This is a genomic window from Lentzea sp. HUAS12 (assembly GCF_024125735.1).
GTDB lineage: Bacteria > Actinomycetota > Actinomycetes > Mycobacteriales > Pseudonocardiaceae > Lentzea > Lentzea albida.
In genome coordinates this window covers 6249779-6361664 of sequence record NZ_CP099738.1, presented here as the reverse complement: position 1 = coordinate 6361664, position 111886 = coordinate 6249779, and the positions used below count along the sequence as shown (strand labels likewise).

The 111886-nt window shown below is 68.9% G+C and carries 115 protein-coding genes, 3 tRNA genes, 1 pseudogene and 1 riboswitch (2 of these 120 cut by a window edge); of the genes and pseudogenes, 70 read left to right on the top strand and 49 right to left on the bottom strand.

The window, feature by feature from the left end; all coding sequences use genetic code 11:
• A protein-coding gene (locus tag ND450_RS29095) for an NUDIX domain-containing protein (protein ID WP_253321706.1) crosses the window boundary here: on the top strand, positions 1 to 190 show its 3' portion. The gene continues 386 nt to the left of window position 1, outside the view; 190 of the gene's 576 nt are visible here — the last part of the coding sequence; its start codon lies off the left edge, out of view; the stop codon is at positions 188 to 190.
• Here ND450_RS29095 and ND450_RS29090 read toward each other — a convergent pair.
• Complete coding sequence (locus ND450_RS29090) at positions 155 to 1330, bottom strand: tetratricopeptide repeat protein (RefSeq protein WP_253321705.1); 1176 nt, start codon at positions 1328 to 1330, stop codon at positions 155 to 157. The two genes, ND450_RS29095 and ND450_RS29090, sit on opposite strands and share 36 nt — an antisense overlap.
• A 146-nt stretch (positions 1331 to 1476) precedes the next feature.
• Positions 1477 to 1851 carry a helix-turn-helix transcriptional regulator gene (locus tag ND450_RS29085; RefSeq protein WP_253321704.1) on the bottom strand — a complete coding sequence of 125 codons (375 nt, stop codon included), beginning with the start codon at positions 1849 to 1851 and terminating at the stop codon, positions 1477 to 1479.
• Positions 1852 to 2020: 169 nt separating this feature from the next.
• On the opposite strand from ND450_RS29085, the gene ND450_RS29080 reads away from it, so the two are divergent.
• The 5 genes from ND450_RS29080 to ND450_RS29060 are packed head-to-tail and all read left to right on the top strand — an operon-like array spanning position 2021 to position 5936.
• A complete protein-coding gene (locus ND450_RS29080) occupies positions 2021 to 2287 on the top strand; it encodes a helix-turn-helix domain-containing protein (RefSeq protein WP_156213081.1) in 267 nt (88 codons plus the stop codon).
• Entirely contained in the window at positions 2284 to 2622 is a 339-nt protein-coding gene (locus ND450_RS29075) for a WhiB family transcriptional regulator (RefSeq protein WP_371927431.1), read from the top strand. The genes ND450_RS29080 and ND450_RS29075 overlap by 4 nt, the downstream gene beginning before the upstream one ends.
• Entirely contained in the window at positions 2619 to 2948 is a 330-nt protein-coding gene (locus ND450_RS29070) for a hypothetical protein (RefSeq protein WP_253321702.1), read from the top strand. Before ND450_RS29075 ends, ND450_RS29070 begins: the two co-directional genes overlap by 4 nt.
• Positions 2945 to 3784: a hypothetical protein gene (locus tag ND450_RS29065; protein ID WP_253321701.1), complete on the top strand. Its 840-nt coding sequence runs from the start codon at positions 2945 to 2947 to the stop codon at positions 3782 to 3784. The genes ND450_RS29070 and ND450_RS29065 overlap by 4 nt, the downstream gene beginning before the upstream one ends.
• Entirely contained in the window at positions 3777 to 5936 is a 2160-nt protein-coding gene (locus ND450_RS29060; protein WP_253321700.1) for an FtsK/SpoIIIE domain-containing protein, read from the top strand. Before ND450_RS29065 ends, ND450_RS29060 begins: the two co-directional genes overlap by 8 nt.
• 241 nt (positions 5937 to 6177) lie before the next feature.
• Here ND450_RS29060 and ND450_RS29055 read toward each other — a convergent pair whose 3' ends face one another.
• Genes ND450_RS29055 through ND450_RS29045 form a run of 3 tightly spaced genes read right to left on the bottom strand, consistent with a single transcriptional unit; the run spans position 6178 to position 8343 of the window.
• A complete protein-coding gene (locus tag ND450_RS29055) occupies positions 6178 to 7083 on the bottom strand; it encodes a helix-turn-helix transcriptional regulator (protein WP_253321699.1) in 906 nt (301 codons plus the stop codon).
• 2 nt (positions 7084 to 7085) lie between these two features.
• Positions 7086 to 8036, bottom strand: coding sequence for a Scr1 family TA system antitoxin-like transcriptional regulator (locus tag ND450_RS29050; RefSeq protein WP_253321698.1), 951 nt, complete (start codon positions 8034 to 8036; stop codon positions 7086 to 7088).
• Between the two features lie 4 nt (positions 8037 to 8040).
• Entirely contained in the window at positions 8041 to 8343 is a 303-nt protein-coding gene (locus ND450_RS29045; protein ID WP_253321697.1) for an AMED_5909 family protein, read from the bottom strand.
• A 133-nt stretch (positions 8344 to 8476) separates the two neighbouring features.
• Here ND450_RS29045 and ND450_RS29040 point away from each other — a divergent pair, with 133 nt between their 5' ends.
• Complete coding sequence (locus ND450_RS29040; protein ID WP_253321696.1) at positions 8477 to 9646, top strand: hypothetical protein; 1170 nt, start codon at positions 8477 to 8479, stop codon at positions 9644 to 9646.
• Positions 9647 to 9793: 147 nt separating this feature from the next.
• A complete protein-coding gene (locus ND450_RS29035) occupies positions 9794 to 11401 on the top strand; it encodes a hypothetical protein (protein WP_253321695.1) in 1608 nt (535 codons plus the stop codon).
• Positions 11402 to 11445: 44 nt separating this feature from the next.
• Here the strand turns inward: ND450_RS29035 and ND450_RS29030 are convergent, their stop codons facing one another.
• Positions 11446 to 13020, bottom strand: coding sequence for a tyrosine-type recombinase/integrase (locus tag ND450_RS29030; protein ID WP_253321694.1), 1575 nt, complete (start codon positions 13018 to 13020; stop codon positions 11446 to 11448).
• A 136-nt stretch (positions 13021 to 13156) separates the two neighbouring features.
• Positions 13157 to 13232 (bottom strand) — tRNA-Arg (locus tag ND450_RS29025).
• Positions 13233 to 13428: 196 nt separating this feature from the next.
• Between ND450_RS29025 and ND450_RS29020 the strand changes: the two genes are divergently transcribed.
• Together ND450_RS29020 and ND450_RS29015 are read left to right on the top strand one after the other, a co-directional pair.
• Entirely contained in the window at positions 13429 to 14265 is an 837-nt protein-coding gene (locus ND450_RS29020; RefSeq protein WP_253321693.1) for a hypothetical protein, read from the top strand.
• Between the two features lie 10 nt (positions 14266 to 14275).
• Positions 14276 to 15013 carry an FkbM family methyltransferase gene (locus ND450_RS29015; protein WP_253321692.1) on the top strand — a complete coding sequence of 246 codons (738 nt, stop codon included), beginning with the start codon at positions 14276 to 14278 and terminating at the stop codon, positions 15011 to 15013.
• Between the two features lie 54 nt (positions 15014 to 15067).
• Here ND450_RS29015 and ND450_RS29010 read toward each other — a convergent pair whose 3' ends face one another.
• Positions 15068 to 18265, bottom strand: a complete 3198-nt coding sequence (locus tag ND450_RS29010; protein WP_253321691.1) for a penicillin acylase family protein — start codon at positions 18263 to 18265, stop codon at positions 15068 to 15070.
• Positions 18266 to 18716: 451 nt separating this feature from the next.
• Here ND450_RS29010 and ND450_RS29005 point away from each other — a divergent pair, with 451 nt between their 5' ends.
• Positions 18717 to 19364, top strand: coding sequence for a response regulator transcription factor (locus ND450_RS29005; protein WP_030481367.1), 648 nt, complete (start codon positions 18717 to 18719; stop codon positions 19362 to 19364).
• A 45-nt stretch (positions 19365 to 19409) separates the two neighbouring features.
• Here the strand turns inward: ND450_RS29005 and ND450_RS29000 are convergent, their stop codons facing one another.
• Positions 19410 to 20846 (bottom strand): diguanylate cyclase, encoded by a 1437-nt coding sequence (locus ND450_RS29000; RefSeq protein ID WP_371927430.1) that lies wholly within the window; start codon positions 20844 to 20846, stop codon positions 19410 to 19412.
• 107 nt (positions 20847 to 20953) lie between these two features.
• Positions 20954 to 21586, bottom strand: a complete 633-nt coding sequence (gene bluB / locus ND450_RS28995) for a 5,6-dimethylbenzimidazole synthase (protein WP_253321689.1) — start codon at positions 21584 to 21586, stop codon at positions 20954 to 20956.
• A 141-nt stretch (positions 21587 to 21727) separates the two neighbouring features.
• On the opposite strand from bluB, the gene ND450_RS28990 reads away from it, so the two are divergent.
• Positions 21728 to 22027, top strand: a complete 300-nt coding sequence (locus ND450_RS28990; RefSeq protein WP_253321688.1) for a hypothetical protein — start codon at positions 21728 to 21730, stop codon at positions 22025 to 22027.
• Here ND450_RS28990 and rpsR read toward each other — a convergent pair.
• Genes rpsR through rpmB form a run of 4 tightly spaced genes read right to left on the bottom strand, consistent with a single transcriptional unit; the run spans position 21975 to position 22895 of the window.
• Positions 21975 to 22205, bottom strand: coding sequence for a 30S ribosomal protein S18 (gene rpsR, locus ND450_RS28985; protein WP_089910403.1), 231 nt, complete (start codon positions 22203 to 22205; stop codon positions 21975 to 21977). The two genes, ND450_RS28990 and rpsR, sit on opposite strands and share 53 nt — an antisense overlap.
• Complete coding sequence (gene rpsN, locus ND450_RS28980; RefSeq protein WP_253321687.1) at positions 22205 to 22498, bottom strand: 30S ribosomal protein S14; 294 nt, start codon at positions 22496 to 22498, stop codon at positions 22205 to 22207. Before rpsN ends, rpsR begins: the two co-directional genes overlap by 1 nt.
• Entirely contained in the window at positions 22498 to 22665 is a 168-nt protein-coding gene (gene rpmG, locus ND450_RS28975) for a 50S ribosomal protein L33 (RefSeq protein WP_089909100.1), read from the bottom strand. The genes rpsN and rpmG overlap by 1 nt, the downstream gene beginning before the upstream one ends.
• The gene (gene rpmB, locus ND450_RS28970) at positions 22665 to 22895 is read right to left on the bottom strand and encodes a 50S ribosomal protein L28 (protein ID WP_089909103.1); all 231 of its coding nucleotides are present in this window, start codon (positions 22893 to 22895) and stop codon (positions 22665 to 22667) included. The genes rpmG and rpmB overlap by 1 nt, the downstream gene beginning before the upstream one ends.
• Positions 22896 to 22946: 51 nt before the next feature.
• Between rpmB and ND450_RS28965 the strand changes: the two genes are divergently transcribed.
• Genes ND450_RS28965 through rpmF form a run of 3 tightly spaced genes read left to right on the top strand, consistent with a single transcriptional unit; the run spans position 22947 to position 24240 of the window.
• Positions 22947 to 23831 (top strand): GTP-binding protein, encoded by an 885-nt coding sequence (locus tag ND450_RS28965; RefSeq protein ID WP_253321686.1) that lies wholly within the window; start codon positions 22947 to 22949, stop codon positions 23829 to 23831.
• The gene (locus tag ND450_RS28960) at positions 23828 to 24079 is read left to right on the top strand and encodes a type B 50S ribosomal protein L31 (RefSeq protein ID WP_089909110.1); all 252 of its coding nucleotides are present in this window, start codon (positions 23828 to 23830) and stop codon (positions 24077 to 24079) included. Before ND450_RS28965 ends, ND450_RS28960 begins: the two co-directional genes overlap by 4 nt.
• The gene (gene rpmF, locus ND450_RS28955) at positions 24079 to 24240 is read left to right on the top strand and encodes a 50S ribosomal protein L32 (RefSeq protein WP_253321685.1); all 162 of its coding nucleotides are present in this window, start codon (positions 24079 to 24081) and stop codon (positions 24238 to 24240) included. The genes ND450_RS28960 and rpmF overlap by 1 nt, the downstream gene beginning before the upstream one ends.
• Here the strand turns inward: rpmF and ND450_RS28950 are convergent.
• Positions 24237 to 24884 carry a histidine phosphatase family protein gene (locus tag ND450_RS28950; protein WP_253321684.1) on the bottom strand — a complete coding sequence of 216 codons (648 nt, stop codon included), beginning with the start codon at positions 24882 to 24884 and terminating at the stop codon, positions 24237 to 24239. The genes rpmF and ND450_RS28950 overlap by 4 nt on opposite strands.
• Before the next feature lie 74 nt (positions 24885 to 24958).
• Here ND450_RS28950 and ND450_RS28945 point away from each other — a divergent pair, with 74 nt between their 5' ends.
• The 8 genes from ND450_RS28945 (at position 24959) to lepB (ending at position 31934) form a co-directional block, all read left to right on the top strand.
• Positions 24959 to 25279 carry an EthD family reductase gene (locus ND450_RS28945; RefSeq protein ID WP_253321683.1) on the top strand — a complete coding sequence of 107 codons (321 nt, stop codon included), beginning with the start codon at positions 24959 to 24961 and terminating at the stop codon, positions 25277 to 25279.
• Positions 25276 to 26091 carry a 3-hydroxyacyl-CoA dehydrogenase family protein gene (locus ND450_RS28940; protein WP_253321682.1) on the top strand — a complete coding sequence of 272 codons (816 nt, stop codon included), beginning with the start codon at positions 25276 to 25278 and terminating at the stop codon, positions 26089 to 26091. Before ND450_RS28945 ends, ND450_RS28940 begins: the two co-directional genes overlap by 4 nt.
• A gap of 10 nt (positions 26092 to 26101) precedes the next feature.
• Positions 26102 to 27259, top strand: a complete 1158-nt coding sequence (gene eis / locus ND450_RS28935) for an enhanced intracellular survival protein Eis (RefSeq protein WP_253321681.1) — start codon at positions 26102 to 26104, stop codon at positions 27257 to 27259.
• Between the two features lie 54 nt (positions 27260 to 27313).
• On the top strand, positions 27314 to 28297 hold the full coding sequence (locus tag ND450_RS28930; RefSeq protein WP_245785861.1) for a nucleotidyltransferase domain-containing protein: 984 nt from the start codon (positions 27314 to 27316) through the stop codon (positions 28295 to 28297).
• Positions 28298 to 28316: 19 nt separating this feature from the next.
• Positions 28317 to 28928, top strand: coding sequence for a trimeric intracellular cation channel family protein (locus tag ND450_RS28925; RefSeq protein WP_089909129.1), 612 nt, complete (start codon positions 28317 to 28319; stop codon positions 28926 to 28928).
• Between the two features lie 69 nt (positions 28929 to 28997).
• Positions 28998 to 29693, top strand: coding sequence for a response regulator transcription factor (locus tag ND450_RS28920; RefSeq protein ID WP_089909132.1), 696 nt, complete (start codon positions 28998 to 29000; stop codon positions 29691 to 29693).
• Entirely contained in the window at positions 29693 to 31078 is a 1386-nt protein-coding gene (locus ND450_RS28915; protein WP_089910409.1) for a cell wall metabolism sensor histidine kinase WalK, read from the top strand. The genes ND450_RS28920 and ND450_RS28915 overlap by 1 nt, the downstream gene beginning before the upstream one ends.
• A gap of 10 nt (positions 31079 to 31088) precedes the next feature.
• Complete coding sequence (gene lepB, locus ND450_RS28910) at positions 31089 to 31934, top strand: signal peptidase I (protein ID WP_253321680.1); 846 nt, start codon at positions 31089 to 31091, stop codon at positions 31932 to 31934.
• Between the two features lie 63 nt (positions 31935 to 31997).
• Here lepB and ND450_RS28905 read toward each other — a convergent pair whose 3' ends face one another.
• From ND450_RS28905 to ND450_RS28895, 3 genes are read right to left on the bottom strand one after another with little or no spacing between them, the layout of a single operon-like run.
• Positions 31998 to 32894 carry a carbohydrate ABC transporter permease gene (locus ND450_RS28905; protein ID WP_253321679.1) on the bottom strand — a complete coding sequence of 299 codons (897 nt, stop codon included), beginning with the start codon at positions 32892 to 32894 and terminating at the stop codon, positions 31998 to 32000.
• Complete coding sequence (locus ND450_RS28900; protein WP_245785863.1) at positions 32891 to 33847, bottom strand: carbohydrate ABC transporter permease; 957 nt, start codon at positions 33845 to 33847, stop codon at positions 32891 to 32893. Before ND450_RS28900 ends, ND450_RS28905 begins: the two co-directional genes overlap by 4 nt.
• Positions 33844 to 35088 carry an ABC transporter substrate-binding protein gene (locus ND450_RS28895; protein ID WP_245785864.1) on the bottom strand — a complete coding sequence of 415 codons (1245 nt, stop codon included), beginning with the start codon at positions 35086 to 35088 and terminating at the stop codon, positions 33844 to 33846. The genes ND450_RS28900 and ND450_RS28895 overlap by 4 nt, the downstream gene beginning before the upstream one ends.
• 306 nt (positions 35089 to 35394) lie before the next feature.
• Between ND450_RS28895 and ND450_RS28890 the strand changes: the two genes are divergently transcribed.
• From ND450_RS28890 to ND450_RS28855, 8 genes are all read left to right on the top strand, one after another.
• The gene (locus tag ND450_RS28890) at positions 35395 to 37377 is read left to right on the top strand and encodes a beta-galactosidase (RefSeq protein ID WP_253321678.1); all 1983 of its coding nucleotides are present in this window, start codon (positions 35395 to 35397) and stop codon (positions 37375 to 37377) included.
• 1 nt (position 37378) lies between these two features.
• On the top strand, positions 37379 to 38176 hold the full coding sequence (locus tag ND450_RS28885; protein WP_065914902.1) for a DeoR/GlpR family DNA-binding transcription regulator: 798 nt from the start codon (positions 37379 to 37381) through the stop codon (positions 38174 to 38176).
• Positions 38173 to 39261, top strand: a complete 1089-nt coding sequence (gene galT, locus ND450_RS28880) for a galactose-1-phosphate uridylyltransferase (RefSeq protein ID WP_253321677.1) — start codon at positions 38173 to 38175, stop codon at positions 39259 to 39261. Before ND450_RS28885 ends, galT begins: the two co-directional genes overlap by 4 nt.
• 51 nt (positions 39262 to 39312) lie before the next feature.
• Positions 39313 to 40923 carry a trypsin-like peptidase domain-containing protein gene (locus tag ND450_RS28875; protein WP_253321676.1) on the top strand — a complete coding sequence of 537 codons (1611 nt, stop codon included), beginning with the start codon at positions 39313 to 39315 and terminating at the stop codon, positions 40921 to 40923.
• Positions 40924 to 41074: 151 nt separating this feature from the next.
• Positions 41075 to 41779 (top strand): response regulator transcription factor, encoded by a 705-nt coding sequence (locus ND450_RS28870; RefSeq protein WP_218159501.1) that lies wholly within the window; start codon positions 41075 to 41077, stop codon positions 41777 to 41779.
• A gap of 23 nt (positions 41780 to 41802) precedes the next feature.
• Entirely contained in the window at positions 41803 to 42663 is an 861-nt protein-coding gene (locus ND450_RS28865) for a sensor histidine kinase KdpD (RefSeq protein WP_089910425.1), read from the top strand.
• A gap of 5 nt (positions 42664 to 42668) precedes the next feature.
• Positions 42669 to 43169, top strand: coding sequence for a molybdenum cofactor biosynthesis protein B (locus ND450_RS28860; RefSeq protein ID WP_253321675.1), 501 nt, complete (start codon positions 42669 to 42671; stop codon positions 43167 to 43169).
• Positions 43156 to 43344: a hypothetical protein gene (locus tag ND450_RS28855; protein ID WP_253321674.1), complete on the top strand. Its 189-nt coding sequence runs from the start codon at positions 43156 to 43158 to the stop codon at positions 43342 to 43344. Before ND450_RS28860 ends, ND450_RS28855 begins: the two co-directional genes overlap by 14 nt.
• Positions 43345 to 43614: 270 nt before the next feature.
• On the opposite strand, the gene mscL is transcribed toward ND450_RS28855, so the two are convergent.
• The 4 genes from mscL to ND450_RS28835 form a co-directional block, all read right to left on the bottom strand.
• Positions 43615 to 44058, bottom strand: a complete 444-nt coding sequence (gene mscL, locus ND450_RS28850) for a large-conductance mechanosensitive channel protein MscL (protein WP_253321673.1) — start codon at positions 44056 to 44058, stop codon at positions 43615 to 43617.
• Positions 44058 to 44612 (bottom strand): SAF domain-containing protein, encoded by a 555-nt coding sequence (locus ND450_RS28845; protein ID WP_253321672.1) that lies wholly within the window; start codon positions 44610 to 44612, stop codon positions 44058 to 44060. The genes mscL and ND450_RS28845 overlap by 1 nt, the downstream gene beginning before the upstream one ends.
• Positions 44613 to 44684: 72 nt before the next feature.
• Entirely contained in the window at positions 44685 to 44993 is a 309-nt protein-coding gene (locus tag ND450_RS28840; protein WP_253321671.1) for an FmdB family zinc ribbon protein, read from the bottom strand.
• Between the two features lie 94 nt (positions 44994 to 45087).
• Positions 45088 to 45648 carry a 5-formyltetrahydrofolate cyclo-ligase gene (locus ND450_RS28835; RefSeq protein ID WP_253321670.1) on the bottom strand — a complete coding sequence of 187 codons (561 nt, stop codon included), beginning with the start codon at positions 45646 to 45648 and terminating at the stop codon, positions 45088 to 45090.
• A 38-nt stretch (positions 45649 to 45686) separates the two neighbouring features.
• Here ND450_RS28835 and ND450_RS28830 point away from each other — a divergent pair, with 38 nt between their 5' ends.
• The 5 genes from ND450_RS28830 to ND450_RS28810 all read left to right on the top strand — a co-directional run bounded on the left by ND450_RS28830 (position 45687) and on the right by ND450_RS28810 (position 49463).
• A complete protein-coding gene (locus tag ND450_RS28830; RefSeq protein ID WP_089909167.1) occupies positions 45687 to 46571 on the top strand; it encodes a UTP--glucose-1-phosphate uridylyltransferase in 885 nt (294 codons plus the stop codon).
• 17 nt (positions 46572 to 46588) lie between these two features.
• Positions 46589 to 47812 (top strand): gephyrin-like molybdotransferase Glp, encoded by a 1224-nt coding sequence (gene glp / locus ND450_RS28825; protein ID WP_089909169.1) that lies wholly within the window; start codon positions 46589 to 46591, stop codon positions 47810 to 47812.
• Entirely contained in the window at positions 47809 to 48462 is a 654-nt protein-coding gene (locus ND450_RS28820) for a GNAT family N-acetyltransferase (protein ID WP_089909172.1), read from the top strand. The genes glp and ND450_RS28820 overlap by 4 nt, the downstream gene beginning before the upstream one ends.
• Before the next feature lie 155 nt (positions 48463 to 48617).
• The gene (glpR, locus tag ND450_RS28815; protein WP_253321669.1) at positions 48618 to 49331 is read left to right on the top strand and encodes a gephyrin-like molybdotransferase receptor GlpR; all 714 of its coding nucleotides are present in this window, start codon (positions 48618 to 48620) and stop codon (positions 49329 to 49331) included.
• Between the two features lie 59 nt (positions 49332 to 49390).
• Positions 49391 to 49463, top strand: a tRNA-Ala gene (locus tag ND450_RS28810).
• Positions 49464 to 49766: 303 nt separating this feature from the next.
• Here the strand turns inward: ND450_RS28810 and ND450_RS28805 are convergent.
• A complete protein-coding gene (locus ND450_RS28805; protein ID WP_253321668.1) occupies positions 49767 to 50393 on the bottom strand; it encodes a TetR/AcrR family transcriptional regulator in 627 nt (208 codons plus the stop codon).
• Positions 50394 to 50536: 143 nt separating this feature from the next.
• Here ND450_RS28805 and ND450_RS28800 point away from each other — a divergent pair, with 143 nt between their 5' ends.
• Positions 50537 to 51358, top strand: coding sequence for a class II aldolase/adducin family protein (locus tag ND450_RS28800; protein ID WP_253321667.1), 822 nt, complete (start codon positions 50537 to 50539; stop codon positions 51356 to 51358).
• A 72-nt stretch (positions 51359 to 51430) separates the two neighbouring features.
• On the opposite strand, the gene ND450_RS28795 is transcribed toward ND450_RS28800, so the two are convergent.
• Positions 51431 to 52192, bottom strand: a complete 762-nt coding sequence (locus ND450_RS28795) for an SDR family oxidoreductase (RefSeq protein ID WP_253321666.1) — start codon at positions 52190 to 52192, stop codon at positions 51431 to 51433.
• 95 nt (positions 52193 to 52287) lie between these two features.
• Here ND450_RS28795 and ND450_RS28790 point away from each other — a divergent pair, with 95 nt between their 5' ends.
• The 4 genes from ND450_RS28790 to ND450_RS28775 all read left to right on the top strand — a co-directional run bounded on the left by ND450_RS28790 (position 52288) and on the right by ND450_RS28775 (position 54738).
• A complete protein-coding gene (locus tag ND450_RS28790) occupies positions 52288 to 52869 on the top strand; it encodes a TetR/AcrR family transcriptional regulator (protein ID WP_253321665.1) in 582 nt (193 codons plus the stop codon).
• Between the two features lie 64 nt (positions 52870 to 52933).
• The gene (locus ND450_RS28785) at positions 52934 to 53656 is read left to right on the top strand and encodes a hypothetical protein (protein WP_253321664.1); all 723 of its coding nucleotides are present in this window, start codon (positions 52934 to 52936) and stop codon (positions 53654 to 53656) included.
• A 93-nt stretch (positions 53657 to 53749) separates the two neighbouring features.
• Positions 53750 to 54124, top strand: a complete 375-nt coding sequence (locus tag ND450_RS28780; RefSeq protein WP_253321663.1) for a cupin domain-containing protein — start codon at positions 53750 to 53752, stop codon at positions 54122 to 54124.
• Between the two features lie 68 nt (positions 54125 to 54192).
• Entirely contained in the window at positions 54193 to 54738 is a 546-nt protein-coding gene (locus ND450_RS28775) for a hypothetical protein (RefSeq protein WP_253321662.1), read from the top strand.
• Here ND450_RS28775 and ND450_RS28770 read toward each other — a convergent pair.
• The 3 genes from ND450_RS28770 to ND450_RS28760 all read right to left on the bottom strand — a co-directional run bounded on the left by ND450_RS28770 (position 54726) and on the right by ND450_RS28760 (position 58175).
• Positions 54726 to 56750: a hypothetical protein gene (locus tag ND450_RS28770; protein ID WP_253321661.1), complete on the bottom strand. Its 2025-nt coding sequence runs from the start codon at positions 56748 to 56750 to the stop codon at positions 54726 to 54728. The genes ND450_RS28775 and ND450_RS28770 overlap by 13 nt on opposite strands.
• Positions 56747 to 57472, bottom strand: a complete 726-nt coding sequence (locus ND450_RS28765) for a hypothetical protein (protein ID WP_253321660.1) — start codon at positions 57470 to 57472, stop codon at positions 56747 to 56749. The genes ND450_RS28770 and ND450_RS28765 overlap by 4 nt, the downstream gene beginning before the upstream one ends.
• Positions 57473 to 57554: 82 nt before the next feature.
• On the bottom strand, positions 57555 to 58175 hold the full coding sequence (locus ND450_RS28760) for a Crp/Fnr family transcriptional regulator (RefSeq protein WP_253321659.1): 621 nt from the start codon (positions 58173 to 58175) through the stop codon (positions 57555 to 57557).
• Positions 58176 to 58481: 306 nt separating this feature from the next.
• Here ND450_RS28760 and ND450_RS28755 point away from each other — a divergent pair, with 306 nt between their 5' ends.
• The 3 genes from ND450_RS28755 to ND450_RS28745 all read left to right on the top strand — a co-directional run bounded on the left by ND450_RS28755 (position 58482) and on the right by ND450_RS28745 (position 61240).
• Complete coding sequence (locus ND450_RS28755; protein WP_253321658.1) at positions 58482 to 60476, top strand: serine/threonine-protein kinase; 1995 nt, start codon at positions 58482 to 58484, stop codon at positions 60474 to 60476.
• A gap of 263 nt (positions 60477 to 60739) precedes the next feature.
• Entirely contained in the window at positions 60740 to 60934 is a 195-nt protein-coding gene (locus ND450_RS28750; RefSeq protein WP_253321657.1) for a hypothetical protein, read from the top strand.
• Between the two features lie 39 nt (positions 60935 to 60973).
• Positions 60974 to 61240, top strand: coding sequence for a hypothetical protein (locus ND450_RS28745; protein WP_253321656.1), 267 nt, complete (start codon positions 60974 to 60976; stop codon positions 61238 to 61240).
• A gap of 142 nt (positions 61241 to 61382) precedes the next feature.
• Here ND450_RS28745 and ND450_RS28740 read toward each other — a convergent pair whose 3' ends face one another.
• Positions 61383 to 61958: a hypothetical protein gene (locus ND450_RS28740; RefSeq protein ID WP_253321655.1), complete on the bottom strand. Its 576-nt coding sequence runs from the start codon at positions 61956 to 61958 to the stop codon at positions 61383 to 61385.
• Between the two features lie 16 nt (positions 61959 to 61974).
• On the opposite strand from ND450_RS28740, the gene ND450_RS28735 reads away from it, so the two are divergent.
• Positions 61975 to 62562 carry an RNA polymerase sigma factor gene (locus ND450_RS28735; protein WP_253321654.1) on the top strand — a complete coding sequence of 196 codons (588 nt, stop codon included), beginning with the start codon at positions 61975 to 61977 and terminating at the stop codon, positions 62560 to 62562.
• Positions 62552 to 63211, top strand: coding sequence for a hypothetical protein (locus ND450_RS28730; RefSeq protein WP_253321653.1), 660 nt, complete (start codon positions 62552 to 62554; stop codon positions 63209 to 63211). Before ND450_RS28735 ends, ND450_RS28730 begins: the two co-directional genes overlap by 11 nt.
• On the opposite strand, the gene ND450_RS28725 is transcribed toward ND450_RS28730, so the two are convergent.
• A complete protein-coding gene (locus ND450_RS28725) occupies positions 63198 to 64736 on the bottom strand; it encodes a dolichyl-phosphate-mannose--protein mannosyltransferase (protein WP_253321652.1) in 1539 nt (512 codons plus the stop codon). The two genes, ND450_RS28730 and ND450_RS28725, sit on opposite strands and share 14 nt — an antisense overlap.
• Before the next feature lie 24 nt (positions 64737 to 64760).
• Between ND450_RS28725 and rsmI the strand changes: the two genes are divergently transcribed.
• Positions 64761 to 65606 (top strand): 16S rRNA (cytidine(1402)-2'-O)-methyltransferase, encoded by an 846-nt coding sequence (rsmI, locus tag ND450_RS28720; RefSeq protein ID WP_253321651.1) that lies wholly within the window; start codon positions 64761 to 64763, stop codon positions 65604 to 65606.
• Here rsmI and ND450_RS28715 read toward each other — a convergent pair.
• Genes ND450_RS28715 through ND450_RS28705 form a run of 3 tightly spaced genes read right to left on the bottom strand, consistent with a single transcriptional unit; the run spans position 65598 to position 67843 of the window.
• Positions 65598 to 66311: an ABC transporter permease gene (locus ND450_RS28715; protein WP_253321650.1), complete on the bottom strand. Its 714-nt coding sequence runs from the start codon at positions 66309 to 66311 to the stop codon at positions 65598 to 65600. The two genes, rsmI and ND450_RS28715, sit on opposite strands and share 9 nt — an antisense overlap.
• The gene (locus tag ND450_RS28710; RefSeq protein ID WP_253321649.1) at positions 66301 to 67233 is read right to left on the bottom strand and encodes an ATP-binding cassette domain-containing protein; all 933 of its coding nucleotides are present in this window, start codon (positions 67231 to 67233) and stop codon (positions 66301 to 66303) included. Before ND450_RS28710 ends, ND450_RS28715 begins: the two co-directional genes overlap by 11 nt.
• Positions 67234 to 67291: 58 nt before the next feature.
• A complete protein-coding gene (locus tag ND450_RS28705; RefSeq protein ID WP_253321648.1) occupies positions 67292 to 67843 on the bottom strand; it encodes a PadR family transcriptional regulator in 552 nt (183 codons plus the stop codon).
• A gap of 54 nt (positions 67844 to 67897) precedes the next feature.
• On the opposite strand from ND450_RS28705, the gene metG reads away from it, so the two are divergent.
• The 9 genes from metG (at position 67898) to ND450_RS28655 (ending at position 79432) form a co-directional block, all read left to right on the top strand.
• The gene (gene metG / locus ND450_RS28700; protein ID WP_253321647.1) at positions 67898 to 69691 is read left to right on the top strand and encodes a methionine--tRNA ligase; all 1794 of its coding nucleotides are present in this window, start codon (positions 67898 to 67900) and stop codon (positions 69689 to 69691) included.
• A gap of 26 nt (positions 69692 to 69717) precedes the next feature.
• Entirely contained in the window at positions 69718 to 70512 is a 795-nt protein-coding gene (locus tag ND450_RS28695) for a TatD family hydrolase (RefSeq protein WP_253321646.1), read from the top strand.
• Positions 70513 to 70816: 304 nt separating this feature from the next.
• Positions 70817 to 72229: a resuscitation-promoting factor gene (locus tag ND450_RS45885; RefSeq protein ID WP_305885181.1), complete on the top strand. Its 1413-nt coding sequence runs from the start codon at positions 70817 to 70819 to the stop codon at positions 72227 to 72229.
• 610 nt (positions 72230 to 72839) lie between these two features.
• Complete coding sequence (gene rsmA, locus ND450_RS28680; RefSeq protein WP_253328019.1) at positions 72840 to 73661, top strand: 16S rRNA (adenine(1518)-N(6)/adenine(1519)-N(6))-dimethyltransferase RsmA; 822 nt, start codon at positions 72840 to 72842, stop codon at positions 73659 to 73661.
• 88 nt (positions 73662 to 73749) lie between these two features.
• Positions 73750 to 73843, top strand: a riboswitch (SAM riboswitch).
• Positions 73844 to 74065: 222 nt separating this feature from the next.
• On the top strand, positions 74066 to 75064 hold the full coding sequence (locus ND450_RS28675; RefSeq protein WP_089909222.1) for a methionine ABC transporter ATP-binding protein: 999 nt from the start codon (positions 74066 to 74068) through the stop codon (positions 75062 to 75064).
• Positions 75061 to 75744, top strand: coding sequence for a methionine ABC transporter permease (locus tag ND450_RS28670; protein WP_089909224.1), 684 nt, complete (start codon positions 75061 to 75063; stop codon positions 75742 to 75744). Before ND450_RS28675 ends, ND450_RS28670 begins: the two co-directional genes overlap by 4 nt.
• A gap of 27 nt (positions 75745 to 75771) precedes the next feature.
• Positions 75772 to 76575, top strand: coding sequence for a MetQ/NlpA family ABC transporter substrate-binding protein (locus ND450_RS28665; protein WP_253321645.1), 804 nt, complete (start codon positions 75772 to 75774; stop codon positions 76573 to 76575).
• A 57-nt stretch (positions 76576 to 76632) separates the two neighbouring features.
• Positions 76633 to 77595, top strand: coding sequence for a 4-(cytidine 5'-diphospho)-2-C-methyl-D-erythritol kinase (locus ND450_RS28660; protein ID WP_253321644.1), 963 nt, complete (start codon positions 76633 to 76635; stop codon positions 77593 to 77595).
• 67 nt (positions 77596 to 77662) lie between these two features.
• Entirely contained in the window at positions 77663 to 79432 is a 1770-nt protein-coding gene (locus ND450_RS28655; protein ID WP_089909230.1) for an ABC-F family ATP-binding cassette domain-containing protein, read from the top strand.
• Between the two features lie 43 nt (positions 79433 to 79475).
• Here the strand turns inward: ND450_RS28655 and ND450_RS45880 are convergent, their stop codons facing one another.
• On the bottom strand, positions 79476 to 80816 hold the full coding sequence (locus ND450_RS45880) for a DivIVA domain-containing protein (protein WP_305885180.1): 1341 nt from the start codon (positions 80814 to 80816) through the stop codon (positions 79476 to 79478).
• Between the two features lie 100 nt (positions 80817 to 80916).
• On the opposite strand from ND450_RS45880, the gene ND450_RS28630 reads away from it, so the two are divergent.
• Positions 80917 to 82530 (top strand): fatty acyl-AMP ligase, encoded by a 1614-nt coding sequence (locus ND450_RS28630; protein ID WP_253321643.1) that lies wholly within the window; start codon positions 80917 to 80919, stop codon positions 82528 to 82530.
• Here the strand turns inward: ND450_RS28630 and ND450_RS28625 are convergent.
• From ND450_RS28625 to ND450_RS28580, 10 genes and pseudogenes are all read right to left on the bottom strand, one after another.
• Positions 82527 to 82835 carry a hypothetical protein gene (locus tag ND450_RS28625; protein WP_253321642.1) on the bottom strand — a complete coding sequence of 103 codons (309 nt, stop codon included), beginning with the start codon at positions 82833 to 82835 and terminating at the stop codon, positions 82527 to 82529. The genes ND450_RS28630 and ND450_RS28625 overlap by 4 nt on opposite strands.
• Positions 82836 to 82870: 35 nt before the next feature.
• The gene (gene pth / locus ND450_RS28620; protein ID WP_089909240.1) at positions 82871 to 83434 is read right to left on the bottom strand and encodes an aminoacyl-tRNA hydrolase; all 564 of its coding nucleotides are present in this window, start codon (positions 83432 to 83434) and stop codon (positions 82871 to 82873) included.
• Positions 83424 to 83690 carry a DivIVA domain-containing protein gene (locus ND450_RS28615; protein ID WP_253321641.1) on the bottom strand — a complete coding sequence of 89 codons (267 nt, stop codon included), beginning with the start codon at positions 83688 to 83690 and terminating at the stop codon, positions 83424 to 83426. The genes pth and ND450_RS28615 overlap by 11 nt, the downstream gene beginning before the upstream one ends.
• A 138-nt stretch (positions 83691 to 83828) precedes the next feature.
• A pseudogene (locus ND450_RS45770) lies at positions 83829 to 83921 on the bottom strand (DivIVA domain-containing protein); the annotation flags it as partial.
• A 71-nt stretch (positions 83922 to 83992) separates the two neighbouring features.
• Positions 83993 to 84595, bottom strand: a complete 603-nt coding sequence (locus ND450_RS28605) for a 50S ribosomal protein L25/general stress protein Ctc (protein WP_253321640.1) — start codon at positions 84593 to 84595, stop codon at positions 83993 to 83995.
• 562 nt (positions 84596 to 85157) lie between these two features.
• Positions 85158 to 86129, bottom strand: a complete 972-nt coding sequence (locus tag ND450_RS28600; RefSeq protein WP_253328018.1) for a ribose-phosphate diphosphokinase — start codon at positions 86127 to 86129, stop codon at positions 85158 to 85160.
• Positions 86130 to 86143: 14 nt separating this feature from the next.
• Complete coding sequence (glmU, locus tag ND450_RS28595; RefSeq protein WP_253321639.1) at positions 86144 to 87616, bottom strand: bifunctional UDP-N-acetylglucosamine diphosphorylase/glucosamine-1-phosphate N-acetyltransferase GlmU; 1473 nt, start codon at positions 87614 to 87616, stop codon at positions 86144 to 86146.
• Between the two features lie 47 nt (positions 87617 to 87663).
• Positions 87664 to 89412 (bottom strand): GGDEF domain-containing protein, encoded by a 1749-nt coding sequence (locus ND450_RS28590; RefSeq protein ID WP_253321638.1) that lies wholly within the window; start codon positions 89410 to 89412, stop codon positions 87664 to 87666.
• Positions 89383 to 89453 (bottom strand) — tRNA-Gln (locus tag ND450_RS28585). The genes ND450_RS28590 and ND450_RS28585 overlap by 30 nt, the downstream gene beginning before the upstream one ends.
• Positions 89454 to 89542: 89 nt before the next feature.
• Entirely contained in the window at positions 89543 to 90685 is a 1143-nt protein-coding gene (locus ND450_RS28580) for a S9 family peptidase (protein WP_253321637.1), read from the bottom strand.
• A gap of 127 nt (positions 90686 to 90812) precedes the next feature.
• On the opposite strand from ND450_RS28580, the gene ND450_RS28575 reads away from it, so the two are divergent.
• On the top strand, positions 90813 to 91412 hold the full coding sequence (locus ND450_RS28575; RefSeq protein ID WP_253328017.1) for a TetR/AcrR family transcriptional regulator: 600 nt from the start codon (positions 90813 to 90815) through the stop codon (positions 91410 to 91412).
• Positions 91413 to 91573: 161 nt separating this feature from the next.
• Here ND450_RS28575 and ND450_RS28570 read toward each other — a convergent pair whose 3' ends face one another.
• Together ND450_RS28570 and ND450_RS28565 are read right to left on the bottom strand one after the other, a co-directional pair.
• Entirely contained in the window at positions 91574 to 92683 is a 1110-nt protein-coding gene (locus tag ND450_RS28570; RefSeq protein WP_253321636.1) for a sorbosone dehydrogenase family protein, read from the bottom strand.
• Between the two features lie 7 nt (positions 92684 to 92690).
• Complete coding sequence (locus tag ND450_RS28565; protein ID WP_253321635.1) at positions 92691 to 93224, bottom strand: DUF4291 domain-containing protein; 534 nt, start codon at positions 93222 to 93224, stop codon at positions 92691 to 92693.
• Between the two features lie 25 nt (positions 93225 to 93249).
• Here ND450_RS28565 and ND450_RS28560 point away from each other — a divergent pair, with 25 nt between their 5' ends.
• The 6 genes from ND450_RS28560 (at position 93250) to ND450_RS28535 (ending at position 103522) form a co-directional block, all read left to right on the top strand.
• Positions 93250 to 93990 (top strand): maleylpyruvate isomerase family mycothiol-dependent enzyme, encoded by a 741-nt coding sequence (locus tag ND450_RS28560; RefSeq protein ID WP_253321634.1) that lies wholly within the window; start codon positions 93250 to 93252, stop codon positions 93988 to 93990.
• A gap of 132 nt (positions 93991 to 94122) precedes the next feature.
• A complete protein-coding gene (mfd, locus tag ND450_RS28555; protein WP_253321633.1) occupies positions 94123 to 97677 on the top strand; it encodes a transcription-repair coupling factor in 3555 nt (1184 codons plus the stop codon).
• 14 nt (positions 97678 to 97691) lie between these two features.
• Positions 97692 to 98633 carry a hypothetical protein gene (locus ND450_RS28550; RefSeq protein WP_089909267.1) on the top strand — a complete coding sequence of 314 codons (942 nt, stop codon included), beginning with the start codon at positions 97692 to 97694 and terminating at the stop codon, positions 98631 to 98633.
• Complete coding sequence (locus tag ND450_RS28545) at positions 98630 to 99550, top strand: MazG family protein (protein ID WP_089909272.1); 921 nt, start codon at positions 98630 to 98632, stop codon at positions 99548 to 99550. Before ND450_RS28550 ends, ND450_RS28545 begins: the two co-directional genes overlap by 4 nt.
• Positions 99551 to 99579: 29 nt before the next feature.
• On the top strand, positions 99580 to 102750 hold the full coding sequence (locus ND450_RS28540) for a S41 family peptidase (protein ID WP_253321632.1): 3171 nt from the start codon (positions 99580 to 99582) through the stop codon (positions 102748 to 102750).
• Positions 102751 to 102856: 106 nt separating this feature from the next.
• Positions 102857 to 103522: a hypothetical protein gene (locus ND450_RS28535; protein WP_253321631.1), complete on the top strand. Its 666-nt coding sequence runs from the start codon at positions 102857 to 102859 to the stop codon at positions 103520 to 103522.
• Between the two features lie 51 nt (positions 103523 to 103573).
• Here ND450_RS28535 and ND450_RS28530 read toward each other — a convergent pair whose 3' ends face one another.
• On the bottom strand, positions 103574 to 104392 hold the full coding sequence (locus ND450_RS28530) for a lytic murein transglycosylase (RefSeq protein ID WP_253321630.1): 819 nt from the start codon (positions 104390 to 104392) through the stop codon (positions 103574 to 103576).
• A gap of 129 nt (positions 104393 to 104521) precedes the next feature.
• On the opposite strand from ND450_RS28530, the gene efeU reads away from it, so the two are divergent.
• From efeU to efeB, 3 genes are read left to right on the top strand one after another with little or no spacing between them, the layout of a single operon-like run.
• Complete coding sequence (gene efeU, locus ND450_RS28525) at positions 104522 to 105346, top strand: iron uptake transporter permease EfeU (protein ID WP_253321629.1); 825 nt, start codon at positions 104522 to 104524, stop codon at positions 105344 to 105346.
• A gap of 14 nt (positions 105347 to 105360) precedes the next feature.
• Positions 105361 to 106479: an iron uptake system protein EfeO gene (efeO, locus tag ND450_RS28520; protein WP_253321628.1), complete on the top strand. Its 1119-nt coding sequence runs from the start codon at positions 105361 to 105363 to the stop codon at positions 106477 to 106479.
• On the top strand, positions 106476 to 107720 hold the full coding sequence (gene efeB / locus ND450_RS28515) for an iron uptake transporter deferrochelatase/peroxidase subunit (protein WP_253321627.1): 1245 nt from the start codon (positions 106476 to 106478) through the stop codon (positions 107718 to 107720). The genes efeO and efeB overlap by 4 nt, the downstream gene beginning before the upstream one ends.
• On the opposite strand, the gene ND450_RS28510 is transcribed toward efeB, so the two are convergent.
• Positions 107717 to 108088, bottom strand: coding sequence for a tetratricopeptide repeat protein (locus ND450_RS28510; RefSeq protein WP_089909290.1), 372 nt, complete (start codon positions 108086 to 108088; stop codon positions 107717 to 107719). The genes efeB and ND450_RS28510 overlap by 4 nt on opposite strands.
• 65 nt (positions 108089 to 108153) lie before the next feature.
• Between ND450_RS28510 and ND450_RS28505 the strand changes: the two genes are divergently transcribed.
• On the top strand, positions 108154 to 108315 hold the full coding sequence (locus ND450_RS28505; RefSeq protein ID WP_253321626.1) for a hypothetical protein: 162 nt from the start codon (positions 108154 to 108156) through the stop codon (positions 108313 to 108315).
• Here ND450_RS28505 and ND450_RS28500 read toward each other — a convergent pair.
• Together ND450_RS28500 and ND450_RS28495 are read right to left on the bottom strand one after the other, a co-directional pair.
• A complete protein-coding gene (locus tag ND450_RS28500; RefSeq protein WP_253321625.1) occupies positions 108291 to 109052 on the bottom strand; it encodes a nucleotidyl transferase AbiEii/AbiGii toxin family protein in 762 nt (253 codons plus the stop codon). The two genes, ND450_RS28505 and ND450_RS28500, sit on opposite strands and share 25 nt — an antisense overlap.
• The gene (locus tag ND450_RS28495; protein ID WP_253321624.1) at positions 109045 to 109680 is read right to left on the bottom strand and encodes a type IV toxin-antitoxin system AbiEi family antitoxin; all 636 of its coding nucleotides are present in this window, start codon (positions 109678 to 109680) and stop codon (positions 109045 to 109047) included. Before ND450_RS28495 ends, ND450_RS28500 begins: the two co-directional genes overlap by 8 nt.
• Positions 109681 to 109787: 107 nt before the next feature.
• On the opposite strand from ND450_RS28495, the gene ND450_RS28490 reads away from it, so the two are divergent.
• Together ND450_RS28490 and ND450_RS28485 are read left to right on the top strand one after the other, a co-directional pair.
• A complete protein-coding gene (locus ND450_RS28490) occupies positions 109788 to 111305 on the top strand; it encodes an AfsR/SARP family transcriptional regulator (protein WP_253321623.1) in 1518 nt (505 codons plus the stop codon).
• A 50-nt stretch (positions 111306 to 111355) separates the two neighbouring features.
• Positions 111356 to 111886, top strand: the 5' portion of a protein-coding gene (locus ND450_RS28485; RefSeq protein WP_253321622.1) for an SDR family NAD(P)-dependent oxidoreductase. It continues 210 nt past the right edge of the window; only the first 531 of its 741 coding nucleotides appear in the window; its start codon is at positions 111356 to 111358; the stop codon falls past the right edge of the window.

The window sequence follows — 111886 nt, the reverse complement described above, 5'->3', positions numbered from 1 at the left end:
CCTTTGGCGTGCTGCGGAGAAGGTTGGCGAGCCAACAGATGGTGAGGAGGCTGCGCGTATCGAGTGGATTCATGTCGACAGGATCTTGGATCTGGTCCGGCGTGGTGAAGTGCTCGGCTCTGGCGCGATCGTTCCCCTTCTGTACTACCTCGCGTCACGCAATGCTGGAGCCTCCTCTCGGGACAGGTAGCTCAAGGGCCGCAAGGCGTCGTTGCTGACGATCGGACTTGATGCGGGATGCAAGCTGTCGTGCTGTGCGCGCGTACTCAAGTGCACCCCGACTATCGCCAGCAGCGGCGTACGCGAAGGCGAGATCGACGTACAGGTTGGTTTGGCCTCGTACGGCGTTGAGCCCAGGCGTGGCGAGACCTCGAACTGCGGCTTCAAGTTGGTTGATCGCGTCCTGGTCTCCCAGCCGCAGAAGCGAACTGCCGCGCCAACGTACGAGTTGCCCGTCGTTGAGAAGCAGGAAGGGCATCTCTGGATCGACAGGATTTGCTGGCAGCAAAGAGCTTGCGTCATCGAACGCGCGTAGCGCCGCATCCCGTTGGCCATCGGCGGCGAGACCTTCGCCGTGTGCTGCGGCGAGCCACGATTGCAGCAGCGACGGCGCGCGGTTCTCCGCGACGTACCGCGCGTACTCCAGCAGCTCGACAGCTTCGGCCGGCTGCCCGATGTCGAGCAGAATCACTGCCTGCTGCGCGGCCGCGTGCGCCAGGAGGTGCGGCGAATCGGCTTCACGCGCAGAGACTTTCGCGTCCTCGTGGTACTGCCACGCCTGAAGCTGTGAGCCCCTGTCGAGGGCTGTCCAACCGGCGAGTGTTCGCGCGTCCGTGAGGATCGCGGCAAGGCGTTCGCGGTGACGAGAACTCACGCTGAACGTGCGGTAGTCCTCGATCTGCCGGACGAGGCTGTTCAGCTGGTCCAGGACCACGACGGCGCCGAACTTGTGGTCTGAGCTTCGTAGGTCGTTGACCTGTCGTTGGAACATGTCGAGGGTGGCGGGATCGATGCTGCGCGCGATGATCAGCCGCTCGCGCAGCTCTTCCGCGCTCTGGTTCTCGACCTCGGACGGGAATCCAAGCTCTTCGTTGGTGCGCCCGTAGAACTCACGGAAGAGCCGTTGGTAGGCGGGATCGGTCACCTCTACGTGGCTGTTCTCCCAGCGCGACATCATGATGAGCATTGATTGCTCTGTCGCCTGAGCCCCGCCGATCTGTTGCCTACGCGCCAGGAAGAACCTGACCACCTGCGCCTGCGTATACCCCAGCTCGTCGCGGACTGTTCGCAGCCTCGATCGAGGCTGCTCACCGCGCTTCTTTGCTGCCACGTCCCCCCGTTCCCCAACGGTCGTGACCTGCGGACCTAACTCCTCCTAACAAGCGGCGTGATAGCCGCTGGCAATTATTTCGACCCCCTCTCCGGCTGTCTTCTGTTCACATGACAGCGACACCGAAACAAATCAGCGAAGGCGACCTAGTCCTTTCGTCGACCTCCGTCATCGAGACGATTTGTGAGCGCTCCGACCTGGGCTCGAAGGCCGCGGAGTTCTCGAATAATCGTGTTGAGCAGCGGGACGAGCGGGTCGTCTCCAGTCGTGGCCGGCGAGTCGACCTCCGGCGGCGTTTTCCCTTGCAGCACCGCTCCCAGGTGCTGTGGGTGCCAGTCGAGGGCGATCGACAGAGCTTCGAGCGTTCGCGGGTTTCGGCGCCGCTTGATTCGTCCCTGTTGCATCTCGCGAACGATCGCGAGGGAAACCCCGGACCTCTCCGCGAGTTCCTTCTGCTTCAAAGCCAGCTCTGCCGCGCGGGCGTTCATTGCCTCCGCGACTGCCGACCAATCCTCTGTCACGTACGCCTCCGGGCTCCGCCTTCAGCGCCGACGTTAGCGCGCGTTCTTGCTCTGAAACGGGCTTAGCGCTGACATCGGCGGCAGATCGCTACTAATCAACGCCAACGTCAGCGCTTTCGGAGAAGAAGTCAGTCTTTCGAAAGGGCTACATCTGATGAGTACTTCAGGCATGGCGGGGAGTAACCCGCCGATCTTCTACACGGTCGCGGAAGCTGCACGCATCCTGCGCGTGGACGTCGCGACCATCTACAGGGCCATCCGAGAGGACGCGTTTCCGGCGGTGCGCCTGCGCACTCGCTACGTGATCCCTGCACGTGCCGTTGAGGAGATCGTTCGGCAGGCGTCGGAGTCCGGCAGCGTCGTCGACGTCGCCCGGATGACGGCCGAGCGCCGGTCTGCTCGCGAATTCGAGGCCAAGACCGGGGGTGCGTGGTGAACCCGGAGAACTACTACGAGGTGATCGCGGCCGAGCTTGACCGCTACGCGAAGGTCCCGGATGACGTACTGCTGGAGATCGTGACGCGTGACGGCGCCTGCATGTGGTTGTGGGCGAGCGAGGAAGAGCCGGAGTGGCAGAACGAGAACCTGACCGATCGGGAGTTGGCCGCGCGGTTGTGCGCGGGCTGCCCCATCCGCAACGTGTGCTTGGAGCTGGAGTTGCGCACGGCCGGTGCGGAGACGATCGGTGTGTGGGGTGGGCTGTCGCAGGACGATCGACGCGCGCTCTACCGCGTGTGGCGGGCTCGCCGTGAAGGCGGTGAGCCGTCATGACGATCAACCTGACTCCCACGCAGATTCTCGCGGTGCTGGGTGCGGTTGTTGTGGTGCTGTGGATCTGGCGAGCGAGCGCCCGTAGGGCGAAGGCTGCGGCGAGCGCAGCACGGACGGGTGCTCGGTTGCTCTCGCTCACCGGGCGGGTGCTCGTGATGGCCGGCGTCATCGTCGGGGTTCAGTGGGTGGTGATCACGCACCGGGGCGACACCGTGTTGTTGCTCGTGGTGCTGGGCCTCCCCGCGCTGTTCGCCGCGTACACGTTGACCCGTGCCCTCACGATCACGTCCTACGACAGTCAGCACGGCAAGGGTGATCGGCGATGAACGCGGTCACTCGGGTTCGGGAAGGGGTAGCCGCCTTCGGGCGGCTGCCCGCCGCCCCGGCAGCGCAGCAGCTCGCCGCCGATGCGGCGGAGGCTGCCGAGTTGCGGGCCTACGCGACGCATCCGGACGTGGTGGCGCTTCGCGTCGAACGGGTCCGGGCGGAGGTCGACCGGCTGTGCTGGGCGGGGATCGTGCTTGGTCTCGGCTTCACGATGACCAACGTGCAGAGCTTCGCGGCAGCGGGCACGCCGGCCTGGTCGTTGCCGTGGCTCGCTGCGTGGTTGCTCGATCCCACGGTGTCGCTGGTGCTGCTGGCGATCCTTCGAGCGGAGCAGGTGACCGCGCGATACCGGGTGCGTACGGGCTCGTGGACGCGTCGTGCGAAGTGGTTCACGCTCGCCGCTACGTACGTCATGAACACGTGGCATTCATGGGCTGCCGGGTCTGTGTCCGGTGTGGTCCTGCACTCGGTTCCGCCGCTCGTGGTGTTCGTCGCGGCGGAGGCTGTCACAGACCTGCGGGACAAGCTCACGGAGGCCGTGACCGCTGCGTTCACAGAGGCGGAACAGCTGACAGCGCCGGTCACCGCGGCGAAGCCTCCTGCGCTCGCTGCGACAGAGCCCAAGCCCTCAAAGGTGAAGCGGTCCAACAGAAGCACGGCGGGACGTGTGTCCTCTGCGGAGTATCTAGCCAAGGCTCGCGAAATGTGGACGTCTGAAGTCGTGGTGAGTCCCGCGTGGGTTCGCGAGGTCACGGGGTGCTCGCGCGGGCTCTCGTCGCGGCTGGCTTCGGTGCTCGCGGCAGAGATCGCTGAAGGTGGTGACGGCCATGAGTGAGGACGATCGGGAGTTGGCTGTCACGTGCCCGCGTCTGCCGGTGCGTGCGGCGCTCGAAGGCGAGTTCGTGAACGACGCTCCGCAGGCTCCGCGCGTCACACCGGTGCGTCGGTTCATGAACTGGTGGAAGCGTTCACCGCGCGTACCGCTTTGGGCGAAGGATCGCGTTCACGCGGTGCAGGCCGCGAAGGATCTCGTCGTGGCTCTGCTGCGTTCACCGTTCCGGTTCCTCGGGGCCGTGGTGCGCGGCTTGGTGGTCGCCGTCCGATGGTGGCGGTCATGGGTCACCGTGCGGGACTACCGGGAGGCTGCCGAGCAGTCGGAGAAGCTCGCGGACAAGTTCGGCGACATCCGTGAACTGACGCTCTTCCGGTGGAAGGTCACCGGGGCAATGGTCGCAGGAGTAGCGATCGTCGGCGCCGTCGCCGATCTCGTGTACGGGCACCGGGCGTTGTGGATCGGTGGCGGTGTCGTCGCCGTAGCGCTCGCTGTCCTCGGTAGGCGGAAGGACGGCAGTCCGGGACGTAAGGCGGTGCTCGCCGGTCCGCGCACGTTGACGTGGACGATGGACCCTCAGGTGCTCGTGGACGCGTTCCGGGACGCGAAGCTGATCGGGAAGGACGAGACGCTGCGCCTGGTCGAGCGGGCTACCAGGCAGGGTGACGGGTGGACCATCACCGTGGATCTCCCGGCAACCCGCAAGGCTGCTGACGTCGTGAAGAACCGGGACGCTCTGGCCTCCGCTCTTGCGGTCGATGAGGTGCAGCTCATTGTGGAGCGAGTCCGGGGGAACGGCGGCCACGCCGGCCGAGTGGCGATGTGGGTTGCTGATGAGGACCCGTACGCCGCGCCTCCGTTGCGGACGCCGCTGCTTGCGGTGCAGAGGTGGGACGCGTGGCGGCCGTTGCCGTTCGGGCGGGACGCTCGTGATCGGCGGATCGATCTTCCGTTGGTGTGGACGTCGTTGCTCATCGGCGCGATCCCCAGGCAGGGTAAGACGATGGCTGCTCGACTGGTCGCCGCGGCCTTGATCTTGGATCCGCATGTTCGGTTGTACGTCGCTGACTTCAAGGCGGGGAAGGACTGGATTTCAGCGGCGCAGGTGGCGCACCGGTTCATGTCCGGAGACGACACCGAACACGTGCTGGCGCTCATTGACTGGCTCGTGGAACTCGTGGGTGAGGTCCAGGGGCGCTACCGGCGGATGCAGGAGTTGGACGACCTCACGTGTCCGGAGTCGAAGGTCACGCCGGACATGTCGCGTGATCGAGCCCTCGACATGCCGATCACGGCCGTGTTCATCGATGAGGTTCAGCTACCGCTCGAAGACCGCACACCTGTTGAGGTGCAGGGGAAGAAGCTCACTGCGGGGGAGTACATCGGCGAGTTGCTGACGTGGCTCGCCAAGAAGGCGCCGGCTGCTGGGCTGGTCCTGGTGCTCGCGACGCAGCGTCCGGACAGCAAGACCATCCCGTCCAAGCTGCGCGCGGTGCTCGGCTCGCGGTTCGCATTGCGGGTGATCGACTGGCGAGACAGCAACATCGTCTTGGGCGAGCAGATGAACACGCGTGGCTATGACAGCAGTCGCCTGCTGCCGTCACATAAGGGCGTGGGCATCCTGCGGCCGGACGGTGAGACGGAGGCTGGCGCAGACGTGCTGGCGCTGACCGTACGCACGTTCTACATGCCAAACGAGGACTGGAGGGAGTTGTGCGAGCGCGGGCGTGGCCTGCGTGAAGCGGAGGGGACGTTGACCGGACATGCGGCAGGGCAAGAGGCACAGCCGATGCTCGATCACGCGGCCGTCGCGAAGGCGATCGGGAGCAGTGCTCCGGTGGCAGCGGAGGCCGTGCGCGCGGCGGACGTCGAACTGCCTGAGCCACTGGCGTCCGTCGTGGACTACCTCAGGGAAGGAGATGATGGCCGCGACTTCGTTCCCACGTCTGAGCTTGTAGAGGCGTTGGGACTGGAGATGACGACGTTCGGACGCGACATGGTGGAGTTGGGTTGCCGGTCGACTCGGGACCGGGTGGCGACGGCTGACGGCGTGAAGCAAATACGCGGCTACGCCGTCGCGGATCTGCTCGGCGCTGCCGAGCGTCTGCGGGATGCTGCTGTCCTAGAGGGCGAGGTGATCGACGGTGAGCGCTGACCCGTCACACCCCGTCCCACGGACCCGTCACGCCGTCACAAGCCCTGTGACGGGTCCAGAACGGTGCTTCACCTGCACAAACGGTCCGCCGTGACGGGTGTGACGTGTGACGGGTCCACCCGTCACATGCGGCCGTCGCGGTACCCGATGACGTGAAATCGGGTACCGCGACGGCTTGGATGCCAGCCTTGGCGGGGGCATGTGACGGAGGCGCCAAGGCTGGCGGCTTGAGGGCGTGCCGCTACGGCACGGTTAGGGCTTGTCCTGGCGGTGGTTCCTGCAACCCTGCGCTTTCGTCCGCGCGGGCCCATGCCATCTCGGACAACTCGGCGATCAGTGCCTTGGAGTCGCCCTCACTCAGGCTCGTGTCCGTGAGCGCCTCAACGACTCTGTTGTAGCCCTTGACCGCATCTGTCGTTTCGGCGAACAGACTGGAGTTCTCCGTGTCCACCCACACGAGCGGTTCGTACTTCTCGAAGGTCAACAGCGTGAACGGCCCAGCCATGCCAGCGTGGGCGCCGCGTGCTGCCGGGACGATCCTGATCGTGGTGTTCGACTGGTTCGCGGTGACGGCGAGGTGCTGCGTCTGCCACGCGTGCACCTCGGGCCCACCGACTTGCAGACGTAGCGCCGACTCATGGACGAAGAACAGGCGTTTCGCCTTGCGTGGCAGGGCTTGTTGCATCACGAGGTGCGCCTTCGCGCGCTCTTCGAGTTCTTCGGCGGGAGTCGAGGCGGAGGCTCGGAGTATCTCGCGGATGTAGTCAGCCGTCTGAAGGAAGAACGGCACCATGTTCCCGTGCCAGCTGACGAGCGTCTTGGCGGCCTTCAGGTTCTCCAAGGCCGTATGCAGCACGATAGGCGGGCAGGCGCCGTGTCTCTGCCACCAGCCCCCGACGTGGTGCCGCATGGGGAACAAGTCCATCAAGTGCGCCACTTCTGGCGCCTTGGTCCGGCAGATGCCCAGCAGCAGAGCGACCTCGATCTGAGTGACGCCACCCTTGCCGGTCAGGACATCTGAGACCTTGGCTTCATGACAGCCCATGACTTCAGCGACCTCGCGGGAGGTGAGTTCGCTGCGTTCGATCGCTGCCCGCACTCCTGCACCGAACTCGCGACCTCGGACGGTCGAGATTCTCTTCGGCATCTCTAGGTTCCCGCCTGGACAGTGGTCATGGGTGGGTGGCAGTCGGAGTTGTTGTCAGGCAACGGTTCGTGCAGAGCGAGCGATGCCTGACTTAGCCAACGCGTCGACTCTTCTGGCGTCCTGACGACGTCGTTGAGGACGAGTAGAGCGCGTTCGTAGGGTGCGCATTCAGCAGCAGACTCAAGCCAAGTGTCACCGCCGTGCAGGGTGCGCGTGAGAACGACGTCCTCGAAACGAGGGGCGCGGAAGCGCATGACGGTGAACGACTGGTGATGACCGAAAAACGGTCCTGCGTCGCTGTTCACGACGGCAAGGTCGAACCCTGTCTGTACTGCCAGGTCTTCCAGGCGTCCCAACTGCTCGATCATGGTCCGCGCTCCGCCAACGCTGCTCGTGAGAACGGCCTCCGTCACCAGAAGCCGAACGCGCAGGGGCCCGTGGCTGCCTGGTCGTGCTGCTTCCTTCGCGTCCATGCCCAGGCGGGTTAGAACGGACTGCTGTACGTCGAGATCAAGGCCGTTGGTCGCTGCACCGAACCTGCACAGCGCCTCGTGGTAGGCGCTGGTGCGGAGCAGTTCGGGCAGTACCTCGGTTGCCACGATCAGGAGTTCGTTGGCCTCTGCCATGACGTCCCAGGGTGTCCAGGCCAGACGAGCCCACGCGTCACCGTTGATTCGGTCCCACATCTGAGGATCGTTCGCCCGTTGTGCCACACGAACGCAAAGTTCGATCTCGTCGTCGGGTGCGCGGCAGGCGGCGCCGATCTTCAGAACATCGCTGGGAGACGGACGTACCACGGCCCTGGTGATCTGGGAGAGTGTCGCCGCTGAGAAGCCGACCAGTTCGCCCAACTCCGCGAGGGACCAGCCTCGGATGCGACGCCATCCCAGCACGGTCCTGCTCAACGCCCGTACTTCGAGGCTTGCCCTGCCTCCGGTGAGTTTTTGCGCCATGTCGTCAGCTCGCCTTGTCCACTGAGGATGCAGCGGCTGCGTTGTCCGCCTTCTTGGACTTGATCTGCCGGTCGAACTCTTCACCGCGTTGGCGCTCGCAAGTGGCCCACGCCGTCGCCTCGTGGAAGTGCCCCCGGTCGATCTGGGCGACTTCGGTGTAGATGGCCGCGCTGCGTAGGTGGTAGTCGCGCCACGCGCGCGGGTTGTCCGTGCCTGGCCGTGGACGTGCGCGGCTCAGCGCCTCGTGAGCCTGCATCAGCGTTTCTGCCCTGGCGGCTTTGGCCCACCAGTCTTCGCTCGACTTCACTGTTCATCACCTCAGATCATCATCTCAGAACCGCAGACATCAGCTTTCGCTCGGGCGCGCGAGGTGTAAATGACCTGGTATTGACCTGAGATGCCATGATTGGACCTGGACTAAGCAACGCTGACATTGGCGCATGAGAGGTCAACCGATGGGCTCGGCAGGCGGACAGGAACGGGCGCACACGCTGTTCGGCAAGCTGCTGCGGCAGCGCAGGCAGACCGCGGAAGAGTTCAGCGAAGCTGCTGAGGTGTTCGCACGCGACCACGGTCTGAAAGGCACGATCAGTCCTCGGCACGTGCGCCGCCTGGCATCTGGCAAACGGGATGACGGCCGCGACCTGGGGCCCGTCACGGCAGCGACCGGGCGCCTTCTCGAAGAGATGTTGGGTGTGCCGATCGAACGTCTGCTGGAGTCAGTTGGACAGGTCGCTCACACTGCCACGGAAGATGAACTCGCCTTGCGCGCGAGGTTCGCGGCCGGTCGCGCACTCGATATGGACACCGTCGGGTTGATGCGGCAGAAGCTCGACATCACTCGGGTCATAGACCGGAAGCTAGGTGCGTCCGCCTTGCGCGGCGAGTTGTGCGCTCAGATCGACCAGATGGAACGTGTGCTTCGGGACGTTCTCGATCAATCGATTAGGGCAGCGTTAGCCGAACTCTTGGTGGATGCGGCCGCGCTTGCCGGGTGGCAGTCGCTTGACCAGGGACTGGTCAACGATTCTTGGAACCACTACGACACCGCCAAGGCTGCCGCACGGGAAGCTAGGTCGGTCGAGCTTGAGGCGTACGCGTGTGCCGGGCAGGCCGTGGTTCTGCTCGACATCGGTGAAGCGGATGCCGCCGTGGAGTTGACGCGGCACGCGCTCGAACTTGCTCGTGGTCGAGTGCCGCGTCTGCTCTATTCGTGGCTGTCTGCGGGCTACGGCGAAGCGTGCGCCGCGAGCGGCGATCGTGCGCATTGCTTGATCGCCTTCGATGACGCGTTGCGGGCGATGCCGGCGCAGGTCGATGGATCTGAGACGCCCTACCTAGTGTTCGATTCAACACACCTTGCCCGGTGGCGGGGCAACGCCCTTGCTCGGCTCGGTGACCAAGAGGCGATCGAGGTGCTCTCGGAGGTCCTGCGGCGCCTTGACCCGACCTTCTCACGCGCAGAGACGACGCTTCGAGTGGATCTCGCTCAGGTGCTCATAGCCAACGGTGACAAGGATGAAGCAGCCGTGCACGTCGAACGTGCGCGGCTGCTCGCGGCCCAGGTTGGCTCACATCGGCAGCAGAAGCGGCTTACCGCGCTCGCTTAGGGCGCAAGATTCAAGGTTCTCAGAGACGAGCGTCTGGGTGCACAAAAATCGTTTTAGTACAACTAGGATGTGGCGGATCGCTAGTCTGTGAACAGTCCTGCCGTGGTGTCTGAGTTGTGGAAGCCGTTTCGGAAGGTTGAGCCGCCGATGGTCGAGGAAGATCTGCGAGAGCGCTTGGCGCGACTCATCGTTGACGCGCTTGAAGTGGGCAACGGAAAGATGGAGCAGGACACGATCAACGCGTTGTTCCGGGCGTTCGGCGTCGATTTTGCGAGCCTAGCGGACCCACGCGGCCCCAGCCGGAAGTTCAACAAGAGGGGTGCTGCCGCCAAGCGGTTGGCCTCGGCGGCCCCGAGTGCGGAAGCGCTGATCAGCAAATTGATTCAGTGCGGCGGGTGGATCGTGGATATGGTCGAGGAGGTATATCGCCGCCTTGCTAGCCACGCCGCCACGACGACCGGGACCTCGGAGGCCATTCGGCTGGAAAGCTCCGAAGTGAATACTGGTCATCTGACCATCAGTCCGGCGTTCATTGAGCAGCTGCGCCACCTAGAAAGGGTGCTGCGCTCGGTGGACATAATTAATGTGGACACGGAAGCCATCAAGGAATTCCTTGGGTGGGACAATTGGGAATTCTATGGTCATTTCCCCCTCGATTCCAGGGAATCCTTAAGATTGGCTGATAGTATCCTTCGCTTGAGCTCGATGGCGCCCGATGTTTCCGCAAGAGCGGCCTCGGATCCAGCCTGGTGCTCCGTTGATGACGCCATGCAGAGAGCGAAGGAAGCCGCCGATGAACTTATCGATCACGCCGAGCGCGCTCTCCGTGGACAGATGGCTGTGAAAGATCTTGAAGTAGTAAACGTGGACTTGACTGACGTTCCCAGGTCCATTGTTCTTCCTCGCAACTGGCCCGCCGGTTCGGCGATGAATTCGCTTGCTGGATTCGTTTTGATGTATCGCCTTGACTTATATGAATTGGATGTAGTTCGCAGGCGTGAGAGTCTGTCTTGCGACGCCTTGGCCCTTGCGCAATGGTTGGAATCGGTGGCTGAGTCTTGTAGACGAGCATCGATATGGCTGAATGATGAAGTATTTCGGAGAGAAGACTCCATTGACGTGTGGCAGTGGGTCGATGCTATCCGCGAGTTTCTGAATCTGCCGCTCTGGGGCCAACGGGACCTTCTGTATGAGATCTGGGTCCTCTGTGAGACGTTGGGTGCATGTGAACAGGCGGGGTGGGAGGTGGAGTTAACCGGATTGCATGACGGAAATGTGTGGGTGCTTCCGAGGAACAGAGGCGATGCGCCGGTCGCCAAGCTTCGATACGGCGCAGATCCGACAATCGTCCTGGACGTGTGGCGAGAACGGCATCGCAAAGTCGAGTCGCGTGAATTCAGTCCTGACGTCACCGTGTCCACCCCGGAGCCCAACTCCCGAGAGCTGCTCGTGGTCGAGGCGAAAGACCGGTACGGCATGGCTCTGGGGCGTCCTTCCCTTGACGGGCAGGCTCACCCGCCTAGGAGAAACGAGAAAGCCGCGCTTTCGGTGGCCGAGAAGTATGCTGCCGGTCTACGTCCGGTGGTTACCTGGGTTTGCAACCACTGCGAGATCGTGCCGAAGGTTGACCCGAAAAAGAACTACGGGGACGCCTGGAACCTAATTCACCTCGCCGCAAATTTCCGTCCCAGCCATGTGCCGGCAGTGTTTGCCAAAACTGTTGCATATGCGCTTCGGCCGTACCATGTGCCGTAGTCAGTAGTAGCCCAGTATTCGGCCCGCATCGGCGGCCTACTAGGTCACTCAGCCTTTCGCTTGTGCTTGATGCTCACGACGTCCGCCGCGTCGGGTTCCTCTCCCCGCTCGAGCACTACGGCACGCTTTCCACGGCTGGCGTTCACGAGTCCATTAGCTTTCAGTTCTGCGATGGCTCGGTTTGCGGTGCCTGCGGACACGCCGTAGCGCGTTTTCAGTTCTATGACGGTAGGGACGAGATCACCGGGCTTGAGAGCACCGCAGGTGATGGCTCCCCGTAGGTCAGCAGCGATCTTCTGATATGGGTTGTCTGCTGCCGGTTCGAGAGTGGAGACCGGAGCGCCTGACAGGTCAATTTTGATCGGCGGAGTTGGCATCCGTCCGGCGATGGTTCCTGCCGCGCGCTGGTCTGCCTCCGAGACCCACGCTGAATAGACGCGCAAGGTGGTTGCGCCTCCACCGCCGTGGCCGAGTCGTCCCGCGACCGTGCGCACGTCCACACCGGACGCGATCAGTTCCGTTGCGGAGTAGTGGCGGAGCGAGTGAATGTGCATGTCCCAGCCGAGCCTTGCGCACATCCGGCGGTATCGCTGCGTCACGGTGTCCGGCTTGATCCAGTCCGCGTGGTCGAACCTGGGGGAGAAGAGACGGCCGTCCTTTGCGACCTTCACGCCCAACTCGTCTGCCTTCGTTCCTCGGTACTGGAGGTACGCGCGGAGAAGCCCCACAGTTTCCGGGTCCAGCGCGATTCGGCGTTGCTGGTGGGTCTTGGTGTCCTTCTCCCACGTCTCTGCGCCGTCCTGGCTGATGCTCGTCTTGACCGGCAGGACCGCGTTCTCCAGGTCGAGCAGATCGAGGCGCAATGCGCACACCTCGCCACGTCGGGCACCTGTGGTCATCGCCAACCACACGAACATTCCCCAGGAGAGGTCTTTGAAGGCTTCGTTGACGATGGCGGCTGCTTGCTCCGGCGTGGGTGGGTGAGGGTCCGCTGCTACGGACCTGGGCGTCTCTGCCTGTGCGAGCGGATTCGTGCCGGTCCAGCGCCATTTGACGGCCCGCTTCAGTGCACCGCTCAGGCACCAGTGCACCTGTCGAATGGACGACTTCGCGAGTGGGCGGCACACGTGCGGAGTGCACTGCTGCTCCGCGCAATCGTGGGCGTCGGTGGTCTTGTGCTTCTCGATGAACGGCCTGCCGTCGCAGTGAGCGCGGCAGCGGCGGAGCACGCTGTAGAACGAGTCCAGTGTTTCGCCGTTGAGCCTGCCTACCTGAAGCTTCCCGAGGATCGGCCGGATGTGATTGCGGATGTAGCCCTCGTAGCTCTTGCGCGTCTTCTTGTCGACGTCCAGCAGTTCGAGGTAGCGGTCCATCAGCCGGTTGACCGTGGCGTTGGTGGTGGAGTTCCGCTGCTCGTCGATTTCGTTGATGATCCGCGTGCGAGCCTTCTCGGCTTTCTTCGCGGCGTCCGGACCGGCCGGGATGGTCTCGTAGATGTAGTGCCGACGACCGCTGATCGGGTCGATGCCGGCGTAGACCTTGACGCGCAGCGAACCGCTCGGGAGGGGCTCGATCTCCCCTCGCTGGCGGCCCTTGGTGGGGCGCTTCGGGGTGCTCATGGTGCGACCGTACGCCGGACTCGCACCACGTCTAGCCCCACGAACGGGCGATGAGATCGACTTCAGTCCCGACTAAAGACCAAGGGCTCCGACCTGTTTGCACTGGTCAGAGCCCTTAGTTTCACCCGGCGAAAGGTGGTGCCCCAGGCAGGATTCGAACCTGCGACACACGGTTTAGGAAACCGATGCTCTATCCCCTGAGCTACTAGGGCTGGCGACAGCAGTCTAGCGGGGTGCCGCCACCGAGTTGACCAGCGCCCCCGTCTAGCGCCGGCCTAGGCTGCGCCGGCGCTCGGACCTGGGTCCCGCTCACGCTCGGTGAAGACCCGACGAGCAGGCCTGCGGCCGTTGGAGGGAAGTGAGACAGGCCACCTTCTATCGGGCACAAACGTCAGGTAGGGAGGGCTTGTGAGCAGACCTTGGCCCGACTTCCGTCCTGGCCCTCTCGGTTCCCTCAAGGCCTGGTGGCGCCGGCTGGTGCCCACGCGGGCCGACGACATCACCTTCGTGCCGCCCGTCAGCAGTCATCAGCAGGAGTTCGCCACGCCGCTCGCCAGCGCGGTGTACGGGCTGGACTTCCAGCTGAGGCTGACTGTGGTGTGGCGCCTTGATCTGGCGACCGGGCTCCGGCACAACTCGCCCCGCAACGCTGCCATCCACCACGTTCTGCAGCGGGCGAAGGAGATCAGCTGCAAGGCGATGTTGGTGCACCACGCCGCCCTGCAGGTGCAGTTGGGGGATGAGCTCGCCGTGGAACGGCAGGTGCCCGGCACGCACGTGTGGGCTCGGGCCGAGCAGGTCAAGGTCGAGGTCGACGGGGACGACCTCGAGATGGCCAAGAAGCACGTCGAGCTGTTGAGGAACTCCACGTTCAAGTTGGCTGAGCGGGACGTCGAACGGGCTGAGATCCGGTACCTGCGCGACGAGGTGCTGACGGACGTCGGGACCGCGACGATCTGGTGGTTGCAGCGCAACGGGTACCAGGTCGAGGAGGCGGTCAAGCTGGCCGACCACCTCGCCGAGCTCGTGAAGATCGCGCAGCGGGAGCCTGCCGGGCATTGGGCCGAGTCGTTGGTGAGCAGTGTTGAACGCGCCATGCCTGAGCTGGGGGACGCTCATCGGAAGGACCTGCGGTTGCACCTGGTGAAAGCGCTCAGCGTTTACGGTGGTGAGCGGGTGGCTGCCGAGTTCGCGGACCAGATCGGGTTGCCTGCGGGCGAACGGCACAACAACGGGCACGTCTAGGCTCAGCGGGGTGTTGACCCAACTTCGCAGTGCCGCGGTTGTCGCCGGGTTGCAGGCGCTCGCCCGGCTCACGCCCTATGCCGAGGCGGAGCTCATCGGGCTCCGGAAGGTCGTCAGGCCCGGAGACGTCTGCATTGACGTCGGGGCCGCGTTGGGGCTGTACACGGTGACCTTGGCGAGACTGGTCGGTCCACATGGGACTGTGCACAGCATCGAGCCTCTCGTGTTCGCGCATCCTGCCCTTTCGTACGTGTTGCGGCCTCGGGAAGGCGCGAACATCAAGCGGCATTCGGTGGCGCTTGGTGCTGAGGAGCAGGGGCGCGAGGTCATGAGCGTTCCTGTGCGGCACGGGAGTCCGATCACTGGACGGTCGTTCCTCACGGCGGGGGCGAACGGGCTGGGGTCCAACGAGGAGTTCGAGCAGCACCTCGACGTGCTCGTGAAGACGGACACGCTCGACCACTTCGTCGAGGAGCAGGGGATCGGGCGGCTCGACTTCGTCAAGGCCGACGTCGAGGGAGCCGAGCTCAAGGTTCTCGAGGGGGCCAAGGGGACGATCGAACGGCTCAAGCCCGCATTCCTGCTGGAGATCGAGGAACGGCACGTCGAACGGTTCGGGTACCAGGCGAAGGACGTCGCGGACTTCCTGACCGAGCGCGGGTACCGGATGACCACGTGGCGCGGTGGTGCTTGGGTGCCGACGAACGTCATCGGGGACGAGGTCAGGAACTACCTGTTCAGGGCCTGAAAAAGTAGAGGACGCCGACCCCTGGGGGTGGATCGGCGTCCTCATCTCGAAGGCCTACGAGCTGTAGACCTCAAGTTCGTACAGGGAGTACCCGTACTGGCCTGACCGTTGTGTGCCGGTCAACCGCAGGTATCTCGCGTCCTGTGGTGAGAACGCTACGACATCATCGCCGCCATCGCCAGCACTTGTGGAGAAAACGTTGCGCCAGCTCGTGCCGTCATTGGAAATCTCGATGCGGTAGCCCTTGCCGAAGGCCGACTCCCAGCGCAACACCGTGCGACCGATCCGTTGCACAGAGCCAAGGTCTACTTGTATCCATTGGTTGTCGTTCCAGTCGCTGGCCCAGCGCGTGGCCGGGTTTCCGTCGACCACGTGCGACGGCGGGAGGGTGTTCCAGCCCGTCTCGTGTGACGACGCGGTGGCGGTGCGGCCGGCCGCCAGGTTGGTGATGTTCTGGCCCCTGCGGGACGGGAACTGCACGACCTGCTGGTAGGTCGGGCGGTTCTGCCAGTGGATCTTGTCGTGGGTGATGCCGCCCATGGCTCGGTGGATGATCGTGTCGGCGCACCACTGGTCGCCTGCGGCGCAGTCGGCGTCGCCGGGGTAGACGGCGTTCGCCGGCTTGGCCACGGCGGCCTGCAGCGAGGTCACCAGAGCGGATCGGCAACCGGACAAAGTGCCGCCACCGCAGTAGGTCTGCGGGAAGGCTCCCTGGACCGGGTCGCCCAGGACCTTGCGCAGGTCCTTGTCGACGTAGCCCCACCAGCCGTACTGGAACGAGGAACCCTTGTGCGGCGCCGCGCCGTGCGTGTCGGACGGGGCCTCGTCCACCTGCTGGGCGCTCACCAGTGCCCCGAAGAGCCCGTCGCCCAGTGACGGCTTGAACTGCGCCTCGACCAGGAGCGGCCACCAGGCATCGAGAATCCGGATGGCTTCGGCGTGGCCGTAGGCCTTGCTGCCCTTGGCGGTCTCCTTGCGCAACGAGCCGGAGCGCTGCCAGTCCTTCAGCTTCTGCACGGCCGGGGCCAGCGCCGCGTCGACGGGTGCCGACTCGACCACCCTCAGCAACTCCGGCAGCACCTGCTCGGCGCGCAGGTCGGCGACGGCCGCCTCGGCCATGGCGCGGGTCAGGGACGCACGGGTGACCTTGGTGCCGGACGCGATCAGCGCGCGCACCCTGCGGTCGAGCAGGTCGCCGCGATGCACGGAGCTGTGGCCAAAGCCGCCGAACGTGAAGTCCTTGGCCTGCTTGTTGTTCCAGGAGATGTAGAAGTCCTGGTTGATCGAGTTCGGGTGCCCGGCGAACGGCAGGACGTCGGACGTGTTCTCGTCGCCGTTCCAGTTCACCCACTCGTACTCGGCACGGGCCCAGGTCGGCAGGTTCGGATCCACTGTGGACCGGCGGACCGGGTTCAGGCCCGAGTTGAAGTACGCCGTGTCACGCGAGTCCACGTAGAACCAGTTGAACGCGTACCCGATCTTCGAGGCCGCCCGCTGGAAATCACTCGCCGAACGGATCGCGGTCGGGTCGTTGAGCTCCTGGAACCCGATGATCGAGTCGACCTCGTGCATGTACGTCGAACGCAACGTCGTGTACGCCACGACCTTGCCACCGACCGTCGCACGGCTCGTCACCAGCCCGTACTTGGTCCGGAACATCACCAGCGTGTAGGAACCCGCCGGCGTGCCGTCCGCGACCGTCGGCTTCCAGGCGTTCTTGCGCTCCAGGCGTTCCATCGGCAGGCAGGCGCCGTGGTACAGGTACGAGGACGACGCCTTCGTGGCGGGAGAACCGTCGGGGTTGCACAGCTCGACGGCGTAGGTGTCGATGATGTCCTGCGCCGACGAGGTCGCGCTCCACGAGTAGTCGACACCGCGGCCGAGCTGCACGTACATCGAGACGCCCGCGAACGAGACGCCGCGCGAACGGATGCCGGGGCCGTTCAGCTCCTGCAGCATGAGCAACTGCGGCGCGAAGTACCCGGTCTGCGGCCCCCACACGGCGATCGGGTTGCCGGAATCGGTGTGGGCGCCGGACACCGCGAGGGCGTTGGACATGCCGTGCTTCTTGTTCAACAGGTCGGGCGGCAGCACGCCGTCCTCGAAGATCCCGCGGGCCTTCGCCACGTCCGCTGAGGCGGGCACGGCGACGGAGGTGCCCGTTCCGCCCACCTCGTCGTAGACCATCCGCTCCGGCGTGATGGAACCACCGTCCGGAAGCGCCACGCCCTGAGGGGAAGCGGGCGAGGCCGAGTACGGGAAGGACTGTCCGTCGTGGAGGGTCAGCACGGCCTCGGGGTCGTTCTGCGCGCGGAACGCCTTCCACACCTGCTCACCGACGGCGGCGCCGTACCTGTTCTGCGCGGCCAGCTTCACCAGCGCCGACTGCACCTCACCGCCACCGCCGGCACCGAACAGGCCGCCGACGACCGAGGCGATCGCCACCATGTCGGTCGACTTGAACGGCTGGATGTCGTTCCAGTTCGTGATCGCGTCGGCGTGCCCGGTCAGCACGTACTCGCCGGGGAAGTTCCGCGCGGAGACGGACTGGGTGATGTAGGCGTTGATGCCCGCGATGTAGTCGTTGACGTCCGCCAACGCCTGCCGCCCGCGCTCACCGCCGTTGGCCGCCGCCGAGTCGATCTGCTTCTGCAGGTCCTCCTCGGTGTACGGGATCTGGTTGTAGAAGCTCTGCTCCAGCACCCGGTTCGACGGCGCCCCGCCGGCGAACCCGGTCAGCTGGCCGCGGCCGAGGTGGCGGAACAGGTCCATCAGCCAGAGGCGGTCCTGCCCGGCCGCGAAACCGGCGCCGAACATCGTCCCGGACCGCGTGGTGCCGGTGATGTGCGGCATGCCGATCTTCTTGTCGCGCACGATCGTCACGTCCGACCGCGGCTTCACGGTGCTCTCGACCTGGTCGGACGGCACGCCGAACGACGCGTCGTTGAAGAAGTCCGTCAGCTGCGAGTTCGTCAGGCCGGCGTAGCCGGACACCAGGGCGTCGTACTTGCCCAGCTGGTCGGCCGAGTGCGCGGGCCTGGTGCCGAACGCCTTGTGCGTGAGGATCTCGGCCAGCGTCGCGTTGCCGTTGTTGCCGGGCGGCACGATGTCGCCGCACTGGCCCAGGCAGTAGTCGTCGGCCGCGAACGCCGCGGCGCGCGGCTCCTCGGCCTGGGCGGTCGGGACGAGAAGAAGGGAGGCGGTGACGGCGGCGGTCGCCAGCAGGGTCGTCACCGGATTGGCTCTCCGCATCGCGCGAAGCTCCTCTCCGTGCAGGGCAGGACTGTTGTGACGCACGTTACTTTCCGGTGCGGCTATTGCGAAAGACCTTCGCGTTTTAACGCGCATCGCGAGAGCGCCTGTATCGATCCCGAAACCCATCAAGGTCACATATGGGCAGAAACGAGTCCAATCGAGACATCTGAATCGGATTACCGAGGCCGTATCCGTGTTTCTGGTCCCACATTCCACTGAGTGGGATTTTCATGTTTGGTCACTCAGTGTTCCGATGATCCCGCTCAACTCCAGGTGGCATGCCTACGCAGCGAAGTCGCAGCTCAATTCCGGTAACTGTGAACGCCGTCGTTGATCTCGAAAATCTGTAACCACATGATGAGATAACTGAGAATTAACGTGACCTTCGGCAGATGTACGCGAAGATCGCGAACATGAGGGAGCACGGAACGCCAATGCGGGAGGCGTCGTGATCAAGGTTCTGCTGGCCGACGACGAGGACCTCGTCCGTTCCGGCCTTCGCATGATCCTGAGCAGCGTCGGAGACATCGAAGTTGTTGCTGAGGCCGACGACGGACACCTGGTAGCCGACCTGGCGCGCCAGCACCGTCCGCACGTGGTTCTGCTCGACATCCGGATGCGCACCTCGGACGGACTCGTGGCCCTGCGGAGGCTGCGGACCCTGCCGGACCCACCCAGGGTCTGCATCCTGACCACGTTCGACGTCGACGAGTACGTGTCGGAAGCCCTGCGCCTCGGCGCGGCCGGCTTCCTGTTGAAGGACACCGAGCCCGAACAGCTCGTGAAGGCCGTGCGCGACCTTGCGCGCGGTGGAGCGGTGCTCGATCCCGGTGTCGCGGCGAGAGTCCTCGCGGCGGTCGCCGACGGTGAACGGATGGCGGAGCCTGCGCGCAGGCTCCTGCAGAGCCTGTCCGAACGCGAGCGCGAGGTGCTCGTGCTGATCGGGCAGGGCATGTCCAACGCGGAGATCGGCGGCACCCTGCACCTGTCGGAGGCGACGGTGAAGGGCTACGTCTCGTCCGTGCTCGGCAAGATCGGCGCGGTCAACCGCGTGCAGGCCGCGCTGGTGGCCTACCGCGGCGGCCTGATCGCCTAGAACCCACACAGGAGTCGTCCGCCGCGTCGCGGCGGACGGCCGGTTCTAGTTGCCCGACACGATCTCGGGCACCTCGTCCACCGACGGCTCCACCTCGACCCTGTTGCGGCCGTGCCGCTTCGCCCGGTACAGCGCCATGTCGGCGGCCGCGAACAACTGGTCCAGCTTGGCGGGTCCCGCCGCGACACCGATGCTGACCGTCGGGCGGCGGACGGCGCCGAGCACCATCGTCCAGTCGTGCCCGTCGACGGCCGCGCGGATCCGCTCCGCCACGTTCGGGCCGACGTCCCTGTTCGTCCCGGTGTCGCCCAGCAGCACCACGAACTCGTCGCCTGCCCAGCGCGCCACCAGGTCGTCCGCGCGGCACTCGCGCCGCAGCAACGCCGCTATCTCGCGCAACGCCGCGTCGCCCGTCGCGTGCCCGGCGTCGTCGTTGACGCTCTTGAACCAGTCGACGTCGACCAGCACCAGCCACGGCACGCGCCCGCGGGCCGCCGTCGACTCGAGCAACGTCGCCGCCGCGCGTTCCAGCCCCAGCCGGTTCGCGAGGCCAGTCAACGGATCGCGCGCCGCGGCCTCCTGCGCCGCCACCGCGAGCCGTTGGGCCTGCACGGCCACCCGGCGTTGTTCCAGGGCCTGGCCCAGGCCTTCCTGCAACGTCTCCGTGGCCGTGCGGGAGGCCTGCATCGACCGCCGCAACGCCGCCGCCTCGCCCACCGAGTCACCCAGGGCGTGGCAGATGTCCGCGAGCTCCGTGGAGAACCGCAGCAGCAGTGACGTGTCGTTGATGCGTTCGGCGTTCGTCACCGCGCGGGACGCGAGAGTGCGCGCCTCGTCGAGGTCGTCCTGTTCGCGGCGCACGACGGAGAGAACCCAGTTGCCGACCGAGATGCCCCACAGGTCGTCGGCGTCCAACGACAGCCGCAGGGTCTCCTCGCCCAGCTCCTCGGCCTTGTCCAGCTGGCCGACACCGGCCAGGGACCGGCCGCACGCACCGAGGAGCGCCCGGTGGTGCATCTCGTCCTTGACGATGCCCAAGCCCTCGTCGAGGTACGCCAGGGCTTCCTCGAAGATCGCCGGCGCGGCCGCGGGCGATCCGGCGCAGGCGCGGAAGTTGAGCGAGCCGCCGAGGCGTTGCAGGCACTGGGCCAGCACGTCGGTGTTGCCCGCCCGCCGCGCCACCTGAACGGACATCCGCAGCATCTCGAGGGCGGCGCGCCGGTTGCCGATGCCCTCCATCAGATAACCGAGGGAGCCCATCGTGTGGGCCACGGCCGGGCTGTCGGAACGGTCGGCGTCGAGGTCGGTCCAGCCCTCGGCGGCCAGTTCCAGCGCCAGCGGTATGCGGCCGAGCCGCCACGCCATGACCGCCCGGTTGACCAGCACGGCTGATCGGACCCAGCGGTCGGCGCCGGGGGACACCTTCGTGACCACCTCGTCGAAGAGGCTGTTCGCCTCCGGCACGCGGCCAGCGTTGTACAACGCGCGGACCTCTAGGTCCAATCGCGGAATCTGGCCCGCTACCAGCGGATCGCGCTGCTCCACTCGTTCATCGACTCCGTTCCGACTTGCCGAGCGGCCCGCACAGGCTACCGGGTCGGTCGCGCCCCGTACCGATCGTGGTGCAGGACGTCATCAAGGGGTAGTCGGTTGCGCCAACCGTGACGTTCCAGATCGGGCGTTTCGGGCAGTGATCGAACCGGACCGACGCACAACCACGCAACCGGGCGGACCCTGGTGGGGATGTCCAGCAGGCGGCGCAGCACATCTTCTCGGTAGAAGCTCACCCAGCCAACCCCGAGTCCCTCTTCGGTCGCCGCGAGCCACAGGTTCTGGATGGCCAGGCAGACGGAGTACAAACCCGCGTCCGCGATGGCGTGCCTGCCGAGCACCGCGGGCGAGCCCCTGTCGGGGTCGTAGGTGACGACGATGCCGAGCGACGACTCCATGACGCCCTCGACCTTGATGCGGGAGAACGTCTCGGCCCGTTCCCCGTCGAGCTCGGCCGCGAACACGCTGCGCTCGGCCTGGACGTGGTCGCGGAACGCCCTCCGGATCGATTCATCGCGCACCAGGACGAAGTCCCACGGCTGGGAGAGGCCGACGCTGGGGGCGGCGTGCGCGGCCGTCAGCACCCTGCGCAGGACGTCGGAAGGGATTTCTTCACCGGAGAACTCGGCGCGGGTGTCCCTGCGGCGGTGGACCACGTCGTACAGGTTCATTCGATCGATCGTGCCTCACTCGAAAGCACCAACTTCACGCTGGAGAGGTGGCGCTGATCTCACCTGAGGCGATACACCGATCGGATGCGAAGAATGAGAGGTGGTTATGGCTCCGCGCTCGGATTCGGCGGCGGAGTCGGCGTGACCACGTTCACCGGGGCCTGGCCGCTGCTCGCCCTCGTCCTGCTCGCGGCGGTCGTCGTGATCGTCTCGCTGAGGACCACGATCGTCGGTGCGGGCTTGGCCGCGGTGCAGTGCTGGGGCCTCTACGCGACCTTCTTGGTGGGTGTTCGTGGCGATCTGACGGTCGACGAACACACGACCTGGGTGCTCGCGTTGCTGGTGCAGCTCGCCGCGCTGGCCCTGCTCGCCAGCGCGGCGATCCGCGTCATCGCCCTTGTGACGGGTATGGCAGCAGGGCCATCTCCCGTGCGTTCTTGATCGCCGTGGCGACCTGGCGCTGCTGTTGCGGCGTCAGGCCGGTCACCCGGCGGGACCGGATCTTGCCCCGGTCCGAGATGAACTTGCGCAGCAGCGTGACGTCCTTCCAGTCGACGACGGTCACGCCCTCCTTCACCAGGAGGTTCACCCTGCGCTTGAGAGGCCTCTTCTCGCGCATCACCAGCTCGCCTTCGACACGCCGGGCAGCTCGCCGCGGTGGGCCATCTCCCTCAGCCGGACGCGGGACAGGCCGAACTTCCGGTTGAACGCGCGCGGCCGTCCGTCCACGACGTCGCGGTTGCGCAGCCGGGTCGGCGACGCGTCGCGCGGCAGCTTCTGCAGGCCCCGCAACGCTTCCGCGCGCGTCTCCGGGTGCCGCAGCTTCTCCTTGAGCTCGGCGCGGCGTTCCGCGTACCGGGCCACGACCTCGCGGCGGCGCTGGTCCGCGGCGATCTTCGACTTCTTCGCCATCAGCGCTCTTCCTTGAACTCGACGTGCCTGCGCGCCACCGGGTCGTACTTGCGCAGCACCAGGCGATCCGGGTCGTTGCGCCGGTTCTTGCGCGTCACGTAGGTGTAGCCGGTTCCCGCGGTCGACCTCATCTTGATGATCGGCCGGACGTCCGTCGCCTTGGCCATCAGACCTTCACCCCCTGCGCGCGCAGGCGGGCCACGGCGGCCTCGACACCCAGCTTGTCGACGGTCTTGATGCCCTTCGCGGACAGCGTCAGGGTCACGAACCTGTTCAGCGACGGCACCCAGTACCGCTTGCGCTGGACGTTCGGGTTCCACCGGCGGCGCGTCTTGCGTTGCGAGTGCGAGACGCGGTTGCCGAAGCCCGGCTCCCGGCCGGTCAGCTGGCAGCGCACCTGAGTACCTCCTGTTTGAAACGACTTTCGTTTTCATCTACGGTACCTCACATGAAAACCGTTGTCGTCATGGTGGCGGGGCTGGTCGAGCACGACGTCGCCGTGAAGGTGTGGCGCGACCGGCCCGGATCGGTGCTCGTGCGGCACGTGGCCGCGGAAACGTGCGTGCGGCGGTGGGTCGACGGCATCGCGACCGACGTGGAGTTGCAGCACGACTGCGTGTCCTGCACCGTCCGCGAGGACCTCCGCGGGCTGCTCGCCGACCTGGAGGGGCACACGGTCGTGCTGCACCTCGACCCGCTGCTGGAACCGGACGCGGTGCGCCGCGACCTCGGTGTCGACGTCGAGTGCGTCATCACCGTGCTCGACGCGGCGACCTGGCTGGACGACGCGCTGAGCGACGCGTCCATGACCAGCGACCGGCGCACGGTGGCGCAGGTCGTCGTCGCGCAGGCCGAGGCAGCGGATGTCCTGGTGCTGCAAGGGGATGCCGACGAACGGACGCTCGCCGTGCTGGACCGGCTGGCTCCCGGCGCGCACCGCTGCACACCGGAAACGGTGGTGGTGCACCGGTCGACCAAGCCCCGGATGCTGCCCCTGACGCCCGAATGCGGTGTCTCGACAGCGGTTTTCACGGCGAACCGGCCGTTTCACCCGGCCCGGCTGAACGACGCGCTCGACTCGTTGCTCGACGGAACGGTCGTGCGCTCGCGCGGCCGGCTCTGGGTCGCCGACGAGCCGGACGTCGCGCTGCACCTGGAATCCGCCGGGTGCGGGATGCACGTCGGCGAGGGCGGGCCGCGTGGCGACAGGACCACCCAGATCGTGGCGATCACCCTGGGCGAGCCGGACGCCATCACGGCGGCCTTCGCGGGCGCGCTGCTCACCGACGACGAACTGTCCTTCATGGACTCGATCCGAAAGCTGGCGTCATGAAACCCGGAATCCACCCCGACTACCACCCGGTCGTCTTCCAGGACGCGTCCACGGGCAAGACGTTCCTGACCCGGTCGACCGCGACCTCGGCCAAGACGATCGAGTGGGAGGACGGCAACACCTACCCGTTGCTGGTCGTCGACATCACCGCCGACTCCCACCCGTTCTGGACGGGCACGCAGCGGGTCATGGACACCGCCGGCCGGGTCGAGAAGTTCAACCGCCGCTACGGAAAGCGAGAGCGCTGATGGCCGTTCCCAAGCGCAAGACGTCCCGGTCCAACACGCGGCACCGCCGGTCGCAGTGGAAGGCCAGCGCGCCCGACCTCGTGCGCGTGCGGACGTTGGACGGCAAGGAACTCCTCGTTCCCCGTCGTCTCGTCGCCGCCTACAAGCGCGGGTTGCTCTAGCGGGGCAGCTGGACCGTTCCGTCCGGTGAGTCGCGCCACTGGTCGAAGGGGCGGTCCAGCCTCCATCCCGTGCCGTCGTGGTCGAGCACCCGGTTCTCGCAGGTGTCCGGATTGGACAGCGACTCGAACAGGTCGATGCTCCAGTCGAAGAACCTGCGGCACAGCAACCTGATCGTCAGTCCGTGCGACACGACGAGCACCGTCTTCGGGTGCGCCTCGTCCTTGTGCATCCGCACGGTCAGGCCGTCGAGGAACGCCGCCACCCGGTCGTCCACGTCCGCGCCGGACTCGCCGTTGGGCAGCCGGAAGAAGAAGTGGCCGAACGCGTGCCGCTGGTGCTTGAGCACCTCCTGCTGCACCGGGTCCTGGAGATTGCCCCAGTCCTGCTCGCGCACCCTCGGCTCGGTGACGATCCGCTCGGCGTCGACGCCCAGCAGGTCGAACGTGTGCTTCGTCCTGCGGTACGGCGAGACGTAGGCCGCGACCGGGCCGTCGCCGATCAGCTCCTTGATCACCGGGCCGGCGGCGCGGGCCTGTCGTTCGCCTGTTTCGGTCAGGGGGAGGGCGTGGTCGGGGATGCGGCAGTAGGCGAGCTCGTCGACGTTGCCGAGGCTCTGTCCGTGGCGCAGCAGGATGATCCGCACCTCACCATCGTGCCTCAGCTCCGCGAGTGGTCCGGGCGTTACAGTGCTCGGCGAGTCGAGGAGGATGGCGTCACATGATCAAGTACATCGCTCTGTACAAGAAGCCCGCCGACCCCGAGGGTTTCGACGAGAAGTACTTCGAGTCGCACCTGCCGATCGTGGAGTCGGTGCCCGGCATCGTGCGCGCCGAGGTCGCGAAGGTGCAGCGGGTGTTCCTGGCCGGTTTCCTCGGCGAGAACGAACTGCACCTGGTCGCGGAGATGTACTTCGAGTCCGAGGAGTCGTTCAAGGCCGCCCTGCAGTCGCCGGAGTGGGCCACGTCGGGCGCCAACCTCGCCGAGATCGGCGGGATGGAGCTCGTCGCGATGTTCAGCGCCGAGGTGGTCGGCGAGTGAAGGCCGTCGTCATCGGCGGCGGCACCATGGGCGCGGGCATCGCGCACCTCCTGCTCGCCCACGGCCACGAGGTCACCTTGTCGGAGGCCGATGCCGAACGCGCCGAGCAGGGCAGGCTCGCCGTCCGGCGGTCGCTCGGCAGGGCGCAGGAGAAGGGCAAGCTCGACGACGCCGACGCGGTGTTCGCGAACCTGAGCACCGGTGACCTGCCCGCGGACGCCGAACTGGTCGTCGAGGCGGTCCCGGAGAACGTGCCGCTCAAGCAGCATGTGCTCGGCATCGCGGCCGAGAAGTGCCCGCAGGCGGTTCTCGCGTCCAACACCTCGTCGCTGTCGATCTCGGAGATCGCCGGGGGACTGCCCGGCGAACGCGTGCTGGGCATGCACTTCTTCAACCCCGTCCCGGTGCAGCAGCTCGTCGAGCTGGTCCACCACGAGGGCGTCGACCCGGCGAACGTGGCCAGGGCGCGGGCGTGGGCCGAGGAGATGGGCAAGACCGTCATCGAGGTGCGCGACTCGCCGGGCTTCGCGACCTCGCGGCTGGGCGTCGCCGTCGGCATGGAGGCGATCCGCATGCTGGAGGAGGGGGTCGCGTCCGCCGCCGACATCGACACCGGCATGAAGCTCGGCTACCGCTGGCCGATGGGCCCGCTGGAACTCACCGACCTGGTCGGCCTCGACGTGCGGCTCGCGATCGCCGAGCACCTCGCGGCCGAACTGGGACCGCGGTTCGAGCCGCCGGGGCTGCTGCGGGACAAGGTCGCCCGCGGTGAGCTGGGGAAGAAGTCGGGCCAGGGCTTCTTCTCCTGGTAGATAGTCGTCCGTGCGCATCCGAGAGTTCACCGAGGACGACCGCGACGCCGTGTTCCGCCTGCGCAAGGTGGCGTTCAACGGGACGCCGCCGCCGGGGCCGTTGCTACGGCCCGGGTCGCACGGGATCCTCGCCGAGGTCGACGGGCGGGTCGCGGGCGTGCTCGGCATCGGCTCGTACGCCCAGTTCTACGGCGGCGCCGCGGTGCCCATGGGCGGCATCGGCGGTGTCGCCGTCGACGGGGCCTACCGGGGCCGCGGGATCGCGAACGCGTTGCTCGACGCCGCGCTGACCACGATGAGGGAGCACGGCCAGCCGATCTCGGCGCTCTACCCGACCGTGCCGAACCTGTACCGCAAACGCGGCTGGGAGCGCGCCGGCGTGTTCGAGTGGGTCGAGCTGCCGATGGACAGACTGCTCTCGGTGCCGAAGCCCACCGAGCGGATCGAGTCGCGCCCGGCGGTGGAGAGCGACCTGCCCGCGCTGCACGAGTGCTACCTGGAGGTCGCGCGGACCGTCGACGGCATGGCCGACCGCCGTCCACCGCGGATCGAGCTCGAGAAGGTGCTCGAGATGGACGTGGTGACCGTGCTGCCCGGCCCGAACGGCCTGCGCGGCTACCTCACCGCCACCCGCGAGTCCGGTGGTGACCTGGGCCGGCTCAAGGTCCACGACCTCATCGGCGTCGACGTCGAGGCCCAGCTGACCCTTCTCGCGTCGCTGGCGTCGTGGGCGGGTCTGCTCGAAGCCGTCGACCTGCGGATCACCGACCCGGCGACGGTGAACCTGCTGGGCGCCACGCCGCTGCGGTACTCGGTGTGGACCTCGACGTGGATGCAGCGCGTCGTCGACCTGCCCGCCGCCGTGGCCGCGCGGGGCTGGCCGCGCCTGCCCGACGTCGCGGTGGACCTGGACGTGGCCGACGAGCACGCGCCGTGGCACGCGGGCCCGCAGCGCGTCGTCGTGGAGGACGGCGCCGTCCGCGTCGAACCCGGTGGCACGGGTGCGGTGCGGCTGCACGCACGGGCGCTCGGGCCGTGGTTCTCCGGCGCGCAGACCACGCACGCGTTGCGGCGAGGGGGTCTGCTGGAGGGCGACCCGGCCGACGCGGTGGTGCTGGACCAGCTCGCCGGCTCCGCGGGCACCCCGCGCCTCGCCGACTTCTTCTGACGCGCCAGCGCGTCGCAATTCACCCGATCGGTCGCGTCCAGTAACAATGGACGGGTGGCGGGGGACCAGGACGAGGTCAGGCATGCCTACGGCGACAACATGGGTTGGCGCCTGAAGGGCTACGCGAAACGGCACAGCGGGCCACCGGTCAGCGTGCGCGAGCTCTCCCGGGACGAGTTCCTGGCGATCAGACCGCTGTTCGACTGCGACGACAACCCGTGGCTCGTGGACCTGAACGAGGTGGTCCCGCAGATCCGGCCGTTCGTCGAGGAGGTGCTCGGCCCGCTCAGCCCCGACGAGGACTACTACGTCACCGGCCACCCGCTGGACTGGGACAAGGACCCGGTGCAGGTCGCCAGAGACCTGCTCGACACGTACTACCCGCTCGCGAGGGCGGCGTTCCTCGGCGGCAGCGTCGCGACGGGCACCTACACGGCGAACTCCGACCTGGACATGATCGTGATCGTCGACGACCTGCCCGGCGCGTTCCGCGAGACGCTGCGGCACCGCGGCTGGCCGGTCGAGCTGTTCTGCCACACGATCGAGTCCTTCCAGGACTTCGTGGCCCGCGACACCGAGGGCCGACGGCCTCCGTTGCTGCACATGTGCGCCGAGGGTTTCCTCATGCTCGACGCCGACGGCACGGGCGCGCGGATGCGGGCCGAAGCGCGCGTTCTGCTGGACGCGGGGCCTCCACCCGCGACGGTCACCGAGCTGGAGGACCGCCGTTACGGCACCACGGACCTGCTCGAGGACCTGATCGGCGCACGGGACGAGGACGAACGGCTGTTCGTCGCGGCACGGCTGCTGACCTGCGTCGGCGAGCTGGCGCTGGTCGTGCAGAACCGGTGGCTCGGGCACGGCAAGTGGCTGCTGCGCCGGCTGCGCGACGCCAAGGAGGACGAGCTCGTCGACTCCTACCGGGCGCTGGTGCGGGGCGAGGGCGCCGAGCGGTTCATCACCGTCGTGGAGGCCGTGCTGGAGTCCGCGGGCGGGCGCATGGAGGCCGGTTACCGCCGGGCAGCGCCACACCGATGACCAACTATTCTTTCCGTTCGTGCTGCTCATCGTCCTGGAGCTGATCGGTATCGCGGTCTTCGCCGCCTCCGGGGCGGTGGCGGCGGTCCGCGCGCGCCTCGACGTGTTCGGCGTGATCATCCTGGCCCTCACCACCGCGCTGGGCGGCGGCATCATCCGCGACGTGCTGCTCGGCGTGCACCCGCCGACGAGCCTGCGGAACTGGCCGTACCTGCTGGTCGCGGGCGGTACGGGGCTGATCGTGTTCTGGTTCCACCCGCAGGTCGCGAAGCTCCGCCGCAGCGTGCTGCTGCTCGACGCCGTGGGGCTCGGGCTGTTCGTCACGTCCGGCACGTCGACCGCGCTCGCGCTCGGCGCCACCCCGTACGCGGCCTGCCTGATCGGGATGACCACCGGCATCGGCGGCGGTGCGATGCGCGATCTCCTCCTCCGAGAGATCCCGTTGGTCCTCAGGAGAGAGATCTATGCGGTGGCGGCGTTGTGCGGTGCCGTCGTCGTCGCGGTGGGGGAATGGGCGCGTCTGCCGAAAGGCCTGGTCGCGCTCACCGGTGCGTTGCTGATCATCACCATCCGGCTGATCGCGCTCTGGCGGAAGTGGAACGCACCGGTCGCAAGGGGGCTTGAGGGCTAACGCCGAACTCACACCCGCAGTTAGGGCCCTTCTCAGGCACTTCTCAGATCCCTCGGCAAGACTGCCCTCATGCGCATCCTCGTTGTCGATGACGATCGGGCGGTCCGGGAGTCACTCCGCCGCTCGCTCCAGTTCAACGGCTACCAGGTCGAGACTGCCGGAGACGGCATGCAGGCCCTGGAGTCGGTGACCGCCGCCAGGCCGGACGCGATGGTGCTCGACGTGATGATGCCCCGCCTCGACGGCCTCGAGGTGTGCCGCAGGCTGCGCAGCACCGGTGACGACCTGCCGATCCTCGTGCTGACCGCACGGGACGCCGTGAGCGACAGGGTGTCCGGTCTGGACGCCGGTGCCGACGACTACCTGCCCAAGCCGTTCGCGCTGGAGGAGTTGCTGGCCCGGCTGCGCGCGTTGCTGCGCAGGGCCGCCCACGACGACGACGCGGCCCAGCACTCCGCGGCCGCGCTCAAGTTCGCCGACCTGGAGCTGGACCCGTCCACCAGGGACGTCCGCCGCGGCGAGCGCCCGATCAGCCTCACCCGCACCGAGTTCGCGCTGCTCGAGCTCCTGCTGGCGCACCCGCGCCAGGTGCTCACCCGCAGCCGCATCCTGGAGGACGTGTGGGGATACGACTTCCCGACCTCGGGCAACGCACTCGAAGTCTACGTGGGGTACCTGCGCCGCAAGACGGAGGCCGAGGGGGAACCCAGGCTGATCCACACGGTGCGTGGAGTGGGCTACGTCCTGCGGGAGACCCCTCCGTGATCCACGAACCCCAGGGACGCCTCCAGCGGGCGTCGCTGCGGGCTCGGGTCACGTGGCTCGCGGCGTTCTGCGTCGCCGGGGCGGTCGCGTTGGTGTCCCTCGGCGCGTACATGGTCGTGCGCAAGAGCACGTACGACGCGCTCGACGACGGCCTGCGCCAGCGCGCCGCCACGGTGGCGAACGGCAAGAAGGTCAGTTCTCCCGACGAGGTCGCGAACTACCCGGCGGCGTTCCTCGCGGCCGGCGACGTGAAGATGGGCGTGCTGCTCTCGGACACCGGGAAGCTCACCTACCCGAGGGAGTCCGAGCCGCCGCCGACCGTGCCGGAGGCGTGGGACGTCGCGGACGGCGAGCGGCCCGAGTTCATCTGGACCGACCACAAGACCGAGACGCGCGTGATCGCGGTCCGGTACCAGCCCGACCAGGCGATCATCATCGCCCAGTCGATGGCGCCCCAGCGCACCACGCTGGCGAAGCTCAGCGTCGTCCTGCTGCTGATCGGCGGGGCGGGCGTGCTGCTCGCGGCCATCGCGGGCACGGCCGTCGCCCGCACGAGTCTGCGGCCGGTGCAGAGACTGACCGAGGCCACCGAACGCGTCGCGAACACCGGCGACCTGACGCCGATCCCGGTGTCGGGTGACGACGAGCTGGCCCGGCTCACGCACAGCTTCAACGCGATGCTCGGTGCCGTCGCCGAGTCGCAGGAACGGCAACGCCGCCTGGTCGCCGACGCGGGCCACGAGCTGCGCACGCCGCTGACCTCGATGCGCACCAACCTGGAGCTGCTGCTCGCCTCGGAACGCCCGGACTCCCCGACGTTGTCGCAGGAGGACAAGACGGAGATCCAGGCGGACGTGCGCGCGCAGATCGACGAGCTGACCACGTTGATCGGCGACCTGGTCGAACTCGCCCGCGAGGACGCCCCGCAGGTCGTCCACGAGCCGGTCGACCTCGTCGAGGTGGTCGAACGGTCCCTCGACCGGGCCCGTCGTCGTGGTTCGGGCGCCGTTCGCTTCGACGTTCAGCTCCAGCCGTGGACACTTCTGGGTGATTCGAGCGCGCTGGAGCGCGCGGTGCTGAACCTCCTCGACAACGCGGTGAAGTTCAGTCCGTCCGGTTCGTCCGTTCGCCTGAACCTCCGCCAGGTGGGGGACGGCAGCGCGGTGGTGGAGGTCGCGGACGCGGGCCCCGGCATCGCGGACGCCGATCTACCTCACGTTTTCGAGCGGTTCTACCGCTCCTCCGAGGCGCGGACCCTGCCGGGTTCGGGCCTCGGGCTCGCCATCGTCAAGCAGGTGGCGCAACGGCACGGCGGCACGGCCACGGCGGGCCGTGCGCCCGAGGGCGGTGCCCTGTTCACGTTGCGCCTACCCGGACGTCCGTAAGGTGGGGCGTGTGAGTCATCGCGTGAACGACGATTCTTCGTCGACCTGGGAGACGACGCCTCCCGCCGGAGACGGTCCCGCCGAACCCACGACGCGCTTCTCGACGTCCGGTTCGCGAGCTTCGTCCCGCTCGTCGGCCTACGACGAGGACGACGCGCCGAAGTTCTCCAGGAAGAAGACGAAGAAGAAGCAGCCGTTCTGGAAAGAGCTGCTGGTCATCTTCAGCGTGGCGCTGCTGCTGACCGTCGTGATCCAGACGTTCGTCGCGCGCGTGTTCGTCATCCCGTCGGCCTCGATGGAGACGACGCTGCACGGCTGCACGGGCTGCGTGAACGACAAGGTGCTGGTCGAGAAGATCACGTACCTGTTCAACGACCCGCGCCCCGGCGACGTCATCGTCTTCCGCGGCCCGCCGAACTGGACCGGCGGCAAGCAGCCCCCGAACTTCGTGGTCGGCACGCTGCAGGACCTCGGCTCGATGGTGAACCTCTCCGAGCCCAGCGGCACGGACTTCATCAAGCGCGTCATCGCCGTCGGCGGCCAGACCGTCGAGTGCTGCGACGACGAGGGCCGCGTCCTGGTCGACGGCAAGCCGCTGGACGAGCCGTACCTGAACTTCGGCGGCGGCCCGCGCCAGCAGGACTCGTTCGAGAAGGTCACCGTCCCCGCGGGCAAGCTGTGGGTGATGGGCGACAACCGCAACAACTCGTCGGACTCGCGCAAGCACGGCGACCCGACGCCGGCCGACGGCGCGATCCCGGTGGAGAACGTGGTGGGCAAGGCCCGCGTGATCGTGATCCCGGTGGGGCGTTGGGGCGGCATTTCGGACTTCAACCCGCAGACCGGCGGGAAGTAGCCGAGCCAAGAGCACGCGAGAGGGCGGGGTGCCGACATCGGCACCCCGCCCTCTCGTCTGCTCCTAGCCCTTCGTCGACCCCAGCGTCAGTCCACCCACGAACTGCCGCTGCAACACGAAGAACACCACCAACGTCGGCAAAGCCACCAGCAAAGACCCGGCCGCGATCAGGTTGTTGTCGGTGAAGAACGTCCCCTTGAGGTTCTGCAAGGCCGACGTCACCGGCATCTTGTCGCCGTCCTGGATCAACACCAACGCCCACAGGAAGTCGTTGTAGATCCAGGTGAACTCCAACGTCGCCAGCGCGGCGAGCACGGGCCGGCACAGCGGCAGGGTCAACTGCCAGTACTGCCGGAACACCGACGCTCCGTCCACCCGAGCGGCCTCGGTGAGCTCGTACGGGATGGTCTTCATGTAGTTCGACAGCACGAACGTGCAGAAGCCCATCTGGAACGCGATGTGGATCAGGATCACGCCGAGCGGCGAGTCGATCAGCGACTCGCTCTCCGACATCCACGCCGGCAGTTCGATCAGGCGGTACAGCCTCCACAGCGGCGTCACGATCACCTGCTGCGGCAACAGGTTGCCCGCGGTGAACAGCATCAGCAGCGCGATGTTGAACTTGAAGCTGAACCGCGAGACCCCGAACGCCACCATCGAGCTCAGCACCAGCGTCAGGATCAGCGCCGGCACGGTGATGAGGAACGTGTTCCAGTAGAAGTGCGGCAGGTCGCCGATCTCCCACGCCTTGGCGAAGTTCTCGAACGTCAGTGACTTCGCGATCGAGAAGTACCCGTTGACCGAGGTGTCGTCGTACGTCCGCAGCGACGCGTACACCGCCCACAGCAACGGGGTGAGCGTCATCAGGCACGTCAGGACGAGGAACACGTGCAGCGCGATGCGGGCCGGCCTGATCGGCTGCTTCTTGATCGGCAACGGGCGTTCCAGCGTGGCCGTCACGTCCGGTTCTCCTTGCTGAACACCTGGTACAGGTACGGGATGATGACGCCGAGCGAGATCGTCAGCAGGATCACGGCGACCGCGGAGCCGCGGCCGATGCGCGAGGCCTCGCCGATGATGTTGTCGGTCACGAGCACCGACAGCAGCTCCAGGCCGTTGCGGCCCTTGTTGATGACGTAGACGATGTCGAACGCGCGCAGCGCCTCGATCACGGTCACGACGGCGACCACGATGTTCACCGGCTTCATCACCGGGAACGTCACGCGGAAGAACGTCTGCGCCGAGGAGGCGCCGTCCAGTGCCGCCGCTTCCTTCAACGCCGGGTCCACCGACTTCAGGCCCGCCAGGTACAGCAGCATGATGTAGCCGGTGTGCCGCCACGCCGCCGCGACCAGCACGGCGTAGAGGTTGATGTCCGAGTCGCCGATCCAGTCGACCGGGTCGGCGCTCAGGCCCAGCAGCGAGTTCAGCAGGCCGCCGTCCGGTGTGTAGATCAGCTGCCAGATGAAGCCCACGAGGGCGAGCGACAGCACCATCGGCATGTACAGCGCGCTCTGGTAGATCCGGCTGAACCGGAGTTCGCGGTCGAGCAGCACGGCGAGCAGCAGACCCGCCGTCGTCGGCACGACGAGCAGGAACAGCAGCCAGATCAGGTTGTGCTGCACCGCGGGCCAGAACCGCGGGTACTCGCTGAAGATCTCGACGTAGTTCGCGACACCGATCCACTCGATGTCCTCGAGGCCGCCGATGCCGTTCCACCTGCTGAACGACAACGCGATCGAGCCCAGCGTCGGCACCCACACGAACAGCAGGTGCACGACCGCGGGGATGCCCAGCATGAGCGCCAGCACGAGCTTGTCCGTGCCGGCGAGGGCCGTGGCACGCTTTCCACGCCGACGAGGCGGCGGCCCGCTGGGGGCCACCGCCTTCGGCTTCTCCTGCACCGCGGTCACTTGAAGATGTTCTTCGCCTGGTCGGCCATGCCCTTGAGCACGGAGTCGACGCTGTTCGGGTCCTTGATGAACTCGATCAGGCCGTTGGTGGCGGCCTCGCTCGCGAAGCCCGGGTCGGTGTCGCGGTCGAGGAACTGCGTGATGTGCTTGGCGCCCTTGATGACCTCGGCCGCCTTCTTCTGCAGCGAGTTGTAGCTGGAGGTGTCGGCCTTCTGGTTGGTCGCGACCACGGACGAGTCGGACTTCAGGTAGGTGAGCTGCGGCTCGGCCGTCGACAGGTACTCGAGCAGCTTGAGCGCGCCCTCGGGGTTGCCGGGCTTCTTCGCCATCATGTACCCGTCGATCGGCGCCTCGACCGTGTCGGTGCCGTGCTCCGGGTTGATCTCCGGGAACGGGAAGAAGTCGAGGTCCTCCTTCTCCGCGTCCGGGAACTGCTGACCGAGGAACGAGCCCAGCAGGTACATGCCGGACTTCTTCTGCTGCAACGACTGTGCGGCTTCCTGCCACTCGCGGCCGAGCGCGTTCTCCTGGTGGAACGGCAGCAGCCGCTTCCACGTGTCGAAGACGTCCTTGACCCGCTTGTCCTGCCAGTCCTCCTTGCCCGCGAGGAGGTCCACGTGGAACTGGTAGCCGTTGGTGCGGAAGTTCAACTGGTCGAACGTGCCCATGCCCGGCCAGCCCTGCTTCTGCGCGAAGGCGATCGGGATCAGGCCGTCGGCCTTCATCTTCGTGGCGAGCGCGACGAGCTCGTCGAGCGTCTTGGGGACGGCGTAACCGCGCTCCTGCCACACGCTCTTGCGGTAGAACATGCCCCAGGGGTACTGCGTGAACGGCACGAAGTACTGCTTGCCGTCGGTGGCCGTCGACGCCTGCTTGAGCGCGTCGGAGTAGTTGCCGCCGATCTTGCCCCACAGGTCGCTGACGTCGCCGGTGAGTCCCTGGTCGGCGAAGAACCGCATCCGGTAGCCGGCGAACCACGCGAGCACGTCGTCCGGCTTGCCCTGCAGGTAGTTGTTGATCTGCTCCTGGTACTGCTCGTGCTGCTTCGTGTTGATCGTGACGGACAGGCCGCCCGACTGGCCCTCGAAGCCCTTGAGCGCGGCCGTGATCGCGTCCTTCGGCACCTGGTCGGACAGGTTGTTGCCGAAAGTGACGACCTTGGAGTCGCCGCCCGAGCCGGAACCGCCCCCGCACGCCGAGAGAAGACCACTGGTCGCGGCGACGCCGGCACCGGCCAGCATGACTCGCAGCATCGTCCGCCGACCGAGCTGCGGTAACGGGGTGGAACCAGGCGTCTGCAGAACCATCATCGCTCCTACGGGTGACACGCGCTCGTGCGAACCGAACATGACTCAAACAAAGTTGCGCACAATGTGGTCCGAGTCATACAGCATGTCAAGCCCTGTTACGCAGCTGTTAAACCGGTGCGCAGCGGCGTCCGGGCCACTTCCCGGTACTTTTCCCGGTCTTTTGCTCCACAGACCTCAACGCGAAGTTGTGTTTGCTTGTGTTGACGTTGGGGGCTGTCGTCGGCCACGCTTGCGGCCGTGACGACTTGGCCAACAGACCTGCCAGGCCTCGGCTGGGGGGCTGACTACAACCCCGAGCAGTGGCCCGAACACGTCTGGACCGAGGACGTCGAGCTCATGCGGCGCGCCGGCGTGACCATGGTCAGCGTCGGGATCTTCAGCTGGGCGAAGATCGAGGTCAGCAAGGGCGAGTACCGGTTCGACTGGCTCGACCGCGTGATGGACCTGCTGCACGCCGGCGGCATCCGCGTCGACCTCGCGACCGCCACCGCCGCGCCCCCGCCGTGGCTGACCACCGAGCACCCCGAGATGCTGCCCGTCCGCGCGGACGGCGTGCGGCTGTCGCACGGCTCGCGGCAGGCGTACTGCCCGTCGTCGCCGATCTACCGCGACCGGGCGACGGCGCTGGCCGCCGAGATGGCCTCGCACTACCGCGACCACCCCGCCCTCGCCGCCTGGCACGTCGGCAACGAGTACGCGTGCCACGTGAAGCGCTGCTACTGCGACACGTGCGCCGCCTCGTTCCGCGAGTGGCTGGCCGCCCGCTACACGCTCGACCAGCTCAACGACGCGTGGTCGACGGCGTTCTGGAGCCAGGGCTACACCGACTTCGCGCAGGTCCTGCCGCCGCGCGTCACGCCGACGTTCTCGAACCCGGCGCACGTGCTCGACTACGACAGGTTCTCCGACGACGCGATCCTCGAGCTCTACAAGGCCGAGCGCGACGTGCTGCGCATGATCACGCCCGAGGTGCCGGTCACCACGAACTTCATGGTCAACTGGACGTTCGGCGACCTCGACTACTGGAAGTGGGCGCGCGAGGTCGACTTCGTCTCCAACGACCACTACACCGAGGCCCAGTCGCCCGACCGGCACATCGAGCTCGCCATGTCCGCCGACCTCGTGCGCGGCCTGGCCGGCGGCAAACCGTGGCTGCTCATGGAGAACTCGACGTCCGCGGTGAACTGGCAGCGGCGCAACATCGCCAAGCTGCCGGGGGAGCAGCGGCGGCACTCGTTCCAGAACATCGCGCGCGGCGCGGACGGCACGCTGTTCTTCCAGTGGCGGCAGTCCCGCGGTGGCAGCGAGCGCTACCACTCGGCGATGGTCCCGCACGCCGGCCCGGACACCAAGGTGTACCGCGAGGTCTGCGAGGTCGGTGCCGAGTACCGGAAGCTCGCCGAGGTCGTCGGCTCCACTGTGGACGCCTCCGTCGCGGTCCTGTTCGACTTCCAGTCCGGCTGGGCGCTGCGCCAGGACGCCCACCCGACGCAGGACTTCGACTACTGGCAGCACGTGCTCGGGTACTACAAGGCCCTGTGGCAGGCGGGTGTCACCGTCGACTTCGTCGCGCCGGGCACCAACCTCTCGAAGTACTCGCTGGTGGTCGTGCCGGCGTTCTACGCGGTGTCCGACGCGCATGCCGCCGTGATCGCGGACTACGTGGCGGGCGGCGGCCACGTCGTCGTCACGTACCTGTCCGGTGTCGCCGACCAGTACACGCGAGTGCGACTGGGCGGGTACCCCGGGGCGTTCCGCGACGTGCTCGGCGTGTGGTCCGAGGAGTTCTTCCCGCTGCGGCAGGACGAGACCGTCTCGCTGAGCGACGGCTCGACCGCCTCGTTGTGGACGGAGCACCTGCACACGCGCACCGCTGACACCGTTGTCTCCTACGTGGACGGGCCGTTGCCCGGGGTGCCGGCGGTGACGCGCAACGCGTTCGGCAACGGTGTCGCCTGGTACGTGGCGTGCGATCTCGACGGCGACGGTCTGAGCCGAACGGTGGAAAACGCACTTTCCGGTGCGGGCGCAGGGGTGTCGCGTTCGCCGATTGAGCTCGTGCGGCGCAGGGGCGACGTATCGTTCCTCTTCGCCGTCAACCACACCGACACCGACGCGCAGATCGAGGCGTCCGGTGTCGACGTGTTGTCCGGCACGCAGGTCTCCGGACGCCTCACCGTGCGAGCCGGGGACGTGGTCGTCCTCAGGGAAGAGGTGTGAGGTGCTGGCACGTCAGCGGCAAGCCGTGATCATCGAAGAGGTCCGCCGCACGGGAGCGGTCCGCGTGAGCGACCTCGTCGTGCGGCTCGGCGTCTCGGACATGACCGTGCGCCGGGACCTCGACGTGCTCGCCGCGCGCGGGCTGGTGGAGAAGGTCTACGGCGGCGCGACGTCCGTCGTCGGGCGCTCGACCGACGAGCCCGGTTTCGAGGCCAAGTCGGTTCGGCAGCTGCCCGAGAAGGAGGCGATCGCGGCCGCCGCCGCGGGCCTCGTGCGTCCGGGGACGGCCATCGGTCTGTCCGCGGGCACCACGACGTGGACGTTAGCTCGTTTCCTCGACGACATCCCCGACCTGACCGTCGTCACGAACTCCATCCGCGTCGCCGACGTGCTGCAGCAGAGCGGGCGCACGGACCGCACGGTCGTGCTGACCGGTGGCGTGCGCACGCCGTCCGACGCGTTGGTGGGCCCCGTGGCCGTGCAGGCGTTGCGGTCGCTGCACCTCGACGTGGTGTTCCTGGGCGTGCACGGCATGGCCGAGCGCTCCGGTTTCACCACCCCGAACCTCAACGAGAGCGAGACCGACCGAGCGCTCGTCGACGCCGCCGGCCGCGTGGTCGTGGTCGCGGACCACGAGAAGTGGGGCACCGTCGGCATCTCCACGATCGCCGACCTCGACGAGGCGCACGTCCTGGTGACGGACGAAGGTTTGCCGGACGACGCCAGGGCCATCCTGAGCGAGCAGGTCGGCGAGTTGGTGTTGGCACATGTACCGGGAAGTGGCGAGGAGCTGGCGTGAGGCGTACCGCGGGAAAACTGGCGGACGGCCGGGAGATCATCTACTTCGACGACAGCGCTGAGGCGCCGCCGCGGGCCGCGGTGGACACCCGGGACCTCCCCGAGACCCAGCCGATGTCCGAAGTCCGGCTGGACCCGTTGACCCGCGAGTGGGTCGCCATGGCGGCCCACCGCCAGACGCGGACGTACAAGCCGCCGGCGGACCTCTGCCCGCTGTGCCCGTCGACGCCGGGCAGGCCCACCGAGATCCCCGAGGCCGACTACGACGTCGTCGTGTTCGAGAACAGGTTCCCGTCGCTGGCCCAGAACGTGCCCGACGTGCCGTCCACTGTGGATGGTGAGGAGCTGTTCGTGCGCGCGCCGGGCCGCGGGCGCTGCGAGGTCGTCTGCTTCACGTCGGACCACAACAAGTCGTTCGGCGAGCTCTCCGAGTCGCGCGTGCGCACCGTCGTGGACGCCTGGGCGGACCGCGTCGCCTTCTTGTCAACGTTGCCAGGGGTCGAGCAGGTCTTCCCGTTCGAGAACCGCGGCGAAGAGATCGGCGTGACGCTCTCCCACCCGCACGGCCAGATCTACGCGTACCCGTTCGTCACCCCGCGCACCGAGCGCATGCTGACGGCTGCTCAGGCCTACTACGCCGAACACGGCCGCCCGCTGTTCGGCGACGTCCTGGAGGCCGAGCTCCGCGCGGGCGCGCGGGTGGTGGACGAGTCCGAGCACTGGGTCGCCTTCGTGCCGGCCGCCGCCCGCTGGCCCGTCGAGGTCGTGCTGGCGCCGCGCCGCCAGGTTCCCGACATCGCCGCACTGTCCTCAGTGGAGCGCGACGACTTCGCGTCGCTGTACCTGAAGGTGCTGCACCGCCTGGACGCCCTCTACGACCGGCCGTTGCCCTACATCGCCGCCTGGCACCAGGCCCCGGTCAACCAGGGCCGCGAGGAGATGTGGCTGCACCTGCAGGTCTTCTCGGTGCTCAGGACGAAGGACAAGCTCAAGTACCTCGCGGGCTCCGAGTCCGGCGAGGCCGTGTGGATCAACGACGTGACGCCCGAGCAGATCGCGGAACGGCTCCGGGGAACACACAAGTAGCTCCCAGGCTGGTTTAAGGGTTCTCTCAGGACGACACCCGAGACTATGGGCATGACCGAGAGCAACCAGCCAGCGCAGCAGCCGGACCAGCCGGACTCCGTGCCGTCGAGCGCCGGTCAGACAGACTCCGGCGCGCGGGAGCAGGGCCCGTCGCTGCCGGAACCCGGCCAGCCGGATCCTTTGCAGGGGGGATCCGGCCAGGCTGGGGCTACCGCTCAGACCGGGACGACAGGCCAGGCCGGGAGCACCGGGTACGCCTCCCCGTCCGGCCAGCCGGCCGCGCCCGCGGGCCTCGGCGACGTTCCCGCCTCCTTCACTTCGGCCCAGCCGCAGGTGCCCTCACCTGACGCGGGCCAGACGCAGCTCGGCGGGTCCGGACCCGGCCAGCAGCTCTCTTCACCCTCAGGGTCCGGCCAACCTCACCCGCTCGGCCTCGGCGCGACGACCGCGCAGTTCGGCGCGGAGTCACCGTTCGGTGGGCAGCAGCCCGCCGGTCCGCCGTCGAACCCGTTCGCCGCACCTCAGCAGGGTTCTCAGACGGGTCAGTACTACCTTCCTCCCGGCTACCAGCCGCCCGTCGAACCGCGTCCCAAGGGCCGCGGCAAGGTCGTGGCGGGCGTCGCCGCCCTCGTGCTCCTCGTGGGCGGGCTCTCCGGCGGCCTCGGCGGCTACCTGGGCTACAACTTCGCGAACGACTCGTCGTCGGTGAGCTCGCTCGACTCGCCCCGCCCGGCCTCGCAGACCTCGAACGCCCCCGCGGGCTCGGTCGAGGACGTGGCGAACAAGCTGCTGCCGTCCGTCGTCCAGATCCAGGTCACGACGAGGGCCGGCGCCGGCGAGGGCTCGGGCTTCATCATCTCCGGCAACGGCCAGATCGTGACGAACAACCACGTCATCGAGGGCGCTGCCGCCGGCGGTGACATCAAGGTCGTCTTCCAGGACGGCAGGACCGCGTCCGCCAAGATCCTCGGCCGCGACCCGAGCTCCGACATCGCCGTCATCCAGGCCGACGGCGTCTCGAACCTCCCGGTCGTGCAGCTCGGCAACTCCGGCGACATGAAGATCGGCCAGGGCGTCGTCGCGATCGGCTCGCCGTTCGAACTGTCCGGCACGGTGACGTCCGGCATCGTCAGCTCGCTGAACCGCCCGGTCTCGGCGGGCGGTGACCGCGGCTCGAACTCGCAGGCGACGGTCCTGAACGCCATCCAGACCGACGCCGCGATCAACCCCGGCAACTCGGGCGGCCCGCTCGTCAACATGCAGGGCCAGGTCGTCGGCATCAACTCGGCGATCTACAGCCCGAGCCAGGGTCAGGGCCAGGCCGGATCCGTCGGCATCGGCTTCGCGATCCCGATGGACCAGGCCCGCCGCACGATCGACGAGATCGTGAAGAGCGGCAAGCCCAAGCAGACCGTGCTCGGCGTGAAGGTCGAGTCGACCGAGCAGGGCGCGAGGATCACGGAGATCACCGCCGGCGGCGCTGCCGAGAAGGCCGGGCTGAAGGCCGGTGACGTGATCACGAAGTTCGGCGACCGCCGCATCGACGAGTCGGACACGCTCGTCGCCGCCGTCCGGTCGAAGGCTCCTGGCGACAAGGTGACGATCACCCTGTCCGACAACAGGACCGTGGAAGCCACCCTCGACGGCGTCGAGGTGGGATAGGTCGGGGGACGCCCGGGTCCTGGCAGCCGCCGCCCGCCAGGACCCGGGCGTGACGACCCCGGAGAGGCCCGGACCTGTGCGCACCTGCCCCGCACACAGGCCCGGGCCTCTTCTTACGTCCTCGTGACGAACACGGGCCAGGCGCGCTTGCGTGACCTACCGTGGTGACGTGGTGGAACGGGTGCTGGTCGTCGACGACGACACGACGGTGCGCGATGTCGTGCGCCGCTACCTCGAACACGCCGGGTACGAGGTCGAGCTCGCCGGCGACGGGGAGAGCGCGCTGCGGCTGATGGCCGCGCAGGAGCCGGACATCGTGGTGCTGGACCTGATGCTGCCCGGCATCGACGGCCTCGAGGTGGCGCGGAGGATCCGGGAGCGCGGCAGCACGCCCGTCGTCATGCTGACGGCGCTCGGCGAGGAGGAAGACCGCATCGCCGGGCTGCAGATCGGCGCGGACGACTACGTGACCAAGCCCTTCAGCCCGCGTGAGCTGGCGTTGCGCGTGTCGTCGGTGCTGCGGCGGGCGCACCGGGCGTTCGAGCCGCGGGTCGTGCGGGACGGGAACCTCGTGCTGGACGTGGCCGCGCACACGGCGACGTTGGACGGGCGGCCGTTGCAGCTGACGACCCGCGAGTTCGACCTGCTGGCGTTCTTCATCGGCAACGCGGGCAAGGCGTTCGGCCGGGCGGAGCTGCTGGAACGGGTGTGGGGCTGGCAGTTCGGCGACCAGTCGACGGTGACCGTCCACGTGCGACGGTTGCGGGAGAAGATCGAGGAGGACCCCGCGAAGCCGCGCCGGCTGAGCACCGTGTGGGGCGTCGGCTACAGGTACGACCCGTGTTCGATCGACTGAGCCGCGTCTCGCTGACCACCGCGATGACCGTCATGGTCATCGTGCCGGTGGTGGCCACCATCGCCGGCGTGCTGATGGTCAGCGGGTTCATGTTCACGCCGATGCTCGGCGCCACCCTCATGGCGTGCGTGGTGGTCGGCCTGGTCACCGTGCCGTTCTCGATCCTGCTGGGCCGGGCGATCGCGCGACGCACGATGTGGGAGCGCGAGGCCGAGGCGGCGCGGCGGCAGCTGGTGGCGTGGATCAGCCACGACCTGCGGACGCCGCTGGCCGGGATCAGGGCGATGACCGAGGCGTTGGAAGACGGCGTCGTCTCCGATCCGGGCGAGGTCGCCGTCTACGCCAAGCAGATCGCGCTGGAGGCCGACCACCTGTCGAAGCTCGTGGACGACCTGTTCCAGCTCTCGCGGATCACCGCGGGCGCCCTGAACCTGCCGATGCACGACGTGGCGCTGGCCGACGTGGTGAGCGACGTCGTCGCCGCGTCCCGCCCGATCGCGTCGCGCGAGGGCGTCGAGTTGCGCGCGGACGCCCGCGCCTGGCCCGTCGTGCGGGGCTCCGAACCGGAACTGATGCGTGTCGTGCGCAACCTTGTGTCCAACGCCATCCGCCACACACCGGAGGGCGGTGCCGTCGCCGTCCAGGTCGATGTGGACGGACCCGAAGCGGTGGTGCGAGTGGACGACTCGTGCGGCGGCATCCCCGATGACGTGCTGCCACAGGTGTTCGACGTGGGCTTCCGCGGCTCGTACGCGCGCAACCCGTCGGGCGCCGGACTGGGCCTTTCCATCGCACGCGGCCTCGCCGACGCGCACCACGGGCGGATCGGCGTCGAGAACCACGGTCCTGGCTGCCGCTTCGAGGTCCGACTCCCGCTACGGTGATCGGTATGGAACGCAGCGCGCAGCGCCTTGGCCGCGCTTTGGTCGTGATCGTGGACGACCGGGTGGCGCACGGCGAGCAGGACGACAACTCCGGGCCTCTCGTCACCGAGCTCCTCGAAGAAGTGGGCTTCATCGTCGACGGCACCGTCGCGGTCGAGGGTGAGGTGGTCGACATCCGGGCCGCCCTCAACACGGCCGTCATCGGTGGCGTCGACCTCGTGGTCACCGTGGGAGGCACAGGCGTGTCCCCGCGCGACGTCACCCCCGACGCCACGCAGGGCCTGCTCGACCGCCCGATCCACGGCATCGCCGAGGCGCTCCGCGCCTCCGGCCTCGCCGCGGGAGCGGTCGACGCGGGTATCTCGCGCGGTCTCGCCGGCGTCTCCGGCAGCACGCTCGTCGTGAACCTCGCGGGCTCGCGCTCCGCGGTCCGCGACGGCATGGCAACCCTGTCGGCCCTGGTGCCCTACGTGATCGAGCAGCTGAGCGGTCTTGACGAAGAGTGATTCACCGAAGCCGGCCGACGACGACGCGGCAGCGCGTCGTCGCCGGTTGGCGGAGGTGTTCGGCGACGTGCTGCCGGAGACCACTTCGGACGAGCGCGGTGGTGGGGCCGGGGCTGGGACGGATGACCGCGAGGCCTGGTACCGCGAGAACAGGCCGCCGCACCACGGCGGCTGACACGGGCTGGCGGACTGAGGCGGGCTGACGCGGCTGGCGTGAGCTGGCGCCGCTGAGACCGGCCTGCGCCGCTGGGACAGTTGTTGCCAGCCCCAGTGGGCAGCGGGCCTCGTGGGATGGCTGCGAGTGTGGTGCGCCAGCTTCGGCGCCGTGATCAGGCGGCCTGGGTCTGCCCCGGACGTCGGCCGGCGGGCTGGAGCGAAGCCAGGACAAAGCGCGCTGGACCGCTGGTGCGGCGGGCGCGCTTCGTCTCGGCGGGACGGGTTGAGATCAGATGGCTGGGCCGCGGCGGTCCTGCACCACGGTGGGCTGCTGCTGGTGGTTGTTCTGCTGTGCCGCGAGGAGGTCGCGGATCTCGATGAGCAGCTCGACGTTCGTCGGCTCGGCCGGGCCGGGCTCCTCGCCCCTCTTGCGGCGCTCCTGGATCTTCTTGATCGGCAGCACCAGGACGAAGTAGACGACAGCGGCCACGATGATGAAGTTGATCGCGGCGTTGATGACGTTGCTGAAGTCGAGGTACGTGTCGTCCTTGCCCTCGCGGAGCTGGATGCCGAGGCCCTTGGTCTCGGCGCTGCCCAGCGACGCGATGAGCGGCTTGATGAGGCTCGTGGTGAACGCGGTGACGATCGCGGTGAACGCCGTGCCGATGACCACGGCCACGGCCAGGTCGACGACGTTTCCGCGCATCAGAAAGTCTTTGAATCCCTTCAGCATCAGCGGAGAGTAACGGCTAATGCTTGATCCAGTGACATCGCGGCCACACGAGTTGCATTAAGTCTCGGCAACGTGAGCACGACGACCTGGCCGCGCGTCTCCCGCACCGCCGCGTTCTCCGCGACGACCTCGCCGGACGACGACACCACGTCGACCCGGCCGCCCGGTCTGACGACGGCAGCGAGGCCCTGGTCAGCCACGCGGACGGCCACCGACGCCTGGTCCGGGGACACGTCGGAGAGGTCGTAGTCGGTCAGCGGGACGCCTGCCCGCGCGGGCGACGACAACGCGCGGCCCACCACGGCCTCGGAACCCGGGAACGAGCCCGGTAGCGGCGCGCTCAGGGACACGACCCGGACGTCGGAGGCCGTGAGCGGGGCCCCGGCCGGCAGATCGCGGGAGGCGACCACGGCGGGATGGCCCACGTCCGGCCAGAAGAACGTCGACAGGGCCATCAGGGCGAGGCCCAGGGCCAGGAAGCGGCGCCACGCGGGAGAAGGGCGGCGGCGCGAGAAGGAGCGGACCCGGTCGAGGGTGGAGGCGGAAAGCGTCATGCCTCCGACCGTAGGGCGGTCGGAGGCATGGCTGGTGGGGCTGGAACGCAAGTTGTGGACAACTCGCGATCTTCAGGAAGCGGCGGCCGCCGGAGCGCTCGAGGACTTCGAATCCGAAGAGGACGACGAGGTGGACTTCGTGTCCGACGACTTCGTCTCCGAGGAGGACGAGGTGGACGTCGAGGACGTGCTCTTCGACGAGCCCGAACGGCTGTCCGTGCGGTAGAAGCCGCTGCCCTTGAAGACGACACCGACGGCGCCGAACAGCTTGCGCAGCTTGCCCGAGCACTCCGGGCACTCGGTGAGGGAGGCGTCGCTGAACGACTGCACCGCCTCGAACCGGTGCTCACACGCGGTGCAGGCGTACTGGTACGTAGGCACTGGGTCTGCTCCTAGCTCTGGCACTCGACCGTTGTGAGTGCCAACACGATTTTCGCCCAGGACCTTCCCGGAGCGCAAACACCCCCGATCAAAGTCACAGCCAGCGCAGCCCGATCGAGGGAGTCAGAACGCCGTTCATCCGCACGTCGTGGGGCTCGCCCGGCACCTCCGCCAGCACCTCGCAGTCCCGCACGACACCGACCAAAGGCGCTTTGACCAGCGGCAACGACCGGTCGTAGTGGCCCTGCCCCTTCCCGATCCGCACCCCGGTGACCGACACGGCCAGGGCGGGCACGAGCACCAGCGAGGCTCCAGCGATCGCCGAGGCGCCGAGCCGCGGGCCGGTCGGCTCCAGCAGCCTGAACCCCGCCGGCGCGACCTCACCGGTGTGCTCCGCCCAGTCCAGCGGCGACGCCCCCGTCACGACCGGCAGCAGCACCCGGCACCGCAGCCCGTCGAGCCACGACGCGTCACCGGGCTCGGAACCGACCGGCAGGAAGGCGCACACCGTCTGATCAGGTGAAAGATCCAGAGCGGCGACGTGCGCGGCCAGCGCGGCGGCTTCCAGGGCGCGGACTTCGGGCGACAGCGCACGCCGCGCGGCGAGCAACCGTGAACGCAGTGTGGCCTTCCGGTCACGAAGATCGGACGTCATGGTGGGTATCCCCCGGTATGTCGTTAGCATCGCAGCCCATGAGCAGCGCCTTCCACACCGCTATCGTGCCCGCGGCCGGTCTGGGCACCCGTTTCCTCCCCACGACCAAAGCCGTGCCGAAGGAACTGCTGCCCCTGGTCGACACCCCCGCCATCGAGTACGTGGCGCGCGAGGCAGCAGAGGCCGGTGCGAAGAAGCTGGTCATCGTGACGTCGCCGACCAAGGCGTCGGTCGCGGACTACTTCGACGCGAACCCCGACCTCGAGCAGTCGCTGACCGACAAGGGCAAGACCGAGCTCGTCGAGAAGATCCGGCGCGCCCCGCAGCTGATCAAGGCCGAGACCGCGATCCAGGACCAGGCGCTCGGCCTCGGCCACGCGGTCGGCTGCGCCGAGGGCAACCTGACCGGTGAGGACGAGGCCGTCGCGGTGCTGCTGCCCGACGACATCATCCTGCCGACCGGCGCGCTGAAGAAGATGGCCGAGGTCCGTCAGGAGAAGGGCGGCAGCGTCCTGCTGGCGTTCGACATCCCGCGCGAGCAGATCTCCGCGTACGGCGTGTTCGACGTCCGCGACACCGGCAGCGACGACGTGAAGCAGGTCGTCGGCATGGTGGAGAAGCCGAAGCCGGAGGAGGCGCCGTCGACGTTCGCGGCGGCGGGCCGGTACCTCCTCGACCGGGCGATCTTCGACGCCCTCAAGCGCATCACCCCCGGTGCCGGCGGCGAGCTGCAGCTCACCGACGCCATCGCGCTGCTGATCAACGAGGGCCACCCCGTGCACGTCGTGGTCCACCGCGGCGGGCGACACGACCTCGGCAATCCCGCCGGATTCCTGCGCGCTGCGGTTGACTTCGCACTCAACACCCCGGAGTACGGACCCGATCTGCGCGAGTGGTTGCGGGAACGCCTCGACAACTCCTGAGCGCGAGGACCAATCACATGAGGTCAGTGGACGAGCAGCTCGCTCGGGTGATCGCGGCCGCAGTGCGGCCCGCACCCGTGCGAGTCGCGATCTCCGAGTCGCAGGGTCTGCTCTGCGCCGAGGAGGTCGTCGCGGAACGCGCGTTGCCCGGCTTCGACCAGGCCGCCGTGGACGGGTACGCGGTGCGCAGCGTCGACGTGTCCGGCGCCAACGCGAGTCCGGTGCAGCTGCCGGTCGTGGGTGAGATCCCGGCCGGCTCCCGGCAGCCGCGCAGGCTGCAGCCCGGCCAGGCGGTGCGGATCGCGACAGGCGCCCCGCTGCCGACGCTGGCCGACGCGGTCGTGCCGCTCGGCTACACCGACGGCCATCAGGCCAAGGTGACGGTCAACCGCAGCGTGCCGTCCGCCGGGTTCGTTCGCCGCACCGGCGAGGACGTGCAGACCGGTGACGTCGCCGTGCGCCGCGGCGCGTCCATCGGTGCTGCTCAAGTGGGTCTGCTGGCCGCTGTCGGACGCAACAAGGTGCTCGTGCACCCACGGCCGCGCGTGTCGGTCATCTCGCTCGGCGAGGAGCTCGTCGACGTCGACCGCACGCCGGGCCAGGGCCAGGTCTACGACGTGAACTCGTACGCGCTGGCCGCCGCCGCCCGTGACGCGGGCGCCGAGGTCAGCCGGGTCGGCATCATGTCGGCCGACCCGCGCCGGCTGCGCGAGGTGATCGAGGGCAGGCTCCTGCTGTCCGAGATCGTCGTCATCGCGGGCGGCGTGGGCGGCACGATCGGCGACGAGGTCAAGGCCGCGATCACCGAGCTCGGCGACATGGACGTCAGCCGCGTCGCGATGCACCCCGGCTCCGCGCAGGGCTTCGGCAGGCTCGGCCCCGACGCCGTGCCGACGTTCCTGCTGCCGGCGAACCCGATGAGCGCGCTCGTCGTGTTCGAGGTGCTGGTCAGGCCGCTGATCAGGGCGGCGCTCGGCAAGAAGAACCCGTACCGCCGCGCGGTGTCGGCGCGCCTGCTGTCGCCGCTGCAGTCGACGAAGGGCCGCCGGGGCTTCCTGCGCGGTCAGCTGCTGCGCGACGCGGACAACGGCGAGTACCTGGTGCAGCCGCTCGGCACGTCCGGGTCGCACCTGCTCGCGTCACTGGCCGAGGCCAACTGCCTCATCATGGTCGACGAGGACGTCACCGAGGTCTCCGTCGGCGAAGAGGTGCTGGTCAGCTTCCTAGCGCAGCGTGGATGAGCGTTTTCGCCGATCTGGGCAGACACCCCGGCTGGCCCGTCCGGCTGGGGCCCCTGCACGTGCGCGCCGGAACCGTCGAGCTGCGCGGCCCGCGCCTGTTCGACGGGTCGCGCTGGTCGAGGCTGCGCATCCGCGACCGCGCCTACCTGGAGCAGTGGGAGCCCACGGCGCAGGAGGGCTGGGACGAGCGCAACGCGACGCTGTCCTGGCCCGCGCAGTGGTCGTCGTTGCGCGGCATGGCCCGGCGCGGCACCACGCTGCCGTTCATGATCTTGGTGGACGGCGAGGTCGCCGGTCAGATCACCGTCGGCAACATCGTGCGCGGCTCGCTGCTCTCGGCGTGGATCGGCTACTGGGTGGCCGCTGACCGCGCCGGGGGCGGAGTCGCCACAGCGGCCGTGGCGTTGCTCACGGACCACGCCTTCCGCGACGCCGGACTGCACCGCCTCGAGGCCACCGTGCGTCCCGAGAACGGCGCCTCGATCCGTGTGCTCACGAAGTCCGGCTATCGCGAGGAAGGTCTCTTCAAGCGTTATCTGGATGTTGCCGGACAGTGGCGCGACCACCTCTGCTTCGCGCTGACGACCGAAGAGGTCCCGGATGGCCTAGTGCGCCGTTTGGTCGCACGCGGAGAGGCCCGTCTTCCCTGACGATTGCTTCCGTTCGTCCTAATCACTTCACCCAAAAGTGGGTGATAGACCACACTTTCGTACGCACGGCAGTCGGCGAGCCTCCGACACAGGTGTGACTGTTGTGACTAGCGTGGTGACAGCACCACGCGTGGGCCGGGGGAGGTGAACGGGGAATGCCGAGTTCGCTGATCATCGTTGCGCTGGTCGTCGCCTGGCTCGTGGTCCTCGTCCCCATGATGGCCCGCAAGCGCCAGGAGAGTGCGCGCAGCGTGGGGGAGGAGTACGACGCCATGCCGGACGCCGAGTACGACGACATCCACGACATCGACGACGACTACTTCGACGAGGAGGAGTACGTCGAGCGCCCCTTCCGGCGCGGCCGCGGTGGCTACGACCCGGAGACCGCCGCGCTGGTCGCGCAGGCGAAGTACGCGTTCCGACGCAGAGTGGTGGCGTTCCTGCTGGTCGCCGCCGTCGCGTCCGGGATCGTCGCCGGAGTCTTCTTCACGAAGCTCTGGTACGGCCACGCCGCGATCGACCTGGTGCTCGTCGGGTACCTCACGTACCTGCGCCGGCAGGTGCGGATCGAGGAGGAGATCCGCGCGCGCCGGCTCGCCCGCCTTCAGCAGGTGCGCCGCCGCCGTGCGACGGGTCCGCAGCTGCAGGAGCCCCCCGCCGCCGAGCCCGAGCCCGTGCAGGTCGCCGAGGAGGCCGAGACCACCCAGGTCGAGGTCGTCGAGGACAGGCCCGCGCTGCCGCCGTTGCCGCGCTTCGAGCACCACGTGCGTCCGGGCACCATCCCGGTCGACTCCGACGACGAGGACCCGGTCTTCGTCGAGCTCGACGGACTGGAGTCGCTGCGGTACCGAGGTGCGGTCGGCGCTTAGGAGGGGGTGGTGAAAACACCCCCTCCGGGACTGCTATAGTTCTCCCCGTAAGACAGCAAGGGGCTGTAGCACAGTTGGTAGCGCGTCTCGTTCGCATCGAGAAGGTCAGGGGTTCGATTCCCCTCAGCTCCACGCAATAAATGGCGAGTGCTCGCAAAGAGCACTCGCCATTTTGCGTTCCACGTGTCTTCTGGGGCCAAGCCCCCAGACCCCAGCCGGGAGCAAGCCCCCGGACCCCCGTAGGTTGCCCGGTGGGGCGGGGTTCTCGTGCTGTGGCCTCAGGTCCACAGATTGATAATCGCCCGGTCCGCGTAAACGCGGACCGGGCGATTTTGCATTAGTCGCACGTTTGTCCCTCCCGCACTGCGATTGCCTTGTCCTCCGGCAATCGCAGTCGTCCGGAGCAGCGGTCGGCTGCTCCCAGGCCCGCGGAGGTCACGGGGAACGGCGGTCGGAGGACGCCCGCGAGAACGCGTCGAGAACGACCGGCAGGACCAGTCGCTCCACCAGTCGGGAGTCGATGCTGCCCGGCTCCACCAGTTCCTGGGCGTTGCCGCCTTCGCGCAGGGCGACCGCGAAGCGGGCCACCAGTGCGGGATCGATGACGAACTCGCGGCCCGACGCCGCCAGCAGTTCGGCGAAGATCCGCGCGATCCCCTGGCGGACCTCCTCGTCCTTGCGGGCGAGGACGGCCGCCGCCTCGGGGTTGCGGATGGCGTACAGGGTGAACTCGGTCGAGATGAGGAACCACTGGCGCTCGTCCTCGGACGGGCGGTTCGCGAGGTTCACGAAGTGCTGCAACGGATCGCTCGCCTGACGGGCCTGGTCGAGTGCGCTTCGCAACCGCGTGAGCACCACGGCGGCGTGCGCCTCGAACATGGTGAAGAAGAGCTCGTCCTTGCTCGCGAAGTTGGAGTAGAACGCGCCTCGGGTGAAGCCGGCCCTGTCGCAGATCATCTCGATGCTGGCCCCGTTGAAGCCGCGCTCGGCGAAGACCTCGGCGGCACTCGTCAGCAGCCGCGACCTCGTCACGGCGCGCTGACCGGTCGTCCCTCGTGGCACCACTCCTCCGCTCTGCCCGTTTCGATACAGGAACGTATCTGCACGCGGCTGCTTTGACTAGCTGCTCTTGACGCTGGTTCTGAGCAGCTGTGATAGTGGCCCCAGTCTTCGATACGACTCTGTATCTCATAGATGGGACCGTCATGACGAGCACGGTTACGCCGGACATCCTGGAGATGGTCCGCGCCAGCATCGGACCCGCCCCCGACGACTTCGAGCTGCCGCTGCCGCCGATCAACCTCTCGGTGGAGGAGGAGCGGGAGTACCGCAAGCGCGAACTCGCGGCCGCGTTCCGGGTGTTCGCCAAGTTCGGTTTCTCGGAGGGGGTGGCCGGCCACATCACGGCCCGCGATCCCGAGCACCCCGACACCTTCTGGGTCAACCCGTTCGGCATGAGCTTCAGCCAGATCAAGGTGTCCGACCTGATCCACGTCGACCACGTCGGCAACCTGCTGCACGGCAAGCGCCCGGTCAACCGGGCGGCGTTCTGCATCCACTCCGAGGTGCACAGGGCGCGGCCGGACGCGGTCGCCGCCGCCCACGCCCACTCGCTGAACGGCAAGGCCTTCGCCTCGCTCGGCATCCCACTCGCGCCGATCACCCAGGACGCCTGCGCGTTCTACGAGGACCACGGGCTCTACTCGGACTTCCGCGGCGTGGTGAACGACATCGAGGAGGGCCGCCGGATCGGCGTCGCCCTGGGTGACGCGAAGGCGGTCATCCTGCAGAACCACGGCCTGCTCACCGTGGGGCAGACCGTCGCGGCCGCCGCCTGGTGGTTCATCACCATGGAGCGCTCCTGCCAGGCCCAGCTGCTGGCGATGGCCGCCGGTGAGCCGACCCTCATCGACCACGACACAGCGGTCGGCGTGCGCGACCAGACCGGGAACCCGGTCGCCGGCTGGTTCCAGTTCCGGCCCCTCTGGGACCAGGTCGTCGCGGAGTCCCCCGACCTGTTCGACTGATCTCGGCGACGACGAAAGGGCCGCCCCGGGAACGCGGGCGGCCCTTTCGTCGTCGTGTCCTGGCGTCGGCGCCTAGAACGTCTTGATGACGCCGCCGTCGACGACCAGGTCGGTTCCGGTGATCCAGCTCGCCTCGTCCCCGAGCAGGAACGCGACGGCGGCCGCGACCTCCTCGGGCTCGCCCAGGCGGCCCATCGTGACACCCATGTCGGTGGGCGCCTTGTGGTTCAGCACCTCTTCCCTGGTGGCGCCGGACTGGGCGACCATCCAGTCGACGGTCCCGCCCTCGTCCGTCCAGCCGGGGGTGCGGGTCGGGCCGGGGGACACGGTGTTCACCCGCACGCCTCGCGCGGCGAACTCCTCCGACAGGGCCTGGGTCAGGTTCGACATCGAGGCCTTGTGGGCGGAGTAGTCGACGACGCCCGTGAACGGCAGGCGGGCGTTGACCGAGGAGATGTTGACGATCGCACCGCCGCCGTCGAGCAGGTCGGGCAGCAGCGCCCGGCTGAGCCGGACCGCGGACATCACGTTGATCGTGAACCCGGCTTCCCACTGTTCGTCGGTCACGTCGAGGAACGAGGAGCGGAAGTCCCAGTTGCCGACGTTGTTCACCAGGGCGGACACCCTGCCGCGGGCGCGGGCGGCCTCGGCCAGGCGCAGGTTGCCCTCGGCGGTGGCCAGGTCGGCCTGCACGACCGTGAGGTTCCCGGTCTGCTCCGGCGAGGCCGAGCGCGATCCGGTGACGACCTCGTAGCCGTCCTTGAGGAGGCGTTGGACGACAGCGGCGCCGATCCCCTTCGTTCCTCCGCTGACGACGGCGACGTTGTTCGGCATGACACTCCTCGGCTTGTTCGGGAGCGATCGCTCCCTATCTGGGTGTGACCGTAATACGGGAGCGATCGCTACACAACCCGGAGTTAGGATGAGGCATGCCACGTCCCCGTCAGTTCGACGACCACGACGCAGTCCGGAAGGCGATCGAAGTGTTCCGCCGCCAGGGCTACCACGGCACGTCGACGCGGGACCTGGGCGCGGCGATGGGCCTGAACCCGTCGAGCCTGTACCGGGCCTACGGCGACAAGCACGCGCTGTTCCTGCGGGCCCTGGACAGCTACCAGACCGTCCAGGACGAGGCCACCGGGGAGATCACGAGCAGCTCGGACAGCGTGCGCTCCGCACTGCGCCGATGGCTGGTGCACATGATCACCGAGGAGCAGGACCACGCCTGGGGGTGCCTGATGGTGAACACCGCCGCCGAACTGGGCGCCGAGGACTCACCGACCCGCGAGCGGGTGCACGCGGCCTTCGACGGCAACGTCACCGTGATCGCGGACCTGCTGCAGAAGGCCGTCGCCGAGGGCGAGATCACGCGTGAGATCGACGTCCGCGGCTGGTCCGAGCTCCTGTTCACCACCGTCGCCGGCCTGCGGGTGCGGGACAGGGCCGGGCAGCCCCTGGAGCGGCTGACCGCGGCCGTCGACACGGCGCTGGACGCGATCTGGGGCAGGTAGCGGAAACGCGTTCGGTCTCCGCCTCACCGCCGGATACCTTGGGCGCGTGAACATCCTTGGGGGATTGAAAGCTCTGTTCGTCGTAGGGACGGCACTCGCCGCCGTCAGCTGTTCGCCGGGGCAGGAGCAGCAGCCGGCGGCGCCGCAGGAGAAGCACTTCGACGTCACGGGCTGGGGGAAGCTGAAGCCCGGAATGTCCAAACAGGACGCTCTCGCCACCGGTGACCTCGCGGCCACGGGCGCGGGGAAGACCGGCAGCTGCGAGGACTACCGCTACAAGGACGGGCCCGCGGCCGACCCGAAGCAGGTGGCCGAGGACGACGCGCTCGAGCAGAAGATCGCCGAGGCGCAGAAGGCCGCGGACGCCGCCAAGGCGGCGATCGGGCCGGAGCCCGGTCCGAACGCGGGTGCCGCGGACTACGCCGCGTCGGCGGAACGGCTCGCGGCGTCGGCCGAGGCGAGCAACAAGGTGGTGCAGCTGACCGTGGAGTCCACGAAGCGCATCGCCGACCGGGCCGAGGCGCGCGAGGCCCACGGCGGCGTGCTGTTCGCCGGCGACAAGATCCGGATGATCCTGCCGCCTCCCGGTGCCACGGCGGCGAAGGACCTCGGCAAGGGCGCCACGGTCGAGCAGCTCAAGGCGGCCTACCCGAACGCCACCAGCGCCGGCGACGACATGTTCGACGTGCCCGTGCCCGACCAGAAGGGGTTCGTGCTGAGCTTCCACTTCGCCGAAGGGAAGCTCACGGCGTTCATGCTGTTCAACACCGAGGCCGCGTGCGCCTGAGCTGAGCGATTCCAGGCCGTCCGTCGTAATGCGGGCGGCCTGTTCGTCTATATAACGGCCGTAAGCTCGTTCGGCTCCCGAAAGGCAGTACCCATGAGCGACGCGCCACAGGACAAGGTCACGGTCCTGTCCGCCGAAGCCCTCGCCCAGCTGAAGGCGTTCCCGCTGCACGGCGACGAACGGCTGCAGAACAAGCTCCTGTGGAAGTCGCCGGACGGCGGCACGATCGTCGGCCTGATCCAGATGGCGCCCGGCGCCCGCGACGTCGGCCACAACCACCCGTCGGCGACGCAGCACACCTGGGTCATCGACGGCACCGTGAGCATCGGCGGTGTGGAGGCGACGGCGGGTTCGTACGCGTTCGTCCCGCCGGGCGTCGACCACGAAACGGTCGCGGGCGACGAGCCCGTCACGATGTTCTACGTCTACCAACCGTTCGCGCCCGAGCACGACCACCACGACCATTAATTGCACGCTCACCCATCTATGGGGTGAAGTTCGGTGAAGAACGCGGCGCCCACAAATAGTTTTCTCCTATGAGATCTGTGGTCGCCGCGTTATTACTCGGGGCCGTCACCTCCAGCGGTGCAGCGGCGACCGAAGCCCACGCCGCCCGGTGCACGGCCGCCCGCCCCGTCGTCTCCAGCACGGAGACAGTCGTAGAAGCGCGCGTTCTCACCGGCTGCACGGCCGGTGAGCTCGTCGTGTTCCAGGCGTCCATGACCCTGCGCGCACACGGCACCTCCTGCACCGCGATCTCCGAAGAGCTCGAAGCGGACCCGGCCACCGAGCCGCAGTGGATCCGCGCCCGCCTGGAAGTGGAATGCGCGCCCGGTGAGACCGGCGAGCTCGGCTCGCGGATCACCGTCGAGATGCGCGACCAGACCCGTGCCGTCACCTACGGCCTCGGCGACTCGTACGCGGAGCGCGACCCGGCCGCGCGGCACCGGTGGACCGTCGAGTTCCTCGCCGGGCTGGGGGAGTTGCCGGTGGCGTTCGATCCGGTGGTGAGGGCCGCTGGGGGATCGGTGGAGGCCGGCAGTTCGCACACCGTCTCCGACCACCGGGTTCACGGAGCCTGAAACTCCTCCACCTTGCCCTTCTGCACCTTGCGCGCGATCCGGAAGATCCGGTGGATCTCCGAACGCTTGGCGGGGTGCTGGAAGCACAGGGCGTCGACGGCGTCCCGGCGCTTCCACCACCTCAGGTCGGGGGCGATGAGCCTGGTCAGTCGGACGAGCTCGGCCGCCTTCGCCTGGTCCCAGCGGGCGTGCAGGGCCAGTTCGCCCAGGTGCTCCACCACGAGCTCACCGAACTCCGGATCGGCGATCACGTGTTTGAACAGGTCGGTGACCTGCTTGGGGAAGGCTTCGGCGAACTCGGTGAAGTAGTCGCGGCTGTGCTTGTAGAAGCCGATCACCCACAGCCCCAACGCCAGGGTGATGGGCTGCAGGCCGGTGCGGCGGTACCTCGCCCCGGTCCACGACACGACCGTGTCCAGGGCGATGCCGCGGATCTTCTTGGTCGCGAGCATCGACAGCACGCCGAACACCACCGCGTTCTGCGGCGTGTACTTGTCGGACTTGCCGATCTCGGTCAGCACCGCCAGGGACGCGGTGAGGTTCCGCCGGCCGAAGTCCGACGAGTAGACGCGCGCCACCGTCCACTTCTCGTACGCGTTGCCGTACTTCGTCCACCGCTTGATCGCCTTTTCGACGAGCGGGCGCATGACGTCGTCGTCCATCAGCACTTCCATCGCCCGCGCGGCCAGCGCTCGACGGCCGTAGGACCGCTGAGAGGCCAGGTTCTCGATGATCGCCAACGGTTCGTGTGCCGGAACGTTGCGGGCGACGTCGCAGACGGCCTTGACGCTCTCCTCCTGGAACCGGTCGAACGTCGCGTCCTCGCACATCCAGTCCCGCAGGACCTCCTGGGCGGCCGGGTACTGCCGCCACATGTGCATGAAGACGCCGCGTGCCCAGTCGTGCCGCTCGAACCGGATGGTCTCCTCTGTGAGGTTCTCGTGCTTCGGGTGAGCGCGTTCCTCGACCTTCGCCCGGATCTCCCGCAGCGTCTGGTCGGACGGCTGGATCAACGGGCACCGCGGCCGCAGCTTGCCGTCGTCGGGCAGTCGTGCCTTCCTCAGGTGCTGGTCGAGAGCCAAAGCGCGTTGCCAGACGTACTCGACCGGCTGGTTCTCCAGCACGGCGACCGCGAACGAGTACGCATGCCCGCGAACGTCCAGCTTCTCGAACCAGCGTGCGACGGCGTCGGTGACCTCTTCCTTCAGCAGAGCGATCGCCTTGGCGACGTTCACCGTGCCCTCGTGGACCTGCACAGCCAGGTCGGCAGCCTGCACCGCCTTGTCCGGCGACGCGTCCTCCAGTGCCTCGGCGAAGTCGCTCTTGATCGTGAGCTGTACGGGGCCGTCCACCTGCCCGCGGCGCCGCAAGGTCGCAAGGGCCACCTCGACCGCTGAGGGCGCGGTCAGCGCGACGGCGTGCTTCGACGCGCTGTTCGGCGCCTGGAAGAGGTCGTCGAGCAGGATCACGAGACGGCACCCCGCGTCCTTCACGACACGGAGGCACTGGTTGAAGTCCGGATCGGTGAACGGCCGGTCGCGAGTGCCCCTGAGGTCGAGGACGAGGGCGGTGTCCGGCTCCAGCTCGGGTTCGCGGATGCTGCCGATCGTGCGAGACCGGTTCATGTCGGCGATTTTCGTGATCCCGAGGTCGACGACGAGCATCCGCCGAGCGGCGAACGTGCGGCCTGTTCCCCGACCGCAGAGCACCACCACGCTTTCCCGTCGCAGGATGCCGACCGCAGTGGCGAACCGTCCCGGAGCGACGAATCCGGTTCGGACATCCTTTACGTCGTGCGGTGTCGCGTACCGAACGATCAGATCCGCCTTCTCGGAAGTCACCGAGGCGTAGTAGTGGATGTCGCCGGTGACCTCCCCTGCCTGGATGCCGTGCATCGCGCCGTTGGTGACGTTCTGCGGGAGGTACCGGGCTTCGTTCGGTGACAAGGGTGAGGTCTCGGCCGGTGGCGCCGGGGCTGCGATCTCCGCTGGCTTCTTCTCGTCCTCACTCATGGCCGCCGGCCTCCGTAGAAGGTCAGGCCGCCGTTGACCGTGCCGGCCTGGATGCCGTGCATGTCGCCGTGCACCACGTTGTGGACGCTTGCCGTGGATCGGGGCGCATCAGCGGTCTCGGCGAACGCGGCCAGGCTGCGGGGGTCGAAGCCCGGCACCCGAACCCATGCCTCGTGCCGGTACTCCTTGTGCGACACGCGCAACGAAGCGAAGTCGCTGCGCTTGGCAACCTGCGTGTGATCGCCGCCGAACGCCGTGTCGAGGGCTTCGGCCGAGACGATCAGCGCGGTGGTCGCGGTCTCTTCGGCAGCGGCGTCGTGGCAGCGCTTCAGCAGGTCTTTGAACTCCGGTGCGTCGAGCAGCCGCGCGTGGACGACGCGGGCGCGGTGGAAGCCGCTCTCGCCGACCGGTCCGACGTGGACCGCCACGCGCAGCCGCACCTCCGGCTTGCTCCACCGGTTGTGCTCGACCGTGATCTCGTCGAGTCGTGCGGCCGCGTCCAGGACCGCGCCGAGCCGCTCGCTCGGCAGCACCAGCAAGGCCCCGTCGCCCGGTGACTCCAGGGAGAGCACGGCGTCCGGTTCGATGCCGCTCTGCCTCAGCGCAGCGTCGAGGAGCTTCGAGATCGTGGCGGGGATCGCGTTCATCAGGTAGCCGGGCAGTTGCGCCGAGCCGATGACGTCGACGCCGAGCAACGCACGGTGCTGCGGAACTGGGTTCACTCGCTGCCTCCAATTCGACGAAGACAGAGAGTTTGGTGGTTCTCGCCCCCGCGCTCACCCGGAATGCAGGGTTAAGAAGTTGTCAATTCATGCCATCCGCGTTGGCAATGAAATGGCCAAGGCGGTCCGGTGACGGCAGCAGGTAGTACAGCCTGCCCGTCCGGAGCAGACCGCGTTCGCGCAGGGAGTGCAGGAACGGCTCGATCGTCTTCACCGACATCGCGACGGCGTGCGCCACGTCCTGCTGGCTCACTCCGCGCAGTTCGAGACCGGAGCCGGCTTCGGTGCCGAACTCGCGCGCCCACGCGAGCAGGCACATCGCCACCCGCGCGGCACCGGAACGCATCTGCCTGCGTTGGTTCTCGTCGGCGTTGCGCTGCCTCGCCCGCCACGTCTCCTCGACGAGCCGCTGGACGCCCCTGTCGTCCCGCATGGCGAGGAAGTGGCTGCCTGCGATGTGCCACGCCGCTCCCGGGGTCAAGGCGATCACGTGTGCACTGCGCGGGGCGCCGCTGGTCACGCCGATCTCACCGAGCAGGGTGCCGGAGCCGTACAGGCCGCTGATCGGCTCTCGGGCGCCACCCGTGGGAAGGACCACCTTGACCAGGCCGGACTCCAGCAGCAGCACCTCGTCGCTCGGCGTACCCGCGGTGATCAGGTGCTCGCCGCGCCGGAAGGGACGTGATCGTCTGCCTGCGCGCAAGACGGCGCGCCCTTGGTCACCGTGAGAGTCATCCATTAGTGCGGACCCTTGCCGACGCGTGTGACGCTCTCCGGCCACTCGCCGACATCACCGGTGAGGTTCAACGGAAGTGGACGCAGATGCGTTGCAGAGGAGGACAGGGCAGGGCGTCTCATGGGTTCAGAGCCTGGCAGAGCTCATCGGCACGCAGGTACAACGCAGTGATCAAGGAAAGGGTTGCTGTGGGATCAACCGCAGACCAATCACGCACCGTAGGCTGAGAAGGCACCTAGGCTGGGGGTGATCTCGAAAGGGGTGGTGTGAGTCGTGGGGCTCGCTGAGTCCTTGCTCACGTGGCTGCACGGCTTCGTGGGTGCGAGTGTCTGCCCCGGTGACTGGGTGTGGACCACCACGGCGCTCGGTGCGGTGCTCGGGTTGTTCCCGACGGTCGGGGCGCTGCTGTCCATCGCGGTGCGCCGGGTGGTCGGCAACTCCTACGGTCCCGTGACCGGTGCCGTCTTCACCGTGCTCGGCGTCGCCAGCTGCCTGGTGCTGCCGTGGCTCGTGCTGCGCGGAACCGTGCAGGGGCTGTCCGGGCGCGCCATCATCGGCGCCGACTCCCTGGATGCGGCCACCTGCTTCGGCACGTTCTCGCAGGGCTCCTACCTCATCGAGGCCCCCTCGGTCCTGGGCGTGATCAAGCAGCCCACGGCGCAGCCGTTGTTCCTCGCCGCCGCGGGTGTGACGGTGGCGCTCGCGCTGCTGTGCCTGCTGTTCGTGATGCTGCAGTCCGGTTCGGCGTTCCGGCTCGGGCCGAACTGGCCGCGCCGGGTGTTCTGGCCGATGTTCCTGGTACTGCTCGTGACGACGTCGGCATTCCCCGTGACCCTTGTGGGCCATGTGCTCCTCGGGTTTCTGCCGATTGCGGTAATCGGGTCAATCGTCGTGCGGATTTTCGGGTTGACTACCGCCATGCTGAACCGCCCCGGCCGCGATCGGTCCCAGGACCGCAACTCGCAGAACCAGCCACCGCAGCCGGTGGCGCGCACGCCGCAGCCCCAGAGCAACCAGCTCCCGCAGGGCCAGCCGCAGAAGAAGGCCGCGACGAAGCCGATCAACGCCTCCGCGCACCAGCCGCCGCACAACCCACCGCAGCACTCGTCGCAGAACCCGCCGCCTTACCAGCCTGCGCAGGTGCCGAAGTACCAGCCGGCGCCGATGAACCGGCCGATGCGCCCGGTGACGCAGCCGCAACCGCAGCCCACGAACCACCCGCAGAACCCGCCGCCGCGGCAGTACCCGCCGACCCGCGTCGCCGAGGTGCTGCCCCAGCCGAAGGCGCCGCAGCCGTCGAACCCGGCGGTGCTCGCGGACACGCCCGGCCCGCTGCCGTTCGGTCCGGGCGCGGCCAACGCCGAGTCGCCCGCGCCCGTGCAGAAGTCGGGCAAGGTCTGGAACCCCGGCAACGGCCGGTTCCGCCGCGTCCGCCAGCTCGGTTCCGGCGGCTTCGGCACGGTCTGGCTGGCCGTCGACGAGCAGCTCGACCGCACGGTCGCGGTGAAGCTCGCGCACGCCCCGGACAACGAGACCGAGGCGCGCATGCTCCGCGAGGCCCGCGCGCTGGCCGCGGTCCGGCACCCGAACTGCGTGCGCGTGTTCGACATCGTCCAGGACCCGGACGGCCTCGCCCTGGTGATGGAGTACATCGAGGGCGCGTCGCTGTCCGAGACGGTGCTGAAGAACGGCCTGATCGACGACAAGCTCGCCGCCCGCCTGTGGCTGAACATGGCCGACGCGCTCGCGGCAGCCCACGACCGGGGCGTGCTGCACCGCGACGTGAAGCCGTCGAACGTCATCGTGGACGGCCAGGGCACCGCGCACCTGATCGACTTCGGCATCGCCCGCTCCAAGGGCGACAGCACCCTCACCGCGACCGGCATGATGGTCGGCACGCCGGACTTCCTCGCCCCGGAGACGGCCCGCGGCGAAACGGCGTCCCCGGCGTCCGACTCGTGGCAGCTCGCCGCCACGGTCTCGTACGCGCTGACCGGCCACCCGCCGCGCGGCTCCCGCGAGAACCCGATCTCCTCGCTGATGGCCGCCGCCCAGGGCGAACCGATCACCAAGCTGCCGCAGAACAGCGCGCACGCCCGTCTCCTGCTCGCCGCGATGGACCCGGAACCGAACCGCCGGCCTTCGCTCGTGCAGGTGCGGTCGCAGCTGTCGCAGTTCCTGGACCAGCAGGGCATGAGCAAGGAAGGCCCGGTCACCAAGATGATCAGCAAGCCGACTCCACCGCCGACGAGGCACATGCCGATGTAGGCGATCCGGGCGCCATCGGCGTTGCCGGCCGTCATGTAGGCGGTGCGCGAGTTCGGCCGGGCGCTGACCCGGCCGCTCGGTGCACCCGCCGCCGCGGTGCAGAGCTTCATCGAGGTCCCGTTCGAGCTCGACGTCCACGACCTCTGTTCGCGACCGCGGAAAGCTCAAGAAGGTGGCGCTGCACCACCGGTCGTGGAGCGAGGTGCTCTGCGAGGCAGTCATGCAGGAGGAGCAGGTACCTCGAGCACCCGCGGTCAGGGGCGATGGCGTTCGAGGACATGGGACCTTCGTGGGTTCCGCTGCGCGACGCGGTGGAGACCCGCACGCTGCGGACGACCGACAGGACCGCACCCGACGTGGTGCTGCGGTTCGAGGCGTTGCTCCGGTTCGCCGGACTGCAGCTCGGCCGCCGCCTCGGCACGGACGTCACGCCCGCGTTGCTCATCGCGGACCCGTAGAAGGAGATCCGGGGGTTCCGGGTCGAGATCTCGGTGCCGATGGGCTCGAAGCGCGGTACCGGGCGCAACTCGTTCATCGACTCGGTGCTGAACGCGGTGTCCTCGTTCTACGAGGAGATCGTGCAGAACCTCAAGCCGTGGTCCGCCACGCCGCCGAAGATCCGGGCGGAGGCCGCGTTCGTGCCGCCCGAGGACGTCCCGGTCGCGCTCGTGTCGACGGCGCCCTCGTCGCAGGACGGACCGGAACTCCACGCTCCCGTCGTGGTGCCGGCGCAGGAGTCCTCCGAGGTCTCGGTCGACGCTTAGGCGATCCGGGTGAACGTCGAACCGGTCCGTAACGGTGGTTCACCGCTCAACGACCTAGGTCGTGGTTCACCCGGAAGCCTCGGCATCTCACGGGATGCCATGCGAAGAGTGGTGAGGCGGTTTCCGCCGATCGCCTCACCACTCACCTTCGGGTCGCGGGCCGCAACCGCTTGCGCAGCAGCAGGAACACCCCGGCCGCGCCGGCCACGACGAGCCCCGCGATCCAGACCGGCAAGGGCTTTCCCGACGACTCCACGGCGGCGGCCGGTTCGGGGGCGGCGGACACCGCTGGCTTGGGCAGCGGTGGTGCGATCTCCTGCCAGGGCGACGGGCCCTCGACCGGTCCCAGCACTAGCTGTGGGTCCACCGGCTTGACGAGCAACGTGCCCGGGACCGTCAGCGTGCCCAGCGGGTGGTCGGGGAAGATCCCCTGCACGCCGAAGACCTCGTACGTGCCGGCGGGCAGGGTGAACGCCACGGCGTAGTGCGCGGGCTCGGGCAGCCTCACGCCGACGAACACCTTCTCGTCCGCGCCGTTGCGGAACTTCAGGCCCGTCTCGTCCAGGTTGCCAGCGAACGGGCGCACGCCGTGTTGCAGCACCCAGTAGCCGACGGTGTGGGTCGTGGAGGGCTGGATCGACGGCACCGGGTCGACGTACGTGACGGCCCAGGCGCCCGCGTGCGCGTTGGGTGCGCCTATCAGCAAGAAAGCGCACATCAGCAAGAGAATTCTCATGAGGCGGATACACCGGGAACCCAAGTGGGGTTCCCGGTGTAGAGAGGGCATCACGGACGACGCGGTGGCACGGGCGATCGCAGGTGACCAGGCGGCCTACGGCGAGCTGGTCGCCCGGTACACCGCGCTCGCGCACCGGACGGCCTACCTGCTCGGGGCGGGTGCGGACGCCGGGGACGTGGTGCAGGAGGCGTTCGTGAAGGCCTACCGGAAGCTCCACACGTTCAAGCAGGGCCTCGACTTCAAGCCGTGGCTGCTCAAGATCGTCGCCAACGAGACCAAGAACCTGCACCGCGGCAGGCGCCGGCGCAACCTTGTGGAGCTCAGGCTCGCGACCATCACCGAGACCGTCGACCACGACGACCCCGGCACGCTCGTGGACGACTCCCGCGCGAAGCTCCTGAAGGCCGTGCGGAGCCTCAGCGAGGCGGACCGCCAGGTCGTCACGTGCCGGTACCTGCTCGACCTGAGCGAGGCCGAGACCGCCCAGATCCTCGGTCTCGCCAAGGGAACCGTGAAGTCGCGGCTGTCCCGCGCGCTCGCCAGGCTGCGCCCGATGCTGGAGGAGGTGGCCCATGACCGATGACCCGACGGAGGCCGCCCTCCGCGACCTCGCCGTGCACCTCCACGTGCCCGATCCGCCGGACGTCACGGCGCAGGTGCTGACCAGGATCAACGCGCCGCGCAGGAAGAACCGCCGGCTCCAGGCGGTCATAGCGGCCGTCACCGCGTTCGCCATCGCCTTCGCGGTGTCCCCGGCGGTGCGGGCGGGCGTGCAGCAGCTGCTGGAGTTCGCCGGCGTCGAGTTCCGCACCGAGGCGCCGCGGTCCGTCGCGCCGCCGCTGCACAGCCAGGACGTCGGGCTGGACCAGGCCAGGCGGCAGATGCCCTTCGACATCCACCTGCCGCAGGCCCTGGGCACGCCGGACAAGGTGACCGTCCACGAAGGACGGTTCGTCACGCTGCACTACGGCGAGCTGAGGCTGGACCAGTTCGACGGCACCATCAGCTCGACCGTCGGCAAGCTCGTCCACGGCGAAGGGGTCGAGCAGATCGGCGACAAGATCTGGATCCCCTACCCGCACGCGTTCTTCTACATCGACCGCGACGGCCAGTGGCACACCGAGGAGCCGCAGCTGGCCGGTCAAACCCTGCTCTGGCAACGAGGTCAGGTCACCATGAGACTCGAAGGCGACCTGACCAGACAACGAGCGCTGGAGATCAGCGCCAGCTAGGCAGCCACAGCTGCTGTTGCCACATCTCCGGTGTGATCGGGTTGCCGTTCAGGATCGGCCAGAGCCACACGAAGTTCGCGACCACGATGCCGACGTACAGCGCCACGACCAGAAGTCCGGTGCCGCGGCGTTCGGAACCGGCGGTCCGACGACCCAGGACCTCGCCCAGCGCCAGCACGATCATCAACACCAGGAACGGCGCCATCGGCGTGACGTAGAAGAAGTACATCTGCCGGTCGAGGTTGAGGAACCACGGCAGCAGGCCGGCGGCGTAGCCGACGAGGACGCCCGCGTAGCGCCAGTCCATGCGGCCGATCGTGCGGAACAGCGCCCAGCCGATCACCGGGAACGCGAGCCACCACATCGCGGGCGTGCCGATGAGCATGATCGCGCCGAGGCAGGACGCGGCGCCGCAGTCCGTGACGGTGTTGTCGTAGTAGTAGAGCATCGGACGCAGGCCCATCGGCCACGTCCACGGCTTCGACTCCCACGGGTGCCGGTTGGTCTCCGAGGTGACCAGCTCGACGTGGAACTTGTAGACGTTCTTCGCGTTGTACCAGAGCGACTGCAGGACGTCGGGGATGTACGAGATGTCCTGGACCTTGCCACCGACCACGTGCCGGTCGATGCCGGTCTCGCTCGCCATCCACGGGAACCACGTCGCGATGTAGACGAGCACCGGGATCGCGACCAGGCCGCCCAGCGACGGCAGCACGTCCTTCGCCAGCGCGCCCAGCCACGGCTCCTCGACGCCCGCGGCACGACGGGCCAGGGCGCTCCACACGACCGTCAGCAGGCCGAACGCGGCGATGTACCAGATGCCCGACCACTTGATGCCGCACGCCGCACCGAGCATCACGCCCGCACCGAAGCGCCACCAGCGGAAGCCGAGCCACGGGCCGAAGGCCGAGTTGTTGACGAACCCCTCGCGCACGGCCACGGCCAGGCGCGAGCGCACTTGTTCGCGGTCGACCACGAGACAGCCGAACGCCGCCACGACGAACAGCGCCAGGAAGATGTCGAGCATGCCCATCCGCGACTGGACGTGCGAGACGCCGTCCGCGATGAGCAGCACGCCGGCGAGCGCGCCCAGCAGGTCCGAGCGGGTCAGGCGGCGGGCGATCCGGACGATCAGCAGGATCGTGATCGCGCCGGCCAGCGCCGAGGCGAACCGCCAGCCGATGCCGTCGTAGCCGAAGAGCTCCTGGCCGATCGCCATCAGCTGCTTCGCGAGCGGCGGGTGCACGATCAGCTCGTAGCCCGGGTTGTCCTCGTAGCCGCCGTTGCGCAGCACCTGTGCCGTCTGCGGCACGTAGTGCTTCTCGTCGAAGATCGGCGTGCCCTTGTCCGTCGGATAACCGACGTTCCAGAAGCGCACGACGGCACCGATCAGCGTCACGACGGCCGTCATCAGCCACCCGCGCATCCGGTCTCCGGACGGAGGCGGGTCGAGCGTTGCCGCACGATCCGTGCGCGGCTCCTCGACGACGACGGGCGCCTCTCCTGGCTGCACGAGGACTGTCACGCCGCCGATCGTAGGGTGAAGCTTGTGAGTCCTGTATCCGGTTCAGGCCGTCTTGTTCTGGCAGCCACCCCTCTCGGGGACATCCGCGACGCCTCCGCGCGCCTGGTCGAGGCCCTCGAGACGGCCGACGTGATCGCCGCCGAGGACACCAGGAGACTGCACGGCCTCGCCGCCGCGTTGCAGGTCAAGCCGTCCGGGCGGGTGATCAGCTTCTACGACCAGAACGAGGTCGGGCGCCTCCCCGGCCTGCTCGAATCGCTGCACAACGGCGAGACCGTGCTGCTCGTGACGGATGCCGGAATGCCGTCGGTCTCCGATCCCGGTTACCGGCTCGTCGCCGCGTGCGTCGAGCAGGACCTCACGGTCACGTGCCTGCCGGGGCCGTCCGCGGTGACGACGGCACTGGCGCTGTCCGGCCTGCCGAGCGACAGGTTCGCGTTCGACGGCTTCCCTCCACGCAAGTCGGGTGAGCGCAGGCGCTGGTTCGCCCCGCTGGCCACCGAGCAGCGCACCGTCGTCTTCTTCGAGGCGCCCCACCGGCTCGCGGACACGCTCGCGGACGCCGTCGAGGTGCTCGGACCGGACCGCCGCGCCGCCGTGTGCCGGGAGCTGACGAAGAAGTACGAGGAGGTCGTGCGCGGCACCCTCGGTGAGCTCGCCGAGTGGGCCGTGGAAGGCGCACGCGGCGAGATCACCGTGGTGCTCGGTCCCGCTCCCGTCGCCGACACGCCGGACCTCGACACGCTGGTGGCCGAGGTGAAGCAGCGCGTCGCCGACGGGGAGCGGATGAAGTCGGCCGCCGCCGAGGTCGCGGAGGCGGCCGGGATCAGCAAGAAGACGCTCTACGACGCGGCGATCAAGTCAAGCTGACTCCTTGTTGAACGTGCGCACGCCGTAGAACACGCCGACCAGCACCAACGCGACCACGGAGATCAGCCCGTAGAGCGCGGTGCCGGGGTTGAAGATCGACCTCTCGGCGTCCACGACGTGCGCCAGCGGGTTGACCCGCGACAGCCAGTAAAGCCACTGTGGGCCGTTCGACATGGGCAGCAGCACGCCGCTGAGGAGCATCAACGGCACGATGGTCGCGGACAGCACCGACGCGAAGACGTACTCCAGCTTCACCTTCAGCGCGACCGCGTACGACACGGAGCCGATCGCGATGCCGAGCAACGCCACCAGCCCGAGCCCGAGCAGCACCTGCCCCGCCGACGCCCGGAACCCGAACAGCATCGCGGCCAGCACGATCAGCAGGCTCTGCACGACCAGCAGCACCACGTCCTTGCCGACGCGCCCGACGAGCAGCGCGACCCGGCTGACCGGGGTGACCCGCAGCCGTTCCATCACGCCCGTGCGGACCTCGGGCAACAGCGAGAAGCCCGCGTAGGCCGTGCCGAACAACGCCATCTGCACCAGCAGGCCGGGCACGAACCACTGCCAGCTGCCCTCGCCCAGCAACGGCCCGAAGAGCCCGAGGTAGAGCAACGGCTGGGCGAGCCCGAAAACGATCGCGACCGGGTTGCGCAGCACCGGCAGCATGACGCGGGAGAAGACGAGCCAGGTGTCACGCAGCATTGCTGTCCTCCCGCAGGGAACGACCGGTCATGGTCAGGAACACGTCGTCGAGCGTCGGCCGGTGCACCTGGACGGAGTGCAGCTCGACGCCGATGTGGTCGAGGTCCTTGAGCAACGACGGCAGCGCTCGGTCGCCGTTCGGGATGCGGAAGCTGACCACCTCGCCGTCGACCACGGCGTTCTCGAACTTCGTGGCGACGAGCTGCGCCTGGGGCGTGCCGAGCACGACGAGGTCGCCGGAGACGCGGTGCTTCAGCTCGTCCGGTGAGCCCTCGCCGACGATCGCGCCGTGGTCGATGACCAGCAGCCGGTCGCAGAGGAAGTCGGCCTCGTCCAGGTAGTGCGTGGTCAGGAAGACCGTGACGCCGTCGGCCCTGAGCTGCCTGATGTGCTCCCACAGGTTGCGGCGGCTCTGCGGGTCGAGCGCGGTCGACGGCTCGTCCAGGAACAGCAGGCGCGGGTCGTGCAGCATGCCCATCGCGATGTCGAGCCTGCGTTGCTGGCCGCCCGACAGCGTGACGATCCCGCGCTTCTCGAGACCGGCCAGGTCGAATCGTTCGAGCAGGTCACGGGCCTTCCTGCGGGCGTCGGCCGCGGACAGGCCGTAGAACCGGGCCTGGAACTCCAGCTCGTCACCGACGCGCTGGTCGAGTCCGCCGCCGCCCTTCTGGCCGACGTAGCCGATGGTGCGGCGCACGCCCGCCGGATCGGTCAGCAGGTCGTGCCCGGCGATCACCGCCTCACCCGCGGTCGGCCGCAGCAGGGTCGTGAGCATGCGCAACGTCGTGGACTTGCCGGCGCCGTTCGGGCCGAGGAACCCGACGAGCTCGCCCTCGGCGACGTCGAAGTCCACGCCGCGCACGGCGTCCACGGGACCGGCCTTGGTCGTGAACCGGCGCGCGAGGCCGCGTGCCTCGATCATGACTGAACCCCCTCTAGTCAACTTTGACTAGAGGCTAGCGAGAACTAATCAAGTTTGACTAGTCCCTCAGGTCGTACTCCCCGGCCTCCAGCCGTTCGATCAACTCCCGAGTCCAGCGCACCTGGCCTTCGAGGTGGACGAGCCACAGTCGAAACAGCTCGCTGACGTGCGCGGGCTTGCCCATCTCCGGCATCGACTCAATGCCGTGGCGCGTCGGCGTGAGCTGGCCTTCGAGACCCGCCAGCCGGTTCTTCAGCAGCACCACGGCCTGCCTGCGGGGGACGAGGTTGAGCATCGCCACGCCCGCGGAGACCTCGTCGTTGCCGGCCGCGGGGTTCGCCAGCGCGTGGCCGAGCAGGTCGTCCAGTTCGTGCTCGCCGGCGGGCGTGATCCGGTAGCTCGTGCGGGCCGGTCCCTCGCCGGACTCGACGCCGACCGGCTCCAGCAGTCCGTCCTTGGCCAGCGACTTCAGCGCGTGGTAGATCGAGCCGGGCTGCACGTTCGCCCAGCTGTCGGCCGACCACGACCTGAGCTCGCGGCGCACCACGTAGCCGTGCGCCTCGCCGACGAGCTTGACCACGCCGAGCACCAGCATCCTGGTCGCGGACAAACCGACCTCCCATGCAGTGAAAAGCGGCTGGCACCGCCTCCGTAGGCTATGCACATGAGTGCCTCCGTACTGACCGCGGTGGCCTGGCCTTATGCCAACGGCCCCAGGCACATCGGTCACGTCTCCGGTTTCGGTGTCCCGTCCGACGTCTTCTCCCGCTACATGCGAATGTCCGGACACCGGGTGCTCATGGTCAGCGGCACGGACGAGCACGGCACACCCATCCAGGTGCAGGCCGAGAAGGAGGGCCTGACGGCCCGCGAGCTCGCCGACAAGTACAACCGCGTCATCGCCGGCGACCTGCAGGGCCTCGGCCTGTCCTACGACCTGTTCACCCGCACCACCACCGGCAACCACTACCAGGTGGTGCAGGACCTGTTCTCCGCGCTGTGGAAGAACGGCTACGTCATCCCCAAGACGGAGATGGGCGCCATCAGTCCGTCGACCGGCAGGACGCTGCCCGACCGCTTCATCGAGGGCACCTGCCCGATCTGCGGGTACGACGGCGCGCGCGGCGACCAGTGCGACAACTGCGGCAACCAGCTCGACCCGATCGACCTGAAGAACCCGCGCTCGCGGATCAACGGCGAGACGCCGAAGTTCATCGAGACCGAGCACCTGTTCCTCGATCTGCCGTCGTTCATCGAGTCGCTGGGCTCGTGGATGGGCACGCGGACCGAGTGGCGCCCGAACGTGCTCAAGTTCTCGCAGAACCTGATCAAGGACCTGCGGCCGCGCGCCATCACCCGCGACCTCGACTGGGGTGTGCCGATCCCGCTCGACGGGTGGAGCGACCAGCCGATGAAGCGGTTCTACGTGTGGTTCGACGCGGTCATCGGCTACTTGAGCGCCTCGGTCGAGTGGGCCCGCCGTTCCGGCAATCCGGACGCGTGGCAGGAGTTCTGGACGGGTGACGCTCAGGGCTACTACTTCATGGGCAAGGACAACATCGTCTTCCACTCGCTCATCTGGCCGTCGCTGCTGCTCGGGCAGAACGGCGCGGGCGACAAGGGCGGCGAGCCCGGCCGGTTCGGCACGCTGAACCTGCCGACCGAGGTCGTGTCGTCGGAGTACCTGACGATGAGCGGCTCGAAGTTCTCCACCTCGCGCGGCACCGTGATCTACGTCGGCGACTTCCTGAAGGAGTTCGGGCCGGACGCGCTGCGGTACTTCATCTCCGTCGCGGGTCCCGAGAACCAGGACACGGACTTCACCTGGGAGGAGTTCGTCCGCCGGACGAACTTCGAGCTGGCGAACGAGTGGGGCAACCTGGTCAACCGCTCGGTCTCGATGGCGCACAAGAACGTCGGCGCCATCCCGAAGGCCACCGCTCTGACCCCCGCCGACCACGAGCTGCTCGCGCAGTCCAAGGCGGCGTTCGACACGGTCGGCGCGCACCTGCGCCGCTCGCGGTTCAAGCAGGCCTCCGGCGAGGCGATGCGCGTGATCTCGGCGGCGAACAAGTACCTGTCGGACCAGGAGCCGTGGAAGCTCAAGGACGACCCGGACCGCCGCGACTCGGTGCTGCACACGGCGTTGCAGGTCGTGCAGGACGCGAACACGCTCATGACGCCGTTCCTGCCGCACTCGGCGCAGAAGGTGCACGAGGCGTTGGGCGGCACGGGCGTGTGGGCCGCACAGCCCCAGATGAACGAGGTCTCCGACCTCGACGTGCCCGACCGCTCGTACCCGGTGCTGACCGGTGACTACGCGGGTGAGCAGGCGAAGTGGGAGTCCACGCCGCTCGAGGTGGGCCGGCCGCTGCAGAAGCCGTCGCCGCTGTTCACCAAGCTCGACGCGAAGCTCGGCGAGACCGGGCCCGAGTGGGCTCCGATCGTCACCGACTAGTGGCGGAGAAGCGGGAACGACCGCCGGTGCCGGAAGCCCTTCCGGTGCCGGTGGTCGACGCCCACACCCACCTCGACGCGTGCGGCGCCTCGACCGCCGCCGACGTGGCGGTCCTGCTCGACCGGGCGGAGGCCGCCGGCGTCTCGCACGTGATCACCGTGGCGGACGACCTGGCCGCCGCCCGCTGGGCCGCCGAAGCGTCCACTTGGGACCCGCGGGTCTACGCGGCGGTGGCCGTGCACCCGACGCGCACGGCGTCGTTCGGGGACGCGGAGAAGTCCGAACTGGAGCGTCTGGCCGTTCTGCCGCGTGTGGTCGCGATCGGCGAGACGGGTCTGGACTACTACTGGGACTACTCGCCGCCGGCCGCGCAGCACGAGGCTTTCCGTTGGCACATCGACCTTTCCAAGCGCGTCGGCAAGCCGTTGATGATCCACGACAGGGACGCGCACGAGGACATCCTCAAGATCCTGGACGCCGAGGGCGCACCGTCCACAGTGGTCTTCCACTGCTTCTCCGGTGACGCGGACTTCGCCCGCCGCTGCGTCGACGCGGGGTACGTCCTGTCGTTCGCGGGCCCGGTGACGTTCAAGAACGCGCGTGCCCTGCGCGAGGCGGCCCAGCTCGTGCCCCAGGACCAGCTCCTGGTCGAGACGGACGCGCCGTTCCTGACGCCCCATCCGTTCCGGGGACGTCCAAACGAACCCTATTGTGTGAATTACACAGTTCGGGATCTCGCTACGGTCCGTGGCGAAGATCTTTCTGAACTCTGCGCCGCCGTCACCCGTACTGCTCAACGAGTGTTCGGGTTCGACCACTGAAATGCGACGTAGAGCGAACGGAGTACAGGGTTCCTACCTCCATGGGGTGACTGAGGTCACAACATCGGTGGGGGTGTTTGCGCAACGTGCTTCGCCCCGTTACTGTCCCGTGACCGTGCCACCAGAGCCGACGTTGTCGGTTCGGAGCACGCCCGCAGTCGGGGCGGGACCGAAGCCAGAAGCGCGAAGAAGCGAGACCACGTAGGAGGAGTTGCCGGGAACCTTCGAGCTCCAACTCGAATGATCTTGTCAACGCCAACTGTGCGGTGGCCTCAAAGCTTCCGCAATGGAGGTATCGACCCTGATGTCCGGTAGCGACAGAACTGCCGCCGCGTCGTACGACTTCAACGAGGACACCGACTGGTTCACGCCGGTCGGCGGCACCGCGGTGGGCGTCGCTGATCCCCACCCGAGCTTTCCCCCCGGCGCGCTGACCATCACGCCCGCGGACGTGCTCGAGGTGCTCGGCCCGGACGCCGACGACCTGCTCGCCTCGGCCAACGTCGACGTCGACGAGCTGATCCGTCTCATCAACGCCGAGACGACGATCATGCCGCCCCTCGTCCTCCCGTCGGAGGAAGAGGAGAAGCGCGACCCGCAGGTCCTCGTCAAGGCCGCCTCGACGTGGAAGCGCCGCTTCCTCAAGGGCGCCGTTGCCGCGGTCCTCGTGTCGATCTCCGGCGGCGGCGTGACCGCGATGGCGATGGACAAGTCGCTGACCGTCGAGGTCGACGGAGCGCTGCAGACCGTCCACTCGTACGAGGGCACGGTCGGCGAGGTCCTGGCAGAGGAAGGCATCGTCGTCGGTGAGCACGACGCCCTGTCCCCGTCGCTGAACGCCCCGATCTCCGACGGCGGCAAGATCAGCCTCGACCGCGGCCGCCTGCTCAAGACGAGCGTCGACGGCCAGGCCCGCGAGGACTGGGTTCGCTCGATCACCGTCGAGGAAGCCGCGAAGCAGCTCGGCGTGAACCTCGAAGGCGCCTGGATGTCCGCGCCCGGTTCGCAGGACATCCCGCTCGAGGGCATGAACCTCGAGGTCAAGACCAGCAAGCTCGTCAAGCTGTTCGACGGCGCGAACCCGGTCCGCGAGATCAAGACCACCGCCCTGACCGTCGACGAGCTCCTCAAGGCCGAGAACCTCACCCTCGGCCCGGAGGACGCCGTCTCGTCCGGCACGGACGTCAAGATCGCGACCGGCGCCGAGGTCTACATCTCCCGCACCGGCGTCACGGTCATCAACGTGAACGAGCCGGTCGCCCCGCCCGTCGAGAAGACCAACGACCCGAACATGAACGCGGGCGAGCAGAAGGTCACCGACCCGGGCGAGGCCGGCGAGCAGACCTCGCAGTACCGCGTGACGGTGAAGAACGGCAAGGAGATCAGCCGCGAGAAGCTGAGCAGCAAGGTCACCAAGGAGCCGAAGCCGAAGAAGATCACCGTCGGCACCAAGCCCCTCCCCGACGGCGAGGTGTGGGACCGCCTGGCCAAGTGCGAGGCGGGCGGCAACTGGGCGATCAACACCGGCAACGGCTACTACGGCGGCCTCCAGTTCAACGCGAGCACCTGGGCCGCCTACGGCGGCACCGCCTACGCGCAGCTCCCGCACCAGGCCACCCGCGAGCAGCAGATCGCCATCGCCACCAAGCTCCGCGACGGCCGCGGCGGCACGTACTCGGCGTGGCCGGGCTGCCGCGCGAAGCTCGGCCTGCCGTAAACCCTCTCCGTCCCCCGACGAAGGCCGCTCCTGGACCGCCAGGGGCGGCCTTCGTCGCGTCCGGGGCCCGCTGGGCGGGGACTTGGTGGGGCTGGACGGCTGGGACGCGTCTGCGGGCGGGTTGCCGGGGGAGCGCACCCGCCACGGTGGCGCGCGGCAGGGCTGGGTGAGGTGCGGCGCGGCATGGGAGATGCGGCGGATCGCGGCAGGCGTGAGGCGCGGCACGGGTGAGACCACCCAGGCCCGGCGTGAGGCGGTGCAGGTCCAGGCGAAGCCGAAGGCGAGCCACCCCACCACCCAGCGCAATGGCGAAGCCGAGCCGCCCCTACCTCTACCCACTCTGACCAGCGGTAATGACCCGACCCCGACGGCGATCGGGGCTTGACTTCGGGTGCGAGTCCTTGAACTTGACCACTCGGCCGGGCTTCACAGACCGGCCTTCATCAGGCCGAGAAAGGCCTCGCAAGGGCCCCGAAGTCAAGCCCCGATCGCGATCGTCGCGAAGCGGCGATGACATGACCCGGCTCGTCACCGCCCACGCTCGTCACCGCCAACCCCAGGTACCACCCACCCCACCCACCACCAGGCCTGCGAGAATGCCGGGGTGAGCCTGCTGGGTCCTGCCGAAGTCCGCCGTCTAGCCGCAGAGCTGGACATCCGCCCCACCAAGAAACTGGGCCAGAACTTCGTCCACGACCCCAACACCGTCCGCAAGATCGTCACCGCGGCCGAGCTCACCGAGGACGACGTCGTCCTGGAGGTGGGCCCGGGCCTGGGCTCGCTCACCCTCGCCCTCCTCCCGAGCGCCAGCCAGGTGGTGGCCGTGGAAATCGACCCCCCGCTGGCGCAAAGGCTCCCGCAGACCGTCCAAGAGATGGATCCGGAGAACGCCCACAAGCTCCACGTCGTCCTCAAGGACGCCATGAAAGTCACCCGGGAAGACCTGCCGTTCCAGCCCACCGCGATCGTCGCCAACCTGCCCTACAACGTGGCGGTGCCGGTGGTCCTCCACCTCCTGGCCGAGCTCCCCAGCCTCCAGAAGGGGCTGGTGATGGTGCAGGCCGAGGTGGCCGACCGGATGGCAGCGAAGCCCGGCAACAAGATCTACGGCGTCCCCAGCGTGAAGCTCGCCTGGTACGCCGAGGCGAAGAAGGCCGGCGCGATCGGCAAGAACGTCTTCTGGCCCGCGCCGAACGTCGACTCGGGGCTGGTCTGGTTCCAGCGCCACGAGAAGCCGCTGTCCACAGTGGACCGATCCAAGCTCTTCAAGATCGTGGACGCCGCCTTCGCGCAGCGCCGCAAGACCCTCAGGGCTGCTCTCAAAGCACACACCCCGAACGTCGACGAACTGCTCGAGAAGGCCGGTGTCGACCCGCAGCTGCGGGGGGAGCAGCTCAGCGTGATCGACTTCATCCGGATTGCGGAGGTCTAGGCCGGGGATCCTTCGGCCATCAGTGTGATCTGTCGAACGAATCCGAATCTGGCTTGCGCAACCGAACGTCCGTCCGGTTGACTGCTACTTGCCATCCGGAGCGACTGAGAGACCTGGCTCTACGACGTCGCAGCAACCACCCGCTGGATGCGGGCAGGTGCTAACGCCAGGACCGATGGAGGAGCACCATGGGTACCGTGCGAATGCTGACGCGCCGTCGAGTCATCGACCAGTGCCGTCGCTCGTCTTCTGCATGTCGTCGCCACCTCGTCTAAGGCGCCTTTTCAAAGTCCTTTGACGCGCACTCGAACGAAGAGTGGCGCACACCCCTGAGCAGCAATCTTCGACCGCGCACGTCCGCCACGAGCGGACGAGGTGCCGTCGCGCGCAGCCGTGGAGCAGAAGTGATCACTGTCGAAAACCTCACCAAGTCCTTCCAGGGTGTCAGCGCCCTCAACGGCGTGACCCTCGACGTCGAGGCCGGCACCGTGCTCGGTGTCGTCGGCCCGAGCGGTGCCGGCAAGTCCACTCTCGCCCGCTGCGTCGCGCTGCTGGAGCGTCCCGACTCCGGGGCGATCCGCGTCGACGGCACCGACATCACGAGCCTCGACGGGTCGGCCCTCAGGGCTGCTCGCAGGCAGATCGGCGTTGTGCCGCAAGGGGATTCGCTCCTCCGCCAGCGCACGGCGGCCGGCAACATCGCGCTGCCGCTCGAGAGCGCGGGAGTCCCCGGACCTCAGCGGCGGACGAGGGTCGGCGAGCTGCTCGACCTCGTCGGGCTCACCGACAAGGCCGCCGCGTACCCCGACCAGCTGTCCGGCGGGCAGCGCCAGCGCATCGCCGTGGCGCGTGCCCTCGCCGCCAACCCGTCCGTGCTGCTCGCCGACGAGCCGACGTCCGCGCTGGACCCGGAGACCACCGGTTCCGTGCTGACCGTGCTCGACCGTGCGCGCGCTGAGCTGGGTGTGACCGTCCTCGTCGTCACGCACGACATGGGTGTGGTCCGGAAGATCTGCGACGACGTCGCCGTGCTGGAGCAGGGGCGCGTCGTCGAACACGGCAAGGTCCTCGACCTGGTCAACAACCCGGTGAGCCGCACGAGCAGTGCGCTGCTGCCCGCGGTCGACCTGAACCCGATCAACGAGAGCAGCTACGACCGCGTCGCGGACGTCGTGCTCGTCGGGTTCGCCGCGGTCGGGGCGCTGCTGCCCGAGGCCGCGCACCGGTTCGGCGTGGAACTGAACATCGTCGGCGGTGGCCTGACGCGTCTCGGGGAGACCCCGGTCGCGCGCTTCCGCCTGGGGCTGAACGGCGAACGCTCCGACTCCGCTCTCGAGTGGATCGGCGAGGCCGGCGGCGCTGTGCAGAGGTCCCTGAAGGGGCCGCAGGGAGTAGCTGCGTGAGGTCTGCAACACCCTGGTCCGACGTGATCGCGTATCTCGTCGAGGCCACCGGAGAAACGCTGTACATGGTCGGCGTCTCCACTGTCATCGCAACACTGCTGGGCGTTCCCGTGGGTGTTTGGCTGCAGCTCACCGCCAAGGGCGGGCTGCGGCCGAACGCCGCGGTGCACAGGATCCTGAGCTTCGTCACCGACCTGGGCCGCTCGATGCCGTTCATCGTGCTGCTCGTCGCGCTCACGTCGGTCACCCGCCTGATCGTCGGCGGCTCGATCGGCAGCACGGCGGTCATCGTGCCGCTGGCCGTGGGAGCGATCCCGTTCGTGGGCAGGCTGGTGCAGAACATCCTGTCCGAGGTGCACGTGACCGTGGTGGAAGCCGCGATCACGACCGGCGCCTCGACCCTCAAGATCGTCAAGAGCGTGCTGATCCGCGAGTCGCTGCCCGCGCTGATCAACGCCATCGGCGTCACCGTGATCGCCCTCATCGGGTACTCGGCGATGGCCGGCGTGATCGGCGGCGGTGGCCTCGGCGACCTGGCGATCCGCGAGGGCTACCAGCGCTTCAACGACCGGATCCTGTGGAGCACCGTGGCGTGGCTCGCCGTGCTCACCACCGTGATCCAGCTCGGTTTCACCCGTGCCGCCCGCGCCTTCGACCGGCGCCGGCACGCCTCCGTCTGACCCGTAGCAATTCTCAAAAGGAACGTCATGCGTATTCGTGCTGCCCTGATCGCAGTCGCTTTGACCGGTTTGACTGCTCTGTCCGCCTGCTCGTCGGGTGGTGCGAGCAGCGCCTCCGACACGCTCAAGGTCGGCGTCTCGCCGGTCCCGCACGCCGAGATCCTCAAGTACGTGGCGGACAACCTCGCCTCGTCGAAGGGTCTCAAGATCGATGTCGTCGAGTTCACCGACTACGTGCAGCCGAACACGGCGCTGGTCGACGGGTCGCTCGACGCCAACTACTTCCAGACCGTCCCGTACCTGGAGACCTTCACCAAGGAGTCCGGCGCGAAGGTCGAGTGGGTCCAGCCCGTCCACGTCGAGCCGCTCGGCCTCTACTCGAAGAAGGCCAAGAAGCTCGACGAGCTGCCGAACGGTGCCAAGATCGCCGTCGCCAACGACGCGACGAACGAGGCCCGCGGCCTGAAGCTGCTGGAGGCGAACGGCCTGATCAAGCTCAAGGCCGTCGACCAGCCCACCGTGCGCGACCTGGCGGAGAACCCCAAGAACCTGCAGTTCGTGCCCCTGGAGGCCGCTCAGCTGCCGCGGTCGCTGGAGGACACCGACGCGTCGGTCATCAACGGCAACTACGCCATCGACGCGGGCCTCAAGCCGGCCACCGACTCGCTCGCGCTGGAGAAGGCCGAGAACAACCCGAACGCGAACGGCCTGGTCACCCGCACCGAGCTCAAGGACGACAAGCGCATCAGGGACCTGGCGGAGCTGCTCGCGTCGCAGCAGGTCAAGGACTACATCAAGCAGAAGTACAACGGTTCGGTCATCCCGGTCTGAGCGCGACTGCGACCGGGGGAGGAGTCCGGGACCCGAGAACGCCCGTAGGCTGACATGGTGCTCGCAGTCGTTCCTCCCCCGGTCACAGTTCGCGTCCCGGCCAAGGTCAACCTGCACCTGGCCGTAGGTGACGTGCGTCCGGACGGTTACCACGACCTGGTGACGGTCTTCCAGGCGCTGTCGCTGGTCGACGAGGTCACGGTCGCGGTCGCCGACGAGCCGGGCGTCGAGGTCCACGGCGAGGGCGCCGACCAGGTGCCCACCGGTGCCTCGAACCTCGCGTGGCGCGCCGTCCAGCTGCTCGCCGCGCACGTCGGCAGGGACGCCGACGACCCCAAGGTCCGCGTCGTCATCCGCAAGGCCATCCCGGTCGCGGGCGGCATGGCGGGCGGCAGCGCGGACGCGGCGGCGGCGCTGGTCGGCCTGTCGTCGTTGTGGCGCCTCGACATCAGCCGTGACGAGCTGGCCGAACTGGCCGCGAAGCTCGGCGCGGACGTCCCCTTCGCCCTCTACGGCGCGACCGCCCTCGGCACCGGCCGCGGCGAGCGGATCGTGCCCGTGCTCGGCCGCCACCAGTTCCACTGGGTGCTGGCGTTCGACCGCCGCGGACTGTCCACTCCGGACGTCTTCGACGAGCTGGACCGCCTGCGCGCCGAGGGGGACCCGCCCCGCGTGGGCGAGGTCGAGGCCGTGCTGGAGGGCCTGTCCTCCGGCGACCCGCGGCAGCTCGCCCTGCTGCTGGGCAACGACCTCCAGGCGGCGGCCGTGTCCCTGCGCCCGAACCTGCGCCGGACGCTGCGCGCGGGTGTCGACGCGGGCGCGCTGGCCGGCATCGTGTCCGGTTCCGGCCCCACGACGGCGTTCCTGTGCGAGGACGGCGACGCGGCGGTGAAGGTGGCCGCCGAACTGGCCGGCGCCGGCGTGTGCCGGACGGTTCGCGTGGCGCACGGCCCGGTGCCCGGAGCGCGCGTGATCACGACTGAAGAGCCCAAGCCCACCCCTCCCGAGGTGCACGCGTAGCCGTCGGGGGATTTGGCCTGCCTGGGTAGCCTGCACCGGGCAGTTTCTTACTAGTCGTGAGGTTTTGATGGCCAACCTGGTCAACCTGGAGTCCGTGTCGAAGTCGTTCGGCGTCCGGCCGTTGCTCGACCGCGTGTCGCTCGGCGTCAACGAGGGCGACCGCATCGGCGTCGTCGGTCTGAACGGCGGCGGCAAGACGACGCTGCTCGAGGTGCTGGCCGGGGTGGAGCCCGCCGACGACGGCCGCGTGTCGCGATCGCGCGACCTGCGGATGGCCGTCGTGACGCAGCGGACCGAACTGCCCGAGGGCTCGACCGTGCGCAACGCGGTGATCGACCCGCTCGGCTTCGACGCGGAGCACGAGTGGGCGTCCGACGCCCGCGTCCGGTCCATTTTGGACGGACTCGGGATCACGGCGCTGGGCCTCGACTCCGTGGTCTCCACGATGTCCGGTGGCGAGCGCCGCCGCGTCGCACTGGCGGCCGCGCTGATCCAGGACCTCGAACTCCTCGTGCTCGACGAGCCGACGAACCACCTCGACGTCGAGGGCGTGCGGTGGCTCGCGGAGCACCTGCTGGCCCGCAAGTGCGCGCTCGTCGTCGTCACGCACGACAGGTGGTTCCTCGACACGGTCTGCAACCGCACGTGGGAAGTGGTGCTGGGAAAGGTCGAGCAGTACGAGGGCGGCTACGCCGACTGGATCTTCGCGCGCGCCGAGCGGCAGCGGCTCGCGGACGCGGCGGAGGAGAAGCGGCAGAACCTGGCGCGCAAGGAGCTCGCCTGGCTGCGCCGCGGCGCGCCCGCCCGCACCTCGAAGCCGCGCTACCGCATCGAGGCCGCCGAGGCCCTGATCGCGGACGTGCCGCCGCTGCGGGACAACGTGGAGCTGCTGGCGTTCGCCAAGAAGCGCCTGGGCCGCACGGTGATCGAGCTCGAGGACGCCACGCTGTCCATTCCGGACCGCGTGCTGGTGCAGGACCTGACGTGGCGGATCGGTCCCGGTGAGCGGATCGGTCTCGTCGGCGTCAACGGATCGGGCAAGACGACGTTGCTCCGCCTGCTGGCCGGAGAACGGGAAACCGAGTCGGGCAAGCGGATCCAGGGCGCGACGGTCAAGATCGCGCACCTCTCGCAGGAGCTGCTCGACCTCAACGGGTCGATGCGCGTGCTGGAGGCCATCGAGGAGGTCGCGCGCCGCGTCGTGCTCGGCAAGTACGAGATGTCGGCCTCGCAGCTGGGCGAGCGCTTCGGGTTCTCGTCGCAGAAGCAGTGGACGCCCGTCTCGGACCTGTCCGGTGGCGAGCGGCGGCGCTTGCAGCTCTGCCGGCTGCTGATGGCCGAGCCGAACGTGCTGCTGCTCGACGAGCCGACCAACGACCTCGACATCGACACGTTGCAGCAGCTGGAAGACCTGCTCGACTCGTGGGCCGGCACGCTCGTCGTGATCTCCCACGACCGCTACCTCGTCGAGCGCGTCTGCGACAAGGTCGTGGCGCTCTTCGGCGACGGCAAGCTGACCGACCTGCCCGGCGGCATCGAGGAGTACCTGCAGCGCCGGGACTCGCTGCGCGACAGGCAGTCCACCGCCGCGCCGGCCGCCGAGAAGGCGCCGTCGAACGCCGCCGACCAGCGCGCCGCCCGCAAGGAGCTGGCCCGGCTGGAGCGGCGCCTCGAGGTGCTGCACAAGAAGGAAGCCGAGCTGCACGCGGCGCTGGCCGAGGCCGCGACCGAGCCCGACCGGCTGCTCAAGCTCGACGCCGAGCTGAGGGCCGTGCTGGCGGAGGAGTCCGAAGTGGAGACCGCGTGGATGGCCGCCGCCGAGGTCGTCGAGGGCTGAGCGGCACCGTCCCGAGCGGTACCTGGCCTAGCCCGCGCCGGGGCTACTTGCCCCGGCGGCGCAGCTCCTCGGCGAGCTGGGGCAGCAACTCGTCGATGAACGACGTGTCGTAGCCCTGGCCCGAGAGCAGCGCGTAGCTGAAGCGCGCCTTCATGACCTCGTCGGCGGTCGCCCCGAGCATGCCGTCGAGCGCGACGCCGATCTCCTCCAGCATCCTGTCGACCTGCGCGGTGCGGTAGCCGCGCTGACCGGATGCCGCCTGCGGGATCCGCAGCTGGCGCAGGTCCTTCCAGGACTTCACCGTCGGCATGCTGCTGCGCACCGGGCCGGAGAACTGCTGCTCGATCTGGCCGAGGAACGCGTCGACCTCGGTCTCGTCGTACCCGCGCCTGCCGATCAGGGGACGGGAGAACCGGATGTCGCGGACGTCCTTCGCGGTCAGGTTGTCCTGGCCGAGCAGTGTCGCCTCGATGCGGTCGAGGAACGCGTCCACCTGGGACTCCTGGTAGCCGCGGCGGCCGCGCGGAGGGCGGTGGAACGCGATGTTGCGGATGTCCGCGGCGGTGAACTTCGCCGCGTCGACGGACTGCTGGGACGCGGGCTGCTGCGCGGGCGTCCGCGGCTGCTGCTGGGCCTTGCGGGGGCGCTGCTGCGGCTGGGGACGCGGGTCCGGCTGGGCGCCGCGCTGCTGCGGGCGTTGCTGCTGCTGGGGGAGCTGCGGCGGGATCTGCGTGGTCGGCGGGCCCGGGTCGCGCGGCGGCGGTGCGGTCTCGAACATCAGGACCACGAGGTCGAGGAACGTGTCGACGTCCTCGGAGTCGTAGCCGAACGTGCCGGGGGCGGTCTCGCCGAACACGGCGTCCTGCACCTGCTGGGCGGTCAGGTTGTCCCTGCCTCGCAGGGTCTGCTCGATGCGGTCGAGGAACGCGTCGATCTGCCCCTCGTGGTAGCCGCGGGTCCCCGGTCTGGGCTTGTGGAAGCGCACGGCGGCGACGTCGTCGGGGGACAACCTGACCGCGGGTCTCATCGCCTGCGACGTGGCGTGCGCGCCCTGCGCCGGCGCGGCGGCCTGCACCCGTTGCGGAGTGGACCGCAGCGTGTCCGCCACGAGTTCCATGAAGACGTTGACCTCGTTCACGTCGTAGCCCGGGTCTCGGGTCGCCGTGCTGAACCTGACGTTGAGCACGTCCTCGCGCGTGAGGATGTCCTTGCTCTTCATGGTGCCCTCGACCCTGTCGAGGAACGCGTCCACCTCAGCCGCGTCGTACCCGCGCTGACCACGCGGGGGACGGTGGAACGCGACCAGTGCCACGTCCTGCGCGGAGAGCAGAGGAGCCGGATGCGCGGGTAGACGATGCTGCGCTCCGGGACCGCCCCGATCCACCAATGACCTCCTCCTGCGTACCTGTACTGGGGAGTATCGCGTTTCGCGTGGCATAACGTTTCGCCCTGATGGACCAAAGGCCGCCACTACGATCGCGAACATGAGTCAGTTCGTGGATGTGATGCTGGCGACGGCCTCCAGCGGCAGCGACAGGGGCATGACGACGGGGGAACCCGCCGCGCCCGTCCGCCGGACGTGGGCCGAGGTGCACGAACGCGCCCGGCGGATGGCCGGTGCGCTCGACGTGGCACCGGGCACCGCGATCGCCGTGCTCGCCGCCGAACCAGCCGTGATCGCCCCAGCCGTGCAGGCCGCATGGCTTTGTGGTGGCAGCGTCACGATGTTGCATCAACCCACACCGCGCACCGACCTGGCCGAGTGGGCCGAGGACACGCTGCGGGTGCTCGCCATGATCGATTCGCACCTGGTCCTGCTCGGCAGCCCCTTCGACGCCCTGGCTGCCGTCCTGGACCAGCACGGAGTGCCCTACAAGCTGCTCTCCGAACTCGACGCGGAACCGATCGCTGCTCCTGTTCCCACCGACGAGGATGCCACGGCACTGCTGCAGTTGACGAGTGGATCGACGGCTGATCCGAAAGCCGTGCGCATCACCCACCGCAACCTCATGGCGAACGCCGAGGGCATGCGCGTCGCGGCGGCCCTGGACCCGTCCTCCGACGTCATGATCTCGTGGCTGCCGCTGTTCCACGACATGGGCATGGTCGGCTTCCTGACCGTGCCGATGCTGTTCGGCCTGGAACTGGTGAAGGTCACGCCCGTCGACTTCCTGTCGCGCCCGACGCTGTGGGCCGACCTGATCACCCGCCACCGCGGCACGATCACCGCCGCGCCGAACTTCGCCTACGCGATCGTGGCGCGCCGCCTGGCCTCGTCGTCCGACTCGTTCGACCTGTCCTCGATGCGCCTGGCTCTGAACGGCGCCGAGCCGATCGACCCGGCGGCCGTGGAGGCGTTCGTGACGGCCGGTGCGCGGTTCGGTCTGCGCCCCGAGTCGATCCTCGCGGCCTACGGGATGGCGGAGACCACCCTGGGCGTCGCGTTCGCACCCCTGTTCACCGGCCTGTCGGTGGACGTCGTGGACGCGGACGCGTTGGAGTCCAAGCACCGCGCGGTGCCCACGGAGGGCGGGCGCGCGTTCCCGTTGCTCGGTCCGCCGCTGCCCGGCCTGGAACTGCGGGTCGTGTCGGACGACGGCGCCGTGCTGGGCGTCCGGGACGTCGGCGAGCTGCAGATCCGCGGCGAGGCCGTGACGCCCGGCTACCTGACCGTGAACGGCCCACTGGCCACTCAGGACGCCGAGGGCTGGCTGTCCACCGGGGACCTCGGCTACCTGGTGGAGGACGGCCAGGTCGTCGTCTGCGGGCGCCGCAAGGACGTCATCATCATGGGCGGGCGCAACATCTACCCGACCGACGTGGAGCGCGCGGCCTGCTCGGTCGAGGGCGTGCGCCCCGGCAACGCCGTCGCCGTGCGGCTGGACGCCGGCACCCAGCGCGAACGGTTCGCCGTCGTGCTGGAGTCGAAGCTCGCCGGTGACGCCGACGCCGAGAAGGACCTGGTCAAGCAGGTCACGGCACGCGTGGTCGACGCCGTCGGGTTGAGGCCGTTCGCCGTGGTGGTGCAGCCGCCGGGGACGTTGCCGAAGACGCCGTCGGGCAAGCTCCGGCGGTCCTCGGCGGCCGCCCTGGTCTAGATGTCGTCGAGTTCCCGGAGTCGTTCGCGCAGCTCCCTCGCGGTCCTGCGGGGGAGTGCGTGGGCGGCGGCTTCGAGGACCTCACGGGCGTGGAACGGGTCGTGGTCCGGGTAGAGGTCGTGGTCCTGCGGCCCATCGGGCCAGTGGTTGCTGGCCGGGGAGCGTTGCCACGCGGTCCAGGTGCGGAGCGCGCTCGTGACAGCGCCTTGGTAGAAGTGGTCGCGGCTGCGTTCCAGGCGCTCCAGATCGGCCACGAGGCGGCCGGAGAGGCCCTTCAGCACGTCGGGGCGGCGCTTAGGCGGCATGGCCCTTTCGGTTGGTCATGCCGTCCATTGTGCCGCTAGTGGAAAGCGTTTTGTGCGGCTTCCAGGCCCTTGGTGACGAGGGCTTCCGCCGCGTCCGCCGCCCGGTCGATCTCCAGGGCGAGCTGCTTGCGTTCGACGGTCGAGAAGTCCTTCAGGACGTAGTCGGCCGGGTCCTGGCGGCCCGACGGGCGGTCCACGCCGAAGCGGAGGCGGTGGTAGTCCTTGGTGCCCAGGGACTTCGTGATGGAGCGGAGTCCGTTGTGGCCGTTGTCGCCGCCACCGAGCTTCATGCGCAGCTGGGCGAACGGCAGATCCAGCTCGTCGTGGACCACGAGGATCGTGGTGGGCTTGAAGAACTTCACGGCGCTCGCGACGGGGCCGCCGGAGAGGTTCATGAAGCTGCGCGGCTTGGCGAGGACGACGCGGTGGCCCGCGAGACGGCCCTCGACGACCTCGGCGCCCGACTTGTGCGCCTTGAACTTGCCGCTCATGCGCGCGGCCAGCTCGTCGAGGACGAGGAAGCCGATGTTGTGGCGGTTGCCCTCGTACTTGGGGCCTGGGTTGCCCAGCCCGACGACGAGGGCGAGGTCAGCGTCCACGGAACCGCAACTCCTGCTCGAGATCGTCCAGCAACGTGTCGACGGCCTGAACCTGGTACCCCTTGCCCAGCAGGCCGGACGTGGTGCTGAACCGGGTGTTGCGGATCTCGGTCGAGGTCATCGAGCCACGGCCGTCCAGGTTGGCCGCGGCACGGGCGATGAAGGCGTCGACCTCGGCGCGGTCGTAGCCGGTGCCCGCCTTCGGGAGCTTGCGCCCGCGCAGGTCCTCGCCGCTGTTCAGGCCCGTCGGCGGCACGATGCCGTTGCGGACCTGGAACTCCAGCAGGTGCAGGACACCGTCGACGCTCAGCGGGTCGTAGCCGTTGGGGACCGCCGCGAACCTGACGGTGCGGATGTGGTCCGGGTTCAGCCGGAGACGACCGGACAGGGCGTCGGCGATGATCTGCAGGAACTCGTTGACCTGCCCGGGGTCGTAGCCCTGCCGCTTGCGGCGGAAGGTCTTCGACCGGACATCGGCCGGGCGCAGGTACTGCGACGGCGCGCCGCCCCCCTCGTGAGGAGGCGACGCGCCGTCGTTTCGGCCCGACGTGATGGGGCTCAGTCTTCCTCGGTGACCTCGGCCGGGGCAGCCGCGTCGTCACCCTCGAGCTGCGCCGCGGACGGCGCCTCGTTGACGGCGACGACCAGAGCCTCGGCGTCGGTGATCAGGACGGCACCCGCGGGCAGCGTCAGGTCGCTGGCGTGGATCTGGGTGCCGGCGGCGAGACCCGCGATCGACAGCTCGATCTGCTCGGGGATGTTCAGCGCGTCGGCCTCGATCTGGATCGTGCTGAGGTCCTGCGTCAGCAGCGTGCCCGAGGCGGGCTCGCCCGAGATGGCCAGGGGCACCTCGACGGTGACCTTCTCGCCGCGCTTCACGAGCAGCAGGTCGACGTGCTCGATGTAGTTCTTGATGGGGTGCGTGGTGACGGTCTTGGTGAGCGCCAGCTCGCTCTCGCCACCGAGGGCGAGGGTGAGGACGGCGTTCTGGCCGTGCTCGCGGACGACACGGGCGAACTCGAGCGCCGGCAGGGCCAGGTGCTTCGGGTCGGAACCGTGGCCGTAGAGGACCGCGGGGATCTTGCCGGCGCGACGGGTACGGCGGGCTGCGCCCTTGCCGAATTCGGTGCGCTGCTCAGCGGCGAGACGAACCTCGGACACGGTGGGGTACTCCTTACACAAGTCTGGCCTTGTACGTCGGGGCGGTGCACAAGTTTTCAGCGGTTGAGGCTTGGTGGTGGCCTGCGGCGGCGAGCAGCGCGGAAATAGGGTCAACACGCGCGGCATCAAGCCACCGCGTCGATCACGCCGAGCTGGGGAGCTCGCCCTCGCCGAGGCAACCCGACCAGTGTAGGTGAGTGCTGGTTGTGGAGGCCAATCGGGGGTGCTTGGGGGTGCTTGGGAGCGGTTCGGGGTGGTTCCGGGGCTGTGGCGCTTGGGGACGGGGCGGGTGGGCCGGGCTTGGGCGTGGGCACCTTGCGTGCGGCCTGTCGCGGTGCGTGCTTCCCCTGGGGGCTCTGCCCCCAGACCCCCGGCAATCTGAATCGGGGTGGCGCCGCTCGCGGGTTGATGGCACGCCTGGTGCGTTGGGCGGCTGCCTGTTGCGTTGGCGGTGGGGTCCCGTCCAGGCCTCGCGCTCAGGACGGCTCGCCTTCGGCGTCGCGGCGAAGCGAAAGGGGCCTCTCCGTCCGTGTGGACGGGGAGGCCCCTTTCGAAGGGAACGTCAGGCGTTGCCGTCGAACAGGCTCGTGACCGAGCCGTCCTCGAACACCTCCTGGATCACGCGGGCCAGGAGCGGCGCGATCGAGAGGACGGTCATGTTCGCGAAGCGCTTCTCGGCCGGGATCGGGAGCGTGTCGGTGAACACGACCTCGCGGGCGCCCGAGTCCTGCAGGCGCTCGGTCGCCGGGCCCGAGAGGATGCCGTGCGTGGCGGCGATGACCACGTCGGAGGCGCCCTCGTTCAACAGCTGCTTCACGGCGCCGGCGATGGTGCCGCCGGTGTCGACCATGTCGTCGATCACGATGCAGAGGCGGCCCTCGACCTTGCCGACGACGCGGTTCGAGACGACCTCGTTCGGGCGGAGGGGGTCGCGGGTCTTGTGGATGAACGCGATCGGCGTGCCGCCGAGGGTGTCCGCCCACTTCTCCGCCAGCTTGGTGCGGCCCGAGTCGGGGGAGACGACGGTGATGTCGTGGCCCGCGTACTTGCCGCGGATGTGGTCCGCGAGCAGGGGCATGGCCCACAGGTGGTCGACCGGGCCGTCGAAGAAGCCCTGGATCTGCGCGGTGTGCAGGTCGACGGAGACCAGGCGGTCGGCGCCCGCGGTCTTGAACAGGTCGGCGACGAGGCGCGCGGAGATCGGTTCGCGGCCGCGGTGCTTCTTGTCCTGACGGCTGTACGGGTAGAACGGCATGATCACGGTGATGCGCTTGGCGCTGGCGCGCTTCAGGGCGTCGACCATGATCAGCTGTTCCATCAGCCACTGGTTGATGGGCGCGGTGTGCGACTGGATGACGAAGGCGTCGCAGCCGCGCACGGACTCCTCGAAGCGGACGAAGATCTCGCCGTTCGCGAAGTCGTAGGCCGACTGCGGGGTCACCGTGACGTTGAGGTGCTTCGCGACCTCTTCCGTCAGCTCCGGGTAGGCACGCCCGCCGAAGAGCATCAGGTTCTTCTTCGGTGTGCCGGGCATCTGCGGGTTCACGGTCAGCGACCCTCCTCTGTCTTCTCGTCGGCATTCTGCTTCGCCAGGGCCTCGGCCGCTGCCTGAGCGGCGGCCGTGCCCTCACGACGGCTGAGGACCCAGCCTTCGAGGTTGCGCTGTGGGCCCCCGGACACGGCGAGCGCGCCCGGTGGGACGTCGCGGCGCAGGACGGTGCCCGCGCCGGTGTACGCGCCGTCGCCCACGGTCACCGGCGCTACGAACATGTTGTCCGAGCCGGTGCGGCAGTGGGAACCGACGATCGTGCGGTGCTTGTTCACCCCGTCGTAGTTGACGGTCACCGAAGCCGCGCCGATGTTGCTGTGGTCGCCGATCGTGGCGTCACCGATGTACGACAGGTGGGGGACCTTGGAGCCCTCGCCGATGGTCGAGTTCTTCGTCTCGACGAAGGTGCCGATCTTGCCCTTCACGCCCAGGGAGGTGCCGGGGCGGAGGTAGGCGAACGGGCCGACGGACGCGCCGTCGCCGATCACCGAGTCGCTGCCGTGGGTCCGCACGACCGAGGCGCCGGCGCCGACCGTCACGCCGGAGAGCGTCGTGTCCGGGCCGACCACCGCGCCGGAGCCGATCACGGTGCCCGCGCGGAGCTGCACGTTCGGCTCGATCAGGGCGTCCTGGCCGACCTGCACGTCCGCGTCCACCCACACCGAGGCCGGGTTGACGACGGTCACGCCGCCGCGCATCAGGCCCTCGACGATGCGGCGGTTCATCTCGGCGCCGACGGCCGCGAGCTGCACGCGGTCGTTGATGCCCTCGACCAGCCACGGGTCGGACGCGATCAGCGCCCCGACGCGCAGGCCGTCGCCGCGGGCGATGCCCAGGACGTCGGTCAGGTAGAGCTCGCCCTGCGCGTTGTCGGTGGACAACCGCGAGAGCCCGTCGCGCAGCACCGCCGCGTCGAACGCGTACACGCCCGAGTTGATCTCGGTGATCAGCTGCTCGGTCGCGGAGGCGTCCTTCTGCTCCACGATCCGCTGCACGCTGCCGTCGGTGTCGCGGACGATCCGGCCGTACCCGGTGGGGTTGTCCACCACGGCCGTGAGGACGGTGACCGCGTTGCCCGCCGCCGAGTGCTCGGCCAGCAGCGCCGTGAACGTCTGGGTGTCGAGCAGCGGCACGTCGCCGTAGCTCACGATGACCGTGCCGGCCAGGTCGTGGGGCAGCTCGGCCAGGCCGCAGCCGACCGCGTGCCCGGTGCCCTTCTGCTCGGCCTGCACCGCGACGGTGACCTTGCGGCCCAGCGCCCCGGCGAGAGATTCCAGATGCTCGGTGACTGCTTCACGGCCGTGTCCGACGACGACGGCGAGGTGGTCGGGGTCTGTGCCGGCCGCCGCGCGCACCGCGTGTTCGACGAGTGAGCGTCCGGCGATCCGGTGCAGCACCTTGGGCGTGGACGACCGCATGCGGGTGCCTTCCCCGGCGGCGAGCACGACCGTGCTGACAGGGCCCTCGAGCATCAATGCTCTCCCTAACAGGCTGGGTGGTTCGAAGTCCGCGGACCAGCCTAAGCCTCCGCGGAGGGCTCCCCGGCCACGGCCGCTACCTGGCAGCCACCTTGGCGCTTCGCCACGTACATCGCGGAGTCGGCCCTTGACAGGGCCTGGTTCGCGGATTCGCGGGGGCGCAGGGAGATGACGCCGACCGACAGCGTCACCCCTCGGGAGAGGTCGATTGGCAAGCCCGCCACCGCATCCACGGCTCGGCCGAGTGCCGCTTCCGCGGCGTGCAGAGGGGCTCCCGGCAGCAGCACGACGAACTCGTCGCCGCCGTAGCGGGCCACCATGTCGTCACCCCGCAGGGCCTGCCGGAGTGTGCTGGCAATCACCCGGAGGACATCATCACCCTCGGCATGTGAATGCCGGTCGTTCACGCCCTTGAACCCGTCCAGGTCGACCAGCGCGATGGAGAACGGGTCGACCTGACCGGCGATGAGCTCGGCCATCTTGTCGTCGAGCGCGCGGCGGTTCGGCAGCCCGGTCAACGGGTCCTGCAACGCCTGCTGCGCGATGGCGCCGTGCGCGCGTGTCAGCCGTTCGTGCTCGCGGCGCGTCTGCAACGTGGCCACGCGCGACTCGCGCATCTGCCACAGCTCCAGCTCCAGCGCCGCGTTGTACGCCTGCAACGCCGACGTCGTGTGCGGGCCGCAGAGGTGCGCGTACTCGCGCTCCAGCGACAGCACCAGCGACGGCTCCGACGTGTCGTGCTCCATCTGCGTGCGCGTGTCGTCGAGGACCTTCAGCGCGTCGTCCAGCCGGTTCGCCTCGACCAGGCACCGGGCCAGCGCGATCGCGACGATGATCAGCTCCCGCGCGTACATCGACAGGCCGCGCAACGACCACAGCCGGTCGAGGTGGCCCTCGCTCGGGTTCGTCAGCGCGTGGGCGGCACCGAGGATCGGCACCTGCTCGGCGGCGTCCATGTCCCGCCGGCCGGGGTGCAGCGACTGCCGGAACGGGACCTCGGCGGCCTCGGCGAGCCCGGACGCGACGCGGAACTGCTCGTGCGCGGCGTCGTGCAGGTTCACCCGTTCGAGCCGCAGGCCCCAGCCGATCCGCAACCGCGCGCGGTTGACCAGGTGCACGTAGATCTGGTGGGGCTGGCCGCTCTCGCGCAACGCGTTGTTCGCGCCCGCCAGCACGTCGTCCGCCATCTCGTAGACGCCGAGCTGGGTCAGCACCAGCGCGATGTCCTGGAACGTGTTGGCCAGCAGCTGGTCCCAGACGCGCTTGTCGAAGACCGGGTCGACGTCCGGTTCCTCGTCGAGCATCATCGCGAGCGCCGCCGCGATCTCGGTGAGCGCCTTGTCCTCGGCGTTGCCCAGCAGGAACCGGCGTCCGCGCAACGCCCGCGCGTCCGCCTCCAGCACGATCAGGCCGTGGCGGCGGCAGTGGCTGAGCATCTCGTCGAGCTGCGGGTCGGACATGTCGACCAGGCCGGGCGTGACCAACCGGACCACGGCCGCGGCTCTGAGCAGCTGCGCGACGATGCGGGGCTCTCCACGGCCCTGCGCCTCGGCGAGGATGTGGTCGATCTCGGACGCCGCGTCGAGCTGCGCGGCCAGGTGGCTGCTCTGGGCCACGGCGACAAGTTCGCTCGCGCGACCCACCAGCCACGCGTCGGACATCTCGTGGTGGCGGTGGCCCACGTTCCCGTGCTCGTCGACCGTTTCCTCGGGCAGCTTCCACCTCCCAGGACCGCGACCCTGTGCCCTCAAGGCCCCCTGCTCCGCCACCAGGATTCGAACCTGGACCATCTGAACCAAAATCAGAGGTGCTGCCTTTACACCATGGCGGAACGGGCGGACTCGCGCCCGCCTCAGGGCACATGTTGTCACGAGTGGTCCTGCTCTTGTCCAACCACCACTCGCTCGGCTCAGTTCAAGATCAGGGACCGGCGCCGATTGACCTGGTCAGGAAGTCGCCCAGCGCGGCGCGGTACGTGTCCGTCGCCACATTCCACCCCGAGGTGTGGTCGGCGCCCGGGATCTCGACGTACCGCAGGGGCCACCCCAGGCCGTCCGCCGCGGTCGCGAGGTCGCGGGACGACTGGGCCGGCACCGTGCCGTCCGCCGAGCCGTGGATGACCAGCGTCGGAGGCTTGACCGCGGGAGGGTTCGCGACCAGGTCGAACCGGTCGAAGTCGAGGTCCGCGCGCCAGCCGGACACGACCTCCGCCACGGGCGTGAGCCACGTCGGCACGCCCCGGTTCTGCGCCTGGAGGTTCAACGTCTGCGTCCAGTTCGTGACCGGGGAGTCGAGCACCACGGCGCTCACGGTGGACGCGGAGCTGGACCGCGCCAGCGTCTGGCCGACGATCGCGCCGCCCATCGACCAGCCGTAGAGCACGACCTTCTTCGCGCCCTGCCCCTGCGCGTAGTGGATGGCGGCCTCGACGTCGTGCCACTCCGTGTCGCCCAGGTGGTAGAGGCCGTCCGGCGACTTCGGCACGCCGGGGTCGTTGCGGTAGGTGATCAGCAGGACCGGCAGCCCGGCGGCGTGGAGCTGGGGGACCACCCGCAGCGCCTCCTCGCGCGACGCGCCCCGCCCGTGCACCGTGATCACCCACGTGTCCCTGTTCGACGCCGGGACGAGCCACGCGGGCATGTCGCCGAGCTCGCCGGGGATCGCGACGTCGCTGTAGACCAGTCCGAGCGACGTCTTGGGGTTGCCCTCGTAGACGTCGGTCTCGATGCGCACCTTCGTGCCCTCGGGCGGTGCGGTGCCTTCGAGCAGAGGACGTTGCACGCGGCCGTCCTTGTTCGAGGCGACGTCGCCGACCTTCGCGGTGCCGCCGGGCCAGACGACGCCGAACGTGCCGCGCAACGTGCTGAGCTTCGACTCGGCGAGGACGAGGTTCTCGTCGTCCAGGCCGAGCGCGGTCTCCGGGTAGCGCTGCGGGAACGCCTCCGCGGGTTTGAGCAGCTCGTTGCTGTAGTACCAGCCGATGCCGCCCAGGGCCGCCGTGACCAGCACGAGCAGGACGAGCAACGAGGTCGCGGTGATCCGGATGATCTTGCGTCTGGCCATCCGTCGATGATGCCCGGTCGAGGTCTCGATTCCAGGCGACACGGCGTGGTGTTCCCGCGAACGGCGTCCGGCCAGGATCACCGCGAGGAAGTGACCTTTGTAGGCTGACTCGGTGGCCAGGGTCAGGATGACGGGCAAGGAGCGCCGAGAACAGCTCCTGGACGTCTCCCGCTCCCTGTTCGCCGAGAAGGGCTTCGACGCGACGTCGGTCGAGGAGATCGCCGCCCGTGCCAGCGTGTCGAAGCCCGTCGTCTACGAGCACTTCGGCGGCAAGGAAGGCGTCTACGCCGTCGTGGTCGACCGCGAGATGCAGCGCCTGATGGACCAGATCGTCGACGCGCTGGACGGCGGCTCGCACCCGCGTGAGCTGCTCGAACGGGCCGCCTGCGCGTTGCTCGACTACATCGAGGGCTCGACGGACGGGTTCCGGATCCTGGTGCGCGACTCGCCCGTCGCGTCGTCCTCGGGCACGTTCTCGTCGCTGCTCAACGACATCGCGTCGCAGGTCGAGCACGTCCTCGCGCTGCACTTCGCCGAGCAGGGCTACGACCGCAAGCTCGCCGCGCTCTACGCGCAGGCGCTGGTCGGGATGGTCGCGCTGACCGGGCAGTGGTGGCTCGAGGCGCGCAAGCCGAAGAAGGACGAGGTGGCGGCGCACCTCGTGAACCTGGCGTGGAACGGGCTGTCGGCCCTGGAGCACAAACCCAGGCTGCGCAGCCGGTCCTGACCTCTTAGTGCATCTGCACGTACGGCGCGCCCTTTGTTAGTGCACAAGGCTGAAGTCGTGGCGGAGGGTGAAACGGCGCGTGCACGCCGCAGCGATGACTCCCAGTGGGACGGCTTGAAGTCCGGGCTGTTCGTCGAGGGGTCGGACAGCCCGGACGGACTTCACGCGTTCCCGGTCAGCTTCAGCAGCTTGTCGTCGCTGCCGTTCGACGACGTCACGTAGAGCGCCCCGTCCGGCCCCGTGCGCGCGGCGCGGAGTCGTCCGTACTTGTCGTTCAGCTCGTCCGGGATGCTGACGTTCTGGACCTTGCCGTCCGCGTCGAGCGTGAACAACAGCAGCTTCGTGCCCTTCAGCGCCGTGATCGCGAGCTTGCCGTTCCAGAACGCCGCCTGGCAGATCGCCTCGGTCGGCGAACCCGACGACCACACCGCCGGCACCGCGTCCGGGAACCGCTCCAGGTCGGTCATGGGAACGCTCTCGTCGTACCTGCTCTGCGTGCCGCCCTGCGACGGGTCCCAGCCGTAGTTGGCACCCTTCTGCACGAGGTTGACCTCGTCGTCGACGGACGGGCCGTGCTCGCTCGAGAAGATCTGGTCGGTGTCCGGGCGGAACACCACGCCCTGCACGTTGCGGTGGCCGTAGCTGTAGACGCGGCGCTCGTTGGCGTTGCCGGAGCTCGCGAACGGGTTGTCCTTCGCGCCCTCGCCGGTCTCGGGGTCGATCCGCAGCACCTTGCCGCCGAGGCTGGTGCGGTCCTGCGGGTTGCGGGCCTGGGCGATGTCCCCGGTCGCGACGAACATCGTGCCGTCCGGCGCCAGCGTCGGCCGGCAGCCGGAGTGGCGGCCGCTCGAGTTCGACGGCATGCCGGTGAGCAGGTCCTTCACCTTAGTGGCGCGGGTGCCTTCGAGGCGGAACGTCACCAGCCGCACGTCGGTGCTGGTGTTGTAGCAAACGGTGAAGCGCTGGTCGTCGGGGTGGATGACGAGCCCCATCAGGCCGCCCTCGCCACGCGCCTGGACGTCGCCCAGGTCGATGTCGACGGGCGTGACCCGGCCGCCCTCGACCAGCTTGAGGGTGCCCGGCCGTTCGGTGACGAGCATCGCGCCGCCGGGCAGGAACCCGATGTCCCACGCGTGCTGGAACCCGCCCGCGACCTCCTCGACCTTCAAGCCCGCAGGTGCGGGAGCCTTCGACGGCGCGTTGCCGCCCGGTTCCGGCGACGAGCAGGCCGCGACGACCAGCACCAACCCTGCAGCAACGAGTGCGCGCATGTCCCAACTATGCGTTTTGTGCCGTGGTGGTTCCGTAAGGCCGCTCCACGGGCAGCAACGCGCGCGCTCCGTCCAGATCACCCTCACGCACCTTCTCGTGGACCTGGTGCGCCAGTGCGGTCACGTCGGTGATGCCGACCGTCCACTCGTTCACGTACCTGTCGACGGCCTCGCGCGTCAGGCCGATCTGGATGGATCTGCACGGGAGCGCCTCGTGGTGCAGGCCGCGCTCCGGGTCCCACTGCACGCGCACGGCCGGTTTGCCGGGGATGCGGCTCGACACGGCGTTGGAGACCGCCCAATCGAAGCCCGATCGGGTGATCCGCACGGCCAGGACGCGTTCCTGGCCTTCCTTGAGCGCGTACCCGCAGCGGTACATCATCCAGAGGAACGACGGCTTGATCCACGTCATCCGCTCCATCTTGAACGGCGGCACGAACCGTTGCGCCGCCACGGCGGGCTCGGCGATCGCCGGCGAATAGGCCTGGTAGACCACGATGGACCGATCGTCGTAGTCGGCCCGTATTTCCCTTTGTCCCACAGCGCCGGGATGTTAGACACCCCCGGTGCAGAACACCCTGGGGTTTTCCGACCTGCTCCGCCTGATCGACGAACGCTCCGCCGCGTTCCGGGCCGCCGTCGCCGCCGCCCCGAGCCTCGACGTGAAGGTCCCGACCTGCCCCGAGTGGACGCTCGCCGACCTCGCGCGGCACATCGGCGACGGCCGCCGCGCCTGGGCCGCCACCGTCGCCGCGGGCCCCGCGACCGCGAAGGCCGCCGTCACCGACGTCCCGATGCCCGAGCAGCGCGACGAGCTGCTCGCCTGGCTGGAGGACGCCACCGCCGAGCTCCTGGCCGCCCTCGAGGCGGCAGGCCCCGACCAGGGGTGCTGGGCCTGGTGGACCGGGTCGCCGCACAACGCCGCCGCCGTCGCCCGCCACCAGCTCCAGCAGCTCGCGGTCCACACCTACGACGCCCAGATCACCATCGGCGCCGCGGAACCGCTGCCGGAGGAGATCGCGCTCGACGGCGTCGACGAGTTCCTGCAGACCTGCGTCACGACGACGTCCCCGTGGCCGCACGAGCCCGCGACCATCGCCTACCACGCGGCGGAGGGCCCGAGCTGGTGGCTGAGGCTCGACGAGAACGGCGCGCGCACCACGTCCCAGGTCACGCCGACCGCCGAGGCCAGTGCCACCGCCAGTGACCTGGTCCTGTTCATGTACGGCCGCCGTGACCTGAGCGAGCTGGAGTCCCGGGGCGACCGGCGCGTGTTCGAACGGCTCATCGCGTGGGAACCCGCCTGAGCGGCACTCGAACCACCCGATGAGGGTTCGCGGAACGAGCTAAAGTGGGTGGTGAGACCCCTCGTCCCAGGCAGGGGTCTGCCCGGCGTTGGCAAATCCTCCGCCGCTCCGCACTCGACCGGGGTTTCTCACATGCCGCTGCTCGGCCTGCTCGATGGTGTCCTGCCCGACAAAGCACTCCGCACGCTGATCGACTCCGCCGGTATCCCCGAGCTGGAGCTCGACGGCCCGCTCGCCGCCCGCCCGCTCGTGACGGCCGCGCTGTCCACGGTCAGGCCCGTCCTGGCCGTCACCGCCACGGGCAGAGAAGCCGAAGAGCTGACGAACGTCCTCAAAGACCTGATCGGCGCGGACAAGGTCGCGTTCTTCCCGAGCTGGGAGACGCTGCCGCACGAGCGCCTGTCGCCGCGCGCGGACACGGTCGGCGCCCGCCTGCAGGTGCTCCGCCGCCTCAAGCACCCCGAGGGCAACCCGATCAAGGTGCTGGTCACGACGGTCCGCAGCCTCATCCAGCCGATGGCGCCGGGGCTGGGCGACCTCAGGCCCGTGCACCTCGTGGTCGGGGAGGAGCAGGACTTCGTCGAGCTGGTCACGCGCCTGGCCGAGAACGCCTACAGCCGCGTCGACATGGTCGAGAAGCGCGGCGAGTACGCGACCCGCGGCGGCATCCTCGACATCTTCCCGCCCACGGCCGAGCACCCCTACCGCGTCGAGTTCTGGGGCGACGAGGTCAGCGAGATCCGGCCGTTCTCGGTGCAGGACCAGCGCTCGCTGCCCGAGGAGGTCCAGGAGTTCGTCGCGCCGCCGTGCCGCGAGCTGCTGCTGACCGAGGACGTGAAGCAGCGCGCGGCCGAGCTCGCCGAGGAGCACCGGTCGGACGCGCACCTCGCGGAGATGCTGGAGAAGATCTCGGGCGGCGTCGCGGTCGAGGGCATGGAGGCGCTCATCCCCGCGCTGTGCCCCGGCGAGCTGCAGCTGCTCACCGAGGTCGTGGAACCCGGCACGCACGTGCTGCTCAACGACCCGGAGAAGATCCGGGCCCGCGCCGCCGACCTGGTCCGCACCGGGCAGGAGTTCCTCGAGGCGTCGTGGATGGCGGCCGCCGGCGGTGGCAAGGCGCCGATCGACCTCGGGCGCAGCGCCTACCAGGGCATCGGCGAGGTCGCGGAGCAGGCGAAGGCGAACGACCGTCCGTGGTGGACGCTCAGCCAGCTCACCACCGACGCGCCGGACGTCGTGCACCTCGACGTCAAGCCGGTCGAGGCCTACTCCGGCGACGTCGAGCGCGCGTTCGCCGACCTGAAGGCGCACACCGCGACCGGTGGCGCGGCCGTCCTGGTCGTGCCGGGCGCCGGCACCGCGCAACGCGCTTACGAACGCCTCAGGGAAGCCGAAGTCTCCGCCGTCTGCCTCGACTCCCTCGACGAGGCGCCGAGGACGAGCACCGTCACGGTCGTGCGCGGCTGCCTCGAGGACGGCTTCTCGCTGCCCGACCTCGCGCTGGTGGTGCTCACCGAGACCGACCTGACCGGTGGCCGCGGCGGCACGTCCACGAAGGACATGCGCAAGATGCCGTCCAAGCGGCGCAACGCGGTCGACCCGCTCGCGCTGAAGGCCGGCGACTTCGTGGTGCACGAGCAGCACGGCATCGGCAAGTACGTGGAGATGGTCCAGCGCACGGTCGCGGGTGCCACCCGCGAGTACCTCGTGCTGGAGTACGCGTCGTCCAAGCGCGGCCAGCCCGGCGACCGGCTGTTCGTGCCGACCGACCAGCTCGACGAGGTCAGCCGGTACGTCGGCGGCGAGCTGCCCACGCTCAACAAGCTCGGCGGCAGCGACTGGAAGAACACGAAGTCCAAGGCGCGCAAGGCGGTCAAGCAGATCGCGGCCGAACTGGTGCAGCTCTACGCGGCCCGCCAGAGCGCTCCCGGGCACGCGTTCGCGAGTGACACGCCCTGGCAGCGCGAGCTGGAGGACGCGTTCGCGTTCACCGAGACGCAGGACCAGATGGCCGCGATCGACGAGGTCAAGGCCGACATGGAGCGCGGTGTCCCGATGGACCGCGTGATCTGCGGTGACGTCGGCTACGGCAAGACGGAGATCGCGGTCCGCGCGGCGTTCAAGGCCGTGCAGGACGGCAAGCAGGTCGCCGTGCTGGTGCCGACGACCCTGCTGGCCCAGCAGCACCTCAACACGTTCTCCGAGCGCATGCGCCAGTTCCCGGTGAACATCAAGGGGCTCAGCAGGTTCACCGACGCGCAGGAGTCCGAGCAGACCATCGCGGGCCTGGCCGACGGCGAGGTCGACATCGTGATCGGCACGCACCGGCTGCTGCAGAAGACCGTGCGGTACAAGGACCTGGGCCTCGTGATCGTCGACGAGGAGCAGCGCTTCGGTGTGGAGCACAAGGAGCACATCAAGGCGCTGCGCACGCACGTCGACGTGCTGACGATGTCCGCGACGCCGATCCCGCGCACGCTGGAGATGTCGCTCGCCGGCATCCGCGAGATGTCCACGATCCTGACCCCGCCGGAGGAACGGCACCCGATCCTCACCTACGTCGGCGCGTACGACGACAAGCAGGTCGGTGCCGCGATCCGCCGCGAGCTGCTGCGCGACGGCCAGGTCTTCTTCGTGCACAACAGGGTCTCGTCGATCGAGAAGGCCGCGCGCCGCATCCGCGAGCTGGTGCCGGAGGCGCGGGTCGTCACCGCGCACGGCCAGATGAACGAGGACAGGCTCGAGAAGATCATCCAGGGCTTCTGGGAACGCGAGTTCGACGTCCTGGTCTGCACCACGATCGTCGAGACCGGTCTCGACATCTCCAACGCCAACACGCTGATCGTCGAACGGGGCGACCTGCTCGGCCTCGCCCAGCTGCACCAGCTGCGCGGTCGCGTCGGCCGCGGCCGCGAGCGCGGGTACGCGTACTTCCTGTACCCGTCCGAGACGCCGCTGACCGAGACCGCGCACGACCGGCTCGCGACGATCGCGCAGAACACCGAGCTGGGCGCCGGCATGGCCGTCGCGATGAAGGACCTGGAGATCCGCGGCGCCGGCAACATCCTCGGCGCCGAGCAGTCCGGGCACATCGCCGGCGTCGGCTTCGACCTCTACGTGCGGCTGGTCGGCGAGGCCGTCGAGGCGTTCCGCAAGCACGCCGGAGCCGACGGGGGCGTCGAGGAGGAAGAGCTCGCCGAGGTCCGGGTCGACCTGCCCGTGGACGCGCACATCCCGCACGAGTACGTGCCGGGCGAGCGGCTGCGGCTGGAGGCGTACCGCAAGATCGCGGCCGCCTCCGACGAGGCCGCGCTCCAGTCCGTGTGGGACGAGCTCAAGGACCGCTACGGCACCCCGCCGGAACCGGTCGAGCGCCTGCTCGGCGTCGCCCGGCTGCGCCACGCCTGCCGCCGCCACGGGGTCACCGAGGTGATCGCGATGGGTCAGAACCTGCGGTTCGCGAAGCTGGAGCTGAAGGACTCGCAGCTGGTCAGGCTGCGCCGGCTGTTCCCGAAGGCCGTCTACAAGCAGGCCGTCGGGACGGTCACCGTGCCCCGGCCGACGGAGGGAGCGGCGGGCGGCCGGATGGGTGCACCGCAGCTGCGCGACCAGGAGCTGCTGGACTGGTGCGGTGCGTTCCTCGACTCACTCGCGGGGACTCCCGTGACCGCGGTCACCAAGGCGTGAGAAGGTAGATCCTCGTGAGCACTGTTCTGAAGCGTTTCTCGCTGGTCGGTGTGGCTGTGGCTCTTCTGGCCACCGGATGTGGCACCGGTCCTGCCAAGGCCGGGTCGGCCGCGATCGTCGGTGACCAGACGATCAACCTGGAGACCGTCCAGGACCGCACCGTGAAGGTGCTCAAGAAGGAGCCCGCCGCCCAGCAGATGCAGGACCAGGGCAAGCTCGACCAGGTCTCCAAGCTGGTGCTGGCCGACGAGATCTCCCACCTCATCGCCGCGCGGGCGGCGGAGCGCGAGAACATCACGGTCGACGAGACCAAGGTGTACGACGCGATCCAGGAGAAGGGCGGCCCCGAGGCCGCGGCCAAGCAGAGCGAGCAGGACGAGACCACGATCTACCGCCGCCAGCGCGACGTGCTGGTGATGGGGGAACTCGCCCGCCGCAACCTCTCCACGCTCGAGGTCGTGATCGACTTCTTCCAGGTCCAGGACCCGAAGGAGGCCAAGGAGAAGGCGGCCGAGGTCGTCGCCGACTCCTCGAAGATGTCGCGGTTCGTGCAGGAGGCCCCGCGCACCAGCACCGGTCAGCAGGCCTCGGCGACGAACCAGCGGGTCCGCGTCACCGAGAACCCGTCGCTGGTGCACACGATGCTGTGGGGCGTGAAGCCCGGCACCGTCGTCGCCTTCCCGGCCGACGAGCAGCAGTCCAGCTGGATGGTCGCGCTCGTCAAGGAGCGCAACAAGGTCTCGGCGCGGCCGGGCGAGGAGGACCTCGTCGAGCGCATCGACCCGCAGCTGCTCGCGGCCTTCGGCCTGCGGATCGCGCAGTTCCTCTCCGCGGACCTGAACATCGAGGTCAACCCCCGCTACGGCGTGTGGGACCCGACCAACGCGCAGGTCGTCGGCAACGCCGGTGAGCGCGCCGGTTTCGTCGGCGTGGCCGCGACGAAGAACAAGTCTTGATCACCGTTGTCGTCCTGAGCGGGCGGCTCGACGCCGTGCTGCCCGCCGCCGCCCTGCCCGCGTTGCGCACAGCCGAGGCCGTGTACGCGGGCGAGGGCGTGCCCCTGGAGGCGTGGTCCGCGCTGGGCGTCGACGGGCCCGCGCCCGCCGTCGTGCCCGACGGCTCGGTGGTGATCACGACGGACGCGTCCGGCTACCCGGACGCCGACGTGATCACGACGCCGGAGCCGCTGGGCGCCGCGCTGCTCGACGCGGCCGCGGTGATGCACCGGCTGCGGTCGCCGGGTGGATGTCCGTGGGACGCCGAGCAGACGCACGACTCGTTGCGCCAGTACCTGCTCGAGGAGACCTACGAGCTGCTGGAGGCGATCGAGGACGGCGACCGCGCTGCGATGCGCGAGGAGCTGGGCGACGTGCTGCTCCAGGTGCTCTTCCACGCCCGCGTCGCCGCCGAGGACGCCGAGGACCCGTTCGACATCGACGCCGTGGCGTCCGAACTGGTCGCGAAGCTCGTCGGCCGGCACCCGCACGTCTTCGAGGGCGGCGACCCGGCCGTGCACGACGCGACCTCGCAGCAGCACCGCTGGGAGGAGCTCAAGCAGGTCGAGAAGAAGCGCGAGTCCAGTGTGGACGGTGTGGCGCTCGGTCAGCCGGCGGTCGCGCTGGCCGCGAAGCTGGTGCAGCGCACCAAACGCGCGGGCTTCCCCGTCGACCTGCTTCCCGAAGGCGACGACACGGGCACGACGTTGTTCGCCGTGACCGCTTTGTCCAAGCTCGCGGGCGAGGACCCGGAGACCGAGCTGCGCCAGGTGTGCCGCCGTTTCGCCGCGAACGTCCGCGAGGCGGAAGCCAAGGCACGGGCCGAAGGTCTTGATTCTCTTGCGGCTGAAGACTGGCGGCGCTTTTCCCCCTCCTGAACGGGTGGCTGTGGGCTAACGTCGATCTCGTGACTTACCTGCGGTATCCGCATCTGCGCGGTGACTTGGTGACCTTCGTGGCCGAGGACGACGTGTGGCTCGCGCCCGTCGACGGAGGACGGGCCTGGCGCGCGTCCGCTGATCAGGTGCCGGCCCGCACACCCCGTTTCTCGCCCGACGGCACGCACCTGGCCTGGGCCAGCTGGATCGACGGCGCTCCGGAAGTGCGCGTGGCCCCTGTGGACGGTGGCCCCGCACGCCGTTTGACGCACTGGGGCGTCGTCCGCACGGCCGTGTCCGGGTGGACGCCGGACGGGCGAGTGCTGGCCGTGTCGACGACCGGGCAGATGTCCCGGCACCGCAAGCAGGCGCACGCCGTGCCGCTGGACGGCGGGCCCGCCGAGGTGCTGCCGTACGGGTGGGTCAACGACGTCTCGTTCGGCCCGGACGGCCAGGTCGTCACGTCGTCGAGCTACATGCAGGACCCGGCCTACTGGAAGCGCTACCGCGGTGGCACCGCGGGCAAGCTGTGGGTCGACACCGAGGGCTCCGGTGACTTCACCCGGATCCTGGGCGACCTGAAGTCGTCGCTGTCGAACCCGATGTGGGTCGGCGGGCGGATCGCGTTCCTGTCCGACCACGAGGGCGTCGGCAGCGTGTACTCGGTGCTGCCGGACGGCACCGACCTCCAGCGCCACACCTCCGGTGAGTTCTACGCCCGCAACGCCTCCACCGACGGTTCGCGGGTGATCTTCCACCAGGCCGGGGAGCTGTGGCTGCTCGACGGCCTGTCCGAACTGCGCAAGCTCGACATCAAGCTCGGCGGGCCGCGCACCGGCCTGCAACCCCACCACGTCAAGGCTTCCGGCAACGTCGAGTCGTTCAGCGTCGACCACAGCGGCCGCGCGTCGGCCCTCGAGGTCCGCGGCACGGTGCACTGGGTGACGCACCGCGACGGCCCGGTGCGCGTGCTGGCCGACCGGTCGGACGTCCGCGCGCGGCTGCCGAAGGTGCTCGGCAAGTCCGAGCAGGTCGTGTGGGTGACCGACGTCGAGGGCGAGGAGGCGCTGGAGATCGCGCCCGTCGGCGGCGTCGAGCCGGGCAGCACCGCGCGCCGGATCGCGTCCGGTCAGCTCGGTCGCGTGATGTCGCTGGTCGCCGCGCCCGACGGTTCGCGCGTCGGCGTCGCGACGCACGACGGCCGGCTGCTGCTGGTGGACGTGGCCTCCGGTGAGGTGCGCGAGGTCGTCCGCGGGGCGAACGCGCACGTCACGCACCTCGCGTTCTCCCCGGACTCGTCGTGGCTCGCGTGGTCGCATCCGGGGCCGAGCCCGTTGCGGCACATCAAGATGGTGAACGCGGCGGATCTGTCCGTCGTGGACGTGACGCCGCTGCGGTTCGCCGACTTCGCGCCGACGTTCACCGAGGACGGCAAGCACCTGGCGTTCCTGTCGATCAGGACGTTCGACCCGGTCTACGACGCGCACGTGTTCGACCTGTCGTTCCCGACGGGCTGCCGCCCGCACCTCGTGCCGCTGGCCGCGACCACGCCGTCGCCGTTCGCGCCGATGCAGGGTGGCCGCCCGGTCGGTGACGAGGACAAGGACTCCGACGACGAGGACGAGAAGACGCCGACCACGAAGGTCGACCTCGAAGGCCTCGCCGACCGCGTGGTGCCGGTGCCCGTCGCCGCCGCCGACTACGTGTCGCTGAAGGCGGCTCGCGGTGGCCTGCTGTGGCTGCGCCGGCCGTTGCTCGGCGTGCTGGGCGACAACCTGGCCTCGCCCGACGCCCGCCCGCCGCGCACGGTGCTGGAGCGGTTCGACTTCGCGAAGGCCAAGACCGAGTGCCTGGCGGACAGCGCGGAGGCGTTCGCGGTGTCCGGCGACGGCAAGCGCATCGTCATCGAGGACCGCGGCGACCTGAGGGTCGTGCCGTCCGACAGCAAGACCGACGACGACTCGCCCGAGTACGTGGAGATCGACCTCGCGCGCGTGCGGGTCGTGGTCGAGCCCGCCGCGGAGTGGGCGCAGATGTACGCCGAGAACGGCCGCCTGATGCGCGACCACTTCTGGCGCACCGACATGGGCGGCGTCGACTGGCAGGGCGAGCTGGACCGCTACCGGCCGCTGGTGGCCGAGGTGGGCAGCCACGACGACCTGGTCGACCTGCTGTGGGAGGTGCAGGGCGAACTGGGCACCTCGCACGCCTACGTGTGGGGCTCGTCCCCGCACGTGCCCGCGTCCCGCCGCCAGGGCCTCCTGGGTGCCGACCTGGCACGTGACGGTGACTCCTGGGTCATCAAGCGCGTGATCCCGGGCGAGTCGTCCGACCCGCACGCCCGTTCGCCGCTGTGCGCGCCCGGTGTGGCCGTGCGCGCGGGTGATGCCATCGTGGCCGTGGACGGCCGTCCGGTGGGTGACGCCGGCCCCGGCGCGTTGCTCGTGGGCACCGCGGGCAAGCCCGTGGAACTGACCGTGCGTCCCGCTGGTGGTGGGAAGCTGCGTCGGGTCGTGGTGGTGCCTCTGGCCGATGAGGAGCCTCTGCGCTACCACGATTGGGTCGCGAACCGCCGTGCGTTCACGCACGAGGCCTCCGGCGGACGCGTGGGCTACCTGCACGTCCCGGACATGATGGGCGCCGGCTGGGCCCAGCTGCACCGCGACCTGCGCGTTGAGCTGGCACGCGAGGCCCTGGTGCTGGACGTCCGCGAGAACGGCGGCGGCCACACCTCCCAGCTGGTGATCGAGAAGCTGGGCCGCAAGGTCATCGGCTGGTCGGTCGCCCGCGGCTACACGGCCTCCGAGTCGTACCCGCAGGACGCGCCGCGCGGCCCGGTGGTCGCCGTCGCCGACGAGTTCGCCGGGTCCGACGGCGACATCGTCAACGTGGCGATCAAGGAGCTCGGCATCGGCCCGGTCGTGGGCATGCGCACATGGGGCGGCGTGATCGGCATCGACATGATGTTCTCGCTCGTCGACGGCACGATGGTCACCCAGCCGAGGTACGCGTCGTACTTCAAGGGCCACGGCTGGGACGTCGAGAACTACGGCGTCGACCCGGACATCGAGGTCGTCATGTCGCCCGCCGACCGCGTGGCAGGCCGTGACCCGCAGCTGGAGAAGGCCGTGTCCCTGGCGCTGGAGACCCTGTCCGAGACGCCTGCCGCTCACGCTCCGGAGTTGCCGCCCCTGAAGTGAACACCCCATCGTGTGACTAAAGAACTGTGACGGACTGTTCTTTGTGGACGATCAACCAAGTGGAAGCCACAAAGGACAGTCCTCACCGTTCGGGGGTGTGCAGGAGATGAGTCACCGTGAAGAGCCGCGCAGTGGCCGCGGGTGCTTCGGAGCCGTGGTCGTGGTGCCGTTCTTGGCGCTGGGCGGCATGTTCGCGCTGATCGCCTTCACCGGAGGCGCGGCCGAGAAGCCGCTGGCCGCACCGCCGTCCTCCGTCCGGCCCACCGCGTCGTGGTGGACCGAGCCCTTCGAGACCGGCGTCTCGCTGGCCACCGTCACCGAGACCGTGGTGGCGGAGGGAGCGGCGCGGGAGGTGCGGGCCGCGCGGATGGCCACCCAGACGCGGGTGGTCGGCGGCGCGACCGTGACCGAGACCGTGCGGGTGAGTTCGACGAAACCCGCTGCGGTGGAACGGAACGAGCCTTCTGCGCCGGAGGAGTCGGTGCCGGCGGCTTCCGAACCGGAGACGCCGGTGGTGACGACCACGTCAGTTGTGGTGTCCACAGTGGAGAGTTCGCCGCCGCCCTTGGTGGAGACGCCTGTGGTGACGCCGCCTCCGTCGGTTGAGGTGCCGCCTTCGACGCCGCGGGCCGAGGACCCGGTTGTGCCGGTGACGACGCCTGCCGAGCCCCCGTGCGACCGGTCGGAACCCGGACCTGGTGGCGAAACGCAGATTCCCGTCGTCCCCGCTGAGGTGCCGGACGCGTCCGGCTCGTCCTCGGCAGGGGAGTGAGGTCGAGGGCCGGGGCCTTCTTCCGCCTGGTCCCGGTCCTCTTCTTCCCGTCTACTGCTGCGCGCTCGCCCGTGCGTAGGCGTCCGCCCCGCTGAACACGTTCTGCCCGTACTCCACGGAGTTGTTGTACGCGAGCACGGCCGCCCACCACCCCGACCCGGTGCCGAGGTCGCGCGCCCCGCCCCCGCACAGGTACCGGGCGGCGGTGAGCGCCGCGTCGTCGATGTTCTGCGGGTCCGCGGGGAGGCCGTCGCCCGCCGCGCGCTTCGCCCAGCGGTTCCAGGTGCCCGGGATGAACTGCATCGGGCCCACGGCCCGGTCCCACGTGGTGTCGCCGTCGAGGCGGCCGCCGTCGGTGTCGTGGATGGCCTTGACGCCGGGGCCGCCGTCCAGCGGGATGCCGATGATCGGGCGGGACGGCATGCCGTTCTCCTGGAGGCGGGCGCCGTTGATGTTGCCGTGGTGCGACTCGATCCTGCCGATGCCCGCGAGGGTGGCCCAGCTGATGCGGCAGGCCGGGGCCTCGCGCTGCATCGTCAGGTCGGCTGATGCGTAGGCGTGCAGGGCGCGGGCCGGGATGTCGGTCTTCGACGCGACGCGGGTCGCCCAGTCGGAGAGCGGGTTTGCGGTCTCGGTGGTGCCGGGGGACGCGGCGCTGCCCGGGGCGGCGGCGCCCGGCTCGACCTCCTGGATGGGGACCAGGAACGGCGGCGGGCCCAGCGGGGCGGCTTCCCTGCGGTTCAGGGCACCCAGGCCCCAGGCGCCCGCGGCGACCACGACGAGGAGCAGCAGCACCAAGACGATGCGGCCGGCGATGTTGCCTGTGCGGTTGCGGCGGGCGGGTTCCTGGAGTGACGACGGCGGGACCACGGCACCCAGGCTACGTGCTTCCCGGGGCTCGCGGCGGGCTGGAGCGTGACGCAACCGGCACTGATGGCGTCTGGACATTCAGGTGAGGCTTACCTTAAATAGGGCGACCTAATTTTCGGAGGCGTCGGGATGCTGTTGGCCAATGGGCTCATCGGGCTGCGCGAGGGGCTGGAAGCCGCGCTCGTGGTGAGCATCCTGATCGCGTTTCTCGTGAAAACGGACAGAAGGTACGCGCTCAAGTGGGTGTGGGTCGGTGTCGCGACCGCGGTGGCACTGTCCGTGACGGCCGGCGCGATCATCACCTTCAGTACCGCCGGCATGACGTTCGAGCAGCAAGAAGCGTTCGGCGGGACGATGTCGATCATCGCGGTCGCGTTCGTCACGGGAATGATCTTCTGGATGCGCAAGGCGGCCAAGACCATTGCGGCCGAGCTGCGCGGAAAATTGGACGAAGCGCTCGAAATCGGACCTCTTGCGATCATTGTCGTGTCCCTTTTGTCCGTCGGACGGGAAGGGCTCGAGACGGCGGTCTTCTTCTATTCCAGCGTGCAGGCCGCCGGTGGCGGAACGGCGCAGCCGTTGATCGGGTTCCTGGGTGGCATCGGGGTTGCTGTGGTGATTGCCGCACTTCTGTACCAGGGCGCGATCCGGTTCGATCTTGGAAAGTTCTTCACGGTCACGGGTGTGCTGCTCGTGTTCGTGGCCGCCGGCGTCCTCAGCTACGGCATCCACGACCTGCAGGAGGCCGCGATCCTGCCCGGTCTGAACACGCTGGCGTTCGACATCAGCGACACCCTGCCGGAGGACTCCTGGTACGGGGCGCTGCTCAAGGGCTTCTTCAACTACTCGCAGCGGACCTCCGTGCTGCAGGCCATCGCGTGGGTCGCCTACGTGGTGGTGGTCCTGTCCCTGTTCCTCATCCGGCCGCGCCGTCGCGCCGCCGTGGCCAACTGATCACTGGAGCAACCGTGCGCAAGGCAGCAGTCATCCTGAGTTCTCTCGCGGTGCTGGCGGCGTGCAGCAGCAACGGCGGCACGTCCGGCGCGAGCGGCGACATCGCCGTCGAGGCGAGCGACGACGCGTGCAAGGTCGCGAAGACCGAGGCGAACACCGGCAACGTCACGTTCGAGGTGACGAACAAGGGCACCAAGGTCACCGAGTTCTACCTCTACGCCGAGGGCGACCGGATCCTCGGCGAGGTCGAGAACATCGGGCCGGGGCTGAGCCGCAAGCTGATCGTCGAGGTCACGGAGTCCGGCAAGTTCCAGACCGCGTGCAAGCCCGGCATGAAGGGCGACGGCATCCGGGGCGACTTCACGGTCACCGGTGACGCCAAGAAGTCGACCGACGGCAACGCGTTGCTGGCCGAGGCGACCAAGAACTACCAGCGCTACGTCACCTCGCAGGCCGACCAGCTGCTCGTGAAGACCGAGGAGTTCGTCAACGCCGTCAAGGCCAAGAAGGTCGACGAGGCCAAGGCGCTCTTCCCCGTCTCGCGGGTCTACTGGGAGCGCATCGAGCCCGTCGCGGAGAGCTTCGGCGACCTCGACCCCAAGATCGACGGCCGCGAGGACGTCATCGAGGAGGGCATGGCGTTCACCGGCTACCACCGGCTCGAGAAGGACCTGTGGTCCTCCGGGTTGCAGGCCGACTCCGACAAGATCGCCGACGACCTGCTGACGAACGTCAAGGAGATCGTCACCAAGGCCAAGGCCGTCGAGCTGACGCCCGTGCAGCTCGCCAACGGCGCCAAGGAGCTGCTCGACGAGGTCGCCACCGGCAAGATCACCGGTGAGGAGGACCGCTACTCGCACACCGACCTGTGGGACTTCCGCGCCAACGTCGACGGCTCGCAGGCCGCGATCGCCGCGCTGCGCCCCGTGGTGGAGCAGAAGGACAAGGCGCTCGTGTCCACTTTGGACGAGAAGTTCAAGGCGCTCGACGAGGCCCTGGAGAAGCAGCGCAAGGGCGACGGCTTCAAGCTCTACACCGAGCTCTCGCAGGACGAGGTCAAGGCGCTCGCCGAGGCCGTCGACGCGCTGGGCGAGCCGGTCAGCAAGGTCGCGGAAGTGGTGTCGGCCAAGTGACGGGGCTGCCCAGGCGCAGGCTGCTCGGGTTCGCGGGCGCCGGTGTGGCGCTCGCGGGCGCGGGTGCCGCCGCCGGTGCGTTCGCCTCGCGCGAGTCGACGGCCGTCGAGAACGTCGCGGCGGCCAAGGTCCCGTTCCGCGGGGACGTCCAGGCCGGCATCACCACACCCGCGCAGGACCACATGCACTTCGTCGCGCTGGACGTGAAGACGAAGAGCCGCGACGAGCTGGTGGACCTGCTCAAGCAGTGGACCGTCGCCGCGGAACGGATGACGGCAGGCCAGGAGGCCGCGGAGAACGGCGCGGTCGGCGGCAACGCGGAGGCGCCGCCCAAGGACACCGGCGAGGCGCTCGACCTGCCCGCGTCCGCGCTGACGATCACGATCGGCTTCGGCCCGTCGCTGTTCGACGACAGGTTCGGGCTCGCGTCGAAGCGACCGGAGCGGTTGATCGACCTGCCGCGGTTCCCGAAGGACGACCTGGACCCCGCGCGCAGCAACGGCGACATCTGCATCCAGGCCTGCGCGAACGACCCGCAGGTCGCCGTGCACGCCGTCCGCAACCTGGTGCGCATCGGGTTCGGCAAGGTCGCGGTCCGCTGGTCGCAGCTCGGCTTCGGCCGCACCTCCTCGACCACGCGCGACCAGGCGACGCCGCGCAACATGTTCGGGTTCAAGGACGGCACCCGCAACATCAAGGCCGAGGACACCGACCACCTGCGCGACCACGTCTGGGTCTCGCGGGAGGACGGCCCGGACTGGCTCGTCGGCGGCACGTACCTGGTCACGCGCCGCATCCGGATGCACATCGAGATCTGGGACCGCACGTCGCTGGTCGAGCAGGAGCAGATCGTCGGCCGCACCAAGGGCGAGGGCGCGCCGCTCGGGCAGACCAAGGAGTTCGACGAGCCCGACCTGCACGTCAAGGGCGCGGGCGGTGTCCCGTTGATCGGCGAGATCGCGCACATCCGGCTCGCGTCGCCGGAGTCGTTGAACGGCGCCAGGATCCTGCGCCGCGGCTACAACTTCACCGACGGCTCGGACGGCCTCGGCCACCTCGACGCGGGACTGTTCTTCGTGGCGTTCAACCGCGACACCCGCACGCAGTTCGTGCCGATGCAGCAGGCGTTGTCCACAAAGGACGACATGATGGAGTACGTGGAGCACACCGGGTCCGGGCACTTCGCGGTGCCGCCGGGCGTGCGGGAGGGCGGGTTCTGGGGAGACGGGCTGTTCCGCTAGTTCCCCAGGGCCAGCCGGGCTTTGACCTCTCCGAGCGCCTCCTGGTACTCCGGTGACGGGTGCATCGCGACCGCCATCCGGAGCTGGGCGAGCGCCTCGGGGAGGCGCCCCTGCCGTTGCAGCGTCTTGCCGAGCGCGAACCGGGCGTAGTGGTCGCTCGGGTCGAGGTCGAGGACCTTGCGGAACGCCTCTTCGGCCCGGTTGAGCTGCGCGGACCCGAGATAGGCCCGGCCGGCCAGCAGCTGCACGGACGGCGCCTCGCCGGCCTCGTCCAGCACCGGCCTCAGTTCGCGCAGCGCGTCGAGAGGCCTGCGCTGCGCCATCAACGCCTCGGCCTTCCGAAACGCTTCGAAGGTGCCGTCCGTCATTCGATCAAGGCTACCCACCGCTCGCGCGTTCTTCGACTGCCGTCCGGGCGACAGGACCTGAAGGAGTGGCCGTCCCGGGCCGGCACGTTCCGGTCCAATTCGGACGGCGTCACGGCCACGGCGAGCGCGCCGACCGGGTGGCGGACGTCCGGACCAGCACGGTCGTGGCGGCGAAGCCGGGCGTGATCCGCGTGGTCCAGTCCTACCAGCCGAGCGCCTTCCCGTAGGCCTCTCGGACCACACCGAGACACCACTGCGCTGCGGGTACCTCCCCCGTCTGGTGTGCCAGTTGCGAGTGCCAGTCCAGCCCGGACGGCAAGGAGGCGAAGTCGTACTTCTGCACCGAGGCTCCCGTCGTGTCGCGGACCAGGCCTGCTGCCTCGGACGTCAACGCGCCCAGTTCGGCGAGGCGGGCGAGGTCGTACAGATCCCTGGCCGCATGCCGGTCCGCCCAGGCGAGGGTCTTCATCGCTGCGAACGCCGGCAGTGTCGGCACTCTGAGCACGACGTCCGAGGTGATGTCGCTGTACCTGGTCTCGATCCGAACCGCTTCGCTCGGCCACAGAGCCCACTCCTCGTGATCGAGGAGCTGGACCCGGACGCGGAGATCGGACGTCGTCACGAGAACCCCGGGCTCGACCGCGGACCTCGCGGACCGCAACGGCGGATCCCAGGAGGTCCTGGGAAACTCGCGGCGCAGGAGCCCTGGAAGGCCTTCGTCGAGTGCGTCCGCGACGGCTCGGCGGTCCGGCGCCCAGAGGTCGATGTCCTCCGACAGGCGTCCTCCTGCGGCCGGGTCCGCGAGGTGTGTTCTGGCCAGTGCCGTTCCACCGACGAAGAGGACGTCGGGTGCTACTCGCGGCAGGCACGCCAACACGTGGCTGATCAGGTGATCGCGTCTGACCTGCTCCTCCGCGACGCCGAACAGGTCGGCGACCGCGGCGAGCTCCTCGTGATCAAGCATCCGCCGCCTCCTTCAGCCTGGCCAGTGCCCCCGGCCGGTGCTGGTCCCGTGCGAGCTCCTCGGTGACCGCCCAGTCGATCTTGCGAGCGAGAGCCCGAAGGACCGACTCGGCGGCGGCACGCTCCAGGCCGCCGAGCTCCGGACGTGCGGCGACATCGAGGGCTGTCTGCTCCGGCGTCGTCATCCAGCCGGTCGTGAGTTCGGTTTCCGTGCGTTCGAGGTCGAGGCGTCGCACGTCCCGCTTCACGAAGACCACGTCGCCCACGGCGGTGTGCAGGACCGGCCGCTGTTTGGGGACGGCCACGACCGCGGTGGCGACGGCGCGTGGCAGAGCGCCGTGACGACGTGCCGCGGTGACGCTCATCAGCGCGGCGGCGTCCCTGCCGTAGTCGGCCTGGGCCACTCCCAACGCGATTGCCGCCAGGTCCGGCCTCCATCGCGGGTCACCGAGCCGTTCCATCGGTGCGAGCGCGTAGTAGCCGGTGCTGATGCGCCAAAGCACCGCCTGGTCGAGCAATCGCTCGAACTCGCTGCGGGGGTGGGTGTACACGTCAGCCGCGTCCCTGGGGCGCAGCACCTTGTTGGCTCTCCTGGCGAGCGCCGTCGGCAGGGTGACGCGATCACTCATACAACCTCCGTGGGCCAGGACCCTACGCTCATAGTACTAGTTTCGGTCGGGCATGCCGGGAATGTGCCCGAGCGTTGACACGTTGCATGAGCCTGCGCTTCTCACTGATGGGTCCGGTACGAGCCTGGCGCGACGACGAGGAGATCGACCTGGGCCCGCGCCAGCAGCGCGCGGTCCTGGCGGCGTTGCTGCTGAACAACGGCATCCGCCTGAGCAACGACCAGCTGATCGGCATGGTGTGGGACGACCCCACGCCGAGCGCGGTCATGGCGTTGCGGACGTACACCTACAAGCTCCGCAAGCTGATGCCGGAGCTGGACCTGAGGTCGAAGGACGGCGGCTACACCCTGCGCGCCGAGCTCTTCGACGACTGCCGCGACGAGCCGTTCGTGGGGATGACCAGCACCTACTTCGAGGCGCAGCGCGTGCGGGTCGCCAACGAGCGGCTCCAGTGCCGGGAGGCCCTGCTCGAACGCGAGATGGACGTCCTCGAACTGCAGAAGCACGTCGCCGCCTTCCCGCACCGGGAACGCCCGCGTGCGCTGCTGATGCGCGCGCTCTACCGCGAGGGCAGGCAGGCCGAGGCGTTGGAGCAGTTCCACCAGGCGCGGGCTCTGCTGAACGACGAACTGGGCCTCGAACCCGGCCCCGACCTGCGTGAGGTGCACGCGCAGATCCTGAGGGGCGAGCTCACCGTCCAGCGACGGCCCGAGCAGCTGCCGCCCGACATCGACGACTTCACCGGCCGCGCCGAGGAGATCGCGCGGGCGCTCGAGACCCTGCCGCGCACGGTCGGCATCGCGGGCATGCACGGCAGCGGCAAGACCGCGCTGGCCGTGCGCATCGGGCACCTCGCCGGGGATCGGTTCCCCGACGGGCAGATCTTCGTACAGGGCCACGACGTCGCGAGCGAGCTGTTGCGCGCGGTCGGGGTGGAGAACCCGGCGGGGGACAGGGCCGCGTTGTGGCGGGAGAAGGCGCGCGGCAAGCGGTTCCTGGTCGTCGTCGACGACCTGCAGGACCCCGCCTCCGTGAAGGACCTGCACGTGCCCGGTTCGGCCATGATCCTCACCAGCGTGCGCCGCTGGAACGAGCTGCCGGGCGTGACGTGGCTGGTCGTCGCCGGGCTCGCCGTGCCGGAGGCCCGCGAGTTCTTCGCCAAGGTCGCGGACCCTGCGCGGCTCGCGGCCGAGCCGGAGCTGGTGACGAGGGTCCTCGACCGCGTCTCGCACCTGCCGAACCCGATCCGCGTGCTCGGCGGCAAGCTCAGCAGCCGCCCGCGCTTCACCGTCGCGATGCTGCTGCGGCAGATGGAGCGGGAGACCGCGCTCGGCGAGGCGGTGCCGTCGGACTGCCAGGCGGTGCTCGCGCCCATGGACAAGGCCGACCGGCAGCTGACCGGCGACCAGCGGCACCTGCTGGAGTGCTTCACCCGGCAGGGCGCCGAGGAGGTCGACGTGTGCGAGGCCGCGGCGATGTCCGGCGGTGACGTCGCGGCCATCGAGCTGCTGATGGAAGCCCTCGCCGACGTGCACCTGATCGAACCGCTGGAGCTCGGCCGCTACCGCATCCCGTCGTACGTCCGCATCTACTACTCGCTCCGCACACCCGCGCTGACCAGCTGATTCATCCGCAATTTATGGCGCGACGATGTGCCGTCGGCAAGTTCGGAGACATGTCGACCAAGGAATTCCAGGACAAGAAGGCACTCGTCACCGGAGCCACCTCGGGCATCGGCCGCGCGATCGCGGTCCGCCTCGCCGAGGAGGGCGCCACCGTCTACGTCACCGGCCGCCGCGCCGAGCTCGGCAAGGAGACTGTCGAGCTCATCGAGCAGGCGGGCGGCACCGGCCACTTCGTCGTCGCGGACGTCGGCGACCTCGACGACGTCCGCAAGCTGGTGCAGGAGGTCGGCGACGTCGACGTCCTCGTGAACAACGCGGGCATCTTCCCGTTCTCGCCGACCCCCGAGCAGTCCGTCGAGACCTACGACAAGGTGTTCGACGTCAACGTCCGCGGCACCTACTTCCTCACCGCGGCCCTCGCGCCCGCCATGGTCGCGAAGGGCAGGGGCGCGATCGTCAACGTCTCGTCCGTGGCGAGCCAGCTCGGCTCGCCGGTCGGGTCCGTCTACCACGCCTCGAAGTCCGCGATGGACGGCCTGACCAGGTCGTGGGCCCTCGAGTTCGGCGGTTCGGGCGTCCGC

Excerpts from the sequence above, each read along its gene's own strand:
- ND450_RS29080 (WP_156213081.1), top strand. The coding sequence starts at position 2,021 with ATGGCGGGGAGTAACCCGCCGATCTTCTACACGGTCGCGGAAGCTGCA.
- ND450_RS29070 (WP_253321702.1), top strand. The coding sequence starts at position 2,619 with ATGACGATCAACCTGACTCCCACGCAGATTCTCGCGGTGCTGGGTGCG.
- ND450_RS29065 (WP_253321701.1), top strand. The coding sequence starts at position 2,945 with ATGAACGCGGTCACTCGGGTTCGGGAAGGGGTAGCCGCCTTCGGGCGG.
- ND450_RS29060 (WP_253321700.1), top strand. The coding sequence starts at position 3,777 with ATGAGTGAGGACGATCGGGAGTTGGCTGTCACGTGCCCGCGTCTGCCG.
- ND450_RS29055 (WP_253321699.1), bottom strand. The coding sequence starts at position 7,083 with ATGCCGAAGAGAATCTCGACCGTCCGAGGTCGCGAGTTCGGTGCAGGA.
- ND450_RS29050 (WP_253321698.1), bottom strand. The coding sequence starts at position 8,036 with ATGGCGCAAAAACTCACCGGAGGCAGGGCAAGCCTCGAAGTACGGGCG.
- ND450_RS29040 (WP_253321696.1), top strand. The coding sequence starts at position 8,477 with ATGAGAGGTCAACCGATGGGCTCGGCAGGCGGACAGGAACGGGCGCAC.
- ND450_RS29035 (WP_253321695.1), top strand. The coding sequence starts at position 9,794 with ATGGTCGAGGAAGATCTGCGAGAGCGCTTGGCGCGACTCATCGTTGAC.
- ND450_RS29030 (WP_253321694.1), bottom strand. The coding sequence starts at position 13,020 with ATGAGCACCCCGAAGCGCCCCACCAAGGGCCGCCAGCGAGGGGAGATC.
- ND450_RS29010 (WP_253321691.1), bottom strand. The coding sequence starts at position 18,265 with ATGCGGAGAGCCAATCCGGTGACGACCCTGCTGGCGACCGCCGCCGTC.
- bluB (WP_253321689.1), bottom strand. The coding sequence starts at position 21,586 with ATGAACCTGTACGACGTGGTCCACCGCCGCAGGGACACCCGCGCCGAG.
- rpsR (WP_089910403.1), bottom strand. The coding sequence starts at position 22,205 with ATGCGCGAGAAGAGGCCTCTCAAGCGCAGGGTGAACCTCCTGGTGAAG.
- rpsN (WP_253321687.1), bottom strand. The coding sequence starts at position 22,498 with ATGGCGAAGAAGTCGAAGATCGCCGCGGACCAGCGCCGCCGCGAGGTC.
- rpmG (WP_089909100.1), bottom strand. The coding sequence starts at position 22,665 with ATGGCCAAGGCGACGGACGTCCGGCCGATCATCAAGATGAGGTCGACC.
- ND450_RS28965 (WP_253321686.1), top strand. The coding sequence starts at position 22,947 with ATGAAAACCGTTGTCGTCATGGTGGCGGGGCTGGTCGAGCACGACGTC.
- ND450_RS28960 (WP_089909110.1), top strand. The coding sequence starts at position 23,828 with ATGAAACCCGGAATCCACCCCGACTACCACCCGGTCGTCTTCCAGGAC.
- rpmF (WP_253321685.1), top strand. The coding sequence starts at position 24,079 with ATGGCCGTTCCCAAGCGCAAGACGTCCCGGTCCAACACGCGGCACCGC.
- ND450_RS28945 (WP_253321683.1), top strand. The coding sequence starts at position 24,959 with ATGATCAAGTACATCGCTCTGTACAAGAAGCCCGCCGACCCCGAGGGT.
- ND450_RS28920 (WP_089909132.1), top strand. The coding sequence starts at position 28,998 with ATGCGCATCCTCGTTGTCGATGACGATCGGGCGGTCCGGGAGTCACTC.
- ND450_RS28895 (WP_245785864.1), bottom strand. The coding sequence starts at position 35,088 with ATGCTGGCCGGTGCCGGCGTCGCCGCGACCAGTGGTCTTCTCTCGGCG.
- ND450_RS28875 (WP_253321676.1), top strand. The coding sequence starts at position 39,313 with ATGACCGAGAGCAACCAGCCAGCGCAGCAGCCGGACCAGCCGGACTCC.
- ND450_RS28865 (WP_089910425.1), top strand. The coding sequence starts at position 41,803 with ATGACCGTCATGGTCATCGTGCCGGTGGTGGCCACCATCGCCGGCGTG.
- ND450_RS28860 (WP_253321675.1), top strand. The coding sequence starts at position 42,669 with ATGGAACGCAGCGCGCAGCGCCTTGGCCGCGCTTTGGTCGTGATCGTG.
- mscL (WP_253321673.1), bottom strand. The coding sequence starts at position 44,058 with ATGCTGAAGGGATTCAAAGACTTTCTGATGCGCGGAAACGTCGTCGAC.
- ND450_RS28845 (WP_253321672.1), bottom strand. The coding sequence starts at position 44,612 with ATGACGCTTTCCGCCTCCACCCTCGACCGGGTCCGCTCCTTCTCGCGC.
- ND450_RS28835 (WP_253321670.1), bottom strand. The coding sequence starts at position 45,648 with ATGACGTCCGATCTTCGTGACCGGAAGGCCACACTGCGTTCACGGTTG.
- ND450_RS28830 (WP_089909167.1), top strand. The coding sequence starts at position 45,687 with ATGAGCAGCGCCTTCCACACCGCTATCGTGCCCGCGGCCGGTCTGGGC.
- glp (WP_089909169.1), top strand. The coding sequence starts at position 46,589 with ATGAGGTCAGTGGACGAGCAGCTCGCTCGGGTGATCGCGGCCGCAGTG.
- ND450_RS28820 (WP_089909172.1), top strand. The coding sequence starts at position 47,809 with ATGAGCGTTTTCGCCGATCTGGGCAGACACCCCGGCTGGCCCGTCCGG.
- glpR (WP_253321669.1), top strand. The coding sequence starts at position 48,618 with ATGCCGAGTTCGCTGATCATCGTTGCGCTGGTCGTCGCCTGGCTCGTG.
- ND450_RS28800 (WP_253321667.1), top strand. The coding sequence starts at position 50,537 with ATGACGAGCACGGTTACGCCGGACATCCTGGAGATGGTCCGCGCCAGC.
- ND450_RS28795 (WP_253321666.1), bottom strand. The coding sequence starts at position 52,192 with ATGCCGAACAACGTCGCCGTCGTCAGCGGAGGAACGAAGGGGATCGGC.
- ND450_RS28790 (WP_253321665.1), top strand. The coding sequence starts at position 52,288 with ATGCCACGTCCCCGTCAGTTCGACGACCACGACGCAGTCCGGAAGGCG.
- ND450_RS28780 (WP_253321663.1), top strand. The coding sequence starts at position 53,750 with ATGAGCGACGCGCCACAGGACAAGGTCACGGTCCTGTCCGCCGAAGCC.
- ND450_RS28775 (WP_253321662.1), top strand. The coding sequence starts at position 54,193 with ATGAGATCTGTGGTCGCCGCGTTATTACTCGGGGCCGTCACCTCCAGC.
- ND450_RS28770 (WP_253321661.1), bottom strand. The coding sequence starts at position 56,750 with ATGAGTGAGGACGAGAAGAAGCCAGCGGAGATCGCAGCCCCGGCGCCA.
- ND450_RS28750 (WP_253321657.1), top strand. The coding sequence starts at position 60,740 with ATGGCGTTCGAGGACATGGGACCTTCGTGGGTTCCGCTGCGCGACGCG.
- ND450_RS28745 (WP_253321656.1), top strand. The coding sequence starts at position 60,974 with ATGGGCTCGAAGCGCGGTACCGGGCGCAACTCGTTCATCGACTCGGTG.
- ND450_RS28740 (WP_253321655.1), bottom strand. The coding sequence starts at position 61,958 with ATGTGCGCTTTCTTGCTGATAGGCGCACCCAACGCGCACGCGGGCGCC.
- ND450_RS28735 (WP_253321654.1), top strand. The coding sequence starts at position 61,975 with ATGAGGCGGATACACCGGGAACCCAAGTGGGGTTCCCGGTGTAGAGAG.
- ND450_RS28730 (WP_253321653.1), top strand. The coding sequence starts at position 62,552 with ATGACCGATGACCCGACGGAGGCCGCCCTCCGCGACCTCGCCGTGCAC.
- ND450_RS28715 (WP_253321650.1), bottom strand. The coding sequence starts at position 66,311 with ATGCTGCGTGACACCTGGCTCGTCTTCTCCCGCGTCATGCTGCCGGTG.
- ND450_RS28710 (WP_253321649.1), bottom strand. The coding sequence starts at position 67,233 with ATGATCGAGGCACGCGGCCTCGCGCGCCGGTTCACGACCAAGGCCGGT.
- metG (WP_253321647.1), top strand. The coding sequence starts at position 67,898 with ATGAGTGCCTCCGTACTGACCGCGGTGGCCTGGCCTTATGCCAACGGC.
- ND450_RS45885 (WP_305885181.1), top strand. The coding sequence starts at position 70,817 with ATGTCCGGTAGCGACAGAACTGCCGCCGCGTCGTACGACTTCAACGAG.
- ND450_RS28665 (WP_253321645.1), top strand. The coding sequence starts at position 75,772 with ATGCGTATTCGTGCTGCCCTGATCGCAGTCGCTTTGACCGGTTTGACT.
- ND450_RS28655 (WP_089909230.1), top strand. The coding sequence starts at position 77,663 with ATGGCCAACCTGGTCAACCTGGAGTCCGTGTCGAAGTCGTTCGGCGTC.
- ND450_RS28630 (WP_253321643.1), top strand. The coding sequence starts at position 80,917 with ATGAGTCAGTTCGTGGATGTGATGCTGGCGACGGCCTCCAGCGGCAGC.
- ND450_RS28625 (WP_253321642.1), bottom strand. The coding sequence starts at position 82,835 with ATGCCGCCTAAGCGCCGCCCCGACGTGCTGAAGGGCCTCTCCGGCCGC.
- ND450_RS28600 (WP_253328018.1), bottom strand. The coding sequence starts at position 86,129 with ATGCCCGGCACACCGAAGAAGAACCTGATGCTCTTCGGCGGGCGTGCC.
- glmU (WP_253321639.1), bottom strand. The coding sequence starts at position 87,616 with ATGCTCGAGGGCCCTGTCAGCACGGTCGTGCTCGCCGCCGGGGAAGGC.
- ND450_RS28590 (WP_253321638.1), bottom strand. The coding sequence starts at position 89,412 with ATGGTCCAGGTTCGAATCCTGGTGGCGGAGCAGGGGGCCTTGAGGGCA.
- ND450_RS28580 (WP_253321637.1), bottom strand. The coding sequence starts at position 90,685 with ATGGCCAGACGCAAGATCATCCGGATCACCGCGACCTCGTTGCTCGTC.
- ND450_RS28575 (WP_253328017.1), top strand. The coding sequence starts at position 90,813 with ATGACGGGCAAGGAGCGCCGAGAACAGCTCCTGGACGTCTCCCGCTCC.
- ND450_RS28570 (WP_253321636.1), bottom strand. The coding sequence starts at position 92,683 with ATGCGCGCACTCGTTGCTGCAGGGTTGGTGCTGGTCGTCGCGGCCTGC.
- mfd (WP_253321633.1), top strand. The coding sequence starts at position 94,123 with ATGCCGCTGCTCGGCCTGCTCGATGGTGTCCTGCCCGACAAAGCACTC.
- ND450_RS28535 (WP_253321631.1), top strand. The coding sequence starts at position 102,857 with ATGAGTCACCGTGAAGAGCCGCGCAGTGGCCGCGGGTGCTTCGGAGCC.
- efeU (WP_253321629.1), top strand. The coding sequence starts at position 104,522 with ATGCTGTTGGCCAATGGGCTCATCGGGCTGCGCGAGGGGCTGGAAGCC.
- ND450_RS28510 (WP_089909290.1), bottom strand. The coding sequence starts at position 108,088 with ATGACGGACGGCACCTTCGAAGCGTTTCGGAAGGCCGAGGCGTTGATG.
- ND450_RS28500 (WP_253321625.1), bottom strand. The coding sequence starts at position 109,052 with ATGCTTGATCACGAGGAGCTCGCCGCGGTCGCCGACCTGTTCGGCGTC.
- ND450_RS28495 (WP_253321624.1), bottom strand. The coding sequence starts at position 109,680 with ATGAGTGATCGCGTCACCCTGCCGACGGCGCTCGCCAGGAGAGCCAAC.
- ND450_RS28490 (WP_253321623.1), top strand. The coding sequence starts at position 109,788 with ATGGGTCCGGTACGAGCCTGGCGCGACGACGAGGAGATCGACCTGGGC.